Source organism: Curtobacterium sp. LFS079 (assembly GCF_047977865.1).
Classification (GTDB): Bacteria; Actinomycetota; Actinomycetes; order Actinomycetales; family Micrococcaceae; genus Arthrobacter.
Genome location: NZ_JBFPFO010000009.1, coordinates 57,672 through 158,771 on the forward strand (window position 1 = coordinate 57,672; position 101,100 = coordinate 158,771).

Below are 101,100 nucleotides of genomic sequence, written 5' to 3' on the forward strand. Positions count from 1 at the left end.
TCACCGCCGAGCGCGTGGCCGAGGCCGTTTCGCAGGGCACCACCTACCTGGAGAGCAAGACCGGCTATGGGCTGGACGTGGAGAACGAGGCCCGCAGCGCCCGGATCGCCGCCGCCACCGTGGATGAGGTCACCTACCTCGGCGCCCACCTGGTTCCCGCCGGCATCGACCCCGAGGAATACACCGACCTCGTCTGCGGCCCCATGCTCGACGCAGTGCTCCCGCACGTGCGCTGGGCCGACGTGTTCTGCGAACGTGGCGCCTTCACCGAGGAGCAGTCCCGCCGCGTCCTCACTGCCGCCCGCAATGCCGGGCTGGGCCTGCGCGTCCACGGCAACCAGCTGGGCGTTGGCCCGGGAGTGCAGCTGGCCGTGGAATTCGGCGCCGCCAGCGTGGACCACGTGAACTACCTCTCCGAGGCCGATATCCAGGCGCTCGCCGGGACCTGGACCGGCTGGGACGCAGCCAACGGCACCGGCATCCGCGGCACCGTCGCCACCTGCCTGCCCGCCTGCGACCTCTCCACCCGCCAGCCGCTGGCCCCCGGCCGCGAACTGATCGACGCCGGCGTTCAGATCGCGCTCGCCGCCAACTGCAACCCGGGCACCTCATACACCAGCTCCATGGCCTTCTGCGTCACCACCGCCGTGCTGCAGATGCGCCTGAGCGTCCACGAGGCCGTCCGGGCCGCCACCTACGGCGGCGCCCTCGCCCTGGGCCGCGAAACCGGCAAGGACGCCGACGGCGAACGCGCGGTGGGCTCGATCGCCGTCGGACACCGCGCGGACCTCCACATGCTCAAGGCGCCGTCCGCCACACACCTGGCCTACCGGCCCGGCATCCCCATGACGCACGCCGTCTGGCGTGCCGGCGTGCGCGCGGTCTAGCTTCCGGCCGGTTCCGGCGGGGGCTGTTTCGACACCTGGCCCGATCGTGCGCGGACCGCGCCGCCGGCGCACAGGACCACCGCCAGGCCGCCGGCAGCCGTGGTCCAGTCCAGCCTTTCGCCCAGAAGGAAGCTTGCCCAGGCGATGGTCATGACGGGCTGGACCAGTTGGACCTGGCTGACCCTCGCCAGGGGACCGATGGCCAGGCCGCGGTACCAGGCGAAGAAGCCCAGGAACATGCTGACGATGCCGAGGTAGGCAAAGGCGGCCCACTGTGCCGGCGTTGCGGACAGCGCTTGCTGGCCTACCGGGAGGATCGCCAGCACCGCCATCAGCGGCGACACCAGCACGAGCGCCCAGGAAATGGTCTGCCATGCGCCGAGCTCGCGGGCCAGCAGCCCGCCCTCCGCATAGCCGACCGCGCACGCTGCGACGGCGCCGAAGAGCAGCAGGTCAGTCCAGTGCAGCTGGCCGAAGCCGCCCGATTGGGCGAGCGCGAAGCCGATGGCCGCAAGGGCGCCCACACCGGTCATCACCCAGAAGGACCGCGGCGGGCGTTCCCTGCCGCGAAGCACCGCCGTCAATGCGGTGACGGCGGGAAGCAGTGCGATCACCACTGCGCTGTGGCCCGCCGGCGCGGTGGTGAGCGCGAAGGACGTGAGGAACGGAAAGCCGACGACGACGCCGCCCGCCACCACGGCCAGGCGCGCCCATTGTGCGCGGCGGGGGAGCCGCTGCCGGGTGAGGGCGAGGGCGAATGCCGCAAGGACCGCCGCCACGACGGCGCGTCCCGACGCGATGAACAGTGGTGGCAGTCCGGAGACGGCGACCTTCGTGAAGGGGACGGTGAAGGAGAAGGCGGCCACGCCGAGCAGTCCCCACCACAGTCCGGACACCGGCCGGCGCTCCCTGCCGCCCTGACTAGTCGATACCACTTGGGCAGCAAATACAGTAGCGCTACTATTGTCTCTCATGAACAACGATAGCAGTTCGCGCATCGCCGTGCGCCTCCGGGAATGGATAGCGGGGGCGCCGCCGGGATCCCGGCTGCCATCCACCCGGGCGCTGGTGGCGCAGTACCAGGCGAGCCCGGTGACTGTACAGAAGGTGCTGCGGACGCTGGCCGCGCAGGGCCTGATCGAAAGCCGCCCCGGGGTGGGCACCTTCGTCCGCGCCGTGCGGACGGCCCGGCCGTCGGACTACGGCTGGCAGACGGCGGCGCTGCGTTCCCCGCAGGCACAGCTGCGGCCAATGTCCGCGGCCATGCGCACGGTGCCAAACGACGTGATCGCGTTCCACTCCGGATATCCGGACCGGGAACTGCTGCCCGAGCGCCTGGTCCGTGCCGCCCTGACCCGCGCGGCCCGGGGCGACGCGGCACTGTCCCGTCCGCCCGCTGCAGGGCTGCCGGAACTGCAGTCCTGGTTCGCGCAGGAACTGCGCGGATCGACACCTCCCGGCGTCAATCCGCCGGCACCCTCCGACGTGATCGTGCTCCCCGGAACCCAAAGCGGGCTCAGCTCGGTCTTCAGGGCACTGGTGGCCGCCGGGCAGCCCCTGCTGATGGAGTCGCCGTCGTACTGGGGCGCGATCCTGGCCGCGGCACAGGCCGGTGTCCGCGTGGTCCCGGTGCCGAGCAGTCCGGAGGGACCGGACCCGGAGGAACTGGAGCGGGCCTTCCGGGAGAGCGGGGCCCGGGTGTTCTACGCGCAACCGAACTACGCCAACCCGAGCGGGGTGCAGTGGTCCACGCGGCGCGCGGAGGAAGTTCTGGACGTGGTGCGGCGGAACGGTGCCTTCCTGGTCGAAGACGACTGGGCCCACGACTTCGGCATCACCTCCGAGCCCGAGTCGCTTGCCTCCCGGGACGACTCCGGCCACGTGGTCTACCTCCGCTCGCTGACGAAGAGTGTTTCCCCCGCGATCCGGGTGGGAGCCGTCGTCGCGCGCGGGCCGGCGCGCGAACGGATCCTGGGCGCCCAGGGTGCCGAATCGATGTACGTCAGCGGGCTTCTGCAGGCGGCAGCGCTCGACGTCGTCACGCAACCCGGCTGGCAGTCCCACCTGCGCGGCCTCCGCCAGCAGCTCCAGGTCCGCCGCGACCTGCTGGCCACCAGCCTGCGCGAGCACGTTCCCCAGGCGCACCTCGGCCTGCTGCCGAAGGGCGGGCTGAACCTGTGGGCCCGGCTGCCGGACGGGACGGACCTTGAAAGGCTCACCCGCGACTGCGAAGCCGCCGGCGTCCTCATCGCACCGGGCAACGAATGGTTCCCTGCAGAGCCGGCAGGCCCGTTCATCAGGCTCAACTACGCGGGTCCGAACCCCGGTGCCTTCCCGGAGGGTGCACGGCTCATCGGCCGGGCACTGGAAAACGCAATTCCGTAGACGCGCCGAAGGCCCCGTCCGGCACGAGCCGGGCGGGGGCCTTCCCTGTGGTGCAGATTCCTAGGGACCGCAGGTGAACTTTGCGTCCGCCCAGTCGGCATGGTCGTTGCCGTTGCCGTCACCGGCATCGTTGGCGACCAGATCGACATAGCGTGCACCGCTGACATCCACGGTGAGCGGAAGCGGTGCGCTGGCCGCGCCGAGCACCGGCGTGGTGACCTTCGTGGCGCCGTCGGCCACCACGGAGAACTTCACGCTGCCGCGCGTCGCCTGGGCATCGTCGATGCCCACCACGGCGGTGAAGGCGCTGCAGTAGCCGCCGAGGTAGTAGCGGATGGTGCTGTTGGCATGGGCTCCCAGGCCCTTGGCGAAGACCGTGCCGTTGAGGGTGATCGGCCGGCCGTCCCCGCTGCCCTGTTCACCGTTGGACATGTCCCTCTCCACCGGACCCCAGCCGTTCGTGGCGCTCACCCAGGGATGGTCGCTGGCGAACACCGTGGACTGCGGCGGTTTGGGCAGGGTGCGGACCGTGGTGGTGGTGCTGATGGTGCGTCCTCCTGCCGGGTCGGCAGTGGTGGTGTAGCGTGCCGTGACCGTGACGGGAAAGTCGCCGTCGGCGGAGGCCGGGGCGGTCAGTTTCCAGGTGGTGGCGAGGTGGCCGCCCGAAGCCAGGGTCGCGGCCGTGGCCGGCGTCGCGGGTGTGGCGGTCCAGCCTTCGGGAAGGGCGAGGTCAACGGAGAGGTCCTTGATCGCCGCCGGTTCGTCGGAGACGAAGGTGGTCACGAAGTCCTGCGCCTTGCCCTGCTCGATCACATCGCCTTGGAGCTTGGCGTCCAGCTGCGCGCAGGCCGGGACGGCGTCGGATGCGCCGAGGTCTTCCACCAGGAAGTTGTCGAGGGTGAAATCGGAGCCGTTGGCGCTGCCGCTGCGCTGCAGCCCGACGAAGTAGTCCCCGCAGAAGCCGGCGTCCAGGACCTGCTCGAAGCGCGCCGTCGAGGTCTGCTCTCCGATCGCCTGGATTCCCGTGACGGCGGGGCCGGCCTGGGAATCGTAGCCGGAGACCCAGGAGTACTGCCCGGCCTTGGAGTTCTGGTAGTCGAAGGAAACCCGGTACTTGTGGCCGGCAGTGAACGGCACCGTGGCTTCGGTGGTTCGGTAGACCATGCCGGGTCCGCCATCCGGGGCCTGGTTTTCATCGTGCGCGATCAGGGACCAATTGCCGTCCAGGACTTCGTCAATCACATTCTTGTCCCAGCCCTTCTGGGTGAACGGCTCGTGGCGCCCGGTGATGTGCGTGCGCGGGTCGGTGCTGCCGCCGGCATCGCCCTTCACGAACGGACCCCAGCCCTGGTCGACGTCCTCGAAGTTCTCGGCCAGGACACCGCCGGTGGCCACCCGGGAGGTCTTGACCGCGCGGAAGTCGTCCAGCCGGACCCTGGCGGTTCCCTCTCCTGCAGCCACGCTCACCGTGGGCCGGACACCGTTCTGCGGGATGTCCACCAGCACCCGGAAGCGCTGGAAACGGGTGCCTGTCTTTTCATCGGCAGCCACGTAGTTCTGCGCATTGGAGCTGTCGATGGTGAGGCTCTGGCTCTTGCCGCCCGGGACATCCACCTTCAAGGTGACGGGCCGCTTCTTTCCGGCCTCGATCTCCACGTAAGCGCTGATCGAGTAGGTGCCGGCCTGGAACGGCAGGAGCGTCTGGGACACCGACGGGGTGCCCGCGCCGAGTTCGGCGTAGCGGCGGCCCTTGCCGTCGCGCACGATCGCGGCCGCCCCCTTCGGGCTCCACTTGCCGAGGTCCGCGGCATTGAAGCCGGGGTCCTTGAAACGGGTGCCCTCGCCGAAGGAAGGATCGGCCGGCAGGCTCACGGCCGCGGGGTCCACGGTCAGCACGTAGGGCTGGCCGGCGTCGGCGGCGAGCGTGACCTGGCCACCGGTCACCGGAACGTCCGCCACTTTGACCCGTCCGTTGTCGGTGAGCTTGAACTGCTGCAGTTTCGTGGCGCCGGCGAAGGCACCGGTGAGCTTCCAGGTGCTGCTGCCCCCGGCCGGGCTGTAGTGGTAGAGCTTGTCCTGCGCTCCGCCGGTCTTTGTAGCCCAGGGGAGGAGGTACGTGCCGCCTTGCAGTACCGGTACCCCGTCCACGGTGATGTTGCGTTCGGCAGCGGTATTCCCGGTGACGGCCACGCCGCCGGCCAGGTCGATGCGGTCCTGGGTCCACTTGGTGATCTCGTGGTGCTGCAGGAACTTCGCCGGCAGGTTGGATTCCCAAATGTTCTTGGAGAAAGCGTTGTAGTCGTTCTGGCCGGTCCAGCCTTCGAACTCCACGATGTGGCTGACACCGAGCTTCGGGTCCGGGTTCCAGACGTCGGACTGGCTGTTGTTGATGAAGCGCAGGATCCGGGAGTTGATGCCCTTGTTGCTGCTGCCGTAGTTCTCGTCGTTGGCCCAGTGTGACCAGGTGTTGTTGCGGGAGAGCTTGTCCGCCCACTCCGAACCCACACGGAAGCCGTTCTTGACCAGTTCCTGCTGCAGCCGCTCGGCCAGCCAGCCGTATTCGTAGTAGACATCAACGTAGGCGAAATCCAGGTTGTCGTCCGTTGCGTCGGCGAGTTCCTTGACCCGGCGGGCCAGCTTCCCGGAATTGATGTCCTGCCGCTGGTTGATGTAGTACGACTGGTCCAGCCAGTTCCAGCCCAGCGACTTGTTGGCCGTCAGCAGGTCCTCGGCGAAGGACTTGGCTTCCGGGTAGATCTCCGTGGCATTGATGTGGACGCCGAACTTCGCGTTCCAGTCCTTGCCGGCGGAGACAAGCTTGTTCAGGTCCGTCAGGCCGCCGGCGCGGGTGTTGAAGTTGTTGCCGTAATCCGTGTTGGCGGAGTCGTGGCCTTCCGAGGTGTAGCCCTTGAGCATGGCCACCTGGCCCAGGCCGTCGGTGGCCAGGGCGATCCGCTTCACGTCGTCCAGGGTGCGCAGGAACGGGTGGGTGGCCTGCGAAGCGAAATTGAAGGGGATGTGGGTGACTACGTTGTCCGGCGTCTGGTCGCCCTTGTTGGCTTTGACCTCGATGGAGCGCATGGCGATCGCGGCGTCCTGCCAGTCCACCGCGCCGTCCGCGTTGGCGTCCGTGGTGATGGCCACGCGGGTCCAGGGGAGTTCCTCGGTGGTGTTCGACCCTGCGGCCCTGTAAAGCCACTGGCCGCTGGCGACGCCCATGCGGACCGCGCCGCCGTCGTTCACAGCCTGCCTCCAGAAGCGGCCCTGATCCTTGCTGCCCGGCCCGGCCGAGGTGTCGTACAGGGCATTGGACTCCAGCGCGGCCGCCAGTCCGGCGGTGTTGGCCAGGGCGTAGGCGGAGCTCTTCGGTGCTGCGTCCAGCGGAGTGGCGGCAGTGACGGGGGTGAACAGGTCGCCGCTCTTCGCCCGGTCCACCGAGAGATTGGCGGTGGAGATCTGTGCGCCCGGCTGCGCCGAGCTCACGGAGACGAGGCTGAGTTTGGGCAGCTGCAGCGTGCGGACCTGGAATTCCGGCGAATCGTGGATCGCGGTGACGTTGAAGGACACCACGGTGCCCGTCACCGTCAACCGGGCGCCGATGGTGGTGTTGCCGAAGTCCGGCAGGGTGAGGACGTAGTCCATGGTGTTGCCGGCCGACTTCGACGACGTCGCGGAGGCGCGCTGTTCGCTGCCGTTGATGGTGATGCTGGACAGCCGGCTGAGGGTTCCGTCCAGCCGTGCCCGGCTGGCTACATCGGTGTAGCCCAGGACTTGCGGAAAGGATGTGGAGACATCCACGGTGAGGGTTCCGGAGCTCAGGGTTTCCGTGCCGGCGGCTGCGGTTTCGTTTGCGGTTTCGGCCGCGGCGGGCACCGTGGCACTGAAGCCGAGGGAGCCTGCTGCGACGACGCAGGCGAGGCTCATGCCGGCAAGGCGTTTCGGGGATGACAAGCGGGGCATAGTGCTCCTTCTTGATTTTTCCTTGTGAACATCAGTCATGTTCTTGCGGACGGCTCAACTCTGCTCCATACGCACACAAGATGACAAGAGCTGAGCAAAAAGTCTCTTTTTAAAACAAAAAGAAACAACAGGGTGCCTCATGAACCGTTTAATCACCGCCCGGCGGCGGCCAGGGTGGTACGCGCCACACGCACTCCTTGTGCGATTGAAGTTGATCGATTAGTGTTTTTATAGATCAAAAAACGTCAAACGCGCGTCGTGAAGCGCAGACAGGAACGGTGCGTCCGATGAGCAACGCTGCCCTTGGTGCCTACATGGAAGAAGAGCTGGTTTCGCAGCCGGAGGTCTGGCTCCAGGCCATCGCCCAGGCAAAGTCGGACAGCCAGGGCCAGCTGCTGCCCGCGGACGGCGAGCGGGTCGCCGTCGTCGGCTGCGGTACCTCCTGGTTCATGGCGCAAAGCTACGCCGCCGCGCGCGAGGCCGCCGGCAAGGGCGTCACGGACGCGTTCGCCGCGTCGGAAGCCTTCCTGAACCACAACAGCGCCGGCCGCCACTACGACGCCGTCATCGCCATTACCCGTTCCGGCACCACCACTGAGGTGATTGAGCTGCTGGAGGCCCTGCGGGGCAAGGTCCGCACCGTGGCGCTGGTCGGCGACGTCGATTCGCCGGTCGCCACGCTGGCCGACGCCGTCGTGGGGCTGCCGTACGCAGACGAAAAGTCCGTGGTCCAGACCCGCTTCGCCACCACCGCCCTGGTCTACCTGCTGAGCACCCTGGGCATCGACCTCAGCGACGCCGTCGAGCAGGCCCGCCCGGCGGTCACCGAACCCGTGTCCCGGGAACTCCTCGACGCCGAGCAGTTCACCTTCCTCGGCACCGGCTGGACCATCGGCCTGGCCCACGAAGCCGGCCTCAAGATGCGCGAAGCCGTGCAGGGCTGGACCGAGTCCTACCCGGCCATGGAATACCGGCACGGTCCCATCTCCATCGCCGCGCCTGGCCGCGTTACCTGGCTCTTCGGCGAGCAGCCGGAGGGGCTGGACACCAACATGGAGGCCACCGGTGCCCTGTACATCAACACCGGCAAGCACCCCCTGGCCGAACTTGCCCGGGTCCACCGCGTCACCCTGGAACGTGCCCGCGCCCGCGGCCTGAACCCGGACCTGCCGCGCAACCTCACCCGCTCGGTCATCCTCGACACCACCGCCTAGGTCCTGGCATGGTTCTCGGAGCAGCTGGGGCGGCCGTGCTGGCCTTCGATGTCGGAGGGACGGACATGAAGGTGGGCCTCGTCGACGCCCAAGGGAACGTCCTGGGCCTGCGCCGGGTCCGCACGCCGCGCGATCCCCACCGGCCCGGCGACGCCATCCTGGACCGTGTGGCCGAACTGGCGCGCGAGCTCGAGGCCGAGTTTCCGGCGCATCCTGTCCGGGCCGCCGGGGTGATCGTGCCGGGAATCGTGGATCCGGAATCCGGGGTGGGTCTCTACTCGGCCAACCTCGGCTGGCGGAACTACCCCTTCACTGCCGAGGCCGAGCGCCGGCTGGGCATTCCGGTGGCCTTCGACCACGATGTCCGCTCCGCCGCCGCGGTGGAGCACCATTACGGGGGCTCGCGGGAGTTCGACGACGTCGTGGTCATGGTGGTGGGCACCGGAATTGCCGCCGCCGTCTTCTCCGGCGGCAAGGCAGTGAGCGCCGGCGGTTTCGCCGGTGAACTCGGCCACGCCCACGTCCCCGATCCCGACGGCAACGGAACCACCATCCTGGAAGCCGTAGGCTCCGCCGGTGCCGTGGCCAAGCGCTACACCGCCCACTCCGGGACCCCGGTTGCCGGAGCCCGCGAGGTCCTGGAACGCGCCCGCACCGGGGAGGAACTGGCCGCCCGGATCTGGGCCGACGCCGTGGACGCGCTCGCCTTCAGCATCTGCCAGTGCGTCAGCATCATCGGCACCGAGGCCGTCGTGATCGGCGGCGGCCTGGCCGAGGCCGGCGAGGAGCTGCTCGAACCCCTGCGCGAGCGGGTGGACAGCATGCTTGATTTCCACCGCCGCCCGGTGATCCTGCGTGCCCAGCTTGGCCAGGACGCCGGCCTGCTGGGTGCGGCGATGAATGCCCGGGCCCTCCTTGTTGAGACCTCCGCAGGCACGGACGGCGCCGCATGAAGCGGGTCATCACCGTCACCCCGAACCCTGCCGTGGACCTGAGCTACCACGTTGCCGGCATCCATCCGGGCGCCAGCCACCGGGTGCCGGCGCCGCTCAGCCGCGCCGGCGGCAAGGGCCTCAACGTTGCCAGGGTGGCGCATCAGCTGGGCCATCCCGTCCTCGCCCTCGCCCCGTATGGCGGCAGCCCGGGCGCCGAATTCGCCGCCGAGCTGGAAGCCAGCGGGGTTCCCCACACGCTGGTTCCCGTCGCAGGCCCGACCCGCCGCAGCATCGCCCTCGTCGACACGGTGGGCGGGGAAACCTCCATCTTCAACGAAGAAGGCAGTCCCCTCCGGAGCAGCGAATGGCAGGCGCTGGCCGCCGTCGTCGTCGACGCCCTTTCGGCGCAGGGAGAGGACGCCCCCGGCGTCCTGGCCGCCTCCGGCAGCCTGCCGCCCGGCGCCCCCGCGGACTTCTACCCGGCTTTGGTTCGCCTGGCGCACGACGCCGGGATCCCGGCAATCGTCGACACCTCCGGCTCCGGGATCCTCGCCGCAGCCGAGGCCGGGGCGGACCTGCTCAAGCCGAACCACCATGAGCTCGAAGAAGCCACCGGGGAGGCGGACCTTGCGGCGGCCGCATGGCAACTGATCGACCTCGGTGCGAAGACCGTGCTGGTCAGCGCCGGAGCGGACGGCATGCTCGCCTTCAGCCACGCCACACCGGACGGGTACTGGCGGGCCAGGCTGCCCGAAGCCCTCAGCGGCAACCCCACCGGTGCGGGGGACGCCGCCGTCGCCGCGGCCGCCACCGCCCTGGCCGCCGGGATCACCGACACCAAGGAGATCCTCCGCCGGGCCACCGCGTGGTCGGCCGCGGCCGTCCTGATGCCGGCGGCAGGGGAAATCTCTCCGCGCTACACGGAACTCGAAGAACGACTCATCATCAGCTGGGAGGACAACCGGTGACCCTCGTCAATGCCCGGGAACTGATGGACGCGGCCGCCACGGCCGGCATCGGCCAGGGCGCGTTCAACATCATCCACCTCGAAACCGCCGAAGGCCTGGTGGCCGGTGCCGAAGCGGCCGGAGTGCCCCTGATCCTGCAGATCTCGGAGAATTGCGCCAGGTTCCACGGCGGCCTGGAACCCCTGGCCCGTGGCGCCCTGGCCATCGCCCGGGATGCCTCCGTTCCGGTGGCTCTGCACCTGGACCATGCTGAATCCGAGGAGCTCGCCCTGCAGGCCGTGGATCTCGGCTTCGGCTCGGTGATGTACGACGGCGCGCACCTGCCCTACGTGGAAAACGTCGCAGCGACCCGCCGGGTGGCCGCCTACGCCCATGAACGCGGGGCCTATATCGAGGCCGAGCTGGGCAAGGTGGGCGGCAAGGACGGGGCACACGCGCCCGGCGTCCGTACCGATCCCGGCGAAGCCCGCGACTTCGTGGCTGCCACCGGCGTGGATGCCCTGGCCGTCGCCGTCGGCTCCTCGCATGCGATGACCGAACGCAGCGCCCAGCTGGACCTGGAGCTGATAGCCCGGCTCAAGGACGCGGTGCAGCTGCCTCTGGTGCTGCACGGTTCTTCCGGCGTAGCAGACGGGACGCTGGTGGCGGCGATCCGGGCCGGTATGACTAAGATCAACGTATCCACACACTTGAACGGGTTCTTCACGCGCGCTGTCCGGGAGTACCTGGACGCCAATCCCGCGGTGGTGGATTCCCGCAAGTACATCGCGGCGGGCCGTGATGCCCTGGTGGTGGAATCCGCCCGCTTGCTGACGTTGTTCGCGAAAGTGAACTAGAAACCGCCTCCGGAAGGTTCGTGATGACCCGTACAGATCGGCTGACTGCCATCCTCGATCTCCTCGCCGAGTCAGGGCATGTCGAAGTCGAGGACATCGTGACCCGCCTCGGGGTTTCGCCGGCCACCGCGCGGCGCGACCTGGACAGCCTGGCCAAACAGCGGCTGCTCAGCCGCACTCGCGGCGGCGCCACCAAGGGCGCCGTGGCTTACGACCTGCCCGGCCGGTACAACCGGGACGACCACGCGGAGGCAAAGCAGCGGATCGCCCTGGCCGCCTCCGAACTGATCGCTCCGGGTGCGGTGATCGGCCTGAGTGGCGGCACCACCAGCACGGCCCTGGCCCAGGTGCTCTCCACCCGTGAAGACCTGAACGCGCCTTCCAACCGGCCGATGCTGACGGTCGTCACCAATGCCATCAACATCGCCGCCCAGCTGGCCGTGCGGCCCAACATCAAGATCATGGTCACCGGCGGCATCCTGAATCCCCGCTCCTACGAGCTGGTGGGACCCTACACGGACGTAATCATGCAGAAAGTCGCCCTGGACTTCGCCTTCATCGGGGTCAACGGCGTGGATCCGAAGATAGGGCCGACCATCACCGACGAAGGCGAAGCCATGGTGAACTCCGCCATGGCACGCCGCGCCACCGCGTCCTACGTACTGGCGGACTCCAGCAAGATCGGCAAGCGTTCCTTCGCCACCATGGCCGGCTATGAATTCAAGCGGCTCATCACGGACAGTGGGATCAAGCCGGCGGACAAGGCCGCCTTCGAAGCCGCCGGAACCGAAGTGACGGTCGCCGAACTCGACTAGAACTTCACCTGCGGGGCGTCCAGGACGGTTTCGTCCACCCGGCGGTCAACCCACTGGCTGAACGGCACGTCGAGGTCATACTTTCCGCTCGTGTTGCGTACCAGGGTCCGCAGTTCGGCGTTCCCGGGGTTGTTGAGGGACTCAAAGTATTCAACCGACCAGTGGAACCAGCGCATGCAGAACAGCCGCATGGTCAGACCGTGCGTCACCAGCAGGGTGTTCGGGGCGTAGTCCGGCTTCTCCCAGTGCCGGTACAGGGTCTCCATGAAGGATGAGACGCGGTCATAGACATCGGAGCCGGACTCGCCTTCCCGGAAACGGTAGAAGAAGTGTCCGTAGAGGTTCCGCAGTTCCTTCTGGTCCTCGATCTCGCCGGCTATCTGGAAGTTGGCCCAGTCCTGCTCGCGCAGCCGGGGTTCCTCGATCACCCGCTCCGTCACGCCGTCCAGCTGCAGTGCCTCGAGCGTCTGGTAGGCCCGCAGGTACGGCGAGACGTAGACGCACAGCTGCTCGCCGTCGAGCTTCCTGCGCAGTTCCTCCCCGGTGCGCCTGGCCTGTTCCAGCCCGAGCCCGGTCAGCGGGATCCGATAGTCGGGCACGCGGTTGTAGATCGAGGTGTCCACGTTGGCGGCCGACTGGCCGTGCCGGACCATGAAGATACGTGCTGGCGCGCTCATCCCACCAAGCATAGGCAAACACCCAGGAAAATGAGGGCAAGATAGGACCATGCTTGTTGCCTCCACCCGCCGGCTGCGCGCCGAAGTGCTCATCGTCCTGGGCCTGTCCCTGGGCCAGTCGGCGGTGTACTCGGTGGTGCAGCTGCTGGACAAGATGAGCCGGGCCCCGCTGGCGCAGGGAACATCCACACTGAACGCCTCGCGGAACAGCCGGGAGTACTTCGACCTGACCTACCAGCTGCTGGACATCGCCTTCGCCCTGGTTCCGGTGGTGCTGGTGTTCTATTTCCTCTCCCAGCAGCGGGCACCGTCGGAGCAGGAATCGGCGTTCCAGCGCCTCGGCTTCACCCTGTCCCGCCCCGGCCGCGACCTTCTGCAGGGCCTGGGCCTGGCGGCGCTCATCGGGATTCCCTCCCTGGGCCTTTACGCCGCGGGCCGGGCCATGGGAATCACGACGGCGATCATCCCCAGCGGGCTCGACTCCCACTGGTGGACGGTGCCGGTGCTGATCCTCTCCGCGGTGCGGCATGCCGTCGTCGAGGAGGTGATCGTGGTGGGCTACCTGCTGGACCGCTTCGGCAAATTCGGCTGGAGCATGCCGCTGGGCATCGTCTTGAGTGCGCTCCTGCGGGGCAGCTACCACCTCTACCAGGGCTTCGGTCCGTTCATCGGGAACGCGGTCATGGGCCTGGTCTTCGGTTGGGTCTACAGCCGCACCAAGCGGGTCATGCCGCTGGTGGTGGCCCACGCCCTGCTGGACATTGCTGCCTTTGTCGGCTTCAGCCTCTTCGGCAAGGCGGTTGGGCTGGGCTGACGGTCGGGGTGGGCTGAACCGCAGAGGCCGCGGAAAGCCTTAAAAGGTTTCGGCCGCCGTCGCTGGGTGACGTCATTGGCACCCGCCGAAGGCGGCCGAAGATTTGGGCCGGGGCACCGCCGGTGGCGGCACCCCGGAGGGGTCAGATGGTGACGGCCCCGTTGGCTGTTTCAAAGGTGACGGACATGATGCCCGGAACACCGTGCGGAGCAACCCACTGGACGGCAACGTCCTCAAGCGGCTTCTCCACCGGTTCGCCCAGCCACTCGGTCACACGGGCAGCCGACCCGGCGATGGTGAGGCTGGACATCTTGACGTCGCTCGCGTAGACGAGGGACGGGTGCAGTGCAGGATCGCCTTCCCAGCGGAGCAGGTACGGGACCTGCGGATCCGCGATCAGGCCGAGGATGCCGATCTGCTGCCACACAAGTTCCCGGCCGTCAGGGAACTTGCGGTTGCCGGGAACCGCGGAGCGGCCCAGTCGTTCTTCAAAGGGGGACAGGTCGTCGACGGCGACGCACCATCCCATCCATCCACCGCCGGTGGCGGAGCGTGCCCGGACGGCCTGTCCGAACGGTGCTTTATCCGACGCCGGGTGGTCCAGGACTTCCACAACTTCCAGGTATTTGTGGTCTGCGAGCGGAATGATCATGTTCCGCGTACCGAAGCGCGGGTGCACTCCGCCGCGGACCGCATCCACTCCCAAAGCTGCGGAAATCCGCTCTGTGGTGGCCATCAGGCCATCCTGTTCACAAGCGTAAGAGACGTGATCCATGCGCATGTCACTCATCTTGGCACTTTGTGATGGGCCTCTCAGCTTAGCCAAGCCTAAGTAAGGTAGGACGTTCACCCGACCCGGTCCCGACTGTCACATAGCTGTCACATTGTTCGCGTTGGCGGAGCGGTTTTTCCTACACTCGAAGCAAAGGTCACGAGTGCCAGCGCTAAACCCCGGTTTGCTGGCCGGCAACCCTCCGTCCGTGGCGGGGTGCCCCGGGTGAAGACCTGGCCTGCCGGACAGCTGTCGGCAGGCAAGCACGAGGTTCAGGGGTTCTCCATGACGATTGCCGCACCGTCGGCCACCAGCAAGCGCAACGACAACGGCCACAACCAGGATGGCACGGTCAAGTACGTTTCCATCGGCGCACTGGAACTCGAAGCGGGAGGCTACCTGCCGGACGTGGTCCTCGCCTACGAAAGCTGGGGGACGCTCAACGCCGATGCCTCGAACGCGGTCCTCATCGAGCATGCCCTCACCGGTAGCACCCATGTGGCCCGCGGTGGAAGCGACGAAGAAGGCTGGTGGGAACAGCTCGTCGGCCCCGGTGCCACCATCGACACCGACCGCTGGTTCGTAGTCTCGGTGAACATCGTCGGCGGCTGTTACGGCAGCACCGGGCCGTCGTCGAACGCGCCTGACGGCAAGCCCTGGGGTTCCCGCTTCCCGCTGGTGACCTTGCGGGATTCCACCACCGCGGAGGCCCGCCTTGCCGACGCCCTCGGAATTGACAGCTGGCACGCGGTAATCGGCGGCTCCATGGGCGGCGCCCGCGCACTCGAATGGGCGGTCAGCTACCCGGCCCGCGTGAAGAACTGCGCCGTCATCGCAGTCGGCGCCTACAGTACGGCCGAACAGATCGCGTTCGCCCAGGCACAGACGCTGGCGATCCGCCAGGACCCCGCCTTCAACGGCGGCGACTACTACGACGGCGCGGCTCCCGAGGCGGGCCTCGCCCTCGCCCGGCGGATCGCCCACATCACCTACCGCTCGGCCGCGGAGCTGGACTTCCGCTTCGGCCGTAACGCCCAGGACGATGAGACGCCGCTCCAGGCCCCGGCGCTGGGGGAGCGCGGCCGCTACCAGGTGGAAAGCTACCTCGACCACCAGGGCCACAAGCTCGTGCAGCGTTTCGACGCCAACAGCTACGTCGCCCTCACCGAGGCCCTGATGAGCCATGATGTTTCGCGCGGCCGCGGCAGCCTCAAGGAAGCGCTGGCCCTTGTCGAGGCGAACTTCTTCGTCGCCGCAGTGGATTCGGACCGCCTCTATTTCCCGGAGCAGTCGCGCGAACTCGCCGAAGCGCTGCCCGGCGGCGTGGAGGTCCACACCATCGAAGCCCCGATCGGCCACGACGGGTTCCTCACCGAGATCGGCCAGCTCGGCCCGCAGCTGGGCACGGCCTTCTTCGCCTAGTCAGCCGCTCATGATCTCCTGGCGGAGCTTCATGTACTCCTCCATGGCGATCTTGCCGTCACTGAACTTCTGGTCCAATTCCGCCAACTTGCGTGCCCGGTAGCCTTGCGGCTCCGACGGCGCCGGGCCAGGGACGGGAGGCGGTCCGGCGGGTGCCCGGTGCTGCTCCGGTGAGTACGGGTTCGACGGCGGAACGTGCGACGGCGGGTACTGGACAGGTGGATTTTGGGCCGGCGGGTACTGGCCCGAAATGTAGTCCGGGAGCCTGCCCGGGTAGCCGCCCTGTTGGAAACGTCCGTCCGGGTGGCCGCTGTTGCGGATCCGCCGTTGCTGGGATCGCCTGTACATCCGGATCCCCATCGGGATCAGCCACGAGCAGACGATAATCCAAAAGAACAGATTGTTCATGGGGCCACCTCATTCCGTCTCAAGCTTAGCCCCGGGGTTTCCTCCGGGCAGGCCCGTCAGATGAGCTGCACAGGCATCCCCAGGAAGGCCCCGTACCGCACGGCCTCGGCCTCGAGCGCGGCGTGCCCGGCCGCGTCCAGGGCCCGGTCCATCCTGACATCGAGCAGGCATTCAGCCCCTGAAAGATCGTGCCGCCACCACCCGGCCATGCGTCCGTCCAGCAGGACGACGTGTACGGGTGATCCCGCCGATCCGAAATAGGGGGCAGTCCCGCCAAGGTGGTTCCGGGTCTGCGAATAGCCCATCACGTACTCGTCGTAGCACTGGATCAGGTCGATCTTCGGCGCTGCGGTGCGGGAGGTTACGGGCGGCGTGGCGGACGCGGCGGAGGCTGCGGCGTCGAGCTCCTCGGCAGCAAGATGGAAGTCCATTCCGTCCCGGTTGAACGAGGCAAGCGAACCCGGGGAGATGTCCGCGGCCAGCCGCAGGCCCTCCCGCACCTCGCCCATCGTCAGGCCGGACCACGCGGCGCAGTCCTTGACCGTTGCGGGTCCCCGGCTCCTGAAATACCGCAGCGCGAGCTGACCAAGGGAGGCCTCGCGCCGCCCGGCCGTCCCGGAGAAGCCGTTCGCCGCTGACGGATCCTGCCGGGCCCGTTCCGGAAATGAGGCGTATGTCTGTTTCAGGGCTCCACCGGCGGACCGCACCGGCGTGCCGCTGACCAGGACCCTGTTGATCTCCGCATGCATCAGCAGGTAGATGAAGCCAAGTCCCTTGGAAGGGAATCCGGCATCCCCGAGCACGGTTGCCAGCTCCTCGCGGGTCTTGTGGGCGCCGCCGGCAACCGCGCCGGCCAGGATGTCGGCGCTCCGGGCTGCGGCCTTGGCGTCCACGCCGGTCTGGCGGTACATGCGCTTGTTCCCCTGGTGGAGGCGCGGCGCGGACAATTCCATGAGCCAGTCCAGGTCGTCCCGGTGCACAAAGTGCCAGGTGGGCCGCAGGACATGCGTCCGGAGGACTGTGCCGTCCGCAACGGCCTCTTCCACGCCGGCGGCGAGCCCGCCGTCGGCCGCGCCGCTCCCGCAGCGCTGGGCAAGCGACCACCGGGCGTAGGCGAACTCCTGGGACTGGACGGCGAGCAGGTTCTTCAGGGCCTCCCCGATGCTGCCCGCCCCGGGAGGCCGCAGCTGCTGGCGCCTGAGCCTGCTGGCGACGAGCCAGTCCGCGCTGCCGTCCACGTCCACGGGATCGTCAGTTCCGCGTCAGGTCCGCGGCAGTACCCCGTCCGCGGGGCCGAAGACGGGACCCGGCGTCGGGCGTTTGGGGGAGATGCCGTCGCCGGAGGACTGGTGGCGGATCCGCCGGATGACCCACGGCACCAGGTATTCGCGCGCCCAGACCAGGTCTCCGCTGCGTGCCTCACGCCAGCTGCGCAGCGGCAGCGGCTTCGGGGTGTACGGCTCCAGATTGTGCGGCACGTTCAGCGCATCGAGCACCATGGCGGCGATCGTGTGGTGGCCAAGCGGCGAGAAATGCAGGCGGTCCTCGTCCCACATCCGCGGGTCGGCCAGCTCGCGCAGGGACCACATGTCCGCCACCACGGCGTCGTGGCGGGCCGCCACCGTGCGGAGGTTCTCGTTGTAGATGGCCACTTTGCCGCGGATGCGGCCAAGGACGGTGGACCCGGTGTCAGGCCCATTGAAGAGCACCACCGTGGCGCCGTCCGCGGCCAACCGCCCGACGGCGTCGTCCAGCTTCTCGGCCAGCGCGTCCGGATCCCCGCCGGGCCGGATGAGGTCGTTGCCGCCGGCGCTGATCGAAATGAGGTCGGGCTTGAGGGCCAGGCACGGCACGAGCTGTTCGTCGAGGATCTGCTGCAGCAGCCGGCCGCGGATCGCCAGGTTCGCGTAGGCAAAGTCCTGGTGCCCGCGGCTCAGTTCCTCGGCCACCCTGTCCGCCCAGCCGCGGTGGCCGGCAGGTTTTCCGGGAATACTGCCGGGTTCGGGGTCGCCGATGCCCTCGGTGAAGGAGTCGCCCAGGGCCACATAGCGGCTCCAGGGGTGGTTCTGCTCGTCCACGGCGGGAAGGGCCATGGGATCAGTGGCGCTCACGTTCTTGTCCTGCCTCTTGATGCATGGCTGCGCAATCCTCTTGGCTGCGCACCTGCAGCTTGTTACTCAGGGGTAACTGTAAGAATAGTCCCATGAGTCAAGCAGCTGCCTTCCCTGCCCCTGTTGTCCTGTGGTCCCACGAGGAAGGGGAGCGGGCAGGCAAGCCGCTGCTGGTGCTGCTGCACGGCTACGGTTCCCATGAAGGGGACCTGTTCAGCCTGGCCGACATGCTTCCGCAGGAATTCGTCGTTGCCTCCCTGCGCGCCCCGATCCCCATGGGTCCGGGGTTCACCTGGTTCCCGCTGACGGCCTCCATCGATTACTCGCTCGACGCCGTCAAGCTCGCCGCCGACTACGCCCTCAGCTGGCTCGACAGCGTCAAGGGGGACCACCCCTCGGTGACCCTCCTCGGCTTCTCCATGGGGATGGCGATGGCCACCTCGATGCTCCGGCAGCGTCCCGCGGACTTTGCCGCCGTCGTCGGGCTTTCAGGATTCGCCGTCGACGCCGGTGCTGACGCCGCCTTCCGGGATGCCGAACTGGACGGCACGGTCCCGATGTTCTGGGGCCGCGACCAGCAGGACCCGGTGATCACGCCGGACAAGATCGAATTCACCATGGACTGGGGGCGCAAGCACACGGACCTCACCAAGGTGCTCTACACCGGCATGTGGCACGGCATCAACCAGCAGGAGATCGGGCACGTGGGCGAGTTCCTCACCCACAAGGTCCTGAACAACTAGCCCCGTGGGCTCAGCTTGGCGGTTATCAGCCCTGGGTAGCGATCCGCACGGTCAGGCCGTTCACAGTGACCGTGTCTCCGGCGTGCAGCTGGCGGCCGCGGCGTTCCTCGATGTCCCCGTTGACCTTCACCAGGCCGTTCTTGATGAGCTCCGCGGCTTCCACGCCGTCCTCCACCAGGTTGGCGAGCTTCAGCAACTGGCCAAGGCGGATCATGTCGTCGCGGATGGGTACTTCGTCGATTTCCGGGTTGCTCATACAAGCAATGATGCCTGAAGTAAGGTGGTGAAAATGCCGCAGTCGTCCCGCCCCGTGCTCCGGGCTTCCATGCCGTTGCCGGCCGGCCTGCTGCTTGCGGTGGCCAACGGTATCCTGCTTCCGGTCCAGGGCCGGATCAACACTGCGCTGGGGGCCAGGCTCGACGACGGCGTTGCGGCCGCCGTCGTAAGCTTCACTACCGGGCTGGTACTGATCGCCGTGATCGGCCTTGCTCTGCCAAAGGGCCGCGCTGGTTTGCTCCGGATAGTGCCTGCCGTCAAGGAGCGCAGCTTTCCGCGGTTCTATGTGGTGGCCGGCGGGATCGGCGCCCTCTACGTGATTGCCCAAACGTTCACCATTGGCCTGCTTGGCGTCGCGCTGTTCACGGTAGCCGTGATCACGGGCCAGACCCTGAGCGGACTACTCGTGGACCGGCTGGGGATTGCACCCGGCGGGAAACGTTCAATCACCGGGGTCAGGATCTTGGGAAGCATCCTGACGATTGCTGCGGTCGCCTGGGCTGTCTCGCCGCGCTTCGGCGCCGCCGCCGACGCCGGCTCTTTACTGCTCCCGATCCTGTTGCCGGTCGTGGCGGGTTGCCTCATGAGTTTCCAGCAAGCGATGAATGGTACGGCAACCGTGCACTACGGCAGTCCCGTCGCCGCCACCCTGGTGAATTTCCTTGCCGGGACGGTCCTCCTCTGGATCGCGTGGCTCATCAAAGTGTCGCTGCTTGGTCCCGGCGACGCCCTGCCCGCCGGATGGTGGTACTACGTGGGCGGGCCGATAGGCTGCGTCTTTATCGGCGTGGCTGCTTTGTTGGTGCGCAACCTCGGTGTCCTGGTGACGGGGCTGGGAATGATTGCGGGCCAGCTGCTCGGATCGCTCGCGCTTGACCTGGTCCTGCCGGCTCCTGGGACCGTGGTTGCCTTGCCCACGCTCCTTGGCACGTTGCTCACGTTGTTCGCCATCATCGTCGCCACCTTGCCTTGGCCGAAGGGCGCGCTCTCTTCCCGCCGGCCCGCCAAGGGCAGTCAGGCCGGCCGTGGAGGCCGGGCGGGGTCCAAAGGCCGGTAGGCTAGGACAGGCAGCATTCCTGCCCGGCTTTCCCTTTCGCGCAGTCTTCAGCTGCGCACCAGCGCGGACCGCACCCAGCGGCCCTGTAGATCATTGGAGTACCCATGGCAGCAAAATCCGTCCTCGACCAGATCATCTCCCTCGCCAAGCGTCGCGGGTTCGTGTTCCAGGCCGGTGAGATCTACGGCGGTTCGCGCTCTGCCTGGGACTACGGCCCCCTCGGCGCGGAACTGAAGGAAAACATCAAGCGCCAGTGGTGGCAGTCGATGGTGCGCGGCCGCGAAGACGTGGTTGGCCTGGACTCCTCCGTCATCCTGCCCCGCCAGGTGTGGGAAGCGTCCGGCCACGTGGAGGTCTTCTCCGACCCGCTGGTCGAATGCCTCTCCTGCCACAAGCGCTACCGGGCAGACCACCTCGAGGAAGAGTACGAGGAGAAGAAGGGCCGCCCCGCCGAAAACGGCCTGGCCGACATCGCCTGCGCCAACTGCGGCACCCGCGGCCAGTGGACTGAGCCGCAGGAATTCTCCGGCCTGCTCAAGACCTTCCTGGGCCCCGTCGCCAGCGAAGAAGGCCTGCACTACCTGCGCCCGGAAACCGCGCAGGGCATTTTCGTGAACTTCAGCAACGTGCTCACCACCTCCCGGAAGAAGCCGCCGTTCGGCATCGGCCAGATCGGCAAGTCGTTCCGGAACGAGATCACCCCGGGCAACTTCATCTTCCGCACCCGTGAATTCGAGCAGATGGAGATGGAATTCTTCGTCGAGCCCGGCACGGACGAAGAGTGGTACCAGTACTGGATGAAGGAGCGCATGGCCTGGTACACGGGCCTGGGCATCCGCGAGGACAACCTGCGCTTCTTCGAACACCCGCAGGAGAAGCTCAGCCACTACTCCAAGGGCACCACGGACATCGAATACCGCTTCGGCTTCCAGGGCTCCGAATGGGGCGAGCTCGAAGGCATCGCCAACCGCACCGACTTCGACCTTTCCACGCACTCCAAGGCTTCCGGCCAGGACCTAAGCTACTTCAACCAGGCCACCAACGAGCGCTACACCCCGTACGTGATCGAACCCGCGGCCGGCCTTACCCGCTCCTTTATGGCCTTCCTGATCGATGCGTACACCGAGGACGAGGCCCCCAACGCCAAGGGCGGCGTGGACGTGCGCACCGTGCTGAAGCTGGACCCGCGCCTGGCGCCGGTCAAGGCCGCCGTGCTCCCGCTGAGCCGCAACGAGGACCTCTCACCCAAGGCGAAGCAGCTGGGCACCCAGCTGCGCAAGAACTGGAACATCGACTTCGACGACGCCGGCGCCATCGGCCGCCGCTACCGCCGCCAGGACGAGATCGGCACCCCGTTCTGCATCACCGTGGACTTCGACACCCTCGACGACCAGGCCGTGACCATCCGCGAACGCGACACCATGAGCCAGGAACGCGTGTCCTTGGACAAGGTGGAAGGCTACCTGGCAGCACGGCTGATCGGAGCCTGAGCATGGCAGTCGAATACAGGGAATGGCGCGAGGGCGACGACCTGGCGCTCCTGGAAATCTGGGGGGGCCCTGAAACCCTTCCTGCCCAGCAGTTCCGTGCCGCCTTGGCACCGTCCAGCAACACTCCCTGGCGCCGGTGCATCGTGGCCGAGGACGTCGTGGACGGCGTCGCCATCCCGGTGGCGGCCGCCGTCGTCCACGAAGCTTCACTCCACCCGGAGCGGCTGTGGGCGTATATCGAGGTCGCCAAGGACCACCGCCGCAACGGCATCGGCGCCACCCTGCTGACCATGCTGCGCCGCGAGGCCGAGCTGGCGCCGTCGGGCGTGTCAAAACTCCGCAGCAAAGTGGAGCCCGGCACCGCAGGTGCCGCCTTTGCCGAATGGGCAGGGCTTGCCCCGATCCAGCGTTCTCAGCTGGTGGTGGTCCATCCCGAGGCGCTGAAGCTCCCGGTGTTCGGCGACGGCTCGGAAGAAGCCGCCTCCGAACAGGTCGAAGACCTTGCCACCGGTTCGGTCGAACTGAGCGACGTCGTCGGCCGCTATTACACGGCCGTGCACCACTGGGACAACCCGGGCGAACTGGGGATTCCCACGGTGCAGCGGATGTTCCTGGACGATCTGAGCGGTGCCCACGGAGCCGTGGTGCTGCGCGCGCCGAAGGCCAGTGCCTTCGGGGGCGGGGTGCCAGCCAGCCGAAATGGTCGGATCCGTGCCTTCGCCGTCAGCTACGCCTCGGGCAACGCCGACGACGCCTCGGAGGTCTTCCTCGGCCACGAACCGGCCCTGTCCAAGGAAGAGGCTGCGCTGGCGGTGGGGGAGCTGCTGGCCCTGATCGCCTACCAGCACCCCGTGCTGCTCGAAGTGGACGACGCCATGGCCGCCCTGCGGGAGGTCGTGGACCCGCTGCTGGCGCAGGGAAAGGCGCACGTGGAGGGCGCGGACACGCAGGTCGTCAGCGATTAGGCGCGGCCCCCGCAGCCGACCCCGGCTAACATCTTGACGCGACCGAAACGGGGGTGTATCCCTGACCCCGTAAGCCCCCGCGCCGTTGGGTCTCACGGGGTTGGCTGCAGGGGAACGAACCCGGTCTCATGAAGAGAATCGGCGGCGGGACCTATGAACGGAACAGTGCTCGAAGGACTGCGGGAACAGCTTCGCGGGCAACTCATTACACCCTCGGATCCGGACTACGACGCAGCCCGCGCGGTCTACAACGGCATGATCGACAAGCGCCCGGCCGGAATCATCCGGGTCGCCCAAGTATCCGACGTCATTGCGGGCGTGAACTTTGCCCGTGACAACTCCATGCCTCTCGCGATCCGCGGTGGCGGACACAGCGCACCGGGTTTCGGCACCTGGGACGACGCACTGGTCCTTGACTTCGTGAACCGCACCGGCGTGCGCGTGGATCCCGAGGCCCGCACTGCCCGCGCCGAGGCGGGGACAACCTGGGCGGACTTCAACCACGCAACACATGCGTTCGGACTGGCAACGACGGGCGGCATCGTGGGTTCCACGGGGATCGCTGGCCTCACCCTCGGCGGCGGAATCGGTTATCTGGCCCGCAAATACGGCCTGTCCTGCGACAACCTGCTCTCCGCGGACGTCGTGACCGCCGACGGAGAGTTCCTGACGGCGAGCGAGGACCGGAATGAGGACCTCTTCTGGGCCCTCCGCGGCGGAGGCGGCAACTTCGGTGTGGTGACGTCCCTCGAATACAAGCTGCACCCGGTTGACATGGTCCACGTCGGCATCGTCATCTACGGCGCCGAACACGCCGGGACTGTGGCCCGGTTCTACCGGGACTACATCGCCGCCGCGCCGGAGGAATTCGGTGCCTTCCTCGGCTTCCACCAGGGGCCGCCCGTGCCGTTCCTGCCGGAAGAATGGCACTTCAAGCCCGTGTGCGTCGTCGTCGGCATGTGGACCGGGGACCTGGCCGAGGGCGAGTCACGTTGGCAGCCGTTCCTGGACGCCGCGCCGGTTGCGGGGTCCCTTATCACCCCGATGCCGTATCCGGCGCTGAACGTGGCCTTCGACGGGCTTAACCCCAAGGGCCTGCAAGGGTACTGGAAAGCCAACTTCCTCAACGAACTCAACGACGGCGCGATCGGCGCACATGAGGAATTCGGCGCGACCGTCACCAGCGTCAACACCTCCGTCCATGTCTATCCGATCGACGGCGCCGCCGCCCGGGTTGGGCCCGAGGACACGGCCTTCGCGAACCGCGGCATGAAGTTCGCCCCGGTGATTGCGGCGCAATGGCCGGATCCGGCGGACAATGAAGCCAATATCGCCTGGGTCCGCGGCTACGCCGAGGCGCTGCGGCCGCATTCAGCCGCCAGCGGCTACATCAACTTCATGGATGCCGAAGACCAGAGCCGGGTGGCCGAGAACTACGGCGTCAACTACCCCAGGCTCGCGGCGATCAAGGGAAAGTACGATCCGGGGAATCTCTTCCACGTCAACCAGAACATCAAGCCGGCCTGAAAGCCCCTGCCACGCGTGGCCGGAGGGTCCATGGGGTGGCCGTGGGCGGCGGCGGCCGCCCGTAGGCTTAGCCCATGAGGTTTCACTTTTAATGGGACACGGACACTCGCATAGCCCCGTCGACGCCACGGTTGAGGCGCTTGCCGCCCGCAAACGGGCCAACTGGTTCCTGGCGGCCGTCCTGGTGCCGTTGGGCGTGCTCACCGTGGTTGGCATGCTGCTTATGTGGCCTTCCGGGAGCAAAGAGGGCCTCACGTTGGCAAGCCCGTACCAGGCCGCGCCGGGGGTCACCTTCGACACCGGCACGATCCAGTCTGTCCTCCAGGAAAGCTGCACCCAAGCGAGCACCGGCGGGAACACCCCGCAGGGCGCCGGCCAGCAGGGCGGCGCCCAGGACGGCTCGCAATGCACCTTCGCCATGACCCAGCCCGACGCCGGCGGCAGCCCGGTCAAAGTGGTCATCAACCCCGACGTCGCCAAGAGCCACGGCGTCAAGGCCGGCGACGAGATCCGTTACCTGAACCTCTCCAAGGTGCAGGCCGCCGGGACCGGTTCGCCCGCCTACGTTTTCGTGGACTTCGTCCGGACCCTGCCCATCGCGTTGCTGGCCGTGCTGTACGCCGTGGTGGTCATCGCCGTCGCGCGCTGGCGGGGCTTCCGCGCCCTGCTCGGCCTGGTGGGCGCCTATGTGGTGCTGGTCAGCTTCATGCTTCCGGGCCTGGTGGACGGCAAGCCGCCGCTGCTGGTGGCGCTGGTGGGTTCCACGGCCATCATGATCGGCGTGCTGTATTTCGCCCACGGCTTCTCGGCCCGCACCTCCACGGCCCTCCTGGGCACCATCTTCGGGCTGGGCATCATGGCACTGCTCGCGGCCTGGGCCACGAGCGCGGCGAACCTTGCCGGCGTGGGCAACCACGACGCCGCCACGCTGGTGAACATGTCTGACCGGATCTCGATCTCCGGGATCATCCTGTGCGGCCTCATCATTTCCGGCCTCGGCGTGCTCAACGATGTCACCATCACCCAGTCATCGGCGGTGTGGGAGCTCTATGAGCTGGCCCCGGAAACCACGGCCCGCAAGCTCTTCAGCTCCGCCATGCGGATCGGACGGGACCACATCGCCTCCACGGTGTACACGATCGCGTTCGCCTACGCCGGCGCCGCCCTGCCGATCCTGATCATCGTGATGCTCTACGACCGGCCGTTGCTGGACACCCTCACCAGCGCGGAACTGTCCGAGGAAGTGGTCCGGACCCTGGTCGGTTCCATCGGACTGGTCCTCGCCATCCCGGTCACGACGCTGATCGCCGTGCTGGTGGTCAAGGCGACCGGTCCGCGCCACGCGCCGGTACCGGCAGGCGCTTCCTTGGGTGGGCTCTCCGCGGAATTCGACGACGCCGGCCGGTTCCGTGAACTGGAAAGCTCCCCAACGGCGGCGGAGGACTTCGCCTCGCTCGACACCGGGGAGCTGGCCGCCGTCGTTGAGACCCGCCGCGCCCGCCGGGAAGCCGAGCGCCGGGCGGCAGATTCCCGTTGAGTGCTCACTTGTTGCGGATATTTCCCGGAACTACCCGCAACAACTGAGCACTCAACCCGGGGACGTTCCCGATTTGCCCGGCTTTGACACAATGGATGGGTGACTGTCGTAGCAACCCCTCCTTCGCCGAAGCTCGAGCTGCCGCCCCTGCAGCTGGGCAACATCACCGTGGACACCCCCGTGATCCTGGCCCCCATGGCCGGCATCACCAACTCCGCGTTCCGCCGGCTCTGCCGCGAATACGGTGGCGGTCTCTACGTGGCGGAGATGGTCACCTCCCGTGCGCTCGTTGAGCGGACGCCTGAATCCCTGCGCATCATCTCGCACGACGACGACGAAAAGGTCCGCTCCGTCCAGCTCTACGGTGTGGACCCCGTGACAGTCGGGGCCGCCGTGCGCATGCTGGTCGAGGAAGACCGTGCGGACCACATCGACCTCAACTTCGGCTGCCCGGTCCCGAAGGTCACCCGCCGCGGTGGCGGATCGGCCCTGCCCTGGAAGATCGACCTCTTCACCGCGATCGTGCAGACCGCAGTCAAGGAAGCGTCCAAGGGGAACATCCCGCTGACCATCAAAATGCGCAAGGGCATCGACGAGGATCACCTGACCTACCTCGAGGCCGGCCGGATCGCCCGCGATTCCGGTGTTGCCGCCGTCGCGCTCCACGGCCGCACCGCGGCGCAGTTCTACTCCGGCCAGGCCGACTGGTCCTCGATCGCCCGGCTGCGCGAGACCCTGCCGGACATCCCGGTGCTGGGCAACGGCGATATCTGGTCCGCCGAGGACGCCGTCCGCATGGTCCGGGAAACCGGCATCGACGGCGTCGTGGTGGGCCGCGGCTGCCAGGGCCGGCCCTGGCTCTTCGGCGACCTGCAATCGGCCTTCGAAGGCAGCGAACACCGCCACCGCCCCGGGCTGCGCCAGGTGGCCGAGGGGGTTTACCGGCACGCCGAGCTGATGGTCGAAACCTTCGGTGGCGACGAGTACAAGGCCCTGCGCGAAATCCGCAAGCACATGGCTTGGTACTTCAAGGGCTACGTGGTGGGCGGGGAGTTGCGGGCCAAGCTGGCCACTGTGCCCACCCTCGAGGTGCTGCGCGGCCTGCTGGCCGAACTGGACCTTGAGCTGCCGTACCCGGGCGTGGATTCCGAAGGCCCGCGCGGCCGCGCGGGATCGCCCAAGAAGCCGGCCCTGCCCAAGGACTGGCTGCTGAGCCGTGCCCTGAACGAGGAGCAGAGCCGCGATATTTCCGCGGCGGAACTGGACGTTTCCGGCGGATAGCCGTCATTCACCCGGGCCCCGACGTGGAAGACTAGGCCACATGGGAACCGAAGCATTGTCCGCAGCCAGCCGGAGCGTTTCAGCCCCGGCCATTCCGGGCTACAGCGAAGCCGACTCCGCCCGCTGGGTAGCGGAACCGCCCAAGAGCAACTACCGTTCGGACTTCGAGCGGGACCGTGCCCGGGTGCTGCATTCCTCGGCCCTGCGCCGGCTCGGGGCCAAGACCCAGGTGGTCGCCCCGGACACTGACGACTTCGTGCGGACCCGGCTCACCCACAGCCTCGAGGTCGCCCAAGTGGGGCGCGAACTCGGCCGTGCCCTGGGCTGCGATCCCGACGTCGTGGACACCGCCTGCCTGAGCCATGACCTCGGCCACCCGCCGTTCGGCCACAACGGCGAGTCTGCACTCAACGAGCTTGCCCATGCGATCGGCGGCTTCGAGGGCAATGCACAGACCCTGCGGCTGCTGACCCGCCTCGAGCCGAAGGTGCTCACCCCCGGCGGCGAACCGGCGGGCCTGAACCTGACACGCGCCAGCCTGGACGCCGCGTCGAAATACCCCTGGTCCGCCGCGGACGCCCCGGTGATCCACGGGCACCGCACCAGCAAGTTCGGCGCCTACGAGGACGATCTGCCCATTTTCGCTTGGCTGCGTGAAGGCGCCCCGGGCAACCGTTCCTGCATCGAAGCGCAGGTCATGGACCTGGCCGATGACATCTCGTACTCGGTGCACGACGTCGAGGACGCGATCGTCGCCGGCCATTTCCAGCTGAAATGGCTGGACAACCCGGACCACCGTGCCCGTGTGGTGGGCTACACCCGCCAGTGGTACCTGCCCCACAACGACCCCGCGGAGATCGACGCCGCCCTGGCCCGCCTCGAAGCCACCAGCGTCTGGGTGCGTGAAGCCGATGGCAGCCGCAAATCGATGGCGGCGCTGAAGAACATGACCAGCCAGCTGATCGGACGTTTCTGCCAGAGCGCCCTGGAAACCACCCGGCTCCATTTCGGCCCGGACCGGCTCACCCGCTTCAGCGCCGAGCTGATGGTCCCGGAGGAAACCGTCACCGAGATCGCAGTGATGAAGGGCCTGGCTACCACCTTCGTGATTTCCACGGACCACCGCCAGCCTGTCTACGAGCGGCAGCGCGAAGTCCTGCACGCCCTGGTGGGCGTGCTCAACGCCACCGGCGACCGGCACCTGGAGCCGATGTTCGCCGCGGACTGGCGGGACGCCGTCGACGACGCCGCCCGGCTCCGCGTCGTCGTCGACCAGGTCGCCTCGCTCACGGATGCCTCCGCGCTGGCGATGTACGAGCGCCTGGTGGGTAGCCTGCCGTCGCTGTGGTAAGCCGGACCGGAGAGTTTGCATAGACTTATCCAGTGGCTGGCCTGATCAAACGTGAGGATATCGACGAGGTACGCCAGCGCACGGACATCAAGGAAGTCGTCGACGGCTACGTCACCCTGAAGGGTGCCGGCCTCGGAACGTACAAGGGCCTCTGCCCCTTCCACGACGAACGCTCGCCCTCCTTCACCGTCCGCCCCCAGGTGGGCCGCTACCACTGCTTCGGCTGCGGCGAGGACGGGGACGCCATCTCCTTCGTGCAGAAAATGGACCACAGTTCCTTCCACGAGGCCGTGGAAAAGCTCGCGGCACGCATCGGCTACGAACTGCGCTACGAGGACGGCGGTTCCGGGCCCAGCCGCGAGGAAACCGGCAAGCGGCAGCGCCTGCTGGACGCCCACAAGATCGCCGATGAATTCTTCCGCTCGCAGCTCCTGACCCCGGGCGCCGCCGAGGGCCGGAACTTCCTCCACGGCCGCGGCTTCGACCGCGCAGCAGCGGAACAGTTCGGCGTCGGCTATGCCCCGCAGGGCTGGGATTCGCTGCTCAAGCACCTGCGCGGCCGCGGCTTCACGGACGCCGAGCTCAGGCTCACTGGGATGTTTTCTGAAGGCAACCGGGGCATCTACGACCGTTTCCGCGGCAGGCTCATCTGGCCCATCAGGGACATCGCGGGGGACACCATCGGCTTCGGCGCCCGCAAGCTCTACGAGGACGACCAGGGCCCGAAGTACCTGAACACCCCGGAGACCACGCTCTACAAGAAGTCCCAGGTGCTCTACGGCATCGACCTCGCCAAGCGGAACATTGCCAAGGACCGCCAGCTGGTGGTCGTCGAGGGCTATACGGACGTGATGGCCTGCCATCTGTCCGGCGTGGGCACGGCGGTGGCCACCTGCGGCACCGCCTTCGGCGCCGACCACATCAAGATCGCCCGGCGCCTGCTCTCCGACGACGGCAGCGGGGGAGAGGTCATCTTCACCTTCGACGGCGACGCCGCAGGCCAGAAGGCGGCGTTGCGCGCTTTCGAGGAGGACCAGCGCTTCGTCGCCCAGACCTATGTGGCAGTGGAACCGACCGGCGCCGACCCCTGTGACCTGCGCCAGCTCCGCGGCGATGCGGCCGTGCGGGAACTGATCGGCAGCCGCCGGCCGCTGTTCGAGTTCGCCATCCGGGCTTCCCTGAAGCGGCACGACCTCGACACCGTGGAGGGCCGCGTCGCCGCCCTGCGGGAGGCCGCTCCTGTTGTGGCCCAGATCCGTGATTCCGGCCTGCGTCCGGCATATGTCCGCGAACTGGCCGGGTGGCTGGGCATGCCCATCGAGGAAGTCAGCCGCGCCGTCGGTGGCGCCCAGAAGCGGGCCGCCGCGCACGCCACACAGGGCGGCACCGGCGGTGCACAGGGAACGGGAGCCCCCCAGAGGCCGGGCGGCCCCGCGGGAGCCGCCATGCCGCCGTCGGGCGCCGGCACAGGGTTCCACCGCCCGGATCCGCGCGACCCCGTGGCGGCAATGGAACGGCAGGCACTCGAAGTGGTCCTCCAGGACCCCTCCATGCTGGCCGGAGCCGCCTGGGACCGCTTCGAGATGTCCCGCTTCGCCACACCCGCGTATGCAGCCGTGCACGACGCCATCCGGGCCGCGGGGCTGGCCCGTGCCGCTGACCCGGTTGCCTGGGTGGAAGCCGTCCGCCAGGAAATGCCCGAGCCGCTGCGCGGCCTGGTGTCCGAACTCGCCGTGGTGCCGCTGCCGGCCAGCACCCCCGAGGCCATGCAGCGCTATTGCCGGGACATCCTGGCCCGCCTCTTCGAACTGCAGATCACCCGCGTCAAGGCGGACAAGATGGGCCGCCTGCAACGGCTGGACCCCGCCGCCAGCCCGGAGGAATTCCAGCAGCTCAACCGCGAGCTCATGGAACTCGAAATGCAGCGACGGGCGCTCCGGGCAGAGTAGTGAAGCCTTTCACCGACGGCATCCGCGGCTCGATTTCGTTTCCCGGCGGGGCTTTGCTAAAGTCATAACCGCTTCATTCCTCCGTAGCTCAATTGGCAGAGCATTCGACTGTTAATCGAAGGGTTACTGGTTCAAGTCCAGTCGGAGGAGCTCCCGATGCCCCCGTTCCGGAATCCCGGAACGGGGGCATTTTCATACCCCGGGAGGGTATTTGTCCGGTGCCGGGCAAATACCGGGCACCGATTTCGCGAAGTGGCCCGACCTTTGCTAAAGTCATAACCGCTTCATTCCTCCGTAGCTCAATTGGCAGAGCATTCGACTGTTAATCGAAGGGTTACTGGTTCAAGTCCAGTCGGAGGAGCGCACAGGGCCCGTACCGCGGAAACGCGGTCCGGGCCCTTCTGTTTTGCGCCCTACACGAAGTCCATTTCCACCTGCAGGAACCTGGCGGCTTCGTCGACGGCGGCGCGGAACGCTTCGTCTTCCGTCGGGGGAGTACGTGGTTCGCGCGGGTGCCATTCGTGCGGCGAGGAATGCACCCGGGTGAAGCCGCTGCCCGGGGGTGCGTAGAAGATTCCGAAGCGCTGCACGGGCCACTCGGGGGACGTCTCGGGAGCCACCAGCAGCGCCGCCCCGGTGTCCGGATTGAACCACTGGGCGATCGGCCGGCGCCTGTCTTCGGTGAAGAGCCCGGCCGCGTACAAGGCCGCGGACTGCGGACTCGTCACTGAACACAAGCGGTCCCACCACAGGGGCAGGATTCCGCTGTCCTGCCGCTGCCAGGGCGCCGGAACCGGGTGTGTTTCCTGCCAACGGGGCACAGTTCAACTTTATCGCCGGGCCCCGGAGCATAACAGGGCCAGCCAGGGGCAGGAACGTCTTTCGCCCCGCTCAGTCCCGCTTCCAGGGTCCCGGGTTGATCCGGTACATCAGTGCGGCGACGATCACGGCTCCCAGCAGGGCGCCGAACAGCGGGTTGCCCATGTTGCGCCCCAGGAAGAAGCCGGCGACGGCGCCAATCACCGCACCGACGAAGAGGCCCCGGCCGTTGCGGTGCGGGCGGTTGCCGGACGGTTTGCGGGAAGGGTTGCGCGCCATGGTTCCAGCCTAGGCGTTAGTGGATCCAGTGTTAGTGGATCGGGGCTAGTGGATCGACGGCACCGTGCGCGGGCGGACCACCAGCCACAGCGCGAGGACCGAGCCGCACACGCACACGGCCTGGACGGCGCCCATCGGGGTGGCCGACGCGACGCCGAGCACGCCCACCACCGGCGGGATGATTCCGGCCATCATGAAGTTCGATGCACCCAGCAGCGAGGCCGCAGTGCCCGCTTGGGCCCCGTGGTTGGCCAGGGCCACCACCTGGACGCAGGGGAACATGAACCCGGTGGCCAGGATGTAGAACCACAGCGGGATGATCACGCCCCACAGCCCGAGGTGGAGCATGTCGAAGAGGACGATCAGCAGTGCCATGAGCAGCAGCCATGCGGTTGCGCAGGCCATGATCCACTGCGGGGCCACGTGCTTGATCACGCGGGAACTGATCTGGACACCGGCCACGATGCCCAGGGAGTTGACGCCGAACAGCAGGCCGTATTCCTGCGGCGAGAAGGAGTAGACCTGCTGGAACAGGAAGGTGGACGCGGAAAGGTACGCGAACAGCCCGCCGAAATTGAAGCCGCCCACCAGCAGCATTCCCACGAAGATACGGTCGCCGAAGACCGCACGGTACCGCTGGGCCGCCGTCGTGCCGCTCCGACCGCGAAGCTCGGGAGGATAGGTTTCCCGGATCAGGAAGATCGCGGCGATGATCACCAGCAAGCCGTACGCGGCGAGGAAGTAGAAGATGCCGGGCCACGGCATCACCAGCAGAAGCTGGGAGCCGATGATCGGGGCCAGGATGGGTGCCAGCCCGTTCACGAGCGACATCCGGGAGAACATGCGCACCATGGCGTAGCCGTGGAAGAGGTCCCGGACCATCGCCATGGCCACCACGCCGCCGCCCGCCGCGCCGATGCCCATCAGCACACGGAACAGCGACAATGCGCTGATGTCCGTGGACAAAGCGGCGCCGAGGGAGGACGCGATGTGCAGCGCGGTTGCCAGGATCAGCGGCATGCGCCGGCCGAACTTGTCGCTGAAGGGTCCGACGACGAGCTGGCCGATCGCGAAACCCACCGTGGTGCCCGCCAAGGTCAGTTGGATGGCGGCGGCAGATACTCCGAAATGCTGCTCAAGCGCCGGGAACGCGGGCAGGTACAGGTCCACAGTGAAAGGACCAAGTGCGGTGAGGGCGCCCAGGAGGAGGATGTACAGGAGCTTTTCGCGCCGGCTGAGGGCGTCGCCGGGGGCAGGGGGAGTCGTCACGAACACCAATCCTATGTGCCAAAGGTCATATCTCTGATAGCTGCCACCGGGGGATTCCTGGGGTTCAAGGGCGCGCCGGGAACGGACCGGAAAACCGGGGGAAGCCTGAATGGTAGTTTTGTGGGCAGGTGTCGGAGTATCGGATTCCGGTTTGGCGCCGGAGACGGATACGTAGAGAGCGTTAAGGCGGGGAACTGATGAGCGGACGTCACAGGGGCAAGCCCGGGATGGGCCCGGGAATTGGAGCACTGCCGAGGACCCTTAAGCTCGCCGGGCGGCTCGTGCCCAGGCAGCTCAACGACGAAATCCAGCTCGCGAAGCTTGAACTGAAGGCCAAGGGCGCCAATCTCGGCGTGGCGGGTGCCTCCGCAGGCGTAGCCCTCGTGTTTCTGTTCCTCCTGGTCATTGCCCTTGTGGTTGCCGCAATCCTCGGGCTCGCGACCGTCATGCCGGGGTGGCTCGCCGCCCTCGTCGTCTCCGCGGCGTTCCTGCTGATCATCCTGATCGGGGGCCTCGTGGCTTTCGCGGGATTCAAGAAGGCACAGCCACTGTTCCCGGCCGAAACCATCCGCGGGCTCAAGCACGATCTTGGTGTGCTCAAGGAAGGCACGGACTTCGACGCGAGCATCCTGGACCCCGAGTCGGAGGCCTACAAAGCCGCCAAAGCCGCCAAGGACGAGGCTGCCCGGAAGGCCAAGGAAGAAGCCGCGGCCAAGGAAGAGGCCCGCCACCGGGACGAACCTCCCGCACCGGGCAAGGACGAACTGCTGCGCCGCCTGCAACAGCGCCGCGAACACCTGGCCGGTGTCCGCGACCAGCTCGGTTCCGAACTGGACTTCAAGACCCAGGGCAAGTTCTTCAAGGACCTCGCCCAGGAGAAGATCGACGACGGCAGGAAACTCGCCGGGGACCTCGGCAACCGGCTCCCGGAAGGCCTGCCGGGGCGCGTCGCGGGGCGCTGGAAGGAAATCCTGGCCTTCGTCGCCTCCGCAGCGGTGTTCGCGGTAGGCATGAGGAAACTCTTCAGGAAGTAAGCAAAAGCACCAACATGCCAGGCAACAGAATTCAAGGGGACAGATGAAGTTCATCGGCGCCGGTGCCCGCCCGGGCCAGCCGCAGATCGATCACGATCTGGTCTTCACCGTTCCCAACTTCCTGACCGTGCTCCGCTTCATGGGCGTTCCGGTGTTCGTCTGGCTTGTCCTCGGTGCCCGGGAATACGGCTTCGCGGTGCTGGTGCTGGCCATCATGGGCAGTACCGACTGGATCGACGGCTATGTCGCGCGGCGCTTCAACCAGACCTCCCGCCTCGGCCGCGTCCTCGACCCTGCCGCTGACCGCCTGGCCCTTATCGCCGTCGCCGTCACCTTGGTGATCGCCGGCGTCGTCCAGTGGTGGTACCTCGCGGCGTTGGTGGTCCCGGACGCAATCCTCGGCTCGGTCTCCCTGTTCTACTTCCGTAGCCACCCGGATCTCCCGGTGAGCCGGATCGGCAAGATCCGCACGGCATTCCTGCTGCTGGGCACACCGTTGCTGCTGTTGTCCAAGCTGTCCTTCCCGCTCTCCGGCGCCAGCTTCGCGCTGGCGTGGACCTGCCTGGGCCTGGGCCTGGCAGGCCACTGGATCGCGGCGTGGAACTACTTCTGGGCGATCCGCCGCAAGGGCCGGGAACTGCGGGAGCAGGACTCCAAGAACGACGGCGGTCACAGCTGATGGTCTGGTTGGCGGTTCTCCTCGCCGTAGTCAGTGCGTTCTGCATGGCCTTCGGGGCGCAGCGCCAGGGCAGTGCCGTCAAGGCAGACACCGGCGGACTCGCGTTGAGTTCCAACGGTTTCCTGCGTTTGCTGCGCAACCCGCGCTGGGTCTTTGGATTCCTCCTGCTGTGCGCCGGTATGGCATTCAATGCGATTGCACTGGTGACGGCACCTTTGACGGTAGTCCAGCCGATCGGCGCGATCGCGCTGGTGATCACCACTGTGGTCAATGCCAAGGACCAGGGGCTGAGCATCAACCGTGCCACAGTGGTGGCCATCACCGCCTGCGTGACCGGTTCCGCGCTCTTTGTACTCCTCGCGGTGTTTGTCACCCAGGAAAACCATCACGTCAGCGGCGAAGACGAGCTGACCATCGTGCTGCTGCTGGCGCTGGCGGTGGCCCTGTTCGGTACCCTGGCCGTGGTGTTCAAGCACCGGATGAGCGCCTTCGTCCACATCCTGGGCGCGGGGGTGCTGTTCGGCTTCGTGGCGGTCCTGACCCGGATCATCGGCAAGCATTTGGTGGACCCCAACGGCATGTTCCTGTTGAACGTCTCCCCGTACTCGGTGGTCGCGATCGCCGCAGCGGGCGGCCTTGGCTCCTGGTTTGTCCAGAGCGCATACTCCAGTGGCCCGCCGGACCTCGTCATTGCCGGACTGACCGTCATCGACCCGATCGTGGGGATCGCGATCGGGATCACGATTCTTGGTGAGCTTCGTCCCGATGTCCACGCCGTGATGGCAATCGCCATGGCTGCGGCTGCTCTCCTTGCTATCGTGGGGGTTATTGCCCTGAGCCGGCACCATCCGGAAGTCACCAAGCGGAAACGGGACGCCAAGGCGGCCTCCGCACGGAAAGCCTAGGGCAAGCTTCGCGATTGCTCCGCCACATGCCGGCGGGCAGGAGCCGAAGGCACCGCGAGGCACAGCTTCCCGTGGTGTTCACACCGTGACAAACAGGAGTTCTCCACGTGACCATTCCCGGCACCACCAAACCCCTCACCATCCTGATTGCGGCCGACACCTACCCGCCGCACGTCAACGGTGCAGCACAGTTCGGGTACCGGCTCGCGAAAGGCATGACCGCGCGGGGCCACAACGTCCACGTCCTGGCCTGCCGCCAGGACAAGGGAAAGAGCTTCACGGAATTCCGCAACGAAGCAACGGTGCACCGGCTCCGTTCCCACGGAGTCTGGACGCACGAGTACTTCCGGATCTGCTTCCCGTGGGAGATCAAGAAGGAAATCAGCCTGCTGTTCGACAAGGTGCAGCCGGACGTGGTGCACATCCAGAGCCACTACATGATCGGCGAACACGTCCTGTACGAGGCCGTGAAGCGCGGCGTCCGCATCGTGGCCACCAACCACTTCATGCCGGAGAACCTGAACCCCTTCCTGCCGTTCCCGCAGTGGTTCAAGAACATCATCGGCCGCATCTCGTGGAAGGACATGGGCAAGGTCATGGGCCAGGCCGACGTCGTCACCACGCCCACCCCGCTGGCCGCGAAGGCGATGCACCAGCACGCCTTCCTGCACAAGGTGCTGCCGCTGTCCAACGGCATCGACTCGGCCGCTTACGAGCTCAAGCCGGGCGAGGTCATTGAGCCGCGTAAACACCCCACTGTGCTGTTTGCCGGCCGCCTCGCCGAGGAAAAACACGTGGACGTGCTGATCGACGCCGTCGCCAAGACCCCGGCTGAGCTCAATGTGCACCTGGAGATCGTCGGCGGGGGAGAGGTGCGCCCTGCCCTCGAAGCCCGGGTGGCCCGCCTCGGCCTGCAGGACCGGGTGAAGTTCCTGGGCATGGCCAGCGACGAGGATTTGCGCAAGGCTTACATCCAGGCCGACATCTTCTGCATGCCCGGCACGGCCGAGCTGCAGTCGCTCGTCACCCTCGAGGCGATGTCCGCGTCCACCCCGGTGCTGCTTGCCAACGCGATGGCCCTGCCGCATTTGGTCCGCGACGGCGAAAACGGCTACCTTTTCACCCCCGGCGACAGCAGCGAACTGGCGTCCCGCATCGCCGAGCTGATACGCCTGCCCAAGGACGAACTTCTCGCGATGGGCAAGGCCAGCCGCGAAATGGTGGAGCCGCACAGCATCCAAGGCACCCTGCAGACCTTCGAGGACCTCTACCGCGGAGCGTCCTACGAGGACAAGGCACTCTGACTCCTGGCAACGGGCACGGCAGCTTTCTACTAGTATTGCTGGAGTGCTTTCGGCCGGAGGGCTGCTGATACCAGCGGGATTCGGGCCGTCACGGGGCTATAGCTCAGCTGGTTAGAGCGCGGGACTCATAATCCTAAGGTCCTCGGTTCAAGTCCGAGTAGCCCTACAAAAGGTAACCCCCGGAAATCCAAACGGATTCCGGGGGTTCTTTGTCTTAAGGGCCCGCGAACCGCCGCCCCGCCATTGATGAAGCCCGCATGATGCGATATGTTACTCATCAGTAACTTACCCTCAAGTAGCACTTCGCTGTCCCACGGCACCGTGCCAACTTGCGCCGCACCAATGGAGGAGCCTGCATGTCCACGACCGCTGCCATCGATCCGGAAAACCTTCCCTACGCCGACGGCGACTTCTACGGCTTCGAGCAGTTGCTCACCGACAAGGAGCGCGACCGCCTCGCCGAGATCCGGGGGTTCCTGGCCCGCGAAGTCAAGCCGATCGCCGTCGACTGCTGGAACCGCGGCGAGTTCCCGATGGAGCTGATCCCCAAGCTGGCCGAGATCGACTTGGTCAGTCCGGTGCGCCGGCAGGGCTACTCGAACCTTTTCGCCGGGCTGGTGCACGCCGAAGTCACCCGCGCGGACACCTCCATCGCCACGTTCATGGGAGTCCATGACGGCCTGTTCACCGGCTCGATCGAAGCGCTGGCCTCGCAGGAGCAGCAGGACGCCTGGCTGCCGGACATCTACTCCATGAAGAAGATCGGCGCCTTCGGGCTGACCGAACCGCTGGGCGGCTCCGACGTGGCCGGCGGCACCCGCACCACCGCGCGGCGCGACGGCGACAACTGGATCCTCAACGGCGCCAAGCGCTGGATCGGCAATGCCACCTTCTCCGACTGGGTGGTCATCTACGCCCGCGATGTTGCCGACAACCAGGTGAAGGCGTTCCTGGTGGACACCTCCCTCCCGGGCTACTCGGCCAGCAAGATCGAAAACAAGATCTCCCTGCGCACGGTCCAGAACGCCGACATCGTCCTCGAGAATGTGGTGGTGCCGGACTTCTTCAAGCTCGCCAACGGCAACAGCTTCCGTGACACCAACAAGGTCCTCAAGGTCACCCGCCTTGCCGTTGCGTGGCAGGCCGTGGGCCAGCAGCTGGCGGCCTTCGATGTCGCCCGCCGCTACGCCGTCGAACGGATCCAGTTCGGCCGCCCCCTCGCCTCCTTCCAGCTGGTCCAGCAGCAGCTGGTGCAGATCCTTGGCAACGCCGTCAGCTCCATGGGAATGATGGTGCGCCTGGCCCAGCTCGAAGACGCCGGCGTCTCCAAGGACGAACAGTCGGCCCTAGCGAAGGCCTTCACCACGGACCGCATGCGCGAAAGCGTGGCCCTGGGCCGGAGCATCCTGGGCGGCAACGGGATCGTCACCGACTATGAAATGGCCAAGATCTTCGCCGACGCCGAGGCCATCTACTCCTACGAAGGCACCTACGAGATCAACACCCTCGTCACGGGACGCGCCATCACGGGTATCTCCGCGATCGTCTAGGGCGTTCATTCAAGCGGCAGCAGGACCGATGGCCGCAGATCCATGACGAAGGCCAGGGGGTCGACGTACTCCTCGCCGCGCCGCACGCCCCAGTGCACGCACGGCAGCTGCCCGCAGTGGCCGGGCTCGAGAACACCGATCTCCTGGCCTTTCCTTACCTGCTCGCCCTGATGGAGGTGGCTGCGCACCGGCTCGAAGCTGCTGCGCAGTCCGCCTCCGTGGTCGATCGTGATCACCGGACGGTCCACCACCACACCCACGAAGGCCACCACTCCGTCGGCAGGCGAGGTGACGGGCACTCCGTCGGCCGCTGCCTGCAGGTCCACGCCGCGGTGCCCGCTCAGCCACGGTTCCGGCGGCGGATCAAAAGGCCGGACGACGGCAGGTTTGGGGGCGAGCGGCCAGCTCCAGGATGGGCCGGTGGCAGTTTTCGGAGCTTGCGCCGCGGGGGCGGCTCCGGCCGGTCCGGCGAAGGCAACAACGAGCAGCAGGGTGGTCAGGAACGGGCCGGATTTCATGCAATCCAGCCTCCGTTTCCGGGCACTTCCCGGAAAGCCCTGCACGCCGCTATGTGGAAAACCGGGACGCGCTTCCGGCGCTGCCTCGGCGCACCGGGCACCGCACCCGCTGTAGTACACTTGGGAGTGCAGTTTGCCGTGCCCTCAAGCTGTTCCGGAAGCGTGGCTCATTCAGCCGCGCGGGGGCCTCAAATTGACTACGCGTATCCAGCCCTCCACATCAAGATCCCTCGTGGATCCATGCTGCGGAGGATTGTGCCTCTTGCGGTCCGGTCTTCGATGACCGGATGAGGGGTGCAAGGGATACCAGGAGATGGACCCGTCCGGGTCCGCTAACAACCGTCAACTATTGGCAGGGTAAGAGCAGCCCGCGAGGCTCTCTCATGAATGACCTGCCGGAAGGAGCGTCGGCATGCCCGTCGTAACCATGCGCCAGCTGCTTGACAGCGGCGTCCACTTTGGACACCAGACCCGTCGTTGGAACCCGAAGATGAAGCGCTTCATCTTCACTGAGCGCAACGGCATCTACATCATCGACCTGCAGCAGTCGCTGTCCTACATCGACCGCGCCTTCGAGTTCGTCAAGGCCACCGTTGCCCACGGCGGCACCGTGCTCTTCGTCGGCACCAAGAAGCAGGCCCAGGAAGCAATCGCCGAGCAGGCCACCCGCGTCGGCCAGCCCTACGTCAACCAGCGTTGGCTGGGCGGTATGCTCACCAACTTCTCCACGGTTGCCAAGCGTATCCAGCGCATGAAGGAACTCGAAGAGATCAACTTCGAGGACGTCGCCGGCTCCGGTTACACCAAGAAGGAGCTCCTGCTCCTCCGTCGTGAACTGACCAAGCTCGAGGCCAACCTCGGCGGTATCCGCAACCTGACCAAGGCTCCCTCGGTCCTTTGGGTTGTCGACACCAAGAAGGAACACCTCGCGGTTGACGAAGCCAAGAAGCTGAACATCCCGGTTGTTGCCATCCTGGACACCAACTGCGACCCGGACGAAGTCGACTTCCCGATCCCGGGCAACGACGACGCCATCCGCTCCGTGAACCTGCTGACCCGCGTTGTTGCCGACGCTGTGGCAGAAGGCCTCATCGCCCGCAACCAGCGTGCAACCGGTGCTGCCGAAGCCCCGGAAGAGCCGCTGGCCGAGTGGGAGCGCGAGCTCCTCGAAGGCAGCAAGGCTGAAGCTGCGGCTGCCGAAGAGGCACCGGCTGCTGACGCTGCTGCAGGCGAAGAAGCCAAGTAAATCCGGACTTTCCCGCGGCCCCGACGGACCGCGGGAGCTACTGACAGGATGGCGGCCCGCCAGGCGGGCAGCCGTCCTGTCAGTCCGTAAACACATAAATTTCTAGACAGAGGGGTTCACATGGCGAACTACACTGCTGCAGACATCAAGGCCCTGCGCGAGCGCACCGGCGCCGGCATGATGGATGTCAAGAAGGCTCTTGACGAAGCCAACGGCGACGCCGAGAAGGCCATTGAAATCATCCGCATCAAGGGCCTCAAGGGCGCTACCAAGCGTGAAGGCCGCGCCACCGCCGAAGGCCTGGTTGCTGCCAAGGTCACCGGCAACGTCGGCGTGATGGTCGAAGTCAACTGCGAGACCGACTTCGTTGCCAAGGCTGACAAGTTCATCCAGCTGGCCGACAAGGTCCTGGCCGTGGCCGTCGAATCCGGCGCAGCCGACCTCGAGACCCTCCTGGCAGTCGACGTCTACGGCAAGCCGCTGTCCGAGGTCGTCATCGAAGAGGGCGCCGTTCTCGGCGAGAAGGTTGCGGTCCGCCGCATCGCCCGCATCGAAGGCGCCACGGTTGACGCTTACCTGCACAAGACCTCCAAGGACCTCCCGGCCCAGGTCGGCGTGCTGTTCGCTGTTGACGGTGAAGGCGAAGCCGCTTCCACCGCCGCCCACGACGTCGCCGTCCACGTTGCCGCCATGGCTCCGAACTACCTCAGCCGCGAAGATGTCCCGGCCGAGCTGGTCGAGTCCGAGCGCCGCATCGCCGAAGAGACCGCCAAGGCCGAAGGCAAGCCCGAGGCTGCCCTGCCGAAGATCGTGGAAGGCCGCGTGACGGGCTTCTACAAGGGTGAAGTCCTCCTGGACCAGGCATTTGCCAAGGATTCCAAGAAGACCGTTGCCCAGGTCCTCGAAGAGGCCGGCGTCAAGGCAACCGCCGTCGCACGTTTCCGCGTCGGCAACTAGTCGCACGCAGCAAAGGGGTGGTCACTTCGGTGGCCGCCCCTTTTGCATGCGGCCGCGCACCCGCCGCATGCCCTGCCGGGCGGCTTTCTGCCCCGGCACCCAGCAAGATAATCTAGCCAGAGTCCACCAACGGGAAGGCATCATGGAATCCGAGAACACAGCAATCCAGCCCGAAAAGACCAAGCGCCGCGTGCTCCTGAAGCTTTCCGGTGAAGTCTTCGGCGGCGGCAAGCTCGGTGTGGACCCGGAAACCGTCCGCGCTGTCGCCAAGCAGATCGCTGCGGCCGTCTCCCAGGTGGAAGTCGCCATCGTCGTCGGCGGCGGAAACTTCTTCCGCGGCGCCGAGCTCTCCCAGAGCGGCATGGACCGCTCCCGTGCCGACTACATGGGCATGCTCGGAACAGTCATGAACTGCCTGGCGCTGCAGGACTTCCTGGAACAGGCCGGCGTCGAGACCCGCGTCCAGAGCGCCATCACCATGGGCCAGGTGGCCGAGGCCTACATTCCGCGCCGCGCCATCCGCCACATGGAAAAGGGCCGCGTAGTGATCTTCGGTGCTGGTGCCGGCCTGCCGTACTTCTCCACCGACACCGTCGCTGCCCAGCGTGCCCTCGAGGTCCACGCCGACGTCGTGCTGATGGCCAAGAGCGGCGTTGACGGCGTCTACACCGCCGACCCCAAGAAGGATCCTTCCGCCGAAAAGCTGGAGACCCTCAGCTACGACGACGCCCTGCGCCGCGACATCCGTGTCATGGACCAGACCGCCATGACCATGTGCAAGGACAACCTGCTGTCCATGGTGGTCTTCGGCATGGAAGGCGAAGGCAACGTCACGCGCGCCATCCTGGGCGAGAAGCTCGGAACGCTCGTCACTCCCTAGCAGCGGCTAGGATACATCTAGGACCCTCCGCCGCTCGCGGCGGACTTTACTGTGCACTTGTCCTTTACCGGGCACTGCCCTTCATTGGGCGCTGCCCCCGGTAAAACGGGACGCGACTATAACTGAGGAGAAACCGTGATCGAAGAAACCTTGCTCGAAGCCGGCGAGAAGATGGACAAGGCGGTCGAGGTAGCCAAGGAGGACTTCGCGTCGATCCGTACCGGTCGCGCCAACCCGGGCCTCTACAGCAAGGTGATCGTGGAATACTACGGCACGCCGACGCCGCTGCAGCAGCTGGCCTCCTTCGCCGTGCCGGATGCCCGCACCATCCTGATCACCCCTTATGACAAGACCGCCCTGCGCGACATCGAGCGGGCCCTCAGCGACTCCGAGGTGGGCGCCAACCCGTCCAACGACGGCAACGTGATCCGCGTGGTCATCCCCGAGCTGACCCAGGAACGCCGCAAGGAATATGTCAAGATCGTCAAGGGCAAGGGTGAGGACGCAAAGGTCTCCATCCGCAGCATCCGCCGCAAGGCCAAGGACTCCCTGGACAAGCTCGTCAAGGACGGCGAAGCCGGCGAGGACGAGGGCGCCCGTGGCGAGAAGGAACTCGACGCCATCACCAAGGCACACGTTGAGAGCATCGATGAGCTGCTCAAGCGCAAGGAAGCCGAGCTCCTCGAGGTCTGATGAGCCAGGCTGAGCCAGCGCCCGCGCATGGGGTGCCCGCCCGCACCAGGCGGAAGAGCGGCAACCCGACGCCGAAGGCAGGCCGGAACCTTCCGGCGGCCATCGGCGTCGGGCTTTTCCTGCTGGTGGTGGTCCTGGGCGGGCTCCTTTTCCTGCCGCTCGGCTTCGTCCTTGTTACGACGGCGTTCGCGGTGCTGGGCGTCTGGGAGATCTTCCGGGCGCTGGACGCCAACGGCGGGACCCGGCTGCCCGTCATCCCCGTGCTGACCGGCACGGTCGCCATGCCGCTGGCCGCCTATTTCGGCGGCCTGGAAAGCCTGCTGTTCGCCTTCCTGCTCAGCTCCGGAGCCGTGCTGCTGTGGCGTTCCCTCGAGAGCGCCGCCGGGGCCCCCCGCAGCATTTTCGCCGGCGTGTTCACCCTTGCCTGGGTACCTTTCCTGATCAGCTTCGCGGTGCTGCCGCTGCATGCCACCGGAGGAGCAACGACGGCGGGACCCTGGCCCGGCGGCCACATCCCGTCCGGCGCGTGGCAGATCGCCGTCATGCTGCTGTTGGTGGTCTCCAACGACACTTTCGGGTACCTGGTGGGCGCCCTGTTCGGCAAGCACCCGATGGCACCGAAGATCAGTCCGAAGAAGAGCTGGGAGGGCTTCGCCGGATCCGTGGCAGGGGCCATGCTGATCGGTGTGCTGGCCAGCATCTTCCTCCTGGGCCGTCCCTGGTGGGTGGGCGTGGTGCTCGCCGTCGGGATGGTCGCTGCCGCCACCGCCGGGGACCTGGCCGAGTCGATGGTCAAACGGGAACTCGGCGTCAAGGACATGAGCAGCATCCTGCCGGGGCACGGTGGCGTGATGGACCGCTTGGATTCGATCGTTTTCGCCGCCCCTGTGGCATTCATTCTTTTCGCGCTGCTGAGCGGCGCCTGACAACAATCCGGAGGGACAACGTGGCAATGGATGTTCGTCGGCAGATCCCCGCAGCGTTTGAGCGCGTGGAACGCAACAGGTACGGCTACAACGCCAAGCAGGTGGACCAGTTCTTCCAGCGGGCGCGTGTCTCTTTCGAAAACCCTGCGGAAGCCGAGGTGAAGACCGGCAGCAAGGACGTGCGCACCGTGTCCTTCGACCCCGTGAAGGGCGGTTACGATGCCGCAGTGGTGGATGCCGCCCTGGATCGCCTCGAGGACGCCTTTGCCCGGCGCGAACGCGACGAACTCATCGAGGCCGAAGGCGAGGACGCCTGGCTGCGCCAGATCGGCAGGCTTTCGGGCGTGCTGCGGGCCCGCCTGCACCGTCCGGCCGGCCAGCGTTTCCGCCGGCCGGAGAAGAACCGCGTCCGCAGCTACGACGTCGCTGATGTCGACGCTTTGTGCGATCAGCTGATCGGCTACTTGGAGCAGGACCAGCCGCTGAGCGTGGACAATGTCCGCCGCGCCGCCTTTGGTGCGGCCAAGGGGCCGGAAGGCTACGAGGAAGCACAAGTGGATGCCTTCCTGGACCGCGTCGTCGAACTGATGGCCGCAATCGACTGAAGCGGGGCCGTCCATGAAGGGCGATCCTAGTACTGCGCCTGCTCTCCTGGCGGAGTCGGGGAAACCGGCGTGAAGCTTTGCCAGGCCGCCGTGTACCTGCGGTAACTCCGCCTCAGGGAGCCCGCGAGGAAGGCGAGGCCGCACACGGCCGCGAGCGGTATGGCTATTCCGAGGGCAATACCCGGCAGGACAAGCAAGGTGCCTGACAACAACGCGATCAGGGCCGCGTTCACCGCGATGATGAAAGTCATGCTGCTCCCGGCCACGTGGCCACCCGTGCTCCGGGTTCCGAGGAAGTAATAGGTCTTCCGCGAACCGGGCTGGTCGTCATGGCTGGCGGCCATGAGATACCGGGCGAGGCCGGGATCCAACTCGACGTACGCGGCCCGGAGCCGGTTCATCGCGATCACGTACATCAGGTCCTCCATGCTCACGTACATCACGCGGACCTGGGTGAGCAAGCCAATCCCGAGGTCGAGGAAGAGCACGATGATCCCGAACAACACGAAGGTTTCGGAGAACTTCGTCGCCTGGCCAACGAGGGCCGCACTGAGCAAGCTTGCCGACGTGAAGGTGAGGAACATGCTGATCCGGGTCAGGACCTCGCCCTGCGTGGTGCTGCGGGACGCAAGGAGGCTCCAGTGCTCGGTGGCGAGAAGCTGGGCCCGCACCGCGGCCGGGGCGGCCTGCGCCGGAAGGTCCGGACCACCGTCGGGAAGTGTGTCGTCCATGCCGGACATGCGGCTATTGTCCACCTTCCGGCGGCCCTGTGCGACACCCCGGGCGCGATACTTTCAGCGCCCGTCGGCCAGAGGCCGTTCGGGCACGTGCAGCCGGGTCATCACCTTCGTCACTGTTGCTGGAATGCGCTGTTTGGTGCCCAGCGAAACCAGCACCATCACGGTGAATGCGGCGGGAACTGTCCAGGCGGCCGGCTGCGCCAGCCAGGCTGGAGCGGAGGCCCCGCCGAGCAATGTGCCCGCCACCATTGCGCCCCCGCAGAGCACGGCACCCGTCAGCATCCCGGCGATCGCCCCGGCGTCACACAGCCCGCGCCACCAGATGCCCAGCAGCAGCACCGGGCAGATGGTGGATGCAGTGAACGCGAACACCAGCCCCACACTTCCGGCCAGGCCCAGTGAGTCCGTCGCCAGGGCGAAGACCAAGGGGACGACGGCGGCCAGCAGCGCCGCGATCCGGAAGCCCCTGACGCTGCCGCCCAGCAGGTCCTGGCTGATGACCCCGGCCAGCGAAACCATCAGCCCCGAGGTGGTGGAGAGGAACGCCGCGAAGGCGCCCGCCACCACCAGCGCCGAGAGGGCGTCCCCGGCCGGCCCACCCACCAGTTCGCCCGGCAGCAGCAACACGAGGGCATCGGAGCGCCCGTTCCGCGCCAGCCCGGGTGCGTACATCCGCCCCAGCAGTCCTGCGGCGGTGGGGAACAGGTAGAAGACGGACAGCAACCCCAGCACAATCAGGGTGGTCCGGCGCGCCGAGCGGCCGTCCGGGTTCGTGTAGAAGCGCACCAGCACGTGCGGCAGCCCGAGGGTGCCGAAGAGCAGGGCGAGCAGCAGGGATATCGTCTGGTACGGTCCGGCGGCGGGCAGGCCCGTGGGATTGACGGCCTCGGGGGTCGGCACGGCCGGGCCGCCGCTTTGGTGCAGCAGCACGAAGACCACCGGAACCGCGAGGGCGGTGAGCTTGAGCCAGTACTGGAACGCCTGGACGAAGGTGATGGAACGCATGCCGCCGGCGGCCACACTCAGGTACACCACCAGGACCACCGCCAGCGCACCCACCCAGGACGGCAGCCCGGTGCTGATCCGGATGGTCAGGCCGGCACCGTGCAGCTGCGGCACGATGTACAGCCAGCCGACGGCGACCACCACCAGGCTGGTCACCCGCCGCACCGGCCTGGATTCCAGCCGGGCTTCGGTGAAGTCCGGGATCGTGTAGGCCCCGGAGCGGCGCAGGGGTGCGGCGACGAACAGCAGCAGCATCAGGTAGCCTGCCGTGTAGCCCACCGGGAACCACAAGGCGTCCGTTCCCGAGAGCAGGATCAGCCCGGCGACGCCGAGGAAGCTCGCCGCGGACAGGTACTCGCCGCCGATCGCCGAGGCGTTCCACCATGGCGGGACTGTCCGGGAGGCGACGTAGAAATCGCCGGTGGTACGCGAGATCCGCAGGCCGTAGAAGCCGATCACCGCCGTCGCGAGCACCACTACCAGAAACGCGGCCATGCCGACCGGAGGATTCACCGATCGTCCACCAGTTCGCGGTAGCGGGCCTCGTTCCGGGCCGCGGAGCGGTTGTAGAGCCAGGCGGCCACGCCGATCACCGGATACAAGCCCGCCCCCAGCAGCAACCAGTTCAGGGGAATGCCCAGGAGGCGCAGGACGGCCAGGTCCGGAACCAATGCCACCATCAGCCCGCAGGCGGCAAGCACCAGCAGGAAGCCGGCAGCCGTCACGATTGCCAGGCGCAGCTGGGAGCGGATCAGCGAACGGACGTACAGGCGTCCGACGTCGGAATCCACGGCGGGGTCCCGGTTCAGGATCGCCCTGCCCGCGGCCCCTTCCCGGCCGGCCATCAGGCCGGCAGGACGCCGTCCCGCCGACTGCGGTGCTGTCACCCTGACCCTGGTCATCCTTGTGGCCGTATCCGGGTGGTTCCGAGCTTGTCCCGCACGGATGGCAGGTGCCTGCGGCTGATCGGCAGTTCGGCCCGCGCCACCGTCACGGAGGGGTGGGCGGCCCCGAGTTTCAGGTGCTCCACGTGGTTGAGGGAAATCAGGTACGAGCGGTGGATCCGGATGAATCCGGAGTCGGCCCACTGCTGTTCGAGGTCGCCCAGCGGGACCCGGATCAGGTAGCTGGCCTCCGCGGTGTGCAGGCGGGCGTAGTCGCCCTGGGCCTGGACGTACCTGACATCGTCGCGGCGGATCATCCTCGTGGTGCCGCCCTGGTCCACGGTGATCATCTCCGGGGCAGGGCTGCCGTCCCTGATGAGTTCGCTGACCCGGCCCAGGGAGCGGGCGAGCCTTTCCGCGCGCACCGGTTTGAGCAGGTAGTCGACGGCGGCCAGTTCGAACGCCTCCAGCGCGCAGTCTTCGTCCGCGGTGACGAAGACGACGGCGGGCGGAGCATGGCTGCGGGAAATGGCCCTTGCGATGTCCAAACCGGAAACGGCCGGCATATGGATGTCCAGGAAGGCAACGTCGACGGACTCATTCTCGAGCACGCGCAGGGCTTCCGAACCGGACGACGCACGGTGGATGGTGCCCACACGCTCATCCCGGCCCAACAGGAAGGCGAGTTCTTCGACGGCAGGCAGCTCGTCGTCGGCGACGAGGACGTTGATCATGACAGCAGCTTAACCTCGGCTCCCAGACATCGTGCTCAGGCATCGTGCCTGGGCTGCGACTTGGGCACCCGGAGGGTGATCAGGGTGCCTTCGCCGGGCGCGGTCTCGATGACCAGCCCGTAGTCGTCCCCATACACCTGGCGCAGCCGGGCGTCCACGTTGCGCAAACCGACATGCTCGCCGTCGGCATGGCCGGCCAGCACGGAACGGAGGTGCTCCGGATCCATCCCCACGCCGTCGTCCTCCACCGTCACTTCGGCGTCCGCGCCCGAATCGTAGGCACGGATGGTGATATGCCCCGGCCCCTCCTTGGCCTCGAGGCCGTGCCGCACCGCGTTCTCCACCAGCGGCTGCAGGCTCAGGAAGGGAATCACGGTGCTCAGGACCTCCGGGGCGATCTGCAGGCTGACCTGCACGCGCTCGCCGAAGCGGGCCCGTTCGAGGAGCAGGTAGCGGTCGATGCTGCGCAGCTCCTCGGCCAGGGTAGTGAAGTCCCCGTGCCGCCGGAAGGAGTAGCGCGTGAAATCGGCGAACTCGACCACCAGTTCGCGCGCCCTGGCGGGATCCGTGTTGATGAACGAGGCGATGGCGTTGAGCGAGTTGTAGATGAAATGCGGGCTGATCTGTGCCCGCAGTGCCCGGACCTCGGCCTCCATCAGGAGCATGCGCGAGGCGTCCAGCTCGGCCAGTTCCACTTGGGCGGCGACCCAGCCGGCAAGCTCCCCGGCGGCCCGGACCAGCCCTGCGCCGGCGTGCGGCGCGAAGGCAGCGACGCAGCCGGCCACCCGGTTGTCCGCCCGGATCGGCGCGATGACGGCCTTCAGCGACGGCGACGCCGCCAGCAGGGCGGTGCGCCCGTCGGCGAGCACCGGGGCCGCCAGCGACATCAACTGCGGCTTCAGCTCTTCTGCGATCCCGTCCCAGGCCAGCACTGTGTCCAGGTCCGTGATGGCGAGGGCGTCGCAGCCCAGCAGCAGGCGCAGCTGTTTGCTGGCCTTGGCCGCCCCCGACGGCTGCAGGCCTGTGCGCAGGTGGGCACCGGCGCGGGACGCCGCGTGCAGGGTCTTGTAGGTGGCCCGCTCGGCGTCCGTGCCGAGCTCCCGGAAGGAACGGATCACCATCAGGCCGACGCCGACGGCGGCCGCCACCGCAAGGACGATGACGGCGATCGCCGCGGCGGTCATGAGCGGGGAATCGGGCATGGAGCAAGAGTAGCGAACCACCCGGGAGGGGTTCCCTGTGACTGCTGCAGTTGCCGTTCACCGCAGCGACGGGCCCGCTGGGCGACGGCGGAGCGGGTATGTCTGGAAGCCCGGGCGGTCTCCGTTGAATAGTGATTCCAATCACACGGCATCCGAGGGTGGGGGCCGCTGTGGACACTTCAACCAGGAGGAAACCATGGGTAATGAGGCCCATCCGGCGGACACAACGCAGTCCGTGGATTTCCAGCATGTGCAGCAAACAGAACAATTCCGCGAACTGCGCAGGCGGCACCGCAGTTTCGTCTTCCCGATGGCCGTGGCCTTCCTGCTGTGGTACTTCGGCTATGTCCTGCTGGCCGACTACGCCGTGGGATTCATGTCCATCAAACTGTGGGGCAACATCAACGTGGGCCTCGTGCTCGGGTTGCTCCAATTCGTCACCACCTTCGGCATCACGGCCTGGTACGTGAGCTACTCGAACCGCAAACTGGACCCCATTGCCGCGGAAATCCGCGGCGAAATCGAAGGGCACGGGTTCGACACGCGGGGCACAACTGCGAAGGGGGCGCAGCGGTGAGCGGCATGGCCGCGGGCAGCGTCCCGGCGGTGAATGTCGGCGCGCTCAAGGACACGACCCTCCTGAACATGGGCATCTTCGCCCTGTTCGTCCTGGTCACCATCGTGATCGTGTTCCGCGCCAGCCGGAACAACAAGACGGCGGCGGACTACTACGCGGCCGGCCGCTCCTTCACCGGCTCGCAGAATGGCACGGCGATCGCCGGCGACTACCTCTCTGCGGCGTCGTTCCTTGGCATCACCGGCGCCATCGCGATCAACGGCTACGACGGCTTCCTGTACTCCATTGGCTTCCTGGTGGCCTGGCTGGTGGCCCTCCTCCTGGTGGCCGAATTGCTGCGCAACACCGGCAAGTTCACCATGGCCGACGTGCTCTCCTTCCGTCTGCGGCAGCGCCCGGTCCGGATCGCCGCGGCCCTGTCCACCCTGGCCGTCTGCTTCTTCTACCTGCTCGCCCAGATGGCTGGCGCCGGCAGCCTGATCTCCCTGCTGCTGGGCATCAGCGACTGGGGCGGACAGGCGTTGGTGATTGTCGTCGTCGGCGCCTTGATGATCATGTACGTGCTGATTGGCGGCATGAAGGGCACCACCTGGGTGCAGATCATCAAAGCCGTGCTGCTGATCTGCGGTGCGGCGGTCATGACCCTCTGGGTGCTGTCCATTTACGGCTTCAACCTGTCCAACCTGCTGGGCTCGGCCGCCGACGCCGCGAAGAACCCGAACGTCCTGAACCCCGGCCTGCAGTACGGCAAGAGCGAAACCAGCAAACTGGACTTCATGTCCCTTGGCCTGGCCTTGGTCCTCGGCACCGCAGCGCTGCCGCACGTGCTGATGCGCTTCTACACCGTGCCCACGGCCAAGGAAGCCCGCAAGTCCGTGGTCTGGTCCATCTGGCTGATCGGCCTGTTCTACCTGTTCACCCTGGTGCTGGGTTACGGCGCCGCTGCCCTGGTCGGAGCCGACACCATCAAGGCGGCACCCGGCGGCGTCAACTCGGCCGCACCATTGCTGGCCTTCCACCTTGGCGGGCCGCTGCTGCTGGGCTTCATTTCCGCCGTCGCCTTCGCCACGATCCTGGCCGTGGTGGCCGGGCTGACAATCACGGCGGCGGCCTCGTTCGCCCACGACATCTACGCGAACGTCATCGCCAAGGGCAAGGCCGACGCCGGCACCGAGGTCAAGGTGGCGCGGCGCACCGTGGTGGTCATCGGCATCCTGGCCATCCTGGGCGGCATCTTCGCCAACGGGCAAAATGTCGCTTTCCTCGTGGCGCTCGCCTTCGCGGTGGCAGCCTCGGCCAACCTCCCCACGATCGTCTACTCCCTGTTCTGGCGGAAGTTCACCACCCAGGGCGCGGTCTGGAGCATGTACGGCGGCCTCGCCTCCGCCATCATCCTGATCGCCCTCTCGCCGGTGGTCTCCGGGGCCAAGACCTCCATGATCCAGGGCGTGAACTTCGCTGTCTTCCCGCTGAGCAACCCGGGAATCGTGTCCATCCCGCTCGCCTTCATCCTTGGCTGGCTGGGCACCGTGCTCGACAAGCGCCGCGAGGACCCGGCCAAGCAGGCGGAGATGGAAGTCCGTTCCCTCACCGGAGTTGGTGCCGAGAAGGCCGTGGACCACTAGCGTCCCGGCACCTCCCGGAACACCGAAGCCCTCCCGCAGTCCGCTGCGGGAGGGCTTTGCCGTATTAGTTCCCGGTTTCCGCACCTAGTTCCGGGGTTTGATCCGGATGGTGTCCATCTTCCCGTCTTTGCCTACGAATCCGTACGTGAGTTCGATCGTCCGGCCGTTGCAGTCAAGGGTGCCGGAAATCTCGGTGCGGTTGACGCCGTTCTTGGACTCCGCGTTGATGGAGTTGTAATTGGCCTTGCAGGAATCGCTGAGGTCCAGCCCGTTGATGCCTTGGGTGAAGCTGTCCTTGGACAGGTTTTCCTTCAGGGAATCGGTCAGGAAGCGGTCGTAGGCCTCCTCGTTACTGCCCTTGAGCAGCAGATTGGTGAATTCCTCGGCCTGTGCCCTGACCTTGCCGGTGGCGTTGCCCACCAGGTTGACCAGCAGCACGACGCCGACCACCGCCAGGACCACGACGGCACCGACCACGCTGAGCACGATCCACAGGGTCTTGCGGCTCTTAGGGGCGGGCGCGGGAGGCTGGCCGAACGGCTGCCCGTACTGGCCGCCGTCGTACGGTGGCTGCGCGTACGGCGGCTGGCCGTACTGCGCCTGGCCGTATGGGGGCTGTGCTCCGTATTGCGGCTGGCCGGACTGCGGGGGCGTCCCATACTGGGGCGCGCCCGGTGTCCCGTACTGCGGTGCCCCGTGCTGCGGTTCCCCGTACTGCGGTGCCCCGTATGGGGCACCGGGAACCGGTGGTACCTGCCCCTCTTGTGCGGCGTGCGGGGCCATCTGCGACGGCGGGGGAACGGGCCGGGGGGTCCAGTCGGGCTTTTGGGAATCCTGGTTGTCGGGATCCGGGGGAGTGCTCACGATGGTTCGCCTTTCCGGCCGCCTGCGCCGCCAATGCCTCGGAATCAATCCGGGAACCGCGGGCCGGCCCCAAGACGTCCGTTTTGAATCAAATCGCATGTTCCGGCGGCGGGGCAAGTACAGGGTCCGGTCAGCCGGCGCTTTTCTTCAGCAAGGGCTGCATCCGGTAGGGGATCATCTCCTGCATCGCCAGGGCGGTGTCCGTCCGCTCCACTCCATCGCAGCCCAGGATCTTGCCGTTGATGCGGAAGAGGTCCTCGGCGTCGAGGGCCACCACCCGCAGGAGCAGGTCCGCGGAACCGGTCAAGCCGTAGCCCTCGAGGATCTCCGGGATCCCGGCCAGGTCCGCGGCCAGCTGCCCTAGTTTCTGCTGCTGCACGTGCACGGAAATGAAGGCCAGCAGAGGGTAGCCCAGGGCTGCCGGGTTGATCCGCCGTTCAAAGGACAGGAAGGCGTGCTTCTTTTCGAGTTGGGCCATCCGTGCCTGGACCGTGTTCCTGGACAGGCCGAGCTTTTGCGCCAGGGCCACCACGGTGCCCCGTGGATCCTTTGCCATGGCCGAAAGCAGGCGGGTGTCCGTGCCATCCAAAGCTTGCATAGTGCGCAACATTAGCACGGTGACCAGCCCGGCGGCAGGGCATAATGCTCAGAATCTGTGCTGGTGGTTGTACCCAATGAGCATTGTGAGTAGGGTCACAGTTATCCGGGCGATGAGGCCCGGGCAGCTGAGGCTTGCGGGGCCAAAAGTCCTTGCGGCAACGGCAAAGAACGAGCCGAAAGGTGCGAGCAACCGTGTTGACCGACGAAGCCGGCCGGGGAGCCAACGAGGCACCGGAACCCGCGAACAGTGTGAAGAATCCACGCCGGACCGGGGGAGACCTGGTCCAGTTGCTTTCCCCCTCAGGGGAGCGCATCAGCCATCCGGAATTCGATCTGTGGATCAGCGATGTCAGCGATGAGCAGCTGTGCTCGTTCTATGAGGACATGGTGGTCATCCGCCGGATCGACGCCGAGGCTACGGCGCTGCAGCGTCAGGGTGAACTGGCCCTTTGGCCCCCGATGCTCGGCCAGGAGGCAACCCAGATCGGATCGGGCCGTGCCTTGCGCAGCGATGACTTCGTCTTCCCCACCTACCGCGACAACGGTGTGGCCTATTGCCGTGGGGTGGCTGTCCCGGACCTGGTGCGCGCCTGGCGCGGCAACGCCTTGTTCGGCTGGGATCCATACCGCTACAACATCGCCACCCAGCAGATCATGATCGGTTCGCAGTCCCTGCACGCCACCGGCTATGCCATGGGCATCCAGGACGACGGCGCCGATTCTGTGGCGGTGGCCTATTTCGGCGACGGCGCCACGAGCGAGGGCGACGTCAGCGAGGCCATGGTCTTCGCCGCCAGCTTCCAGGCGCCTGTGGTGTTCATCTGCCAGAACAACCACTGGGCCATTTCCGAACCGGTGCTGGTCCAGTCCCATGTGCAGCTCGCGGACCGGGCGTCGGGTTTCGGCATTCCCTCCATGCGCGTGGACGGCAACGATGTACTGGCCGTGCTGTCCGCCACCCGGATCGCCCTGGACCGGGCCCGGAAGGGTGGCGGTCCTACCTTCATCGAAGCGCTCACCTACCGCATGGGGCCGCACACGACGGCGGACGATCCCACCCGTTACCGTGACCCCAACGAACTCGAAGACTGGGCCGCGAAGGACCCCATCGCCCGGCTCAAGGCACTGCTGGACCGCAAGGGCCTCTTGACCGAAGAACTGGAGGCCCGCGTCAAAGCCAAGGCCGACGACGTCGCCGCGGAACTCAGGAACGGCACCATCAACATGCCCGAGCCCGCGCCGCTGGACGTCTTCAAGCACGTCTACAGCGAGGAGAACTCCTGGCTCGAACGGCAGAAGGACCACTACACCCGCTACCTGGAAAGCTTCAGCGGATCCGCACAGGAAGGTGCCCTCTGATGAGCCAGCTGACTTTCGCCCGCGCCATCAATGCCGGGCTCCGCAAGGCCCTCGACAACGACCCCAAGGTGGTCCTGATGGGGGAGGACATCGGCAAGCTGGGCGGCGTCTTCCGCGTCACCGACGGGCTGCAGAAAGACTTCGGCAGCCACCGGGTGGTGGACACCCCGCTGGCCGAGTCCGGAATCATCGGCACCGCCGTCGGCCTGGCCTACCGCGGTTACCGGCCGGTGTGCGAAATCCAGTTCGACGGCTTCATCTACCCGGCGTTCGACCAGATCGTCAGCCAGGTGGCCAAGATGCACTACCGCACCCAGGGCGCGGTGAAGATGCCGATCACCATCCGGGTGCCGTTCGGCGGCGGCATCGGTTCGCCCGAACACCACTCGGAATCCCCGGAGGCCTACTTCACCCACACCTCGGGGCTGCGCGTCGTCAGCGTGTCCAACCCGCAGGACGCCTATACGATGATCCAGCAGGCCATCGCCTCAGACGACCCCGTGCTCTATTTCGAGCCCAAGCGCCGCTACCACGACAAAGGTGAGGTGGACGAGGCCGCGTCGCTCGACCAGGCCCTGCCGATGGGCAGTGCGCGCGTCGCCGCCGGCGGAAGCGATGTCACCCTGGTGGCCTACGGGCCCCTCGTGAAAACAGCGCTCGACGCCGCCCTTGCCGCCGCCGATGAGGGCGTATCCATCGAGGTAATCGACCTGCGTTCACTCGCGCCGGTCGATTACCGCACCGTCGAGGCGTCGGTCCGGAAGACCGGTCGGCTCGTCGTCACCCACGAAGCCGCGCAGTCCGGCGGGCTCGGCGCGGAGATCGCCGCCAGCATCACCGAACGCTGCTTCAACTACCTCGAAGCCGCACCGGTCCGGGTGACGGGCTTCGACGTCCCGTACCCGTACTCCAAGCTCGAAATGCACCACCTGCCGGACCTGGACCGGATCCTGGACGGCGTGGACCGGGCCCTCGGCCGGCCGAACTCCCTGAGTGGATTGGAAGGATGAGCCCCGCCATGATCAAGGAATTCCGACTGCCGGATCTCGGCGAAGGCCTCACGGAGTCCGAAATCCTCAGCTGGAAGGTTGCGGTGGGGGACACGGTGGAACTGAACCAGGTGATCGCCGAGGTCGAGACCGCCAAGGCCGTGGTGGAACTGCCCTCGCCGTTTGCCGGGACTGTGGCCGCCCTGCACGAACAGGCGGGCAGCGTGGTCGAGGTCGGTAAGCCGATCGTTTCCTTCGAAGTGGACGACGCCGGGGCCGCGCCTTCCGGGAACGGCGGGAACCCCGCCGACCCTGCGGCTGAGCCGCCCGCCCCGAAGGAGGCCGCACCGAAACGCGAGGCGACCCTTGTAGGGTACGGTGCCGCCGTTGAGCAGGGCGGGCACCCCGCCCGCCGGCCCCGCAATTTCTCGGCCGCCCACACGGAAGCGCTCCCGGCAGCACCGGCCGCCGCCGTCGTCCGGGCCGAACGGCCGCGCTCGACGCCGCCGGTGCGGAAACTGGCACGGGACCTCGGCGTCGACCTGACGACGCTCAGTGGAAGCGGCGTGGGCGGGCTGATCACGCGCGATGATGTGCAGCACTCCGCCGAAGGCGCTGCCCCGGCCGCCGCAGCGGTTCCGGCCGCCGGGCGCGAAACCCACACCCCGATCAAGGGCGTCCGCAAGTACACCGCGGCGGCCATGGTCCAAAGCGCCTTCACCGCGCCGCACGTGACCGAGTTCCTCACGGTGGACGTCACCGCCGCGATGGAATTGCTGGAGCGGCTCAAGGCGAGCAGGACGTTCGCGGGCTACAAGCTGACCCCCCTCACCCTCGCTGCCAAGGCGGTGCTGATCGCCCTGAAACGGAACCCCACGCTCAACTCCCGCTGGGATGAAAAGGCCCAGGAGATCGTCCAGTTCAACTACGTCAACCTGGGCATCGCCGCCGCGACGCCGCGCGGGCTGACGGTCCCGAACATCAAGGACGCCGACGCGATGGGCCTGCAGGAGTTGTCGGCGGCGCTGTCGGAGCTCACGGAGACCGCGCGTGCCGGGAAGTCCACCCCCGCAGACCTTGGCGGCGGCACCATCTCGATCACCAACATCGGGGTGTTCGGAATCGACGCCGGCACGCCGATCCTCAACCCGGGGGAGGCCGCGATCGTGGCCTTGGGGGCGGTACGGAAGGCCCCGTGGGTGCACAACGATGAGCTCGCCGTCCGCCAGGTCATGTCCCTGAGCCTGTCCTTCGACCACCGCCTGGTGGATGGGGAACAGGGCTCGCGATTCCTCGCCGATGTGGGCGCCATCCTCTCGGACCCGGGGATGGTCCTGACGATGGTGTAGCTGCAACAACCCATTGACGGCCCGCCTGCGACGGCGGGCCGTCAGCGTTTCTCCGGTGATATCGCTCGTGCTCCCAGAAGCACAGTGGCGCATGCGAGCACAGCCAGTACGGCATAGCCGCAGGTGACGGTGAAGAGGGAGAGCCCCCGCACGAGTTGGCCCGCCACGAGTGCGGGCACGGCCGATCCCGTGTACGAGATGGCGTAGACCAAGGACAGCAGGCCCGCCCGCTCGGGCAGGGCCGTGTGGCCGAGCAGCAGCGCCATGCTGCCGTTCATCGCAAGACCTGCCCCGAGCCCGCCGAGCAGCCCGCATCCGATGAACAGCGGCGCCGAACCCAGCGCCGTCGAGGCCGCCAGCCCCAGCGCGGCCGCGGCGAAAACGGCCATGCCCAGCCGCTGGGCGGAGGCCGACGTCGTACGAGCGGAGAGCGGGCCGCACAGCACTCCCGGGGCCATGTATGAGGCGAACACCGCCGCGGCCACGAGAGGAGCCCGTGAGCCCAGGTAGTCGACCGCCACCGATGGACCGAAGGCGTTGAAGAATCCGCCCACCGCCCAGGTCGAGACGAAGACGCACGCCGCCATCGGCAGGTAGGGCCGCGCCGCGGCGGGGACGCGCACTTCCGGACGCAGGGACGCCATGACCCCGCGACGGCGCGTGACGGTCTCCGGTGCCAGCCCGACCCCCAGCGCGCAGAGGCACAGGGCACCGGCGAAGGCGAAGTAGCTGGCCTGCCGCGGTGCCGGGGCGAACTGCACGAGCGCGCCCGCCACGAACACGCCCAAGGAAAGGCCGACCGTGGAGGCCGCGCTCGTCACTGCTGCCACCAGCCACTTCGGCCGGGCGGGAGCAGCGTCCACGGCGAAGGCGGCCAGGGCACTTGAGGCAAGGCCCGCAGCCAGGCCCTGCAGGACGCGCCCGGCCAACAGAGGCCAGAAGCCATTCACGGTGGTGAGCACCAGGCAGCCGGCCGCGGCCAGGAGCAGCGCCACGATGGACACCGGCTTGCGCCCGAGATGGTTGGACAGGCGGCCCAGGAACAACAACGCAGATACGGCGCACGCGAAGTACCCGGCTGCCACCAGGGACAACTGGGTATCCGTGATCCCGTTGTCGGCCCGGTAGCTGCCGAAGAGCGGTATGGCGGTGGACCCTGCCGCGAAAACCGTAATGAAGGAGGCAGTAACGGAGACGAAACCGGTTCTCGTCGATGTCCCTGCTGGAAGGGTGGTCTGCGCGGTCATGGGGATCCTTTCGGGTTCCCTCCCAGCTTCCCTTTTCCCCGCGCTGTGAGGAAGGTATTGCCAGCGACTCCCTTACAAGCATCGATTGCAGCGAAACCGCCGTAATGAGGCTCCATAAGGACAGCTACGCAGCAGTCGATGGGATCAGCGGACCGTCAATGCCGCCAAGGCCATCTGCTCCAGCAGGGGCCGCGCGGTCTTCGCCGCGATCCGGCGGCCGTGGCTGCGCACCGAGTGCGGGGTGGAGTTGATCAAGCCGAAGACGGCGTGCGCCCGGACGCGCAGTTCCGCGACGTCGGGTTCCCGCCCGCTTGTGTCCTGCGCACCTGCCGCACGGTGCAGCTCGCCCAGCACCCCCACCCAGAGCTCCACATAGCTGCGCTGCAGGGCGCGCACCTCGGCCCGGTCGGCCTCAGGCAGGCTGTCGAGGTCCCGGTCCTGCACCCGGATGACGTCGGGGTTGCTCAAGGCGAAGTCCACGTGGAACTCCACCAGGCCGCGCAGGGCCGCCGCGGGGTCGGGGGCCGCGGCCGCGACCGTCCGGCCGCCGTGGAGCAGTCCGCGGCTCACACTCAGCAGGAGTTCGGCAAGCACCGCCTGCTTCCCGGGGAAATGCCGGTAGACAGCCGGTCCGCTCACTCCCGCCGCCGCTCCGAGGTCCTCGAGGGAGACCCGGCTGAAGCCGTTCTCGGCGAAAAGGGTTGCGGCGGCGGACAGCAGTGCCTTGCGCCGGGTTTCCTTGGCCTGGCTGCGCAGGGTGGACGGCGCGGCAAGCAAGGGAGGAACGGCTGCGGCTTCCACCGACGGGTGTGCCTCTTCCTGGTGTGCGGCCACGGTTCCTCCTTGTGCGGCGTGCTCCATCCGGGCGTGGTGGACATCACAGTTAATAGAGACTAAGCTAAATTTCAGTTATTTGTCATTAACTGAATCCGCCGTTGGCCGGATATCCGGCCGGGATGGGAAGCATGTCGATGGAGACACTCGTCAGCCGGGCTGACGCCAGGAATGCGGGCTTCGAAGCCAATGCCCGGGCCCAGCAATCCCTGGTGGAGGAGCTGAAGGAGCGGCTCGCGGCGGCCGCCCTCGGCGGGCCGGAGAAGTCGCGCCAGCGCCACGTGGCCCGCGGAAAGCTGTTGCCCCGCGAACGCGTCGGGCAGTTGCTGGATGACGGGAGCCCCTTCCTGGAAATCGCGCCGCTGGCAGCAAACGGCATGTACAACGACGACTCCCCGGGGGCCGGGGTGATTGCCGGAATCGGCCTGGTTCACGGCCGCCAGGTGCTGGTCATCTCCAACGACGCCACGGTCAAGGGCGGCACGTATTACCCGATGACGGTCAAGAAGCACCTGCGGGCCCAGGAAATCGCGCTGGAGAACCGGCTTCCCTGCATCTACCTGGTGGACTCCGGTGGAGCGTTCCTGCCGCGCCAGGACGAGGTCTTCCCGGATAAGGAACACTTCGGCCGGATCTTCTTCAACCAAGCCAGGATGTCCGCGGCGAAGATCCCGCAGATCGCTGCCGTCATGGGATCCTGCACCGCCGGCGGCGCCTACGTGCCGGCCATGAGCGACGAAACCGTGATCGTGCGGAACCAAGGCACCATCTTCCTGGGCGGCCCGCCGCTGGTGAAGGCCGCCATCGGGGAGATCGTCACGGCGGAGGAACTGGGCGGCGGGGAGGTGCACGCGAAGATCTCCGGCGTCAGCGACCACCTCGCCGAAAATGATGAGCACGCGCTTCAGATCGTCCGGGACATCGTGGCCACCTTGCCCAAACCGCAGGAACCGGTATGGGATGTGGAAACCACGGTGGAACCCGCCGTCGACCCCGCAGGCCTCTATGGCATGGTGCCGGTGGACGTCTACGAATCCTATGACGTCCGCGAGGTCATCGCCCGGCTGGTGGACGGCTCGCGCTTCCACGAATTCAAGAAAGAGTACGGCACCACCCTGGTCACCGGGTTCGCCCGCCTGCACGGCCACCCTGTGGGAATCGTCGCCAACAACGGTGTCCTGTTCAGTGAATCCGCCCTCAAGGGTGCGCACTTCATCGAGCTGTGCGACCAGCGCGGCATCCCGCTGGTGTTCCTGCAGAACCTCTCCGGCTTCATGGTCGGCAAGGACTACGAACACGGCGGCATCGCCAAGAACGGCGCCAAGATGGTCACCGCCGTCGCGACCGCCAGGGTGCCCAAACTGACAGTGGTGATCGGCGGCTCCTTCGGGGCCGGCAACTACTCGATGTGCGGCCGCGCCTACGGCCCGCGCTTCCTGTGGATGTGGCCTGCCGCCCGCATCTCGGTGATGGGCGGCAACCAGGCGTCCTCGGTGCTCGCCACCGTCAAACGGGAACAGTTCGAGGCCGCCGGCGAGGACTGGTCCGCGGCGGAGGAAGAGGCCTTCAAGGCACCCATCCGGCAGCAGTACGAGGAACAGGGCAGCCCCTACTATTCCACCGCCCGGCTGTGGGACGACGGCATCATCGACCCCGCGGACACCCGCCGCGTCCTGGGCCTCGCGCTCGACGTCGTCTCCCGCCAGACCCTGCCGGATACCGCCTTCGGCCTGTTCAGGATGTGACGCGTGATGGCCAATCCTTTTGACACCGTCCTGGTCGCTAACCGCGGCGAAATCGCCTGCCGCGTCATCCGCACGCTCAAGGCCATGGGGATCCGATCGGTCGCCGTCTACTCGGACGCCGACGCCGGAGCCCGCCACGTGCGCGAGGCCGACGCCGCCGTCCGGATCGGGACAGCCAGCGCGGCAGACAGTTACCTGAACATCGGCGCCATCATCGACGCGTGCCTGCAGAGCGGCGCGCAGGCCGTCCATCCCGGCTACGGCTTCCTGGCCGAGAACGCGGAATTCGCCAAGGCGCTGGACGCCGCGGGCATCGACTTCATCGGCCCGCCCGTGGACGCGATCGAGCTCATGGGGGACAAGATCCGCTCCAAGAACCACGTGGCAGGCTACGGCGTGCCCTGCGTTCCGGGCATCGCGGAGCCCGGAATGGGCGACGCCGAACTGATCGCCGCGGCGCCCGCCGTCGGCTTTCCGCTGCTCATCAAACCGTCGGCCGGGGGCGGCGGCAAGGGCATGCACGTGGTGGAAAGGGCGGAGGACATGCCGGCCGCGCTCGCCACCGCCCGCCGTGTCGCGGCAGCCGCGTTCGGTGACGACACACTCTTCCTGGAGCGGCTGGTCCGGACCCCGCGGCACATCGAAGTCCAGGTCCTCGCAGACAATGCCGGCAACGTCATCCACCTCGGCGAGCGCGAATGCTCCCTGCAGCGGCGCCATCAGAAGGTCATCGAGGAGGCCCCGTCCCCGTTGCTCGAATCCCTGCCCGACGGCGCCGCGATCCGCGCCCGGATCGGCGAAGCCGCCTGCCAGGCCGCCCGCTCGGTCCGGTACAGCGGCGCCGGAACCGTCGAGTTCCTGGTGTCCGACGAAGACCCCGGGCACTTCTACTTCATGGAGATGAACACCCGGCTCCAGGTCGAGCACCCGGTGACGGAAATGGTCACGGGAATCGACCTGGTCGAATGGCAGGTGCGCATCGCCGCCGGCGAGGAACTCACGGTGGCGCAGTCCGACGTCGTGCTGGACGGGCATGCCGTGGAGGCACGCGTCTACGCCGAGGACCCGGCCCGGAACTTCCTGCCGTCCGTGGGCGAGGTGCTGGCGCTTGAGGAAGGAAACGGGAGCGCGTCCGCCGGTTCGTCATCCGCCGGAACCCGGGTACGGGTCGATTCGGCGATGTTGCCGGGCCTTGCGGTTACGGGGGACTACGACCCGATGCTCTCCAAGGTCATCGCGTGGGGATCGGACCGGGATGCGGCGCTGGACGCCCTCGACCGCGCCCTGGGGAACTACACCCTGCTGGGCTTGCATACGAACGTCGAATACCTCCGGCTGCTCGTCAACGACCCGGACGTCCGCGCAGGCCGGCTCGACACCGGGCTCATCGAACGCAAAATGCCGGACATGCAGTTCCGGCAGCCAGGAGAAACGGAATTGCTCGCCGCCGGGCTCCTGGCAGCCGGCGGCGACCGGCCGGCGTCGGGCGTTTCACCCTGGCAGGCCGGCGACGGCTGGCGGCTCGGCTCCCCGGCCCCGCGCCGGATCCACCTGGGCCTTCCTGCCGGGGGCCCGGGGAGTGTGCTAGCCACGGTGTCGCTGGTTCGGGAAGCCGAGGGATACCAGGCGCAGCTCGACGGCGGCGCTGTGCATACGACCAGCAGCCACAAGGTGGCTGGCGGCCCGGAACTGGTGCTCGACGGCGTCGCGCACCATTTCGTGTCGGCTCTGGAAGCCGCGCCTCCCGCGGGCGGTCCGCGCGGGCTGTGGCTCGGCGACGGCGGCTGGTCCTGCCGTCTTGAAATCCTCGACCGGGAGACCCGGCTCCAACGGATCCTGGCCGGAATCCAGCGCGAAGAGGGCACCGCCGATCCCGAGGTTCGCTCGCCGATGCCCGGCACGGTGGTGTCGGTCTCGGTGCGCGACGGAGATCCGGTCGAAGCGGGCCAGCCGCTGCTTTCCGTCGAGGCGATGAAGATGGAACACCAGCTCACGGCCGCACTGGCCGGCACCGTCCACCTGGCCGCCGGCACCGGTGACCTGGTGAAGGCCGAACAGGTCCTCGCCACCATCCACCCGGCGGAGAACCCCGCCGTTGAAACCCCCACCACGAAAGGCGAGGAACTCCGCCATGGCAGGCTTTGATCTCAGCGAGGAATACCAGGACCTCAGCGATTCCGTCAGGGAATTCGCCGATGAAGTGGTTGCCCCCGTCTCCACGAAACACGACGAAGAACACAGCTTCCCCTACGAGGTGGTCAAGCAGATGGGGGAGATGGGCCTCTTCGGCCTGCCCTTCCCCGAGGAATTCGGCGGCATGGGCGGGGACTACTTCGCGCTGTCGCTCGCCCTGGAGCAGCTGGGCCGCGTGGACCAGTCCGTCGCCATCACCCTGGAAGCCGGGGTGTCCCTTGGCGCTATGCCCGTGCACCGCTTCGGCACCCAGGCGCAGAAGGAGGAATGGCTGCCGCAGCTCGCCTCCGGCCAGGCGCTCGCCGGCTTCGGGCTCACCGAACCGGAAGCTGGCTCGGACGCCGGCGGCACCAAGACCCACGCCCGGCTCGAGGACGGCGCAGCCGGTAAATCCTGGGTGATCAACGGGAACAAGGAGTTCATTACCAACTCCGGCACGGACATCAGCCGGCTCGTCACCGTCACCGCCGTCACCGGGGAAGAGCAGCGCAAGGACGGGAGCGTCAGGAAGGAGATCTCCACCATCCTGGTGCCCACCTCCACCCCCGGGTTCACGGCGGAGAAGGCCTACAACAAGGTCGGCTGGAACGCCTCGGACACCCATCCGCTGACCCTGAAGGACGTCCGGGTGCCCGAGGAAAACCTGCTCGGCGAACGCGGCCGGGGCTACGCGAACTTCCTCTCCATCCTGGACGAAGGCCGCATCGCGATCTCCGCCCTCGCCACCGGCGCCGCCCAGGGCTGCGTGGACCTGTCCGTGAAATACGCCAAGGAACGCAGCGCCTTCGGGCAGAACATCGGCAAGTACCAGGCCATCCAGTTCAAGATCGCACGCATGCAGGCCAGGGCCCACACCGCCCGCCTCGCGTACTACGACGCCGCCGCCCGGATGCTCGCCGGCAAGCCGTTCAAGACCGAAGCGGCCATCGCTAAGATGGTCGCAGGCGAGGCAGCCATGGACAACGCGCGGGACGCCACCCAGGTGTTCGGCGGCTATGGCTTCATCAACGAATTCACGGTGGCACGGCACTACCGCGACTCCAAGATCCTGGAAGTCGGGGAGGGCACCACCGAAGTCCAGTTGATGCTCATCGCCCGCGAGCTGGGTCTCTAACCGCTGCGTCGCCAGCAGCAAGGGAAGGATCACCGATGATCGACAAAGTTGTTGCCAGCGCCGCGGAAGCGGTGAAGGACATCCCCGACGGCGCCTCGCTCGCCGTCGGCGGTTTCGGCCTCTGCGGCATTCCGGTGGCGCTGATCGACGCGCTCCACCAACAGGGGACCAGGGAACTGGAAACCGTCAGCAACAACTGCGGCGTGGACGATTGGGGCCTGGGAATCCTCCTCAAGGACGGCCGCATCCGCCGCACCGTCAGCTCCTACGTTGGGGAGAACAAGGAATTCGCCCGCCAGTACCTCGCCGGGGAACTGGAAGTGGTCCTCACCCCGCAGGGCACCCTCGCCGAGAAGCTGCGCGCCGGCGGCGCCGGTATCCCGGCCTTCTACACGGCGGCCGGTGTGGGCACTCAGGTGTCCGAAGGTGGGCTCCCGCAGAAGTACGACGCCGACGGCAACGTCGCGCTGGCCTCGTCGCCGAAGGAGGTCCGCAGCTTCAATGGCGCCGACTACGTCCTGGAAGAGTCCCTGACCCCGGACTTCGGCCTGGTCCACGCCTGGAAGGGCGACCGGCACGGCAACCTCGTCTTCCACGCCACCGCCATGAACTTCAACCCGCTCTGCGCGATGGCCGGCAGGATCACCATCGCCGAGGTCGAGGAACTCGTGGAACCCGGCGAACTGGACCCGGAGCACATCCACGTCCCGGGCATCTTCGTGCAGCGGGTGGTCCTGGCTGCGGACGGGGAGAAACGGATCGAAAAGCGCACCGTTGCGCTCGCCGCGTCCACAAGCAAAACGGAGGCAGGAGCATGAGCATGGAAAGCACCTCACCGGAAGCACCCCCGCGCCCCGAAGCGGTCCGCCACGGCTACCGGGAGGCCGCCGTCGGGCATTCCGCGGAGGATGCCGGAACCAAAGGCTGGACCCGAAACGAACTCGCGGCCCGCGTGGCACAGGAACTCAGCAACGGCCAGTACGTCAACCTCGGGATCGGCATGCCCACGCTGATTCCGAACTACATCCCGGACGGCGTCGAGGTGGTGCTGCATTCGGAGAACGGAATCCTGGGCGTCGGACCGTATCCGGCCGAGGACGCCGTGGACCCGGACCTCATCAACGCGGGCAAGGAAACCGTCACCGTCAACAAGGGCGCGGCGTTCTTCGACTCCGCCCAGTCCTTCGGGATGATCCGCGGCGGGCATGTGGACGTCGCGGTCCTCGGCGCCATGGAAGTGGCCCAGAACGGCGACCTCGCCAACTGGATGATCCCCGGCAAGATGGTCAAGGGCATGGGTGGTGCCATGGACCTGGTGTTCGGCGCCAAGAAGGTCATCGTGATGATGGAGCACGTGGACCGCAACGGCAATCCGAAGATCGTGGAGAGCTGCTCGCTGCCGCTCACCGGCAAGGGCTGCGTCAACCGGATCATCACCGACCTGGCCGTGATCGACGTCGTGCACGAGGGCGGGAGTCCGCGGCTGGTGCTGCGCGAGCTGGCGCCCAACGTCACCGTCGAGGACGTGGCCGCGGCCACAGGTGCGCAGGTCTTCGAAGAGGACCAGGAGCTCACGGTTTGACCGACGAACCGGCCGTGCCCGAACCAACTGTCATCCTGCAGCGCGGCCTGTACTTCGAGGAGATCCAGGAAGGCGTGGTGTATGCGCACCGCCCCGGCCGCACGGTCACGGAAACGGACAACGTCCTGTTCACGACCCTCACCATGAACACCCAGGCCCTGCACCTGGATGCTGCATGGAGCGCGGGGCAGCCCTTCGGGCAACGGGTGGTGAATTCGATGTTCACCCTCGCCACGGTGGTGGGGCAGTCCGTGCCGCAGCTGACGCAGGGCACTATCGTGGCGCAGCTGGGCCTGGGCGACGTCTCTTTTCCGCATCCGCTCTTCCACGGCGATACCCTGTACACCGAAACGGTGGTCACCGAAAAGCGGCTCTCCAGCTCACGGCCGGGCCAGGGCGTGGTGACCATGCGGCACACCGGCCGGAACCAGGACGGCGTGGTGGTGGCACTGGCCACCCGTTCCTGCCTGATGTGGACCAAGGAGGCTCACGAAACACATGCCAGCAGCTGATCCGGCACACACCGCAGGCGATCCCTTCACGATGGGGCCGGCGCTGTTGTTCTGCCCCGCCGACCGTCCCGAACGCTTCGGGAAGGCGGCAGAGCGCAGCGACGCCGTCATCCTCGACCTCGAAGACGCCGTGGCACCGGACGCGAAGCAGCGGGCGCGCGGGGCGATCCTGGCGCTCGTGGCAGCCGAAGGGCAGGCAGCCGAGCTGGATCCCAGCCGTACCATCGTGCGGGTCAACCCGGCCGGGAGCGGCGACTTCGCCAAGGACCTGCACTGCCTGGCGCACACCCCGTACCGCACCGTGATGCTTGCCAAGGCCGAGTCCGCCGAGCAGGTCCGGGCGCTGGGTGACTACCGGGTCATCGCCCTCTGTGAGACGGCCAAGGGAATCCTGAACGCCGCCGCGATCGCCGCCGAGCCGAACGTCGTGGCCCTGATGTGGGGTGCCGAGGACCTGATCGCTTCCATGGGCGGCACCTCCAGCCGGGACAACGACGGCGCCTACCGGGCCGTCGCGGTGCACTCCCGTTCCGCTGTGCTGCTGGCAGCCAAAGCGCACGGCAAGGAAGCGATCGACGCCGTCTACGTGGACATCCCCGACCTCGATGGCCTTGCCGCGGAAGCCGCTGACGCTGTGGCCAGCGGGTTCGGCGCGAAAGCCTGCATCCACCCGAACCAGGTGGCGGCCGTCCGCGGAGCCTACGCCCCGTCGGACGAGGCGCTCGCCGAAGCCCGGGAACTGCTGGACGCCGCGGCCGCGGCCGACACGGGCGTGTTCCAGTACAAGGGCAAGATGGTGGACGGGCCCATCCTCCGACACTCCGAAGCCACGTTGCGGCGGGCCGGGCGAGGGCGCTAAGCAAGCACGCCCCACCCGCCCCGATTACCCCATGCTCTTCGCGCCGTCGATTGTCTCCCGCAGGATGTCGGCGTGTCCGGCGTGCTGGGTGGTCTCGGCAATGATCTGCATGAAGGCGCGCCGGGCGCTCCAGGTTTTGCCTTCCTCGAACCACGGTGCCGGCGGAAGGGGATGCTCAACGTCCAAGGAGTCGAGCCCGCGAAGCAGCGAGTCGGTGTCGGCCGCCACGGCGTCGTACGCGGCCAGGACTCCGGCGATGGTTTCGTCTCCGCCGAAGGAAAAGTCCTTCTGGCGTTCGGCGATATCTTCCGCGGTCCATTCCGAAAAGTTCCTGCCGTTCCGGCTGAGCGCAACGGGGCCGTGCTGGACAAAGCCGGCCCAATCCCGCTCCACAATGGTGACGTGCTTGATGAGGCCGCCCAGGCAGAGTTCGCTGGCCGTGGGGGTGAGGCCGGCCTGTTCTTCGTTGAGGCCGCGCAGGGTGTTCTTGAGGAAGAACCTCGCCGTGCCGAGGGATTCGAGTAGATCGGCTTTCTCGGGGCTCAGTGTGACGGTGTTCGGTGCATCGGAAGCAGTTGCTTGGTTCACGGTGGAGCGCTCACTTTCTGCTGTACGTGTCATCCAACCGGATGCACTTGACGCTAACAGCCGGTACCGACAAAAAGCCCGACCCCCTCGGCGCGAACGTACACTTGGCGCCCCGAATTGTGCGATTTAGGGGCGCCAAGTGTACGTTCGCGCAGTCCTACCTTGGCGAGCGCGGCAGGGACAGGGGCGGGATCGCTTCGTAGAGTTCCATCCGGACCCAGCGCTGGCCGCTTTCGCGGAACTCCGCCCGGCTCGCGAAGCGGTACAGGAAGGTGCGGGCACGCACCCAGCGGGGCTGCCCGCCGTCGAACGGGTCCGAACGCAACAAGCGCAGGGTGGCGTGGTCGGCGTCGAGCAGCTTGTGCAGGAACGCGTAGAACCACGGCTCGTGGATGGTGCGCAGCGGCAGGAACCACATGAGCCAGTCCAGCCTCAGATGGTACGGCGCCCACTGCCGCGGCAGGCGGCGGAGGTCGCCGGGCTTGCCCTTGAAACCGTATTCGAGCCAGCGGGCGGTGCCGTCGGGATCGGCGTCGAGCGTTCCCTCCACCACCACTTCCACCCGGTGCTTCGTGACCGTTCCGAACGCCCCGTAGGTATTGACCAGCTGCCAGCGGTTGAAGCTGGCGTTCATCAGCTGCCCGCTTGACAGCAGGTTGCGCAGCGGCTGGTAGCTGAGCACCAGCAGCAGCAGCGTCACGGCGAGCACGACGGCGGTCCACCACGGCGGGGACTGCAAGCCGGCGGCGGGAGCGCCGGCCGTCACGGGCGCCGGGAGCCCGAACACGGCACGCAGCATCGGGTCACTGATTGCCCCGCCGGCCAGGACGATCGCGGACCAGTTGAGCCAGGCGAAGTTCCCGCTGGCCACCAGCCAGAGCTGCGTGAAGATGACAATCCCGGCCGCACCGGACGCCAGCGGCTGCGGGGCGAAGAGGAAGAACGGCACCACCAGCTGGGCGAAATGGTTTCCCAGCACCTCGATGCGGTGCATGGGCTTTGGCAGCAGGTGGGCTTGGCGGCTTAGGGGCCCGGGCATCGGCTGGGTTTCGTGGTGGTAGTACAGGGCGGTCAGGTCGCGCCATTCGCTGCCGCCGCGGATCTTGATCATGCCCGCGCCGAACTCCAGCCGGAACAGCAGCCAGAGCAGCAGGAGCAGGATGGTCCGGGGCGGCGGGACCTGCTCCGAGCCCAGGAACGCCACCGTGAAGCCGAGCTCCAGCAGCAGCATTTCCCAGCCGAAGCCGTAGAAAGTCTGGCCCACGTTGACCACCGACATGTACAGCAGCCACAACGCCAGGAACACCAGCATCGGAACCCACGGCGGCCCCAGCTGCGGCAGCCCGGCCACCAGCAGGAGCGCCAGCACCATCCCGGCAAGGCAGACGAGGCGCAGCAGCCGGTCCGAGTAGCGCCAGCGGAAAAGGCTGGGCCGGCCGTAGTCCCGCGAATGCTCCACGTAGCGCGGAACGGGCAGCAGCCCGTGCTCGCCCAGCAGTGCGGGGAACTGGTTGAAGGAAGAAAGGAAGGCGATGAAGAACAGTGCCGCGGCGCCGCGCTGCAGGACCTGCCGGGCAAATCCATAGTCCGGCGCCTCCAGGAACCACACCCAGTCCACGCCTCCAACGCTACGCCCGTGCCGAAACGGGTCAACCGAGTGCGGGATACTTGATCCATGCAGCCCCGCAAGATCGTCCTCCTCGGCTCCACCGGTTCCATCGGCACCCAGGCGATTGACGTCGTCGACGCCGCCCCGCACCTCTTCGAGGTTGTGGCACTGAGCGCTGGCGGAGGGAACCTGGCGCTGCTCGCGCAGCAGGCCGTCCATACGCGTGCCAAGGCGGTGGGAATCGCGCACGGCGACCCGCGCGCCCTGCAGGAACTGATCGACGGCGCGGCCTCCGCCGCCGGGCTTCGGAACTTCCGCCCCGCCATCATCAGCGGCGCTGACGCGTCCAGCAAAATCGCCGCCATCGAGGCCGACGTCGTCCTCAACGGGATCACGGGCTCAATCGGCCTGGCCCCGACCCTCGCGGCGCTGGGCTCGGGCGCAACGCTGGCGCTGGCCAACAAGGAATCCCTCATCGTGGGCGGCGCCCTCGTCAAGGCGGCCGCCGCCGAAGGGCAGATTGTCCCGGTTGATTCCGAACACTCGGCCCTGGCCCAGTGCCTGCGCTCCGGCTCGGCCGCCGAGGTCGAAAAACTCATCCTCACGGCCTCAGGCGGACCCTTCCGCGGCCGCAGCCGGGATCAACTGCGCAACGTGACTCCGGCCGAGGCGCTGGCCCACCCCACCTGGGACATGGGCCTCATGGTCACCACCAACTCGGCCAGCCTGGTGAACAAGGGCCTCGAAGTGATCGAGGCGCACCTGCTTTTCGACGTTCCCTTGGACCGGATCGAGGTGGTTGTCCACCCGCAGTCCGTGGTGCATTCCATGGTGCAGTTCGTGGACGGCTCCATTATTGCCCAGGCTTCGCCGCCGGACATGCGGCTGCCTATCGCCCTTGGCCTGGGCTGGCCCGAGCGGGTGCCGAACGCCGCGAAGGCCTGCGACTGGAGCCAGGCCACCAGCTGGACTTTCGAACCCCTGGACCCGGTGGCGTTCCCGGCCGTGGACCTGGCCAAGGAGGCCGCGAAGCAGGGCAGCACCTACCCGGCGGTCTTCAACGCGGCGAACGAGGAAGCCGTGCAGGCCTTCCATGCCGGGCGGATCCGCTTCACGGACATCGTGGACACGGTGGAGGCCGTGCTCAGCGAGCATTCAGGTTCTTCGGAGCTGACGCTTGAGTCCGTGCTGGAAGCTGAACTCTGGGCACGCACGCGCACCCACGATCGTTTAGCCACCAGCACCGTCTAGCACGCCAAAGCCACGTAGGAAGCAGCACCAGCAGGCATGAACCCCGTCATTCTCTTCATCCTCGGAGTCGTCTTCGTCGCCCTCGGCGTCGCGGTCTCCATCGCGCTCCACGAAGTAGGGCACCTGCTTCCGGCCAAGCTGTTCAACGTCCGCGTCACCAAGTACATGATCGGCTTCGGACCCACCATCTGGTCCCGGCGCAAGGGCGAGACCGAGTACGGCTTCAAGGCCCTGCCCCTGGGCGGCTACGTGGCGATGATCGGCATGTACCCGCCCAACAAGGAGGACGGGAGCGTCCGGCCCTCCAGCACGGGCATGTTCCAGACCCTGGCCAGCGAAGCCCGCTCGGCAGCGCACGAGGAAGTCGGCCCGGGAGATGAGAACCGGGTGTTCTACAAGCTTCCGGAGTGGAAGAAGATCATCATCATGCTCGGCGGCCCGGCGATGAACATGCTGATCGGCCTGGCGCTGACGGCCGTCCTGCTGATGGGCTTCGGCATTTCCACGCCAACCACCACCCTCGCGGACGTCTCCAAGTGCCAGGTCAAGGAGGGTGAGACGGTCGACCCGGATTCGACGGCCTGCAATCCGACCCCCGCCGCGCAGGCAGGGCTCAAGCCCGGTGACACGATCCTGACCTTCGACGGCCAGGCCGCCGGCACCTGGGCGCAGCTGAGCACCCGGATCCGGGCCTCCGCGGGCCGCGCCGTGGAGCTCACCGTCCAGCGGGACGGCCGGACCATCACGTCCCAGGTGACCCCCGTGCTTTCCTCCCGCCCCGTCATCGGCGACGACGGCCGGGCCGCGAAGGGCGCGGACGGCAAGACCCTGTACCAGGAAGTCGGCTTCCTCGGCATCAGTTCGCAGACCGCCCTGGTGCCCCAGCCGGCGTCGAGCGTGCTGCCCATGGCGGGGGAGAACATCAAGCAGATCTCCGGGGTCATCCTCAACCTCCCGGCCCGGGTGGCCGGCGTCGCGCAGGCCGCCTTCAGTTCCGAACCGCGGGACCCCAACGGCCCGATCAGCGTGGTGGGCGTCGGACGGGTGGCGGGCGAAGTCGCGGCCATGGAGGACGTTCCCGTCCAGGCACGGCTGGCCACCTTGGTGGGCCTGCTCGCCGGGCTGAACTTCGCCTTGGCCGTGTTCAACCTGATCCCGCTGCTGCCGCTGGACGGGGGCCACATCGCCGGCGCCCTCTACGAAGGCGTGCGGCGCCGCATCGCGAAGCTGTTCGGCAAGCCGGATCCGGGTGCCTTCGACATCGCCAAGCTGCTGCCCCTGACCTATGTGGTGGCCGGGCTGCTCATGGCCATGGGCGCCCTGCTGATCTACGCGGACATCGTCAAACCGGTGAATCTCTTTGGCTGATCACACCGTGGCGCCAGCCCCTGCGTACGGAATGCCACGCGTACGGAATCGGCTCCCGTCCGGCCTTGGCGATAGGGTATCGGTATGACTGTTTTCGCTGTTGAGTACGTTTACGACGCCGGGTCCGCCGCAGTGCGCGACGAGCACCGTCCTGCGCACCGCGCCTGGGCCGCAGAACTTGCCGAGCAGGGGACGCTGCTCGCTTCCGGGCCTTACGCCGACGGGTCCGGTGCCCTGCTGCTGCTTAACGCGGCCGACGAAAGTGAACTGAACGGCATCCTCAAGCAGGATCCCTACGCCGTGGTCCAGGGCCTGGCCGGAATCCGCACCAGCGCCTGGAACCCCGTGATCGGCGTGCTCGCCGCGCACGCTGCCTAGCGAACCCTCCTCCCGATCCACTCAACCCAAGGAGTCCACGTGACCTCGGTCAGCCTGGGAATGCCGTCAGCCCCGCCACCCGTCCTTGCGCCGCGCCGCAAGACGCGCCAGATCAAGGTGGGGTCCGTCGGCGTTGGCTCCGATTCGCCCATCAGTGTGCAGTCGATGACCACCACGCCCACCACGGACATCAATGCCACCCTGCAGCAGATCGCCGAACTCACGGCGGCCGGCTGCGACATTGTGCGCGTGGCCTGCCCGTCCGCCGACGACGCCGAGGCGCTGCCGATCATCGCCCGCAAGTCCCACATCCCGGTGATCGCGGACATCCACTTCCAGCCGAAGTACGTCTTCGCGGCCATCGAGGCCGGTTGTGCCGCGGTGCGCGTGAACCCCGGCAACATCCGCAAGTTCGATGACCAGGTCAAGCAGATCGCCCAGGCGGCCAAGGACCACGGCACCAGCATCCGCATCGGAGTCAACGCCGGTTCCCTGGAGCCCGGCCTGCTCAAGAAGTACGGCAAAGCCACTCCGGAGGCCCTGGTGGAGTCCGCCGTATGGGAGGCCAGCCTCTTCGAGGAGCACGGCTTCCACGACTTCAAGATCTCCGTCAAGCACAACGACCCGGTGATCATGGTGGCGGCCTACGAGATGCTCGCTGAGAAGGGCGACTGGCCCCTGCACCTCGGCGTGACCGAGGCCGGCCCGGCCTTCCAGGGCACCATCAAGTCCGCCACGGCTTTCGGTGCGCTCCTGTCCAAGGGCATCGGCGACACCATCCGGGTTTCGCTCTCCGCCCCGCCCGTGGAAGAAATCAAGGTCGGCAACCAGATCCTGCAGTCCCTGAACCTGCGCCCGCGCAAGCTGGAGATTGTCTCCTGCCCGTCCTGCGGACGCGCCCAGGTGGACGTCTATACCCTCGCCGAGCAGGTCACCGCCGGCCTGGAAGGCATGGAAGTTCCGCTGCGCGTTGCCGTCATGGGTTGCGTCGTGAACGGTCCGGGTGAGGCCCGCGAGGCCGATCTCGGCGTGGCGTCCGGCAACGGCAAGGGCCAGATCTTTGTGAAGGGTGAGGTCATCAAGACTGTCCCTGAAAGCGAAATTGTTGAGACACTGATCGAAGAGGCCATGCGTATCGCTGAAGAGATGGGGGAGGCCGATGGCGAAGATGCTGTCAAGGGTAGCCCCGTGGTTAGCGTCTCGTAATGAGACTGCACCGGACGGGATAACCGTCCGGATCCTGGGGGGCGATGATACGGCGCAATTGCGCGCCCTTGCGCTGGAAGACCCGGTGGCGAATGTCTTCATTCTGTCCCAGCTGGGTTCGCACGGAAGTGCCTCGCCGACGGCGGCGGGTGCCCGTATTTTCGGCGCGTTCGACGGCGGCACGCTCCTGGGTGCCTGTTGGGCCGGGGCGAACCTGGTGCCGGTCCAGCTGGATCCCGGGCTGGCCCCGTACATCGCCGAAGCGGTGCACCGGGCCGGCCGCCGCTACGCGTCGATCTTCGGTCCCGCCGAAACGGTGCTTGCGCTGCACGCTGCCTTGCAGCCGCATGGGCACCTGGCACATGAAGTGCGCGCTGAACAGCCGCTGATGGCCATCACGGGGGAGCCGGCTGTTCCTGCGGATCCCCGCCTCGGCTTCGGCGACATGGCGGACTTCGACCTGATCCTGCCCGCCTGCGCCGCCATGTTCGAAGAGGAAGTGGGATACTCGCCGTTCCTTGGCGGCGAAGACTTCTACAGCAGGCGGGTTGCCGGACTGATCCGGCAGGGGCACTCGCTGGTGCACATCGAGGGCGGCCGGGTGCTGTTCAAGGCCGAGCTTGGTGCAGTGACTCCGGAGGTGAGCCAGGTGCAGGGCGTGTGGCTCAATCCCGAGATCCGCGGCCAGGGCCTGAGCGCCGGCTACATGGCCGCCGTCGTGCTTCTTGCCCGGACGCTCGCGCCGGTCACCAGCCTCTACGTGAACCATTACAACCTGCGTGCGCGGGCGAGCTATGAGCGGGTCGGATTCCAGCAACTGGGAACGTTCGCTACTGTGCTGTACTGATGCAGGTCGGCACTCGGACTGTCCTGCCGCCACTCGCGGGTCCACCCGGCCCTTTCGCATCCTCTGGGGGATATTTTGCCTGACGCACGTCGTATTGTCCTGGCCCTTTCGGCCGCCGCAGCTCTTTCGGTTTCAGCCTGCTCGGCGCCGGCGCCGGCACCTTCGTCCGCGCCGGTCCAAAGCCAGACGCCCAGCCCGACGCCGACGGTGGCCTTCAAGAAGTACACGAACGCCGAACTCGCCGAACTGTTCGAGAGTGTCGACGGCGCCGAGGGTTCGCCGCTCGTCGCCCTGCCGGATGAGCAACTGGAACAGGGGCTTGAAATGGCCAAGAAGATGCTCTCTTCGGTCAAGGTCACCCCTGCCGCTTGCGGCGGCGCGAACGTCACAGGAAGCCTGCAGTCGATCGAGGGAGCCAGCATGGCGGTTGCGACCTCGAAGCCTTCCGCCAGCAAGGCGCCTGTCCAGACGGTAAGCCTCGTTTCCGGCTTGGACGAGGCAAAGCTCTCGGGGGTCCTCGCCAAGAACAAGGAACAGGCCCGGAAATGCGGGCACATCTCCATTGAAGTGATGGGCCAGAAAGCAGAGGCGTCCGTCGAGGAAGTCCCTGTTGCAACGCAGACCCCAGGCTCCATCGCCCTCAAGACCACCACCACGACGGCGGCCGGCGTGACCACCCAGATCATGGTGACCGCCCTCAAGGGCGGCGTCGCGATTTCCAGTACCTATGTCGGTTCCGGCAACCTTGCCGCGGAGACAAAGGCGGCTGCCGCCACCCTGGACGACATCGCGGCGCTAATCAAGTAGCGTCCAGTTCGCCGGCCAGGTAGTGCCGGATGTTGGGGGCAATGAGCCTGACGACGTCTTCCGGCTCCGCGGACGCCAGGGGTTCCAGCCGGATCACGTACCTCACCAGCATCAGGCCCACCACCTGGGTGGCCACCAGGTTGCCGCGCAGGGCGCGTTCCTCCGGGGTGCCGGGAAGCCCGGCCATGATGCGCTGCAGGATGGTGCGGGACACGAGTTCGCGGAGCATGGCCGTTTTGGCTTTGGAACCGATGGTGCCGCGCAGGAACGCCACCAGGCTGTGCTGGGCCGGGCTCTCCCACAGGCGGAGCACGGCCCGCACTATTTCCTCGGCGCGCTGGCCGGGGTCGAGGGATTCGACGCCGGCCAGCACCTGCGCGGGATCGGCCGGAAGGTCCACGCTGAGCGCGAAGAGTTCGTCCTTGCCCTGGAAGAAGTGGTGGACCAAGGCAGGATCCACTCCCGCCGCGCGGGCTATCTGGCGCAGGCTGGTGCCGTCGAAGCCGTGCTCGGCGAACAGCGTTCGAGCGGTTGCCAGGATGAGTTCGCGCGAATCGTTCGTGCCACCGCGCCGGCCGCGGCGGGACGCAGGCACGGAATCATGCTGTGCCGCCCCGGAACTGCGAAGCGAGGGAAACCCGCTCATCGGGTTTGCCGCCGCAGGGTCAGCGCGGCCAGCACCAGGACCCCAAGGACGATAATCCCGATGGTTGTCGCGTCATCCCACATAAGCCGGGTGGCCTCGCTGTTGGACGCGATCTCCTTGAGTGCATCCACCGAGAACGTCAGGGGCAGCACATTGGAAATGTTTTCCAGCACATCGTTCATGCGCTCCCGCGCCACGAACAGGCCGCAGAGCAGGATCTGCGGAACCACCACCACGGGCATGAACTGCACGGCCTGGAACTCCGTCCGCGCGAACGCCGAGCACAACAGGCCCAAGGCGACCCCGAGAACCGCGTTGATGACCGCGATCATCACCACGTATCCCGGGCTTCCCTTGATGTCCAGGCCAAAGATCCAGTACGCCACCGCCGTCGCCACGAGGGACTGCAACGCCGCCATGATGGAGAACGCGATCGCGTAGCCGAACAGCAGGTCCGCCTTGTGGATCGGCGTCGTCAGCAGCCGCTCCAGGGTCCCCGACGTCCGTTCCCGCAGCATGGTGATCGACGTGACCAGGAACATGACAACGAAGGGGAAGATGGCCAGCATCATCAGGCCCACGCGGTCGAAGGTGCGCGGCACCCCCGGCGGCAGGGACTCGTTCTCGTAGAGGTAGTACACGGCGGTCAGCAGCAGCGCCGGGACCACCAGGATCAGCGCGATGCTGCGCCGGTCATGCCGCAGCTGGTCCAGGACCCGCCGGCTCGTCGCCAGCATCATGCGGGGATTCATCACGCCACCTGGCTTTCATTGCGGTTCCGGCCGGCAGGCGAGTTTTCTGCCTCCCGGATCAGGTGCAGGAAGGCCTGTTCGAGGTCGGCGCTGTGCCCGCGTTCGCCGAGTTCGGCCGGCGTGAGGCTGGCCATCAGCAGGCCTTCGCGCAACAGCAGCAGCGAGGAACAGTGCGAAGCCTCCTCCATTACATGGCTGGAAACGAGAAGGGTGGTCCCGGCGTCGGCCATCGCCGCGAAGCGCTCCCAGAGTTCGGCGCGCAGCACAGGGTCCAGGCCCACTGTGGGTTCGTCCAGGACCAGCAGGCTCGGGCGGGCAACCAGGGCACAGGCCAGGGAAACGCGGCTCGACTGCCCTCCCGACAGGTCGGCAGTCCGCTGCCGGGCGAGGTCCTCGAGCCCGACGGCGGCGATCGCCTCGGCGGTGTCCGCCGTCGTCGCGCCGTGCATTGCCCCGAAGTACCGGACGTTCGCTTCGACGCTGAGGTCCGGGTAAACGCTGGGGGACTGGGTGACATAGCCGACTTCGTGCCGCAGGGCGGCCGAGCCCGCGGGCTTGCCCAGGACCGTGACGGTTCCGGAGGAAAGCCGCTGCGCCCCGACAATCGCTCGCATGAGCGTCGTCTTCCCGCTGCCGGAGGGGCCGAGCAGGCCGGTGATCCGGCCGGCGTCGATGGTGAAGTCCAAACCGCGCAGGATCTTGGTCCGTCCGCGGTTGACGTGCAGCCCGCTGGCCTGGACGGCGGGGGCGGCGGCTGGTGGTTCTGCGGTGTGCCGGTTCATTGCAACCTCCAGGGGTGAATTCATCACCTGATGAATTCAAGGTAGACCGGCAGCCGGCCACCGTCAATGGAGCCGGCGCGGTGCCTGCGCCAGTGCCTGCGCCAGTGCCCGCTCCGGTCCCGCGGCAAAGACGCGGGCGGCCAGCCGGTAGATTAGTAGACAGTAGTTTTTGCCATCCCTTGCCACAGAAACGGATTTGCCCGTGGTCGTTCGCCTCTCCCAGCTGTTCCTGCGCACCTTGCGTGAAGATCCCGTCGACGCCGAGGTCGCCAGCCACAAGTTGCTGGTACGCGCGGGCTACATCCGCCGCGCGGCTCCCGGCATCTACACCTGGCTGCCGCTGGGCCTGAGCGTGCTGCGCAAGGTCGAAAAGATCATCCGCGAGGAAATGGCCGCGATCGGCGCCCAGGAAGTCCACTTCCCGGCGCTGCTGCCCAAGGAACCCTACGAGGCCACCAACCGCTGGACCGAATACGGCGAGGGCATCTTCCGTCTCAAGGACCGCAAGCAGGCCGACTACCTCCTCGCCCCCACCCACGAGGAAGTGTTCACCCTCCTGGTCAAGGACCTGTACTCCTCGTACAAGGACCTGCCCCTGAGCATCTACCAGATCCAGAACAAGTACCGTGACGAGGCCCGTCCGCGCGCCGGCCTCCTCCGCGGCCGCGAGTTCATCATGAAGGACTCCTACTCCTTCGACGTGGACGACGCCGGCCTGGATGCCAGCTACGCCGCCCACCGCGCCGCCTACGTGAAGATCTTCGAGCGCCTGGGCCTGGACGTTGTCCCCGTCACCGCCACCGCAGGCGCCATGGGCGGGTCCAAGAGCGAGGAATTCCTGCACCCCACCGAGATCGGCGAGGACACCTTCGTGCGTTCGGCCGGCGGCTATGCAGCCAACGTCGAGGCCGTCACCACCGTGGCTCCCGAGGCCATCGACTTCAGCAACGCCCCTGCGGCCCGCGTCCTGGACACCCCGGACACCCCCACCATCGAAACCCTCGTGGCCGCCTCGAACGAGCTCGCACCGCGCAGCGAGGCCGACGGCGGCGCATGGACTGCCGCGGACACCCTCAAGAACGTCGTCCTCGCCGTCACCCTGCCTACGGGTGAGCGCCAGATCGTCGTCATCGGCGTTCCCGGCGACCGTGCTGTGGACCTCAAGCGCGTCGAAGCGAACATCGGCGCCTTCCTCCCCGTTGCCGGCGAGATCGGCCTGGAGGCGGCCAACGAAGAAGACCTCAAGAAGAACCCCGCCCTGGTCAAGGGCTACATCGGCCCCGGCCTCTCCCTCGAGGAACCGCTCCTGGGTCTCGAAGGCACCTCCAAGCTGCTCTTCCTTGTGGACCCCCGGATCGTCTCCGGCAGCAGCTGGGTCACCGGCGCGAACCTGGACGGCAAGCACGTCTTCGGCCTCGTCGCCGGACGCGACTTTGGCTGGGACGGCGTCATCGAAGCCACCGAAGTGCGTGCGGGCGACCTTGCCCCGGACGGCAGCGGACCGCTGGAACTGGCCCGCGGCATCGAGATGGGCCACATTTTCCAGCTTGGCCGCAAGTACGCTGAGGCCCTGGACCTGAAGGTCCTGGACCAGAACGGCAAGCAGGTGGTGGTGACCATGGGGTCCTACGGTGTGGGCGTGACCCGCGCGGTGGCCGCCCTGGCCGAATCCAACAATGACGAACGCGGCCTCGTCTGGCCCCGTTCCGTGGCGCCCGCGGACGTCCACGTCGTGGCCGTCGGCCGCGGCGAGGAAATCTTCGCCACGGCGGAGAAGCTGTCCGCCGAACTTGAGGCGGCCGGCCTGGAGGTCATCTACGACGACCGCCCGAAGGTTTCTCCCGGCGTGAAGTTCGGCGACGCAGAGCTCCTGGGTGTGCCCACCATCCTGGCTGTCGGCAAGGGCCTGGCGAGCGGCGTCGTGGAGATCAAGGACCGCCGCAGCGGCGAGGCCGAGGACGTCGCCGTCGAAAAGGCCGTGGACTACGTGGTCAACGCCGTCCGCCAGAAGTGATTTCCGGCTTCGAATCGATCGAGGCCGCCACGCTCGTCATGATCGTGGTGGCCGGTTTCGCCGCCGGATGGGTTGACGCAGTGGTGGGCGGCGGGGGACTGATCCAGCTCCCCGCCCTCCTCCTGGTCCCGGGAATCACCCCGGTCCAGGCGCTGGCTACCAACAAGATGGGCTCCATCTTTGGTACCACCACGAGCGCCACCACCTACTACCGGAGGGTCGGCCCGGACCTGAAGACGGCCGTGCCGATGGCGGTGATCGCCCTCGCGGGAAGCTTCGGCGGAGCGCTGCTGGCGGCAAACCTGCCCGCCTCGGTGTTCAAGCCGATCATCGTCGTGGCGCTGGTCGTCGTCGCGCTGTTCACCGCGCTGCGTCCCGACGCCGGCGAGTTCACCGTGCTCCGGCATGACGGCCACAAGCACTACGTGGTGGCCTGCCTTATCGGTGCGGTGATCGGCTTCTACGACGGGCTGATCGGCCCCGGCACCGGCTCCTTCCTGGTGATCGCCCTCGTCTCCGCGATGGGCTATGCCTTCCTCGAAGCCAGTGCCAAGGCCAAGATCGTCAACATGGCCACCAACGCCGGCGCGCTCCTGTTCTTCCTGCCGCACGGCTCCCTGTTGTGGGGCGTCGGCCTGCTCCTGGGCGCGGCCAACATGGCCGGCGGCTACCTTGGCGCCCGGACCGCCGTGAAGAAGGGCAGCAAGTTCGTCCGCGTGGTGTTCCTGCTGGTGGTGGCCGCACTGATCATCAAGCTCAGCATCGACGTCTGGCAGGATCTGGCCTAGGCGTTCCTACGGCGCCTTGCCGGTGCTGGAGTGCTTTGCCGGTGCTACAGGGCCTTGCCGGGATCCGCGGTGCGTTCGACGGCGGCCAGGATGGCCGCGCCCAGCTCTGCCGGGCGGGTGAACTGCGGCCAGTGGCCGGTGGGCAGGTCCACGTACTCCACGTCCTTCATGCGGGCAAGCTCGGCGGTGAACGGCGAACCGGCCGCCATCCATTCATGGAGCATGGCGGAGGGGAATTCGCAGGCGATGACCGTGGCCGGGACGTCGTACCGCCGTTCGTCCTGCAGGTGCTGCTTGTCGGACGCGACGCCCTTGGGCTGCGGGATGGCACGGCCGCGGAACATCTCGCGAAGCCCGGCATCCATATCCACGAGGTCCGCGTCGTCGAAGACCTCCCATGGCGGCAACGGGATGTCGTCCCCGCTCACCGGCAGTTCGTCGTTGATTACGCCGCCCTCGCCAAGCGGTCCGCTGTCCACGTAGATGGCCCGGGCCACCCGCTCCGGACGGGCATCGAGCACGCCGTGGATGATGGCCCCGCCGCCCGAGTGGCCCACCAGCACCACCGGCCCCTCCGCGCTGTCCACCGCGGCGGCCACCGCATCGATGTGGTCCCGCAGGCCGATTCCGGCACGCGGAGCATCAACAGACTCAAGGCCCGGCAAGGTCAAAGGCGTGACCCGGTGGCCGGCGTCGACAAGCGGCGGGGTCACCTCCGACCAGGACGAGGCATCCAACCAGAACCCGGGAACAAGGATGATTTCCATGGTCCGTACCCTACGACGGGGCACTGACAGGAAGCCATGTCTTCCCGCAGCGCACAGGCGTAGCATGCTCCCATGTGGGCCGATTCCGGTGAATATGAGCGGGTTCTCGGGCGCGCGGCGGAGCACGCCAGGGCGTGGTTGGAGGCGTTGCCCGCGCGGGCAGTCAGGCCTTCGGTGACGGCGGAAGAGATCAGCTCGACGTTCGGCGGACCCCTGCCGGCGGAGGGCATGGACCCGGAGAAGCTCATCGACTTCCTGGCCCGGAACGCCGAGCCCGGCCTCATGGCCATGCAGTCCGGACGCTTCTTCGGTTGGGTGATCGGCGGCACCCTGCCCTCGGCCATGGCAGCGGACTGGCTCGTCTCCGCCTGGGACCAGAACACCGGGCTGCGATTTGCCACTCCCGCGACGGCCGGGATCGAACAAGCCGCAGGCCAATGGCTGCTGGAGCTCCTCGGGCTCCCGGAAGATTCCGACGTCGGGTTCACCACCGGGGCGAGCATGGCCAACTTCACCGCCTTGGCGGCGGCCCGCTGGCGCCAGCTGGAGGCCGCCGGCTGGGATGTGAATGCCAAGGGGCTCAACGGCGCTCCGGCCCTGCGGGTCCTGGCCGGGGCCGAACGCCACGAGAGCCTGGACATGGCGCTGCGCTTCCTCGGACTCGGCGCACCGGAGCTGGTGCCGGCGGACGCCCAGGGCAGGATCGAGGCGCCGGCGCTGCGCCGCGCGCTCGAGTCGGGAAACGGTCCCGCGATCGTGTGCCTGCAGGCCGGGAACCTCCATTCCGGCGCCTTCGATCCGTTCACCGAGGCCATAGCCGCCGCGAAGGAGCACGGAGCGTGGGTCCACGTGGACGGCGCCTTCGGGCTCTGGGCGGCGGCCGTGCCGGAGCTGCGGCAGCTTTGGGACGGGGTGGCGCTGGCCGATTCCTGGGGGACCGACGCCCACAAGACCCTGAACGCCCCGTACGACGCCGGGATCGTGGTGGTGCGCGACGTCGCCGCCCTGCGCCCCGCCATTGGCATGCACGCAGAGTACCTGCCGCAGGACAGCCACGGGCCGGGGGATCCGATGGAAAAGTCCCCGGAGCTGTCCCGCCGTGCCCGCGGGGTTCCGGTCTGGGCCGCGTTGCGCGCCCTGGGGGCCGACGGCGTCCGCTCCCTGGTTGCCGGGCGTGCGGCCTGCGCGGCCGAACTGGCGGCCCGGCTCACCGACGTGCCCGGCGTCGAGGTGCTCAACGACGTCGTCTACACACAGCTGTCCCTGGCCTTCGGCAGCGACGCCCGCACACGGGCAGTGACCGAATACATCATGGCCGACGGCAGGGTGTGGATGTCCGGCTCCCGCTGGCACGGCAGGGACATCCTCAGGGTCTCGGTGAGCAACTGGTCCACCGACAGCGATGACCTGGACACCGCCGTCGAGACGATCAAGGACGCGCTGGCCGCAACGGCCTGGCTCGCAGCCTAGCTAAGGGCGGCGCCACCCGGGGCCGGTAGTTCGTGGGCAGCGGGCAGGCCTTCCAAGGTCCGCCCTGCCAAAGTGCTGGCAACCCACAGGGAACGGGCCAGGTCGCCGTCGTGTCCGGGCTTCGCCGCGTACCACAGCGCGTTCTCCACCTCCCGGGTGAGGCTCCATTGCCGTGCCGTTTCCGGGTCCAGCCCCGCCGCGTTGCTGAAGTCGTTGCAGCGCTCCAGCAGCGCCAGTTCGGGGGAGGACTGCGGCAGCTCGGCAATCCGGTTCCACAGCACGGGGGCAACCCCGAACTCGGCCTCGCCGATCACCGGCTGCGGATCGATGGCACGGTAGCTGCCGGCGTCGGGAAGGTCACCGGACCCCGGGATCGGCAGGATATTCATGAAGTGCAAGTCGGCATGGACCAGTACGTCCTTGCCCGCCCGCCGGCCCACGGCGCCGCGGGTTTGGCACACCTCCAAGGCAGCCTCCAGGAGCCAGCGGGGGAACGGCCTGCCCAGCTGTTCCCAGTCGGCCGGAAGCTCATCGCTCCAGCGCTCGGCCTTCGCCGCCGCGTGCTCGAACTCTTCCCAGCCCGGGCCGTCGCAGGCGTCGATGCTGAGTTCGCGCATCACCGATCCCCACGCATCGCGGGCGTGGTCCAACGGGGCATCCTGCAGCCAGCGGGCGGCGTCGAGCCGCTCCAGGAGCATGGAACAGGAATCCTGGTCCGCTTCGAGCATGCGGACCGCGCCACGCCCGTCCCACAGCGCCAGGGCATGGCTTTCGGGCAAGGCTTCGGGGTGCGGAAACGCGACCTTGAGCACTGCCGCCACCCCGTCCCGGAGCACCGGCACCACGATTCCGCCGTGACCGTTCCAAGGCTCCGCCCCGGCGGGAAGATCCGCGGTGAGCCGCCAGCGTTCCATGCCCGCGTCGAGGTAGCCGGGAAGCGCGGCAAGCCACGCCCTGCCCTCCGCTGTACGCGAATAGCGGGCCCGCAGATCGGCCGGCACGGGAATGTGGCTGCTCATACCCGTCAGCCTATCCCCACCGCCTCCCTGGCCTCGTTCCTCGGCCAGGGAACCCGGGCGGCGTGGGCCCTCCACCGCCTCCCTGGCCTCGTTAGCGCCCGTTTGCCGATTGTGGTCGCTTTGGAACGCGCATTCCGGCCGAAAACGGCAAACGGCACCGGGAACCTGCCTCCGACTTCCCCTGCACAACGATGCGATCCTGTGGATAAGTCAGTGCGGGCCGGCACTGGGATTCAGACTCTCTTCATGCGCACTGCGAGGCCCCTGCCGGAGAAGCTCATGGGCACTCCGTTTACGGTCGCCGAAGGGATTGAAGCGGGGCTGACAAGGCGGCGCACCAGGGCCGCGGATCTCATGTCGCCGTGCCATGGAGTGCGCCAATCCCTGGGGACCGATAACACTCTTCTCGAGCGCGTGCGGGCGCTCACCACAGCCGCGGGAGCGATAGCGTCGCACACCACCGCGGCTGCGTTGTGGGGATTCCCCCTACCGCTCACGCTGCAGGATCACACGATCATCCACCTCACCCGCCAGGCCGGAAACAGGGCGGTCCGGCGGCGGGGAGTGGCGGGCCACCAGGCACAGCTGCGCCCTGACGAAGTCACCCAGGGACGCTTGCTTGCGTGTACTTCGCCGCTGCGGACCTGGTTCGACCTTGCACTGATCCTGGGCGAAGAGGACCTCGTTATCGCTGGAGACCATCTGTTCCGGCGGAGCAATCCATTGGCCACGACACAAGGGCTTGACGCGTACTTGGAAACACGGAAAGGCGCACCCGGTTACCGGAAGGCCGTACTTGCCAGAGACCGGATGCGCACCGGGACCGACTCTCCCAAAGAGACCGAAGTGCGGCTCCTGCTCATCCGGCATGGGCTTCCGGAACCGGAAATCAACCTGCCGATCTTCGACGGGACAGGCGGCTGGGTGCAGGATCCGGATATGTCCTACGGGGAGTTCAAGATCGCCATCCAGTACGACGGCGGCCACCATGCCACGCCTGCCCAACGCCGCAGCGATATCAGCCGCGACGAGAACGCTTTGGAAGCAGGTTGGCGCGTGGTCCGGCTAACGCAATTGGATCTGGACATCCGGGATGCACACGATGTGCCACGTGCAGTGACGAGGGTTCGAAAGGCTCTCCTTGAACGCGGCTGGACTCCTTAGTCAAGCCGAGCGGTGAGGGCCAATTGCCAATTCTGGCCGCTTCCGCCCGCTTATTCCGGCCGAAAATGGCAAATGGTGCGCGGAAATCCCGAAACCAATGCCGCGCCTCAGATGATCCCGCTGGAACCCAGCAGGCTGCCGAGGCTGAACGTCGCCGCCAACGCCAGGGCCCCGCCTATTACCACGCGGACGCCGGCGCGGATCCTGGAGCTGCCGCCGATCCACGCGCCCAGCGCGCCGGTCAACGCCAGCGCCAGCAGCACCGAGGCGAAGGTCAGCGGCACCCGCAGCGCCGGCGGCGGAAGCAGGATCGAAAGCAAAGGAAGCAGCGCGCCCAGGGTGAAGGCGACCGCGGACGCAAACGCAGCGTGCCACGGGCTCACGATGCCGTCCTCGTCGATGTTCAGCTCGGCGGAGAGGTGGGCGGCGAGGGCGTCGTGCGCCGTCAGCTCCTTCGCCACGGTCCAGGCGGTGCCGGAACTCAAACCCTTGGCCTCGTAAATGGCGGCGAGTTCGGCCAGTTCCTCCTCGGGCTGTTCCTGGAGCTCCCGGCGTTCCTTCTCGATCAGGGCCCTCTGGCTGTCGCTCTGACTGCTGACGGAGACGTACTCGCCCAGGGCCATGGACACCGCGCCGCCCAGCGCGCCCGCCGCGCCGGCCGCGAGGATGGCACCGGTATTCGTCGTGGCACCGGCCACACCCACCACGATCGCCGCCACCGAGACAATCCCGTCGTTTGCGCCGAGCACACCGGCTCGCAGCCAGTTCAGCCGCCTGGCGAGGTCATTCTCATGTGGTTCGTTGTCGTGGCGCGCAGCCTTTTCGGTGGAAGCCATGGCTCAAGCCAAGCACTCCGCGGCGGCCGGCGCCAGCCAAGCAAGGCTGGCCTACGGAACGGGAGCGGCAGAGGAGCTTTCCGGCAGTTCGGGCAGGGCTGCGGGTTCGACGGAGAGACCCGGCAAGGCTCCGGGCAAGGTGCCCCAGGATTCCATCCGCCGGGCTCCCTCAAGCAATCCGGCCATCGCCCACCGCCGGGTCGCACCGTCGGAAAGTGCCAGGAGTTCACCGTATGCCGGGAGGGCTGCCGACTCCTGTTCGGCGAGCGCCGCAGCGGCATGGGACGCGAGTCCGGCAGGCAAACGATACCCGGCTTCCCGCGGCGGAGACTCGGTGCAGTGCTGCCGCGTCAGGGCTTCTGCTTCACGGAGAAGGTCCTGGTGGCGGGAGAGATCCGCGGCGGCTGCCCCGGCCGCGGTTCCGTCCAGCCGTGTGCGGGCCACCTGGTAAAGGTAGACGGCCTTCTGTTCGGCGCTCACGACGGCGGCCAGCGCGTCGCCGTCATCCGCCGGGTCCGCTTGTCCGGCCGCAGCAGCTGCCGCCGCAGTTCCCCCGCCGGCAGCGCAGGTGGGCAGGACGGTAGGGGAGGAGACCGCCGTCGGAAGGGCCAGGGAAGGTCCGGCCGGTGCCGGCAGCCCCCAGGCCCCGGCGAGCCGAGCGGACTCAAGCAATTGCGCTGTTCCGACGGCGGCAAGCAGGCGGGCTGTTCCGCCGTCGCTCTTTCCGGCGTCGGCCAGGCGCTGCGCGGCGCTGCGGGAAAGCGCGGCGAGGAAGTCCGCCTTGGTCAGCGGGGCAGCGGACGGGAACGAAACAGCGGCGGACGCCGAGGCCGGTGCGGGGGCAAGCAACGCACGTGCCTGCGTTTCCAGCAGGGTCACCGTGGCCGGCTGGCTGCCGGCGGCGGCCGCGTCCGCCAGCAGTGCGCGCGTCTCCGCATAGGCGGCAGCCTTGGCGGTCCCGGAAAACGGCGGCTCCGGGGCCGGCCCGTCATCGGCCGGCAGCAGCACCGTCCCGGTGCCCACAACGAGGACTGCGAGCAACGACACAAGCAGGGCCGTCACCCAGCGGGGGGTCCCGTGTTTTTCCGCAGGGTGCTCCGGATTTTCCGTCGTCTCGTCATTCACAACAGTCCATGGTGTCACGTGCGGGGGCTGTCGGCGGAACCGGGGTGCACCACCTCGCCGTGAAACTCGATACCCTAGTACTCACAACAACATCGAACGGGAGGCGGCTGGCCAGTGAGTCATTCGGAAGCCAGGACTTCAACAGACCAGGCTGGAGCGCAGGCGGCAGCCGCCAGCAACCCCGAAGAAAGCAGGCTCAAGGCACTGCTCGAACCTGTGGTCCAGGCCAGCCGGCTGTACCTCGAGGACGTCAGCGTCCAGGTGGCCGGTTCGCACCGTACGGTCCAGGTGGTGATCGACCTCCCGCAGGAGGAAACCGGCGGGGTGAGCCTTGATGTCATCGCCGAAATCTCCCGGGCCCTGTCCGACGTGCTGGACAACGATCCCCACGACGACGGCCGGCCCTACGACCTCGAAGTCTCCTCGCCCGGGGTCTCCCGCCCGCTGACCGAACCCCGCCACTGGCACCGCGCACGCGGCCGGATGGTCAAGGTCAACGTCATCCAGGGCGAAAACCTCACCGGAAGGATCCAGTCCGTCGACGACGACGGCGTGACCCTGATCCCGGAGCTCGAGGTCAAGAAGGGGATGAAGCCCAAGCAGGGCGACCCCGTCAAACTTCCCTTCGACAAGATCCGGAATGGAAAAGTCGAAATTGAATTCAGCCACCTCGACGAGGCCGGGCTGGTAGACGAACACGATGGACCTTCCGAGGAGGCCTGATGGATATTGACATGAGCGCGCTGAGACTTCTGGAGCGTGAGCGCGAAATCCCGCTGGACCTCCTGATCCCCACCATCGAGCAGGCGCTCCTGGTGGCGTACCACAAGACGCCGGGCGCCTACGAAAAGGCCCGCGCCGAACTGGACCGCAGGAGCGGCCACGTGACCATCTGGGCCACGGAGTTCAACGACGACGGCGAAGCGGTCGGCGAGTTCGAGGACACCCCGGACGGTTTCGGCCGGATCGCTGCCAGCACCGCGCGCCAGATCATCCTGCAGCGCCTGCGCGACGTCGAGGACGACAACGTCCTGGGCGAATTCAAGGGCCGCGAAGGCGAGCTGGTGGCGGGCCTGATCCAGCAGGGCAACAACCCGCACATGATCCAGGTCAACCTCGGCACCGTCGAGGCCCTGCTGCCGCCGCCCGAGCAGGTCCCCGGCGAGAAGTACACCCACGGCAGCCGCCTGCGCGCCTACGTCGTGGATGTGCACCGCGGCGCCAAGGGTCCCTCGATCACCCTCTCCCGTTCGCACCCGGGCCTGGTCCGGAAGCTGTTCGAACTGGAAGTGCCGGAGATCGCGGACCGTTCGGTCGAGATCGTGGCCCTGGCCCGTGAAGCCGGGCACCGGACCAAGATGGCCGTCAAGGCCAACGCCGCCGGCATCAACGCCAAGGGTGCGTGCATCGGCGAAATGGGTTCCCGCGTGCGCGCCGTCATGACCGAACTGAATGACGAGAAGATCGACATCGTCGACTTCAGCGAGGATCCGGCAACCTTCATCGCCAATTCGCTGTCGCCGTCGCGTGTGAATTCCGTCACCATCATCGACGAGTCCACCCGCTCAGCCCGCGTGGTGGTCCCGGACTACCAGCTGTCGCTCGCGATCGGCAAGGAAGGGCAGAACGCCCGCCTCGCGGCCAAGCTGACCGGCTGGCGCATCGATATCGTCTCCGACGCCGCGCAGGGCCAGGGCAACTAGGCGGCAGCCGGCTGCCCCCGGTGTCCCTGGCCGTGCTGTGTGCGGATTCGGTGGCCGGGCATCCGGGGGACTAGACTGGATGAAGCCGGGCTTGCGTCCGGTATCCGTTTTCCTCGGCGCAGTGTGCCGGGAAACAGGAACGTAGAAGGATGGGTCAGGGCACTGAGGATGGTTGAACACCCAGTGGCCGCACCCCTTTCGAGCGGGCACCAGCCCGTGCGGACCTGCATCGGATGCCGGAAACACGGAGCCCGGAATGAGCTGATCCGGCTTGTCGCCGAAGGCGGCGGGTCACCCGTCGTCCTGGTGGATGTACGACGCCGGATGGCTGGCCGGGGTGCGTGGCTGCACCCCAGCGGCAACTGCCTGATGCTGGCAACCAAACGGCGCGCCTTCGCCCGTGCCCTCGCGGGCGCGAGTGACACGGCCGCCGTCGAACGCTACCTCGCAGGCATGCCACCCGCGGAGGCTCCGGCCCCCGCGGAACAACCGTCCAAACCTGAAAGCGGGTCAGAAAACTGATGGAAACCCGATGAGTTCCCAGCGATGAGTACGCAACGATGACAACTTTGTTGCGCTCTGCACAGGGCCTTTCAGCTGCATCCGCGGCGGAGGCCCGCAGTAAGAAGTAGACGGTTCGTGCCTGGCTCGGTGCGGACCGAGACAGGAGAAAAGTGGCCAAGTACCGCGTCCACGAGCTCGCGAAAGAGCTCGGAATCACCTCCAAGGAAGCAGTGACCAAACTGCAGGAACTGGGCGAATTCGTCCGTTCCGCTTCCTCTACCATCGAGGCTCCCGTTGTGCGGAAGCTTCGCAATGCCTACCCGGGTGCGGGTGCTGTCAAGGCAGACGCCCCGGCTGCGCCCCAGGCTCCGGCCGCCCCGAAGGCCCCGGCCGCTGCGCAGGCCTCCTCGGATGCACAGGCAGCCCCCGCTGCCTCGCGCCCCGGTCCGGTTCCCGGCCCGGCCGCACCCAAGGCTCCCGCGCCTGCAGCAGCTGCCGCTCCGGCCCCTGCAGCTTCGGCGCAGGCAAACCCCGTTTCCGCCAAGCCCGGTGCCCGTCCGGCACCGCGCAGCGAAGCTCCGGCCCCGGCACGTCAGGGCCAGGCTCCGCGCCCCGGCGGCCCCCGTCCGGGCAACAACCCCTTCGCGACGTCCCAGGGCATGCCCCGCGGCCGTGGTGAAGGCGAGCGTGCTCCGCGCCCGGGCAACAACCCCTTTGCAACCTCACAGGGCATGCCGCGTCCCGGCGGCCGCACCGAAGGCGAACGCCCCGGTGGTCCGCGTCCTGCCGCAGCCGGCGCCGGCGGTCCCCGCCCGGCAGCCGGTGCAGGCGGACCCCGCCCCGGTGCACCGCGTCCGGGTGCTCCGCGCCCTGGCGCACCGCGTCCCGGCGGCCCTCGCCCGACTCCGGGCATGATGCCCAACCGCACCGAACGTCCGGCTCCTGGCGGCGCAGGCCGTCCGGGCGGTCCCGGTCGTCCCGGCGGCCCCGGCCGTCCGGGCGGTGCTCCCGGCACCGGCGGCGGTGGAGCTCCCGCGGGCGGCGGCTTCGGCAAGGGCGGCCGCGGCCGCGGCGGCACCCAGGGTGCCTTCGGCAAGGGCGGCGCAGGCCGTGGCAAGCAGCGCAAGTCGAAGCGTGCAAAGCGCCAGGAACTGGAGCAGATGAGTGCTCCGTCCCTGGGCGGCGTATCGGTACCCCGCGGCGACGGCAACACGATTGTCCGCCTCCGCCGCGGTTCCTCCATCACGGACTTCGCCGACAAGATCGAGGCAAACCCCGCTGCACTGGTGACCGTGCTGTTCCACCTCGGTGAAATGGCCACCGCCACGCAGTCCCTCGACGAGGACACCTTCGCACTGCTGGGTGAGGAACTGGGCTACAAGGTCCAGGTCGTTTCCCCCGAAGACGAAGAGCGCGAGCTGCTGGATTCCTTCGACATCGACCTCGATGCCGAACTGGAAGCAGAAGGCGACGACGTCCTCGAAGCACGCCCGCCGGTTGTCACTGTCATGGGCCACGTCGACCACGGTAAGACCCGCCTTCTGGATGCCATCCGGAAGACGAACGTGGTGGCAGGCGAGCACGGCGGCATCACCCAGCACATCGGTGCCTACCAGATCAGCCACGAGCACGAAGGTGCCATGCGCGACATCACCTTCATCGACACCCCGGGTCACGAGGCGTTCACCGCCATGCGTGCCCGTGGTGCGAAGGTCACCGACATCGCCATCCTGGTGGTCGCAGCCGATGACGGCGTCATGCCGCAGACGGTTGAAGCGCTCAACCACGCCCAGGCTGCCAACGTGCCGATCGTCGTCGCCGTCAACAAGATGGACAAGGAAGGCGCCAACCCGGACAAGGTCAAGGGCCAGCTCACCGAGTACGGCCTGGTTCCCGAAGAATACGGTGGCGACACCATGTTCGTTGAGGTCTCTGCCCGCCAGAACATCAACATTGACGAACTGATCGACGCCGTCCTGCTCACCGCGGACGCCGCGCTGGACCTGCGTGCCAACCCGGACAAGGACGCACGCGGTATCGCGATCGAAGCCAACCTGGACAAGGGCCGCGGTTCCGTGGCCACCGTCCTGGTGCAGTCCGGTACCCTGGCCGTCGGCGACACCATCGTTGCCGGCACCGCCCACGGCCGCGTCCGTGCAATGTTCGACGAGGACGGCAACGCCCTGGACATCGCACTGCCGTCCCGCCCGGTCCAGGTCCTCGGCCTGTCCAACGTGCCGCGCGCCGGTGACACCTTCCTGGTGACCCCGGACGAGCGAACGGCCCGCCAGATCGCCGAAAAGCGTGAAGCAGCCGACCGCAACGCCGCACTGGCCAAGCGCCGCAAGCGCATCAGCCTCGAAGACTTCGACAAGGCCGTGGCCGAAGGCAAGATCGACACCCTCAACCTCATCCTCAAGGGTGACGTTTCCGGTGCCGTGGAAGCCCTCGAAGACGCCCTGCTCAAGATCGATGTGGGCGACGAAGACGTGCAGCTGCGCGTCATCCACCGCGGTGTGGGTGCCATCACGCAGAACGACGTCAACCTCGCCACCGTGGACAACGCCATCATCATCGGCTTCAACGTCAAGCCCGCTGAGCGCGTGGCCGAACTGGCCGACCGTGAAGGCGTCGACATGCGCTTCTACTCGGTCATCTACTCGGCGATCGACGACATCGAGCTCGCACTCAAGGGCATGCTCAAGCCGGAATACGAAGAATTCCAGCTGGGCACCGCCGAGGTCCGCGAAGTCTTCCGTTCCTCCAAGTTCGGAAACATCGCCGGCTCGATCGTCCGCTCGGGCATCATCCGCCGTAACACCAAGGCGCGCGTATCCCGCGACGGCAAGGTCATCGGTGAGAACCTCACGGTTGAAACGCTCAAGCGCTTCAAGGACGACGCCACCGAGGTCCGCACGGACTTCGAGTGTGGTATCGGCCTGGGGTCCTTCAACGACATCGCCGAAGGCGACATCATTGAGACCTTCGAGATGCGCGAGAAGCCGCGCGTCTAAGTAAGTCCAATGGCTGGGGCGCCTCACCTGCCGCTTCGGCGGCAAGGGGGTCCCGCCCCTTCGCCGGAAGGCTCACGATCTGCGATCGTGAGCCTTCCGGCTCAGACAGGCCCGATGCCACTCCCGGGCCCCTTGCCGCCTACGCGGCTTGGCGCCGGCGGTCCGTCATAGACTCGCCTGAGGCGGGTGGCATCTTTCAGAACTTATGTACGTCAGCCGCCGTCGCCGTCGTACCCCAGATTTTCTTAGGAGTGGAAATGGCTGATCCGGCACGTGCTGCGAAATTGGCGCAGCGGATTAAGGTTGTTGTTGCCGAGGCGTTGGGCCGGCGGGTCAAGGATCCGCGGGTGGGCGCCATCACCATTACGGATGCCCGGGTCACCAACGATCTCCAGCATGCCACCGTGTACTACACCGTCTTCGGCGACGAAGTCGCCCACGCCGATGCTGCGCGGGCACTGGAGAAGGCCAAGGGCGTGCTCCGGCAGGAGGTAGGCCGGAACATCACCGTGCGCCTGACCCCGACCCTCGAGTTCGTCCCGGACATGGTGCCCGTCAACGCCTCCAACCTGGAGGAACTGCTGCGCACCGCCAAGCAGCGCGACGCCGAGGTGGCCGCCCTCGCCGCCGGTGCCAAGCACGCCGGCGACGCCGACCCCTACAAGAGCGACGCGCCCCGCGATGAAGACATCGACGAGGACGACTTCGACGAAGAGGACATCGACCTCCGGGACGATGAGGACATCGACGAGGACAACGGCCGCTGACCTTCACGCCGCGGCAACGCCCGACCCGCCTTGGAACAGCCGCGGCGGGTCCGGCTTTTTCTGCATCCAAATGGAGCCGGTGCTGGCTAAGATCGGAACATGACTGCGGACCCTGATCCCGGACGCTATCTGGAACACGCCATCCGGCTCGCCGTGCAGAACGTCGGCGACGGCGGCGGGCCGTTCGGCGCCGTCGTGGTCACCGCCGACGGAACCGTCCACGAAGGCAGCAACCGGGTCACCCGCGACAACGACCCCACCGCGCACGCCGAAGTGGTGGCCATCCGCCGCGCAGCCGCCGCCAGCGGCACCTTCGACCTCAGCGGCGCCGTCCTCTACGCCAGCTGTGAACCCTGCCCGCTGTGCCTGTCCGCCGCGCTGTGGGGCAGGATCGAGCGCGTCTACTTCGCCGCGGACCGGCACGGTGCAGCCCGCGCCGGGTTCGACGACGCCGTGTTCTACGAGTATTTCGACGGCGGCCGCCCGGAACTTCTGCCCGTGCAGCACGCAGAGGTCGACGGCGCGGAGTCGCCTTTCGACGCCTGGCGCCACAACGAGCAGCGCACGGAGTACTAGCAACCGTTCCGCCGGAACGTTCCTGGCGCGGACTTGCCGTGTCCTGCGCGGATATACTGGGAAGCGTGCTTTCTGGACTGGTGATTGTCGACAAACCGCAGGGATGGACCAGCCACGACGTGGTTGGACGGATGCGGAGGCTGGCCGGTACCCGGAAAGTCGGCCACGCCGGAACCCTGGATCCCATGGCCACCGGCGTCCTGGTCCTGGGCATCAACAAGGCCACCCGGCTGCTGAGCTTCATCGTCGGCACCACCAAGAGCTACTCCGCCACCATCCGCCTCGGCGAAGCCACCATCACCGACGACGCCGAAGGTGAAGTCACCGCTGTGCACAGCGCCGCGGCCGTCGATGAGGCAGGCATCAACGCCGGAGTCGCGGCCCTGCGCGGCGACATCCAGCAGGTTCCCAGCAGCGTCAGCGCCATCAAGGTCAACGGCGAACGCTCATACGCCCGTGTCCGCTCGGGCGAAGAAGTGAAGCTCGCCGCGCGGCCGGTCACCATCCACCGCTTCGACGTGCTGGACATCCGCAGGGTCGACGGCGGCCGCGTCGTTGACGTCGACGTCGAAGTCGACTGCTCCTCCGGGACGTACATCCGGGCCCTGGCGCGCGACCTTGGCGGGGCGCTCGGCGTCGGCGGCCACCTCACCGCACTGCGCCGCACCAAGGTGGGCCCCTACACCCTCGAGCAGGCCCGCACCCTGGAGGAACTCGCGGAGGACCTGGACATCCTGGAGATGTCCGCTGCCGCCCGCGCCCTCATGCCCAGCCGCGAGTTGAGCGAAGCCGAAAGCACCGAGATCTCCTACGGCCGCCGCATCGCTGCCGGGCCGGCCGCCGGGACCCCGGACGCGGCCACCGCCGACAACCCCGTAGCCGCCTTCGCCCCGTCCGGCGAGCTCGTGGCGCTGCTGGCCGACGCCGGCAACCACGCCAAGCCGGTCCTCGTCTTCGCGCCCGGTAATGAGAAGCCCGGTAATGAGAAGCCCGGCAACGAAAAGGCGGCCGGCTGAGCGTGGACGGATACTTCTACGCGGTACTGGTTGTCGGCCTCATCTCCAGCGTTACCTGCCTCGTGGCGGGCCTGATGAAGAAGGCCCCGAACGACATCACCATCCTCTCGGTGGCCGCCGTCGAACTCGTCCTGCTGGTCTACCTGGTGGGCTCCATCATCCGGGTGATCGCGGGGGAACGGATCGCCGGGGAGGCCTGGGAGTTCTGGGGCTACCTCGCCACCGCCCTCATGCTCCCGCTGGGCGCCGTGTACTGGTCCATCCTGGAACGGACCCGCTGGAGCAACTTCGTCCTCGCCGCCGTCGGCGTCACCGCGCTGGTGATGGCCGCCCGCATGAACCAGATCTGGTACTGACATGAAAGAAGCACCGAAGGTGTCCACAGAGACCAAGTCGAAGAAGAACCGGGCAGGAAACAGCCGGGATACCCGCAACACCGGCCCCGGGCGGCTGCTGATCGCCGTCTACGCGGTGTTCGCGATCTCCGCGACGGCCCGCGCCGGCTACCAGATCGCCACGAAGTTCGCCGAGGCGCCGCTGGCACATATCCTCTCGGCCTTCGCCGCAGTCGTGTACCTGGTGGCCACCGTTTCGCTCGCCAAGCCCGGCCGCACCTGGTTCAAGGTGTCCCTGGCCGCCGTGCTCGTGGAACTGGTGGGCGTGCTCGTGGTGGGCGCCTTCAGCCTGTTCGACCCCGTGGCCTTCCCGCACGACACCGTCTGGTCCCTCTTCGGCCGCGGCTACGGCTTCGTGCCGTTGATCCTGCCGGTCCTTGGCCTGCTGTGGCTGAACAAGCGCCGGCCCGGCAAAGCGGATGCACCTTCGGCGAACGCGCAGTAACTGAACGGGTACCCTTAGAGAGTTCCGGCGCCGGACCAGGCCGCCGGTCGTAGTGAGCAGCCAGTGATTGGCTGAACAGCAGCAAAAAGGCGAGGTTGATGGTCCACATCTGGAACGATCCCAGCGAAGTCCCCGGAGACTTCGGCCCCAGTGTCGTTACCATCGGAAACTTTGACGGCGTACACCGCGGGCACCAGGAGGTCCTCGCGCACCTCCTGAGCACCGCCACCCAGCGCGGCAACCGCTCCGTCGTCGTCACCTTCGACCCGCACCCGGCCCAGGTCCACCGCCCCGAATCGGCACCGGAACTCCTGATGGGCCTGCAGGACAAGCTGGACGCCCTCGCGGAGACCGGCGTCGACGCCGTCCTTGTCATGAAGTACAACCTGGACCTCGCCGGCCTGACCCCCGAGGAATTCGCCCGCGGGGTGCTGGTGGACGGGCTGCACGCCGCCCACGTCGTGGTGGGCCATGACCTCCGCTTCGGCGCCGGCAACTCCGGCGACGTGACCACCATGCAGGAACTGGGCAAGGTCCTGGGCTTCGGCGTCACCGTGGTCAACGAGTACGGTGCCGGCGGAGCCCCGCTCGACGAGGAAGACGACAGCCCGCACGACGGCGACACCGGCCGCCGCTGTTCCTCCACCTGGGTGCGCGAAGCCCTTGCCGAAGGCGACGTCACCACCGCCACCGCGGTGCTCGGCAGGCCGCACCGGATGCGCGGCGAAGTGGTGCACGGGGCCGCACGCGGCCGCGCCCTGGGCTTCCCCACCGCCAACCTGGCGCACGACGCCACGGGCTATGTTCCGGCCGATGGCATCTATGCCGGCTGGCTGCTCGACGCCGCCGGCACCCGCTGGCCGGCCGCCATCTCAGTCGGGTCCAACCCCACCTTCGACGGCGTGAGCCGGCAGGTCGAGGCGCACGTGATCGACCGCCCGGAAGAAGCCGTGGAAGCCTTCGACCTGTACGGCCAGACCGTCGTCGTCGAATTCACCGCGCGGCTGCGCGGCATGGTCGCCTACCGCGGACCGGAAGCGCTCGTGGAGCAGATGCGCCTGGACGTCATCCAGGCGCACGGCATCCTGTTTGGAGGGCCTGCAAAATGAGCGTCGAGAAGAACACCCGCCAGCTTGAGGATGCGATCGTCCGGGACTTCAGCACCCGGATGAGCTACGGCTCCTACCTGCAACTGCCGGTGCTGCTGAGCGCGCAGCAGCCGGTCAGCAACCCCGAGCACCACGACGAGCTGCTGTTCATCATTCAGCACCAGACCACCGAACTGTGGCTCAAACTGGTGCTCCATGAGCTCCGCAGCGCCGCCGCCTGGCTCCGCCACGACGACCTCGGCGCCGCGCTCAAGGGGATCGCGCGGGTCAAGCACATCCAGAAGACCCTCACCGAGCAGTGGTCCGTCCTGGCCACCCTCACCCCCACGGAATACTCCCAGTTCCGCGGCTTCCTGGGAAACTCCTCCGGTTTCCAGTCCGCCCAGTACCGTGCGGTGGAGTTCGCGCTCGGCAACAAGAACGCCAAGATGCTTCCCGTGTTCGATTCCGAGCCGGAGTCCAGGGCCATGCTGGAGGAGCTCCTGCACGCCCCGAGCATCTACGACGAATTCCTGGCCTACCTGGACCGGCAGGGCTTCGAGGTGCCTGCCTCCGTGCTGGAACGCGACGTCACCCAGGCCCACGAATTCGCCCCGGAACTGGTTCCGCTGTTCAAGTACATCTACGAGAACGCTCAGGACAACTGGGGCGCCTACGAGGCCTGCGAGGAATTGGTGGACCTGGAAGACAACTTCCAGCTGTGGCGCTTCCGCCACCTGCGCACGGTCCAGCGGACCATCGGCATGAAGACCGGAACCGGCGGCTCCAGCGGCGTGGCCTTCCTGCAGAAAGCCTTGGAACTGACGTTCTTCCCGGAGCTCTTCGCGGTGCGCACCGAAATCGGCCGCTAGCCCGGCCGGTTCGGGCAACTCGGGCGTTTCGACAACTCCGGCGCGCTGCCGGTAAACTGGTCGATGGTTCGGCTGCAGTCCGTGGCGGCTGGACCTGTTGCGTGTGCGGCCACCGCCACCCAGCAACCCGGCAGCGAGGCGCTGACTCGGGACGCACGGCACAACTCTAGGAGTTCATGTGGCACTTGAAGCCGCTGTCAAGCAGTCCATCATCAAGGAATACGCAACCTCCGAAGGCGATACCGGTTCGCCCGAGGTCCAGATTGCTGTCCTGACTCAGCGGATCAAGGATCTGACTGAGCACATGAAGGAGCACAAGCACGACTTCCACACCCAGCGCGGCCTGCTCGCCCTGGTCGGTCGTCGCAAGCGCATGCTGACCTACCTGAAGAACGTTGACATCGCCCGCTACCGTTCGCTCATCGAGCGTCTCGGCCTGCGCCGCTAGTTTGACTTCGGGCGGCCCGATCCCCAGGGAACGGGCCGCCCTCTTCACGCAAAACTACATCCAAGGAAATCAACCGCATCGCGCATTCGCGGTCCTCGGTAGTGATCCCCGGGAACGTCCGTCCAGTCCGACGGCGGAGCCCGAGGGTCTCGATCGATGACCGGGTGTCGTACAGGCTCGGAACAGACCGGCCTGGGTTGATGCGGCGGACTTCCGCTATCAAGAAACGGAGGTGACTCTCAATGGAGGGTCCCGAAATCCAGTTCTCCGAAGCCATCATCGACAACGGCCGCTTCGGCAAGCGTGTCATCCGCTTCGAAACCGGCCGCCTTGCCAAGCAGGCCGCCGGCGCCGCGATGGTCTACATCGACGACGACACCGCCCTGCTGTCCGCCACCACCGCCGGCAAGTCCCCGCGTGAAGGCTTCGACTTCTTCCCGCTGACCGTGGACGTCGAAGAGCGCATGTACGCCGCCGGCCGCATCCCGGGCTCGTTCTTCCGCCGCGAAGGCCGCCCGTCCACCGAAGCGATCCTGGCCTGCCGCCTCATGGACCGCCCGCTGCGCCCGGCCTTCGTCAAGGGCCTGCGCAACGAGGTCCAGATCGTCGTCACCGTCCTGGCGATCAACCCGGACGAGCTCTACGACGTCGTGGCCATCAACGCCTCCTCGATCTCCACCCAGCTCTCCGGCCTGCCGTTCTCCGGCCCGATCGGCGGCGTCCGCGTTGCCCTCATCGCCGACGAGCAGGGCAGCCAGTGGGTTGCCTTCCCGAAGCACTCCCAGCTCGAGAACGCCGTGTTCGACATGGTGGTTGCCGGCCGCATCGCCGGTGACGACGTGGCGATCATGATGGTCGAAGCCGAAGCCACTGACAACTCCTGGAACCTCATCAAGGAACAGGGCGCCACCGCCCCCACCGAAGAGGTTGTTTCCGAGGGTCTTGAGGCTGCCAAGCCGTTCATCAAGGCACTGTGCGAGGCCCAGGCAGACCTGGCCGCCCGCGCGGCAAAGCCCACGGTCGAGTTCCCGGTCTTCCTGGACTACCAGGACGACGTCTACGCCGCCGTGGAGTCCGCTGCCGCCGAAAAGCTGGCCGCTGTCTTCCAGATCGCCGACAAGCAGGAGCGCGACAACGCTTCCGACGAGCTCAAGGACGAGGTCCTGGGTGCCCTCGCCGGTGGCTTCGAAGGCCGCGAGAAGGAGCTCTCCGCTGCTTTCCGTTCGGTCACCAAGCAGGTTGTGCGCCAGCGCATCCTCAAGGACCAGGTCCGCATCGACGGCCGTGGCCTGACGGACATCCGCCAGCTCACCGCCGAGGTCGAGGTCCTGCCCCGCGTTCACGGCTCCGCGATCTTCGAGCGCGGCGAAACCCAGATCATGGGTGTCACCACGCTGAACATGCTCAAGATGGAGCAGCAGATCGACTCCCTGTCGCCGGAGAAGACCAAGCGCTACATGCACAACTACAACTTCCCGCCGTACTCCACCGGCGAGACCGGCCGTGTCGGTTCCCCGAAGCGCCGCGAAATCGGCCATGGTGCACTCGCCGAGCGCGCCCTGGTTCCGGTGCTGCCGAGCCGCGAGGAATTCCCCTACGCGATCCGCCAGGTGTCCGAGGCCCTCGGCTCCAACGGTTCGACGTCGATGGGTTCCGTCTGTGCCTCCACGCTGTCGCTGCTCAACGCCGGTGTGCCGCTGAAGGCCGCCGTTGCCGGCATCGCCATGGGCCTGGTCTCCGACGAGGTCGACGGCCAGACCCGCTACGCCGCCCTGACCGACATCCTTGGCGCCGAAGATGCCTTCGGTGACATGGACTTCAAGGTCGCCGGTACCTCCGAGTTCGTCACGGCCATCCAGCTGGACACCAAGCTCGACGGCATCCCGGCCTCGGTCCTGGCAGCCGCCCTGAAGCAGGCCCGCGAAGCCCGCCTGCACATCCTGGACGTCATCAACGCCGCGATCGACACCCCGGACGAGCTCTCCGAGTTCGCGCCGCGCGTCATCGCCGTCAAGATCCCCGTGGACAAGATCGGCGAGGTCATCGGCCCCAAGGGCAAGATGATCAACCAGATCCAGGAAGACACCGGCGCCGATATCTCCATCGAGGACGACGGCACCGTCTACATCGGCGCCACCAACGGTCCGTCTGCCGAAGCAGCACGTTCCGCGATCAACGCCATCGCCAACCCGCAGGTCCCGGAAATCGGTGAGCGCTACCTGGGCACGGTCGTCAAGACCACCACCTTCGGCGCCTTCGTCTCCCTGACCCCGGGCAAGGACGGCCTGCTGCACATCTCCGAGCTGCGCAAGCTGGCCAACGGCAAGCGCGTAGACAACGTCGAGGACGTCGTCTCCGTCGGCCAGAAGGTCCAGGTGGAAATCACCAAGATCGATGACCGCGGCAAGCTCTCCCTCTCCCCGGTCGTGGCCGAGGAAGAAGGCGCAGCTGCCGAGGAAGCTCCCGCCGGGGAATCCGCCGAGTAGGCAATCCCGGCACAGGCCGCGGGGCCGGTGGCACGTCCACCGGCCCCGCGCCGCTTTTAACCGGAAGCGAAACTCCGGACCACGCGGAAGAGGCACCGTCCGCTGCTAGCATGGCAGCCAGATCGGGGCCCGCCCGCAAACCGAAAGGCTTTGATGACTGTCGTACCTCTCCCGCTTCAGCAGACCCTGCCCGGAGGCGAACTGATCCACGGCGCCGAAGGCGGCTCCGTCGTCCGGCGCTCGGTGTTGCCCGGCGGTGTGCGGGTACTGACCGAAGCCATGCCCGGGCAGCGCTCGGCAACCATCGGCTTCTGGGTGGGCGTGGGCTCCCGTGACGAGGCCGACGGGCAGCACGGCTCCACCCACTTCCTGGAACACCTGCTGTTCAAGGGCACCAAGCGCCGCACCGCCCTGGAGATCGCCTCTGCGTTCGACGAGGTGGGCGGCGAATCCAACGCGGCCACGGCCAAGGAAAGCACCTGCTATTTCGCCCGCGTCCTCGACTCGGACCTGCCCATGGCCATCGATGTCATCGCGGACATGATCACCGGCGCCGTCCTGGACCCGGCCGAGCTGGAGCAGGAACGCGACGTCATCCTCGAGGAAATCGCCATGGACAGCGACGACCCCACGGACGTCGCCCATGAGAAGTTCGTGGCCGCGGTGCTCGGCGTGCACCCCCTGGGGCGGCCGATCGGCGGAACACCCGCGGCCATCAAGGGCGTCTCCCGCGACTCGGTCTGGGAACACTACCGGCGCTACTACCGGCCCGACGAACTGGTCATCACCGCGGCCGGCGGACTGGACCACGACGTCGTCTGCAGCCTCGTGACCGAGGCGCTGCGCGCCGCCGGGTGGGAACTGCGCGAAGGCGCCGCCCCGGTGGAACGCCGCTCCACCGAACGGGCGTCAATCACCGGAACCGCAGGGCTGCACGTGGTCAAGCGCCCGGTGGAACAGGCCAACATCATCATGGGCTGCCCCTCGCTGGTGGCCACCGACGAGCGCCGCTTCGTGATGAGCGTGCTGAATGCCGTGCTGGGCGGCGGCATGTCCTCGCGGCTGTTCCAGGAAATCCGGGAGAAGCGCGGCCTCGTCTACTCCACCTACTCCTTTGCCTCCTCCTACGCCGACGCCGGCTACTTCGGCATGTACGCCGGCTGCACGCCGTCGAAGGTCAAGCAGGTCCTGAACCTGTTGGGCGCCGAGCTGGACAAGCTCGCCGCCGACGGCATCACCGATGAGGAACTGAGCAAGGCCGTAGGCCAGCTGAGCGGCGGAATCGTCCTCGCCCTGGAAGACACGGGCTCGCGGATGTCGCGCCTGGGCCGGGCCGAACTGGTGTCCGGCGAGTTCCAGGACATCGACGAGACCCTGCGCAGGATCAAGGCCGTCACCGCCGCCGAGGTCCAGGAACTGGCCCGTGAACTGGCTGCCTCGCCCCGCACCGTCACCGTGGTGGGGCCCTTCGAGGAGACGGAGACCTTCGGCCTCTAAGCGCGCCGCGGAGCCGTTCGCTCAGCGGCCGGTAACGCTGGACATGTCCGGCGGGCAGGCAGAAGATGGGGCCGGAGGCATCATGCGCGATCAGCGGCTCGTGTCCGCAGCTGAATCCCTTGAGGCGTTCCTCGGCCGGTGGCGGGGGAGCGCGGAGCTGGCCGCGTCACCGTCCGGTCCGGCCCGCACGGTCAATGCCGAAGTGGTTTTCACGAAAGCCGCGGGCGGCCACGCCGTGGTGCAAAGCTACCGGCACCTGGAAGCGGACGGTTCGCATTTCGAAGGCCACGGGGTGTTCACTGTGGACCCGGACCACGGCGACACCCTTTGGTACTACGTAGACAGCATCGGCAAACCACCGGAAGCCCCCGCCCGCGGCCACTGGCACGGCGGCACCCTCACCCTCGAACGGCACAGCCCGCGCGGCACCTCACGCCACAGCTTCCGGATCGACGGCGGCGAACTGGTCCACAGCGGCAGCCTCCGTCTGGGAACCGCGCCGGAGTTCACCCGCTTCCTGAGTGCCCGTTTCCGGAAAGCCTGACGGCGGCTATCCGCCGGCGAAGGGCGGGAGGATGTCGATGGTGTCGTCCGTGCCGAGCGTCATGGAGCGGTCGCGGACGGCGGTTTCGTTGCGGAGGAAGCTGCTGCGGGTGAGGATGCGTGCCAGGGGTGGTGTGCCGGCGGGGGGAGTTGCGCGTTCGACGGCGAGCAGTGCTGTGAGCAGGTCGTCCAGGGTGCTGCCTGGGGGGAGGTGGTGGTGTTCTTCTTCGGTGCCTGCTGCGGAGCGTGCGGCAGCGAAGTAGCGTACGAG

Annotated in this window: 97 protein-coding genes, 3 tRNA genes and 1 riboswitch (1 of these 101 cut by a window edge); of the genes, 69 read left to right on the top strand and 31 right to left on the bottom strand. The window is 67.3% G+C overall.

From position 1 onward, the window contains the following. Positions 1–887, top strand: partial view of an imidazolonepropionase gene (hutI, locus tag ACNQPB_RS14760; RefSeq protein ID WP_498752919.1) — the 3' portion only. It extends 352 nt beyond the left edge of the window; the window shows 887 of its 1,239 coding nt (coding positions 353–1,239); the start codon falls outside the window, past its left edge; its stop codon occupies positions 885–887. Here the strand turns inward: hutI and ACNQPB_RS14765 are convergent. Continuing rightward, positions 884–1,861 (bottom strand): DMT family transporter, encoded by a 978-nt coding sequence (locus tag ACNQPB_RS14765; RefSeq protein WP_498752921.1) that lies wholly within the window; start codon positions 1,859–1,861, stop codon positions 884–886. The genes hutI and ACNQPB_RS14765 overlap by 4 nt on opposite strands. On the opposite strand from ACNQPB_RS14765, the gene ACNQPB_RS14770 reads away from it, so the two are divergent. Next, positions 1,860–3,272 (top strand): aminotransferase-like domain-containing protein, encoded by a 1,413-nt coding sequence (locus ACNQPB_RS14770; RefSeq protein WP_498752923.1) that lies wholly within the window; start codon positions 1,860–1,862, stop codon positions 3,270–3,272. The two genes, ACNQPB_RS14765 and ACNQPB_RS14770, sit on opposite strands and share 2 nt — an antisense overlap. A gap of 60 nt (positions 3,273–3,332) precedes the next feature. On the opposite strand, the gene ACNQPB_RS14775 is transcribed toward ACNQPB_RS14770, so the two are convergent. After that, positions 3,333–7,232, bottom strand: a complete 3,900-nt coding sequence (locus ACNQPB_RS14775) for an endo-alpha-N-acetylgalactosaminidase family protein (RefSeq protein ID WP_498752925.1) — start codon at positions 7,230–7,232, stop codon at positions 3,333–3,335. Between the two features lie 287 nt (positions 7,233–7,519). On the opposite strand from ACNQPB_RS14775, the gene ACNQPB_RS14780 reads away from it, so the two are divergent. The 5 genes from ACNQPB_RS14780 to ACNQPB_RS14800 are packed head-to-tail and all read left to right on the top strand — an operon-like array spanning position 7,520 to position 12,000. After that, on the top strand, positions 7,520–8,446 hold the full coding sequence (locus tag ACNQPB_RS14780) for an SIS domain-containing protein (RefSeq protein WP_498752927.1): 927 nt from the start codon (positions 7,520–7,522) through the stop codon (positions 8,444–8,446). Between the two features lie 8 nt (positions 8,447–8,454). Further along, positions 8,455–9,399, top strand: coding sequence for an ROK family protein (locus tag ACNQPB_RS14785; protein WP_498752928.1), 945 nt, complete (start codon positions 8,455–8,457; stop codon positions 9,397–9,399). After that, positions 9,396–10,349 carry a 1-phosphofructokinase family hexose kinase gene (locus tag ACNQPB_RS14790; RefSeq protein WP_498752930.1) on the top strand — a complete coding sequence of 318 codons (954 nt, stop codon included), beginning with the start codon at positions 9,396–9,398 and terminating at the stop codon, positions 10,347–10,349. The genes ACNQPB_RS14785 and ACNQPB_RS14790 overlap by 4 nt, the downstream gene beginning before the upstream one ends. Next, the gene (locus tag ACNQPB_RS14795; protein ID WP_498752931.1) at positions 10,346–11,185 is read left to right on the top strand and encodes a class II fructose-bisphosphate aldolase; all 840 of its coding nucleotides are present in this window, start codon (positions 10,346–10,348) and stop codon (positions 11,183–11,185) included. The genes ACNQPB_RS14790 and ACNQPB_RS14795 overlap by 4 nt, the downstream gene beginning before the upstream one ends. A 23-nt stretch (positions 11,186–11,208) precedes the next feature. Continuing rightward, positions 11,209–12,000 (top strand): DeoR/GlpR family DNA-binding transcription regulator, encoded by a 792-nt coding sequence (locus ACNQPB_RS14800; RefSeq protein ID WP_498752933.1) that lies wholly within the window; start codon positions 11,209–11,211, stop codon positions 11,998–12,000. On the opposite strand, the gene ACNQPB_RS14805 is transcribed toward ACNQPB_RS14800, so the two are convergent. Continuing rightward, positions 11,997–12,677: a histidine phosphatase family protein gene (locus ACNQPB_RS14805; protein WP_498752935.1), complete on the bottom strand. Its 681-nt coding sequence runs from the start codon at positions 12,675–12,677 to the stop codon at positions 11,997–11,999. The genes ACNQPB_RS14800 and ACNQPB_RS14805 overlap by 4 nt on opposite strands. Before the next feature lie 49 nt (positions 12,678–12,726). On the opposite strand from ACNQPB_RS14805, the gene ACNQPB_RS14810 reads away from it, so the two are divergent. Continuing rightward, the gene (locus ACNQPB_RS14810; RefSeq protein WP_498752937.1) at positions 12,727–13,491 is read left to right on the top strand and encodes a CPBP family intramembrane glutamic endopeptidase; all 765 of its coding nucleotides are present in this window, start codon (positions 12,727–12,729) and stop codon (positions 13,489–13,491) included. A 142-nt stretch (positions 13,492–13,633) separates the two neighbouring features. On the opposite strand, the gene ACNQPB_RS14815 is transcribed toward ACNQPB_RS14810, so the two are convergent. Further along, on the bottom strand, positions 13,634–14,272 hold the full coding sequence (locus ACNQPB_RS14815) for a VOC family protein (RefSeq protein ID WP_498753087.1): 639 nt from the start codon (positions 14,270–14,272) through the stop codon (positions 13,634–13,636). 146 nt (positions 14,273–14,418) lie between these two features. After that, positions 14,419–14,535: riboswitch (SAM riboswitch) on the top strand. A gap of 13 nt (positions 14,536–14,548) precedes the next feature. Here ACNQPB_RS14815 and metX point away from each other — a divergent pair. Beyond that, positions 14,549–15,685, top strand: a complete 1,137-nt coding sequence (gene metX, locus ACNQPB_RS14820) for a homoserine O-acetyltransferase MetX (protein WP_498752939.1) — start codon at positions 14,549–14,551, stop codon at positions 15,683–15,685. Here metX and ACNQPB_RS14825 read toward each other — a convergent pair whose 3' ends face one another. Genes ACNQPB_RS14825 through ACNQPB_RS14835 form a run of 3 tightly spaced genes read right to left on the bottom strand, consistent with a single transcriptional unit; the run spans position 15,686 to position 18,186 of the window. Further along, positions 15,686–16,093: a hypothetical protein gene (locus ACNQPB_RS14825; RefSeq protein ID WP_498752941.1), complete on the bottom strand. Its 408-nt coding sequence runs from the start codon at positions 16,091–16,093 to the stop codon at positions 15,686–15,688. Between the two features lie 56 nt (positions 16,094–16,149). Next, positions 16,150–17,337: a winged helix DNA-binding domain-containing protein gene (locus ACNQPB_RS14830; RefSeq protein WP_498752943.1), complete on the bottom strand. Its 1,188-nt coding sequence runs from the start codon at positions 17,335–17,337 to the stop codon at positions 16,150–16,152. Between the two features lie 18 nt (positions 17,338–17,355). Next, positions 17,356–18,186: an SGNH/GDSL hydrolase family protein gene (locus ACNQPB_RS14835; protein ID WP_498753089.1), complete on the bottom strand. Its 831-nt coding sequence runs from the start codon at positions 18,184–18,186 to the stop codon at positions 17,356–17,358. Between the two features lie 110 nt (positions 18,187–18,296). Between ACNQPB_RS14835 and ACNQPB_RS14840 the strand changes: the two genes are divergently transcribed. After that, the gene (locus tag ACNQPB_RS14840; RefSeq protein WP_498752945.1) at positions 18,297–18,947 is read left to right on the top strand and encodes an alpha/beta hydrolase; all 651 of its coding nucleotides are present in this window, start codon (positions 18,297–18,299) and stop codon (positions 18,945–18,947) included. A 25-nt stretch (positions 18,948–18,972) separates the two neighbouring features. Here ACNQPB_RS14840 and ACNQPB_RS14845 read toward each other — a convergent pair whose 3' ends face one another. Continuing rightward, positions 18,973–19,203: an RNA-binding S4 domain-containing protein gene (locus ACNQPB_RS14845; protein WP_498752946.1), complete on the bottom strand. Its 231-nt coding sequence runs from the start codon at positions 19,201–19,203 to the stop codon at positions 18,973–18,975. 33 nt (positions 19,204–19,236) lie between these two features. Between ACNQPB_RS14845 and ACNQPB_RS14850 the strand changes: the two genes are divergently transcribed. The 10 genes from ACNQPB_RS14850 to ACNQPB_RS14895 all read left to right on the top strand — a co-directional run bounded on the left by ACNQPB_RS14850 (position 19,237) and on the right by ACNQPB_RS14895 (position 30,741). Beyond that, positions 19,237–20,280 (top strand): DMT family transporter, encoded by a 1,044-nt coding sequence (locus tag ACNQPB_RS14850; protein ID WP_498752948.1) that lies wholly within the window; start codon positions 19,237–19,239, stop codon positions 20,278–20,280. Between the two features lie 104 nt (positions 20,281–20,384). Then, complete coding sequence (locus ACNQPB_RS14855) at positions 20,385–21,770, top strand: glycine--tRNA ligase (protein WP_498752950.1); 1,386 nt, start codon at positions 20,385–20,387, stop codon at positions 21,768–21,770. Positions 21,771–21,772: 2 nt separating this feature from the next. Beyond that, positions 21,773–22,735 carry a GNAT family N-acetyltransferase gene (locus ACNQPB_RS14860; protein WP_498752952.1) on the top strand — a complete coding sequence of 321 codons (963 nt, stop codon included), beginning with the start codon at positions 21,773–21,775 and terminating at the stop codon, positions 22,733–22,735. Between the two features lie 153 nt (positions 22,736–22,888). Further along, a complete protein-coding gene (locus ACNQPB_RS14865; RefSeq protein WP_498752954.1) occupies positions 22,889–24,262 on the top strand; it encodes an FAD-binding oxidoreductase in 1,374 nt (457 codons plus the stop codon). A gap of 91 nt (positions 24,263–24,353) precedes the next feature. Further along, complete coding sequence (locus tag ACNQPB_RS14870) at positions 24,354–25,799, top strand: YibE/F family protein (RefSeq protein WP_498752956.1); 1,446 nt, start codon at positions 24,354–24,356, stop codon at positions 25,797–25,799. Between the two features lie 99 nt (positions 25,800–25,898). After that, entirely contained in the window at positions 25,899–27,080 is a 1,182-nt protein-coding gene (dusB, locus tag ACNQPB_RS14875) for a tRNA dihydrouridine synthase DusB (protein ID WP_498752957.1), read from the top strand. 40 nt (positions 27,081–27,120) lie between these two features. Next, complete coding sequence (locus ACNQPB_RS14880) at positions 27,121–28,431, top strand: deoxyguanosinetriphosphate triphosphohydrolase (protein ID WP_498752958.1); 1,311 nt, start codon at positions 27,121–27,123, stop codon at positions 28,429–28,431. A 32-nt stretch (positions 28,432–28,463) separates the two neighbouring features. After that, entirely contained in the window at positions 28,464–30,380 is a 1,917-nt protein-coding gene (gene dnaG, locus ACNQPB_RS14885; protein ID WP_498752960.1) for a DNA primase, read from the top strand. Between the two features lie 77 nt (positions 30,381–30,457). Further along, positions 30,458–30,530, top strand: a tRNA-Asn gene (locus ACNQPB_RS14890). 138 nt (positions 30,531–30,668) lie between these two features. After that, a tRNA-Asn gene (locus tag ACNQPB_RS14895) sits at positions 30,669–30,741 on the top strand. Positions 30,742–30,793: 52 nt separating this feature from the next. On the opposite strand, the gene ACNQPB_RS14900 is transcribed toward ACNQPB_RS14895, so the two are convergent. From ACNQPB_RS14900 to ACNQPB_RS14910, 3 genes are all read right to left on the bottom strand, one after another. After that, positions 30,794–31,201, bottom strand: coding sequence for a hypothetical protein (locus tag ACNQPB_RS14900; protein ID WP_498752962.1), 408 nt, complete (start codon positions 31,199–31,201; stop codon positions 30,794–30,796). Between the two features lie 70 nt (positions 31,202–31,271). Then, positions 31,272–31,478, bottom strand: coding sequence for a hypothetical protein (locus ACNQPB_RS14905; RefSeq protein ID WP_498752963.1), 207 nt, complete (start codon positions 31,476–31,478; stop codon positions 31,272–31,274). Positions 31,479–31,523: 45 nt separating this feature from the next. Next, the gene (locus tag ACNQPB_RS14910; RefSeq protein WP_498752965.1) at positions 31,524–32,753 is read right to left on the bottom strand and encodes a multidrug effflux MFS transporter; all 1,230 of its coding nucleotides are present in this window, start codon (positions 32,751–32,753) and stop codon (positions 31,524–31,526) included. A 191-nt stretch (positions 32,754–32,944) separates the two neighbouring features. Here ACNQPB_RS14910 and ACNQPB_RS14915 point away from each other — a divergent pair, with 191 nt between their 5' ends. The 6 genes from ACNQPB_RS14915 to ACNQPB_RS14940 all read left to right on the top strand — a co-directional run bounded on the left by ACNQPB_RS14915 (position 32,945) and on the right by ACNQPB_RS14940 (position 38,219). Next, a complete protein-coding gene (locus ACNQPB_RS14915; protein WP_498752967.1) occupies positions 32,945–33,781 on the top strand; it encodes a phage holin family protein in 837 nt (278 codons plus the stop codon). Between the two features lie 43 nt (positions 33,782–33,824). Beyond that, positions 33,825–34,460, top strand: coding sequence for a CDP-alcohol phosphatidyltransferase family protein (locus ACNQPB_RS14920; protein WP_498752969.1), 636 nt, complete (start codon positions 33,825–33,827; stop codon positions 34,458–34,460). Continuing rightward, on the top strand, positions 34,460–35,365 hold the full coding sequence (locus ACNQPB_RS14925) for a DMT family transporter (RefSeq protein WP_498752971.1): 906 nt from the start codon (positions 34,460–34,462) through the stop codon (positions 35,363–35,365). Before ACNQPB_RS14920 ends, ACNQPB_RS14925 begins: the two co-directional genes overlap by 1 nt. Before the next feature lie 107 nt (positions 35,366–35,472). Beyond that, a complete protein-coding gene (locus ACNQPB_RS14930; RefSeq protein WP_498752973.1) occupies positions 35,473–36,669 on the top strand; it encodes a glycosyltransferase in 1,197 nt (398 codons plus the stop codon). A 92-nt stretch (positions 36,670–36,761) separates the two neighbouring features. Next, positions 36,762–36,835, top strand: a tRNA-Ile gene (locus tag ACNQPB_RS14935). 190 nt (positions 36,836–37,025) lie between these two features. Further along, the gene (locus ACNQPB_RS14940) at positions 37,026–38,219 is read left to right on the top strand and encodes an acyl-CoA dehydrogenase family protein (RefSeq protein ID WP_498752975.1); all 1,194 of its coding nucleotides are present in this window, start codon (positions 37,026–37,028) and stop codon (positions 38,217–38,219) included. 5 nt (positions 38,220–38,224) lie between these two features. Here ACNQPB_RS14940 and ACNQPB_RS14945 read toward each other — a convergent pair whose 3' ends face one another. Next, positions 38,225–38,737 carry a M23 family metallopeptidase gene (locus tag ACNQPB_RS14945; RefSeq protein ID WP_498752977.1) on the bottom strand — a complete coding sequence of 171 codons (513 nt, stop codon included), beginning with the start codon at positions 38,735–38,737 and terminating at the stop codon, positions 38,225–38,227. A gap of 412 nt (positions 38,738–39,149) precedes the next feature. Here ACNQPB_RS14945 and rpsB point away from each other — a divergent pair, with 412 nt between their 5' ends. The 6 genes from rpsB to ACNQPB_RS14975 all read left to right on the top strand — a co-directional run bounded on the left by rpsB (position 39,150) and on the right by ACNQPB_RS14975 (position 44,044). Continuing rightward, the gene (gene rpsB, locus ACNQPB_RS14950; RefSeq protein WP_115788023.1) at positions 39,150–39,983 is read left to right on the top strand and encodes a 30S ribosomal protein S2; all 834 of its coding nucleotides are present in this window, start codon (positions 39,150–39,152) and stop codon (positions 39,981–39,983) included. A gap of 120 nt (positions 39,984–40,103) precedes the next feature. Continuing rightward, positions 40,104–40,940, top strand: coding sequence for a translation elongation factor Ts (gene tsf, locus ACNQPB_RS14955; protein ID WP_498752979.1), 837 nt, complete (start codon positions 40,104–40,106; stop codon positions 40,938–40,940). Positions 40,941–41,082: 142 nt separating this feature from the next. Then, positions 41,083–41,820: a UMP kinase gene (gene pyrH / locus ACNQPB_RS14960; protein ID WP_498752981.1), complete on the top strand. Its 738-nt coding sequence runs from the start codon at positions 41,083–41,085 to the stop codon at positions 41,818–41,820. 135 nt (positions 41,821–41,955) lie between these two features. Next, a complete protein-coding gene (frr, locus tag ACNQPB_RS14965) occupies positions 41,956–42,513 on the top strand; it encodes a ribosome recycling factor (RefSeq protein ID WP_498752983.1) in 558 nt (185 codons plus the stop codon). Then, positions 42,513–43,439: a phosphatidate cytidylyltransferase gene (locus tag ACNQPB_RS14970; RefSeq protein ID WP_498752985.1), complete on the top strand. Its 927-nt coding sequence runs from the start codon at positions 42,513–42,515 to the stop codon at positions 43,437–43,439. Before frr ends, ACNQPB_RS14970 begins: the two co-directional genes overlap by 1 nt. Positions 43,440–43,465: 26 nt before the next feature. Then, positions 43,466–44,044 (top strand): DivIVA domain-containing protein, encoded by a 579-nt coding sequence (locus ACNQPB_RS14975; RefSeq protein ID WP_498753090.1) that lies wholly within the window; start codon positions 43,466–43,468, stop codon positions 44,042–44,044. 26 nt (positions 44,045–44,070) lie between these two features. On the opposite strand, the gene ACNQPB_RS14980 is transcribed toward ACNQPB_RS14975, so the two are convergent. Genes ACNQPB_RS14980 through ACNQPB_RS15000 form a run of 5 tightly spaced genes read right to left on the bottom strand, consistent with a single transcriptional unit; the run spans position 44,071 to position 48,609 of the window. Beyond that, complete coding sequence (locus tag ACNQPB_RS14980; RefSeq protein WP_498752987.1) at positions 44,071–44,784, bottom strand: hypothetical protein; 714 nt, start codon at positions 44,782–44,784, stop codon at positions 44,071–44,073. 54 nt (positions 44,785–44,838) lie between these two features. Further along, a complete protein-coding gene (locus ACNQPB_RS14985; protein ID WP_498752989.1) occupies positions 44,839–46,302 on the bottom strand; it encodes a sodium/solute symporter in 1,464 nt (487 codons plus the stop codon). Beyond that, a complete protein-coding gene (locus ACNQPB_RS14990) occupies positions 46,299–46,691 on the bottom strand; it encodes a hypothetical protein (protein WP_498752991.1) in 393 nt (130 codons plus the stop codon). The genes ACNQPB_RS14985 and ACNQPB_RS14990 overlap by 4 nt, the downstream gene beginning before the upstream one ends. Continuing rightward, the gene (locus ACNQPB_RS14995; RefSeq protein ID WP_498752993.1) at positions 46,688–47,407 is read right to left on the bottom strand and encodes a LytR/AlgR family response regulator transcription factor; all 720 of its coding nucleotides are present in this window, start codon (positions 47,405–47,407) and stop codon (positions 46,688–46,690) included. The genes ACNQPB_RS14990 and ACNQPB_RS14995 overlap by 4 nt, the downstream gene beginning before the upstream one ends. 35 nt (positions 47,408–47,442) lie before the next feature. Next, entirely contained in the window at positions 47,443–48,609 is a 1,167-nt protein-coding gene (locus ACNQPB_RS15000; RefSeq protein WP_498752994.1) for a sensor histidine kinase, read from the bottom strand. Between the two features lie 196 nt (positions 48,610–48,805). On the opposite strand from ACNQPB_RS15000, the gene ACNQPB_RS15005 reads away from it, so the two are divergent. Both ACNQPB_RS15005 and ACNQPB_RS15010 read left to right on the top strand, forming a co-directional pair. Next, positions 48,806–49,186 carry a DUF485 domain-containing protein gene (locus tag ACNQPB_RS15005; RefSeq protein ID WP_498752996.1) on the top strand — a complete coding sequence of 127 codons (381 nt, stop codon included), beginning with the start codon at positions 48,806–48,808 and terminating at the stop codon, positions 49,184–49,186. A 5-nt stretch (positions 49,187–49,191) separates the two neighbouring features. After that, positions 49,192–50,811 (top strand): monocarboxylic acid transporter, encoded by a 1,620-nt coding sequence (locus tag ACNQPB_RS15010; RefSeq protein WP_498753092.1) that lies wholly within the window; start codon positions 49,192–49,194, stop codon positions 50,809–50,811. An 84-nt stretch (positions 50,812–50,895) separates the two neighbouring features. Here the strand turns inward: ACNQPB_RS15010 and ACNQPB_RS15015 are convergent, their stop codons facing one another. Both ACNQPB_RS15015 and ACNQPB_RS15020 read right to left on the bottom strand, forming a co-directional pair. Beyond that, complete coding sequence (locus ACNQPB_RS15015) at positions 50,896–51,675, bottom strand: hypothetical protein (protein ID WP_498752997.1); 780 nt, start codon at positions 51,673–51,675, stop codon at positions 50,896–50,898. A 130-nt stretch (positions 51,676–51,805) separates the two neighbouring features. Further along, a complete protein-coding gene (locus tag ACNQPB_RS15020; protein WP_498752999.1) occupies positions 51,806–52,273 on the bottom strand; it encodes an Lrp/AsnC family transcriptional regulator in 468 nt (155 codons plus the stop codon). Between the two features lie 194 nt (positions 52,274–52,467). Here ACNQPB_RS15020 and pdhA point away from each other — a divergent pair, with 194 nt between their 5' ends. Genes pdhA through ACNQPB_RS15035 form a run of 3 tightly spaced genes read left to right on the top strand, consistent with a single transcriptional unit; the run spans position 52,468 to position 55,972 of the window. After that, on the top strand, positions 52,468–53,634 hold the full coding sequence (gene pdhA, locus ACNQPB_RS15025) for a pyruvate dehydrogenase (acetyl-transferring) E1 component subunit alpha (RefSeq protein WP_498753001.1): 1,167 nt from the start codon (positions 52,468–52,470) through the stop codon (positions 53,632–53,634). Beyond that, positions 53,634–54,644 carry an alpha-ketoacid dehydrogenase subunit beta gene (locus ACNQPB_RS15030; RefSeq protein ID WP_498753003.1) on the top strand — a complete coding sequence of 337 codons (1,011 nt, stop codon included), beginning with the start codon at positions 53,634–53,636 and terminating at the stop codon, positions 54,642–54,644. Before pdhA ends, ACNQPB_RS15030 begins: the two co-directional genes overlap by 1 nt. Next, a complete protein-coding gene (locus tag ACNQPB_RS15035) occupies positions 54,641–55,972 on the top strand; it encodes a dihydrolipoamide acetyltransferase family protein (RefSeq protein WP_498753005.1) in 1,332 nt (443 codons plus the stop codon). The genes ACNQPB_RS15030 and ACNQPB_RS15035 overlap by 4 nt, the downstream gene beginning before the upstream one ends. 41 nt (positions 55,973–56,013) lie before the next feature. Here the strand turns inward: ACNQPB_RS15035 and ACNQPB_RS15040 are convergent, their stop codons facing one another. Together ACNQPB_RS15040 and ACNQPB_RS15045 are read right to left on the bottom strand one after the other, a co-directional pair. Further along, on the bottom strand, positions 56,014–57,219 hold the full coding sequence (locus ACNQPB_RS15040; RefSeq protein WP_498753007.1) for an MFS transporter: 1,206 nt from the start codon (positions 57,217–57,219) through the stop codon (positions 56,014–56,016). A 144-nt stretch (positions 57,220–57,363) separates the two neighbouring features. After that, positions 57,364–58,020 (bottom strand): SACE_7040 family transcriptional regulator, encoded by a 657-nt coding sequence (locus ACNQPB_RS15045; protein ID WP_498753094.1) that lies wholly within the window; start codon positions 58,018–58,020, stop codon positions 57,364–57,366. Positions 58,021–58,190: 170 nt separating this feature from the next. Here ACNQPB_RS15045 and ACNQPB_RS15050 point away from each other — a divergent pair, with 170 nt between their 5' ends. From ACNQPB_RS15050 to ACNQPB_RS15080, 7 genes are read left to right on the top strand one after another with little or no spacing between them, the layout of a single operon-like run. Beyond that, on the top strand, positions 58,191–59,798 hold the full coding sequence (locus ACNQPB_RS15050; RefSeq protein WP_498753096.1) for a carboxyl transferase domain-containing protein: 1,608 nt from the start codon (positions 58,191–58,193) through the stop codon (positions 59,796–59,798). A 6-nt stretch (positions 59,799–59,804) separates the two neighbouring features. Then, on the top strand, positions 59,805–61,943 hold the full coding sequence (locus ACNQPB_RS15055; protein WP_498753009.1) for an acetyl/propionyl/methylcrotonyl-CoA carboxylase subunit alpha: 2,139 nt from the start codon (positions 59,805–59,807) through the stop codon (positions 61,941–61,943). Next, positions 61,930–63,105 (top strand): acyl-CoA dehydrogenase family protein, encoded by a 1,176-nt coding sequence (locus ACNQPB_RS15060; RefSeq protein ID WP_498753011.1) that lies wholly within the window; start codon positions 61,930–61,932, stop codon positions 63,103–63,105. The genes ACNQPB_RS15055 and ACNQPB_RS15060 overlap by 14 nt, the downstream gene beginning before the upstream one ends. A 35-nt stretch (positions 63,106–63,140) precedes the next feature. After that, positions 63,141–63,923 carry a CoA transferase subunit A gene (locus ACNQPB_RS15065; protein ID WP_498753013.1) on the top strand — a complete coding sequence of 261 codons (783 nt, stop codon included), beginning with the start codon at positions 63,141–63,143 and terminating at the stop codon, positions 63,921–63,923. A gap of 2 nt (positions 63,924–63,925) precedes the next feature. Continuing rightward, the gene (locus tag ACNQPB_RS15070; protein ID WP_498753015.1) at positions 63,926–64,687 is read left to right on the top strand and encodes a CoA transferase subunit B; all 762 of its coding nucleotides are present in this window, start codon (positions 63,926–63,928) and stop codon (positions 64,685–64,687) included. Then, positions 64,684–65,199, top strand: coding sequence for a MaoC family dehydratase (locus tag ACNQPB_RS15075; protein WP_498753017.1), 516 nt, complete (start codon positions 64,684–64,686; stop codon positions 65,197–65,199). The genes ACNQPB_RS15070 and ACNQPB_RS15075 overlap by 4 nt, the downstream gene beginning before the upstream one ends. Then, a complete protein-coding gene (locus ACNQPB_RS15080; protein WP_498753019.1) occupies positions 65,186–66,058 on the top strand; it encodes an HpcH/HpaI aldolase/citrate lyase family protein in 873 nt (290 codons plus the stop codon). The genes ACNQPB_RS15075 and ACNQPB_RS15080 overlap by 14 nt, the downstream gene beginning before the upstream one ends. Before the next feature lie 24 nt (positions 66,059–66,082). Here ACNQPB_RS15080 and ACNQPB_RS15085 read toward each other — a convergent pair whose 3' ends face one another. Next, positions 66,083–66,679: a DinB family protein gene (locus ACNQPB_RS15085; RefSeq protein ID WP_498753021.1), complete on the bottom strand. Its 597-nt coding sequence runs from the start codon at positions 66,677–66,679 to the stop codon at positions 66,083–66,085. 124 nt (positions 66,680–66,803) lie between these two features. Further along, positions 66,804–68,264 (bottom strand): lipase maturation factor family protein, encoded by a 1,461-nt coding sequence (locus ACNQPB_RS15090; protein WP_498753023.1) that lies wholly within the window; start codon positions 68,262–68,264, stop codon positions 66,804–66,806. A 57-nt stretch (positions 68,265–68,321) separates the two neighbouring features. Here ACNQPB_RS15090 and dxr point away from each other — a divergent pair, with 57 nt between their 5' ends. The 6 genes from dxr to ACNQPB_RS15120 all read left to right on the top strand — a co-directional run bounded on the left by dxr (position 68,322) and on the right by ACNQPB_RS15120 (position 74,112). Next, on the top strand, positions 68,322–69,506 hold the full coding sequence (gene dxr / locus ACNQPB_RS15095; RefSeq protein WP_498753025.1) for a 1-deoxy-D-xylulose-5-phosphate reductoisomerase: 1,185 nt from the start codon (positions 68,322–68,324) through the stop codon (positions 69,504–69,506). A 36-nt stretch (positions 69,507–69,542) separates the two neighbouring features. Continuing rightward, entirely contained in the window at positions 69,543–70,874 is a 1,332-nt protein-coding gene (locus tag ACNQPB_RS15100; protein WP_498753027.1) for a M50 family metallopeptidase, read from the top strand. Positions 70,875–70,958: 84 nt separating this feature from the next. Continuing rightward, the gene (locus ACNQPB_RS15105) at positions 70,959–71,252 is read left to right on the top strand and encodes a YciI family protein (RefSeq protein WP_498753029.1); all 294 of its coding nucleotides are present in this window, start codon (positions 70,959–70,961) and stop codon (positions 71,250–71,252) included. Between the two features lie 39 nt (positions 71,253–71,291). Next, positions 71,292–72,458 (top strand): flavodoxin-dependent (E)-4-hydroxy-3-methylbut-2-enyl-diphosphate synthase, encoded by a 1,167-nt coding sequence (ispG, locus tag ACNQPB_RS15110; protein ID WP_498753030.1) that lies wholly within the window; start codon positions 71,292–71,294, stop codon positions 72,456–72,458. Continuing rightward, entirely contained in the window at positions 72,421–73,305 is an 885-nt protein-coding gene (locus tag ACNQPB_RS15115; protein ID WP_498753098.1) for a GNAT family N-acetyltransferase, read from the top strand. Before ispG ends, ACNQPB_RS15115 begins: the two co-directional genes overlap by 38 nt. A gap of 75 nt (positions 73,306–73,380) precedes the next feature. After that, on the top strand, positions 73,381–74,112 hold the full coding sequence (locus ACNQPB_RS15120; protein WP_498753032.1) for a hypothetical protein: 732 nt from the start codon (positions 73,381–73,383) through the stop codon (positions 74,110–74,112). Here ACNQPB_RS15120 and ACNQPB_RS15125 read toward each other — a convergent pair. The 3 genes from ACNQPB_RS15125 to ACNQPB_RS15135 are packed head-to-tail and all read right to left on the bottom strand — an operon-like array spanning position 74,105 to position 76,292. Further along, entirely contained in the window at positions 74,105–74,758 is a 654-nt protein-coding gene (locus tag ACNQPB_RS15125; RefSeq protein ID WP_498753034.1) for a TetR/AcrR family transcriptional regulator, read from the bottom strand. The two genes, ACNQPB_RS15120 and ACNQPB_RS15125, sit on opposite strands and share 8 nt — an antisense overlap. Next, the gene (locus ACNQPB_RS15130) at positions 74,755–75,498 is read right to left on the bottom strand and encodes an ABC transporter permease (RefSeq protein ID WP_498753099.1); all 744 of its coding nucleotides are present in this window, start codon (positions 75,496–75,498) and stop codon (positions 74,755–74,757) included. Before ACNQPB_RS15130 ends, ACNQPB_RS15125 begins: the two co-directional genes overlap by 4 nt. A gap of 11 nt (positions 75,499–75,509) precedes the next feature. After that, on the bottom strand, positions 75,510–76,292 hold the full coding sequence (locus ACNQPB_RS15135; RefSeq protein ID WP_498753036.1) for an ABC transporter ATP-binding protein: 783 nt from the start codon (positions 76,290–76,292) through the stop codon (positions 75,510–75,512). 202 nt (positions 76,293–76,494) lie between these two features. Between ACNQPB_RS15135 and ACNQPB_RS15140 the strand changes: the two genes are divergently transcribed. Both ACNQPB_RS15140 and ACNQPB_RS15145 read left to right on the top strand, forming a co-directional pair. After that, positions 76,495–78,306 carry a proline--tRNA ligase gene (locus ACNQPB_RS15140; protein ID WP_498753038.1) on the top strand — a complete coding sequence of 604 codons (1,812 nt, stop codon included), beginning with the start codon at positions 76,495–76,497 and terminating at the stop codon, positions 78,304–78,306. Beyond that, positions 78,303–79,094 carry a sulfite exporter TauE/SafE family protein gene (locus ACNQPB_RS15145; protein ID WP_498753040.1) on the top strand — a complete coding sequence of 264 codons (792 nt, stop codon included), beginning with the start codon at positions 78,303–78,305 and terminating at the stop codon, positions 79,092–79,094. Before ACNQPB_RS15140 ends, ACNQPB_RS15145 begins: the two co-directional genes overlap by 4 nt. A 44-nt stretch (positions 79,095–79,138) precedes the next feature. Here ACNQPB_RS15145 and ACNQPB_RS15150 read toward each other — a convergent pair whose 3' ends face one another. After that, the gene (locus tag ACNQPB_RS15150) at positions 79,139–79,861 is read right to left on the bottom strand and encodes an alpha/beta fold hydrolase (protein ID WP_498753042.1); all 723 of its coding nucleotides are present in this window, start codon (positions 79,859–79,861) and stop codon (positions 79,139–79,141) included. Positions 79,862–79,933: 72 nt separating this feature from the next. Here ACNQPB_RS15150 and ACNQPB_RS15155 point away from each other — a divergent pair, with 72 nt between their 5' ends. Then, positions 79,934–81,331 (top strand): pyridoxal phosphate-dependent decarboxylase family protein, encoded by a 1,398-nt coding sequence (locus ACNQPB_RS15155; RefSeq protein WP_498753044.1) that lies wholly within the window; start codon positions 79,934–79,936, stop codon positions 81,329–81,331. Here the strand turns inward: ACNQPB_RS15155 and ACNQPB_RS15160 are convergent. Then, positions 81,328–82,350, bottom strand: coding sequence for an aminoglycoside phosphotransferase family protein (locus tag ACNQPB_RS15160; protein ID WP_498753046.1), 1,023 nt, complete (start codon positions 82,348–82,350; stop codon positions 81,328–81,330). The two genes, ACNQPB_RS15155 and ACNQPB_RS15160, sit on opposite strands and share 4 nt — an antisense overlap. 246 nt (positions 82,351–82,596) lie before the next feature. On the opposite strand from ACNQPB_RS15160, the gene ACNQPB_RS15165 reads away from it, so the two are divergent. Further along, entirely contained in the window at positions 82,597–83,514 is a 918-nt protein-coding gene (locus ACNQPB_RS15165; protein ID WP_498753048.1) for a putative endonuclease domain-containing protein, read from the top strand. A 107-nt stretch (positions 83,515–83,621) separates the two neighbouring features. Here the strand turns inward: ACNQPB_RS15165 and ACNQPB_RS15170 are convergent, their stop codons facing one another. Then, positions 83,622–84,350, bottom strand: a complete 729-nt coding sequence (locus ACNQPB_RS15170; RefSeq protein ID WP_498753050.1) for a VIT1/CCC1 transporter family protein — start codon at positions 84,348–84,350, stop codon at positions 83,622–83,624. Positions 84,351–84,401: 51 nt separating this feature from the next. Then, the gene (locus ACNQPB_RS15175; protein WP_498753052.1) at positions 84,402–85,475 is read right to left on the bottom strand and encodes a DUF4439 domain-containing protein; all 1,074 of its coding nucleotides are present in this window, start codon (positions 85,473–85,475) and stop codon (positions 84,402–84,404) included. A gap of 114 nt (positions 85,476–85,589) precedes the next feature. Between ACNQPB_RS15175 and rimP the strand changes: the two genes are divergently transcribed. The 15 genes from rimP (at position 85,590) to ACNQPB_RS15250 (ending at position 100,830) form a co-directional block, all read left to right on the top strand. After that, positions 85,590–86,198, top strand: coding sequence for a ribosome maturation factor RimP (gene rimP, locus ACNQPB_RS15180; protein WP_498753054.1), 609 nt, complete (start codon positions 85,590–85,592; stop codon positions 86,196–86,198). Continuing rightward, positions 86,198–87,178 carry a transcription termination factor NusA gene (gene nusA, locus ACNQPB_RS15185; protein ID WP_498753056.1) on the top strand — a complete coding sequence of 327 codons (981 nt, stop codon included), beginning with the start codon at positions 86,198–86,200 and terminating at the stop codon, positions 87,176–87,178. Before rimP ends, nusA begins: the two co-directional genes overlap by 1 nt. A 168-nt stretch (positions 87,179–87,346) precedes the next feature. Beyond that, on the top strand, positions 87,347–87,700 hold the full coding sequence (locus tag ACNQPB_RS15190) for a YlxR family protein (protein WP_498753057.1): 354 nt from the start codon (positions 87,347–87,349) through the stop codon (positions 87,698–87,700). Positions 87,701–87,852: 152 nt separating this feature from the next. Beyond that, positions 87,853–90,696: a translation initiation factor IF-2 gene (gene infB, locus ACNQPB_RS15195; RefSeq protein WP_498753059.1), complete on the top strand. Its 2,844-nt coding sequence runs from the start codon at positions 87,853–87,855 to the stop codon at positions 90,694–90,696. 257 nt (positions 90,697–90,953) lie between these two features. Then, positions 90,954–91,463, top strand: coding sequence for a 30S ribosome-binding factor RbfA (gene rbfA, locus ACNQPB_RS15200; RefSeq protein ID WP_498753061.1), 510 nt, complete (start codon positions 90,954–90,956; stop codon positions 91,461–91,463). Positions 91,464–91,562: 99 nt separating this feature from the next. Next, positions 91,563–92,039, top strand: coding sequence for a nucleoside deaminase (locus ACNQPB_RS15205; protein ID WP_498753063.1), 477 nt, complete (start codon positions 91,563–91,565; stop codon positions 92,037–92,039). A 65-nt stretch (positions 92,040–92,104) separates the two neighbouring features. Beyond that, positions 92,105–93,055, top strand: coding sequence for a tRNA pseudouridine(55) synthase TruB (truB, locus tag ACNQPB_RS15210; RefSeq protein ID WP_498753065.1), 951 nt, complete (start codon positions 92,105–92,107; stop codon positions 93,053–93,055). A gap of 2 nt (positions 93,056–93,057) precedes the next feature. Next, complete coding sequence (locus ACNQPB_RS15215; RefSeq protein WP_498753067.1) at positions 93,058–93,411, top strand: hypothetical protein; 354 nt, start codon at positions 93,058–93,060, stop codon at positions 93,409–93,411. A 1-nt stretch (position 93,412) separates the two neighbouring features. Next, entirely contained in the window at positions 93,413–93,895 is a 483-nt protein-coding gene (locus ACNQPB_RS15220; protein WP_498753069.1) for a hypothetical protein, read from the top strand. 98 nt (positions 93,896–93,993) lie between these two features. Next, a complete protein-coding gene (locus ACNQPB_RS15225) occupies positions 93,994–95,004 on the top strand; it encodes a bifunctional riboflavin kinase/FAD synthetase (protein ID WP_498753071.1) in 1,011 nt (336 codons plus the stop codon). Beyond that, on the top strand, positions 95,001–95,855 hold the full coding sequence (gene kynA, locus ACNQPB_RS15230) for a tryptophan 2,3-dioxygenase (RefSeq protein ID WP_498753072.1): 855 nt from the start codon (positions 95,001–95,003) through the stop codon (positions 95,853–95,855). The genes ACNQPB_RS15225 and kynA overlap by 4 nt, the downstream gene beginning before the upstream one ends. A 178-nt stretch (positions 95,856–96,033) precedes the next feature. Then, positions 96,034–96,303, top strand: coding sequence for a 30S ribosomal protein S15 (rpsO, locus tag ACNQPB_RS15235; RefSeq protein WP_498753074.1), 270 nt, complete (start codon positions 96,034–96,036; stop codon positions 96,301–96,303). Between the two features lie 242 nt (positions 96,304–96,545). Further along, positions 96,546–98,789, top strand: a complete 2,244-nt coding sequence (locus ACNQPB_RS15240; RefSeq protein ID WP_498753075.1) for a polyribonucleotide nucleotidyltransferase — start codon at positions 96,546–96,548, stop codon at positions 98,787–98,789. 153 nt (positions 98,790–98,942) lie between these two features. Further along, entirely contained in the window at positions 98,943–100,286 is a 1,344-nt protein-coding gene (locus ACNQPB_RS15245) for a M16 family metallopeptidase (protein WP_498753077.1), read from the top strand. Positions 100,287–100,368: 82 nt separating this feature from the next. Beyond that, positions 100,369–100,830: a DUF1579 domain-containing protein gene (locus tag ACNQPB_RS15250; RefSeq protein WP_498753079.1), complete on the top strand. Its 462-nt coding sequence runs from the start codon at positions 100,369–100,371 to the stop codon at positions 100,828–100,830. Between the two features lie 6 nt (positions 100,831–100,836). Here the strand turns inward: ACNQPB_RS15250 and ACNQPB_RS15255 are convergent. After that, positions 100,837–101,100 (bottom strand): MoaD/ThiS family protein (locus ACNQPB_RS15255; protein ID WP_498753081.1); only part of this gene is annotated, 264 nt, incomplete at its 5' end.

Bases quoted from the DNA above. Each gene is read 5' to 3' on its own strand.
- ACNQPB_RS14770 (WP_498752923.1), top strand. From the start codon at position 1,860: ATGAACAACGATAGCAGTTCGCGCATCGCCGTGCGCCTCCGGGAATGG.
- ACNQPB_RS14765 (WP_498752921.1), bottom strand. From the start codon at position 1,861: ATGAGAGACAATAGTAGCGCTACTGTATTTGCTGCCCAAGTGGTATCG.
- ACNQPB_RS14775 (WP_498752925.1), bottom strand. From the start codon at position 7,232: ATGCCCCGCTTGTCATCCCCGAAACGCCTTGCCGGCATGAGCCTCGCC.
- ACNQPB_RS14780 (WP_498752927.1), top strand. From the start codon at position 7,520: ATGAGCAACGCTGCCCTTGGTGCCTACATGGAAGAAGAGCTGGTTTCG.
- ACNQPB_RS14785 (WP_498752928.1), top strand. From the start codon at position 8,455: ATGGTTCTCGGAGCAGCTGGGGCGGCCGTGCTGGCCTTCGATGTCGGA.
- ACNQPB_RS14790 (WP_498752930.1), top strand. From the start codon at position 9,396: ATGAAGCGGGTCATCACCGTCACCCCGAACCCTGCCGTGGACCTGAGC.
- ACNQPB_RS14800 (WP_498752933.1), top strand. From the start codon at position 11,209: ATGACCCGTACAGATCGGCTGACTGCCATCCTCGATCTCCTCGCCGAG.
- ACNQPB_RS14805 (WP_498752935.1), bottom strand. From the start codon at position 12,677: ATGAGCGCGCCAGCACGTATCTTCATGGTCCGGCACGGCCAGTCGGCC.
- ACNQPB_RS14810 (WP_498752937.1), top strand. From the start codon at position 12,727: ATGCTTGTTGCCTCCACCCGCCGGCTGCGCGCCGAAGTGCTCATCGTC.
- ACNQPB_RS14815 (WP_498753087.1), bottom strand. From the start codon at position 14,272: ATGCGCATGGATCACGTCTCTTACGCTTGTGAACAGGATGGCCTGATG.
- metX (WP_498752939.1), top strand. From the start codon at position 14,549: ATGACGATTGCCGCACCGTCGGCCACCAGCAAGCGCAACGACAACGGC.
- ACNQPB_RS14825 (WP_498752941.1), bottom strand. From the start codon at position 16,093: ATGAACAATCTGTTCTTTTGGATTATCGTCTGCTCGTGGCTGATCCCG.
- ACNQPB_RS14835 (WP_498753089.1), bottom strand. From the start codon at position 18,186: ATGGCCCTTCCCGCCGTGGACGAGCAGAACCACCCCTGGAGCCGCTAT.
- ACNQPB_RS14840 (WP_498752945.1), top strand. From the start codon at position 18,297: ATGAGTCAAGCAGCTGCCTTCCCTGCCCCTGTTGTCCTGTGGTCCCAC.
- ACNQPB_RS14845 (WP_498752946.1), bottom strand. From the start codon at position 19,203: ATGAGCAACCCGGAAATCGACGAAGTACCCATCCGCGACGACATGATC.
- ACNQPB_RS14850 (WP_498752948.1), top strand. From the start codon at position 19,237: ATGCCGCAGTCGTCCCGCCCCGTGCTCCGGGCTTCCATGCCGTTGCCG.
- ACNQPB_RS14855 (WP_498752950.1), top strand. From the start codon at position 20,385: ATGGCAGCAAAATCCGTCCTCGACCAGATCATCTCCCTCGCCAAGCGT.
- ACNQPB_RS14860 (WP_498752952.1), top strand. From the start codon at position 21,773: ATGGCAGTCGAATACAGGGAATGGCGCGAGGGCGACGACCTGGCGCTC.
- ACNQPB_RS14865 (WP_498752954.1), top strand. From the start codon at position 22,889: ATGAACGGAACAGTGCTCGAAGGACTGCGGGAACAGCTTCGCGGGCAA.
- ACNQPB_RS14870 (WP_498752956.1), top strand. From the start codon at position 24,354: ATGGGACACGGACACTCGCATAGCCCCGTCGACGCCACGGTTGAGGCG.
- ACNQPB_RS14880 (WP_498752958.1), top strand. From the start codon at position 27,121: ATGGGAACCGAAGCATTGTCCGCAGCCAGCCGGAGCGTTTCAGCCCCG.
- ACNQPB_RS14905 (WP_498752963.1), bottom strand. From the start codon at position 31,478: ATGGCGCGCAACCCTTCCCGCAAACCGTCCGGCAACCGCCCGCACCGC.
- ACNQPB_RS14915 (WP_498752967.1), top strand. From the start codon at position 32,945: ATGAGCGGACGTCACAGGGGCAAGCCCGGGATGGGCCCGGGAATTGGA.
- ACNQPB_RS14920 (WP_498752969.1), top strand. From the start codon at position 33,825: ATGAAGTTCATCGGCGCCGGTGCCCGCCCGGGCCAGCCGCAGATCGAT.
- ACNQPB_RS14925 (WP_498752971.1), top strand. From the start codon at position 34,460: ATGGTCTGGTTGGCGGTTCTCCTCGCCGTAGTCAGTGCGTTCTGCATG.
- ACNQPB_RS14940 (WP_498752975.1), top strand. From the start codon at position 37,026: ATGTCCACGACCGCTGCCATCGATCCGGAAAACCTTCCCTACGCCGAC.
- ACNQPB_RS14945 (WP_498752977.1), bottom strand. From the start codon at position 38,737: ATGAAATCCGGCCCGTTCCTGACCACCCTGCTGCTCGTTGTTGCCTTC.
- rpsB (WP_115788023.1), top strand. From the start codon at position 39,150: ATGCCCGTCGTAACCATGCGCCAGCTGCTTGACAGCGGCGTCCACTTT.
- tsf (WP_498752979.1), top strand. From the start codon at position 40,104: ATGGCGAACTACACTGCTGCAGACATCAAGGCCCTGCGCGAGCGCACC.
- pyrH (WP_498752981.1), top strand. From the start codon at position 41,083: ATGGAATCCGAGAACACAGCAATCCAGCCCGAAAAGACCAAGCGCCGC.
- ACNQPB_RS14970 (WP_498752985.1), top strand. From the start codon at position 42,513: ATGAGCCAGGCTGAGCCAGCGCCCGCGCATGGGGTGCCCGCCCGCACC.
- ACNQPB_RS14975 (WP_498753090.1), top strand. From the start codon at position 43,466: ATGGATGTTCGTCGGCAGATCCCCGCAGCGTTTGAGCGCGTGGAACGC.
- ACNQPB_RS14980 (WP_498752987.1), bottom strand. From the start codon at position 44,784: ATGTCCGGCATGGACGACACACTTCCCGACGGTGGTCCGGACCTTCCG.
- ACNQPB_RS14990 (WP_498752991.1), bottom strand. From the start codon at position 46,691: ATGACCAGGGTCAGGGTGACAGCACCGCAGTCGGCGGGACGGCGTCCT.
- ACNQPB_RS14995 (WP_498752993.1), bottom strand. From the start codon at position 47,407: ATGATCAACGTCCTCGTCGCCGACGACGAGCTGCCTGCCGTCGAAGAA.
- ACNQPB_RS15000 (WP_498752994.1), bottom strand. From the start codon at position 48,609: ATGCCCGATTCCCCGCTCATGACCGCCGCGGCGATCGCCGTCATCGTC.
- ACNQPB_RS15005 (WP_498752996.1), top strand. From the start codon at position 48,806: ATGGGTAATGAGGCCCATCCGGCGGACACAACGCAGTCCGTGGATTTC.
- ACNQPB_RS15010 (WP_498753092.1), top strand. From the start codon at position 49,192: ATGGCCGCGGGCAGCGTCCCGGCGGTGAATGTCGGCGCGCTCAAGGAC.
- ACNQPB_RS15020 (WP_498752999.1), bottom strand. From the start codon at position 52,273: ATGCAAGCTTTGGATGGCACGGACACCCGCCTGCTTTCGGCCATGGCA.
- ACNQPB_RS15030 (WP_498753003.1), top strand. From the start codon at position 53,634: ATGAGCCAGCTGACTTTCGCCCGCGCCATCAATGCCGGGCTCCGCAAG.
- ACNQPB_RS15035 (WP_498753005.1), top strand. From the start codon at position 54,641: ATGAGCCCCGCCATGATCAAGGAATTCCGACTGCCGGATCTCGGCGAA.
- ACNQPB_RS15040 (WP_498753007.1), bottom strand. From the start codon at position 57,219: ATGACCGCGCAGACCACCCTTCCAGCAGGGACATCGACGAGAACCGGT.
- ACNQPB_RS15050 (WP_498753096.1), top strand. From the start codon at position 58,191: ATGGAGACACTCGTCAGCCGGGCTGACGCCAGGAATGCGGGCTTCGAA.
- ACNQPB_RS15055 (WP_498753009.1), top strand. From the start codon at position 59,805: ATGGCCAATCCTTTTGACACCGTCCTGGTCGCTAACCGCGGCGAAATC.
- ACNQPB_RS15060 (WP_498753011.1), top strand. From the start codon at position 61,930: ATGGCAGGCTTTGATCTCAGCGAGGAATACCAGGACCTCAGCGATTCC.
- ACNQPB_RS15065 (WP_498753013.1), top strand. From the start codon at position 63,141: ATGATCGACAAAGTTGTTGCCAGCGCCGCGGAAGCGGTGAAGGACATC.
- ACNQPB_RS15070 (WP_498753015.1), top strand. From the start codon at position 63,926: ATGGAAAGCACCTCACCGGAAGCACCCCCGCGCCCCGAAGCGGTCCGC.
- ACNQPB_RS15080 (WP_498753019.1), top strand. From the start codon at position 65,186: ATGCCAGCAGCTGATCCGGCACACACCGCAGGCGATCCCTTCACGATG.
- ACNQPB_RS15085 (WP_498753021.1), bottom strand. From the start codon at position 66,679: ATGACACGTACAGCAGAAAGTGAGCGCTCCACCGTGAACCAAGCAACT.
- dxr (WP_498753025.1), top strand. From the start codon at position 68,322: ATGCAGCCCCGCAAGATCGTCCTCCTCGGCTCCACCGGTTCCATCGGC.
- ACNQPB_RS15100 (WP_498753027.1), top strand. From the start codon at position 69,543: ATGAACCCCGTCATTCTCTTCATCCTCGGAGTCGTCTTCGTCGCCCTC.
- ACNQPB_RS15105 (WP_498753029.1), top strand. From the start codon at position 70,959: ATGACTGTTTTCGCTGTTGAGTACGTTTACGACGCCGGGTCCGCCGCA.
- ACNQPB_RS15115 (WP_498753098.1), top strand. From the start codon at position 72,421: ATGCTGTCAAGGGTAGCCCCGTGGTTAGCGTCTCGTAATGAGACTGCA.
- ACNQPB_RS15125 (WP_498753034.1), bottom strand. From the start codon at position 74,758: ATGAGCGGGTTTCCCTCGCTTCGCAGTTCCGGGGCGGCACAGCATGAT.
- ACNQPB_RS15130 (WP_498753099.1), bottom strand. From the start codon at position 75,498: ATGATGCTGGCGACGAGCCGGCGGGTCCTGGACCAGCTGCGGCATGAC.
- ACNQPB_RS15135 (WP_498753036.1), bottom strand. From the start codon at position 76,292: ATGAACCGGCACACCGCAGAACCACCAGCCGCCGCCCCCGCCGTCCAG.
- ACNQPB_RS15150 (WP_498753042.1), bottom strand. From the start codon at position 79,861: ATGGAAATCATCCTTGTTCCCGGGTTCTGGTTGGATGCCTCGTCCTGG.
- ACNQPB_RS15155 (WP_498753044.1), top strand. From the start codon at position 79,934: ATGTGGGCCGATTCCGGTGAATATGAGCGGGTTCTCGGGCGCGCGGCG.
- ACNQPB_RS15160 (WP_498753046.1), bottom strand. From the start codon at position 82,350: ATGAGCAGCCACATTCCCGTGCCGGCCGATCTGCGGGCCCGCTATTCG.
- ACNQPB_RS15165 (WP_498753048.1), top strand. From the start codon at position 82,597: ATGCGCACTGCGAGGCCCCTGCCGGAGAAGCTCATGGGCACTCCGTTT.
- ACNQPB_RS15170 (WP_498753050.1), bottom strand. From the start codon at position 84,350: ATGGCTTCCACCGAAAAGGCTGCGCGCCACGACAACGAACCACATGAG.
- nusA (WP_498753056.1), top strand. From the start codon at position 86,198: ATGGATATTGACATGAGCGCGCTGAGACTTCTGGAGCGTGAGCGCGAA.
- ACNQPB_RS15190 (WP_498753057.1), top strand. From the start codon at position 87,347: ATGGTTGAACACCCAGTGGCCGCACCCCTTTCGAGCGGGCACCAGCCC.
- rbfA (WP_498753061.1), top strand. From the start codon at position 90,954: ATGGCTGATCCGGCACGTGCTGCGAAATTGGCGCAGCGGATTAAGGTT.
- ACNQPB_RS15205 (WP_498753063.1), top strand. From the start codon at position 91,563: ATGACTGCGGACCCTGATCCCGGACGCTATCTGGAACACGCCATCCGG.
- ACNQPB_RS15220 (WP_498753069.1), top strand. From the start codon at position 93,413: ATGAAAGAAGCACCGAAGGTGTCCACAGAGACCAAGTCGAAGAAGAAC.
- ACNQPB_RS15225 (WP_498753071.1), top strand. From the start codon at position 93,994: ATGGTCCACATCTGGAACGATCCCAGCGAAGTCCCCGGAGACTTCGGC.
- kynA (WP_498753072.1), top strand. From the start codon at position 95,001: ATGAGCGTCGAGAAGAACACCCGCCAGCTTGAGGATGCGATCGTCCGG.
- ACNQPB_RS15240 (WP_498753075.1), top strand. From the start codon at position 96,546: ATGGAGGGTCCCGAAATCCAGTTCTCCGAAGCCATCATCGACAACGGC.
- ACNQPB_RS15245 (WP_498753077.1), top strand. From the start codon at position 98,943: ATGACTGTCGTACCTCTCCCGCTTCAGCAGACCCTGCCCGGAGGCGAA.
- ACNQPB_RS15250 (WP_498753079.1), top strand. From the start codon at position 100,369: ATGCGCGATCAGCGGCTCGTGTCCGCAGCTGAATCCCTTGAGGCGTTC.